At 55.3% G+C, this 114,032-nt stretch carries 107 protein-coding genes, 2 tRNA genes and 1 pseudogene (1 of these 110 running past the window's edge); 58 read left to right on the top strand and 52 right to left on the bottom strand.

The features are described 5' to 3' along the window. Positions 1-559, top strand: partial view of an acetyl-CoA C-acyltransferase family protein gene (locus GS612_RS16910; RefSeq protein WP_171641917.1) — the 3' end only. It extends 617 nt beyond the left edge of the window; the window shows 559 of its 1,176 coding nt (coding positions 618-1,176); its start codon lies off the left edge, out of view; its stop codon occupies positions 557-559. Positions 560-655: 96 nt separating this feature from the next. Here GS612_RS16910 and ubiB read toward each other — a convergent pair whose 3' ends face one another. Both ubiB and ubiE read right to left on the bottom strand, forming a co-directional pair. Next, positions 656-2,185, bottom strand: a complete 1,530-nt coding sequence (gene ubiB / locus GS612_RS16905) for a 2-polyprenylphenol 6-hydroxylase (RefSeq protein ID WP_171641916.1) — start codon at positions 2,183-2,185, stop codon at positions 656-658. 3 nt (positions 2,186-2,188) lie between these two features. Further along, on the bottom strand, positions 2,189-2,941 hold the full coding sequence (gene ubiE / locus GS612_RS16900) for a bifunctional demethylmenaquinone methyltransferase/2-methoxy-6-polyprenyl-1,4-benzoquinol methylase UbiE (RefSeq protein ID WP_171641914.1): 753 nt from the start codon (positions 2,939-2,941) through the stop codon (positions 2,189-2,191). A gap of 86 nt (positions 2,942-3,027) precedes the next feature. On the opposite strand from ubiE, the gene mutM reads away from it, so the two are divergent. The 6 genes from mutM to recF all read left to right on the top strand — a co-directional run bounded on the left by mutM (position 3,028) and on the right by recF (position 9,652). Beyond that, the gene (gene mutM, locus GS612_RS16895; protein WP_171641912.1) at positions 3,028-3,879 is read left to right on the top strand and encodes a bifunctional DNA-formamidopyrimidine glycosylase/DNA-(apurinic or apyrimidinic site) lyase; all 852 of its coding nucleotides are present in this window, start codon (positions 3,028-3,030) and stop codon (positions 3,877-3,879) included. 66 nt (positions 3,880-3,945) lie between these two features. After that, positions 3,946-4,722 carry an enoyl-CoA hydratase gene (locus tag GS612_RS16890; protein ID WP_117870917.1) on the top strand — a complete coding sequence of 259 codons (777 nt, stop codon included), beginning with the start codon at positions 3,946-3,948 and terminating at the stop codon, positions 4,720-4,722. 221 nt (positions 4,723-4,943) lie between these two features. Beyond that, positions 4,944-5,207: a 30S ribosomal protein S20 gene (gene rpsT, locus GS612_RS16885; RefSeq protein ID WP_152459792.1), complete on the top strand. Its 264-nt coding sequence runs from the start codon at positions 4,944-4,946 to the stop codon at positions 5,205-5,207. Between the two features lie 555 nt (positions 5,208-5,762). Further along, complete coding sequence (gene dnaA, locus GS612_RS16880; RefSeq protein WP_152456610.1) at positions 5,763-7,148, top strand: chromosomal replication initiator protein DnaA; 1,386 nt, start codon at positions 5,763-5,765, stop codon at positions 7,146-7,148. A 225-nt stretch (positions 7,149-7,373) separates the two neighbouring features. Further along, complete coding sequence (gene dnaN / locus GS612_RS16875; protein WP_171641910.1) at positions 7,374-8,495, top strand: DNA polymerase III subunit beta; 1,122 nt, start codon at positions 7,374-7,376, stop codon at positions 8,493-8,495. A 59-nt stretch (positions 8,496-8,554) separates the two neighbouring features. Continuing rightward, positions 8,555-9,652 carry a DNA replication/repair protein RecF gene (gene recF, locus GS612_RS16870; protein ID WP_171641908.1) on the top strand — a complete coding sequence of 366 codons (1,098 nt, stop codon included), beginning with the start codon at positions 8,555-8,557 and terminating at the stop codon, positions 9,650-9,652. Here recF and GS612_RS16865 read toward each other — a convergent pair. Next, positions 9,649-10,215, bottom strand: a complete 567-nt coding sequence (locus GS612_RS16865) for a carboxymuconolactone decarboxylase family protein (protein ID WP_171641906.1) — start codon at positions 10,213-10,215, stop codon at positions 9,649-9,651. The genes recF and GS612_RS16865 overlap by 4 nt on opposite strands. 100 nt (positions 10,216-10,315) lie before the next feature. Between GS612_RS16865 and GS612_RS16860 the strand changes: the two genes are divergently transcribed. Continuing rightward, complete coding sequence (locus GS612_RS16860) at positions 10,316-10,888, top strand: TetR/AcrR family transcriptional regulator (protein WP_171641904.1); 573 nt, start codon at positions 10,316-10,318, stop codon at positions 10,886-10,888. A 114-nt stretch (positions 10,889-11,002) separates the two neighbouring features. Further along, positions 11,003-13,420, top strand: coding sequence for a DNA topoisomerase (ATP-hydrolyzing) subunit B (gyrB, locus tag GS612_RS16855; protein ID WP_152456615.1), 2,418 nt, complete (start codon positions 11,003-11,005; stop codon positions 13,418-13,420). A gap of 597 nt (positions 13,421-14,017) precedes the next feature. Here gyrB and GS612_RS16850 read toward each other — a convergent pair. The 4 genes from GS612_RS16850 to GS612_RS16835 are packed head-to-tail and all read right to left on the bottom strand — an operon-like array spanning position 14,018 to position 19,620. Further along, positions 14,018-15,202, bottom strand: a complete 1,185-nt coding sequence (locus GS612_RS16850) for an acetyl-CoA C-acyltransferase (protein WP_171641902.1) — start codon at positions 15,200-15,202, stop codon at positions 14,018-14,020. Continuing rightward, a complete protein-coding gene (locus GS612_RS16845) occupies positions 15,199-17,319 on the bottom strand; it encodes a 3-hydroxyacyl-CoA dehydrogenase NAD-binding domain-containing protein (RefSeq protein ID WP_171641900.1) in 2,121 nt (706 codons plus the stop codon). The genes GS612_RS16850 and GS612_RS16845 overlap by 4 nt, the downstream gene beginning before the upstream one ends. A gap of 13 nt (positions 17,320-17,332) precedes the next feature. Then, positions 17,333-18,019 (bottom strand): dimethylsulfonioproprionate lyase family protein, encoded by a 687-nt coding sequence (locus GS612_RS16840; protein WP_171641898.1) that lies wholly within the window; start codon positions 18,017-18,019, stop codon positions 17,333-17,335. Then, complete coding sequence (locus tag GS612_RS16835; protein ID WP_171642049.1) at positions 18,016-19,620, bottom strand: fatty acid--CoA ligase; 1,605 nt, start codon at positions 19,618-19,620, stop codon at positions 18,016-18,018. Before GS612_RS16835 ends, GS612_RS16840 begins: the two co-directional genes overlap by 4 nt. Before the next feature lie 234 nt (positions 19,621-19,854). Here GS612_RS16835 and GS612_RS16830 point away from each other — a divergent pair, with 234 nt between their 5' ends. Then, positions 19,855-20,784, top strand: coding sequence for a LysR substrate-binding domain-containing protein (locus GS612_RS16830; protein ID WP_371809361.1), 930 nt, complete (start codon positions 19,855-19,857; stop codon positions 20,782-20,784). Positions 20,785-20,858: 74 nt separating this feature from the next. Here GS612_RS16830 and GS612_RS16825 read toward each other — a convergent pair whose 3' ends face one another. Then, positions 20,859-21,860 (bottom strand): sterol desaturase family protein, encoded by a 1,002-nt coding sequence (locus GS612_RS16825; protein WP_171641896.1) that lies wholly within the window; start codon positions 21,858-21,860, stop codon positions 20,859-20,861. A gap of 9 nt (positions 21,861-21,869) precedes the next feature. Next, positions 21,870-23,537 (bottom strand): ABC transporter substrate-binding protein, encoded by a 1,668-nt coding sequence (locus tag GS612_RS16820; RefSeq protein ID WP_171641894.1) that lies wholly within the window; start codon positions 23,535-23,537, stop codon positions 21,870-21,872. Between the two features lie 922 nt (positions 23,538-24,459). On the opposite strand from GS612_RS16820, the gene GS612_RS16815 reads away from it, so the two are divergent. Further along, a complete protein-coding gene (locus GS612_RS16815; RefSeq protein WP_171641891.1) occupies positions 24,460-25,056 on the top strand; it encodes a TetR/AcrR family transcriptional regulator in 597 nt (198 codons plus the stop codon). 122 nt (positions 25,057-25,178) lie between these two features. Continuing rightward, positions 25,179-26,285 carry an alkene reductase gene (locus tag GS612_RS16810; protein WP_171641890.1) on the top strand — a complete coding sequence of 369 codons (1,107 nt, stop codon included), beginning with the start codon at positions 25,179-25,181 and terminating at the stop codon, positions 26,283-26,285. Positions 26,286-26,884: 599 nt separating this feature from the next. Here the strand turns inward: GS612_RS16810 and GS612_RS16805 are convergent. After that, positions 26,885-28,219: a hypothetical protein gene (locus GS612_RS16805; RefSeq protein ID WP_171641888.1), complete on the bottom strand. Its 1,335-nt coding sequence runs from the start codon at positions 28,217-28,219 to the stop codon at positions 26,885-26,887. A 99-nt stretch (positions 28,220-28,318) separates the two neighbouring features. Between GS612_RS16805 and GS612_RS16800 the strand changes: the two genes are divergently transcribed. From GS612_RS16800 to GS612_RS16790, 3 genes are read left to right on the top strand one after another with little or no spacing between them, the layout of a single operon-like run. After that, positions 28,319-28,552, top strand: a complete 234-nt coding sequence (locus GS612_RS16800; protein ID WP_171641886.1) for a hypothetical protein — start codon at positions 28,319-28,321, stop codon at positions 28,550-28,552. 10 nt (positions 28,553-28,562) lie between these two features. Continuing rightward, complete coding sequence (gntH, locus tag GS612_RS16795; protein ID WP_216603628.1) at positions 28,563-30,029, top strand: guanitoxin biosynthesis MBL fold metallo-hydrolase GntH; 1,467 nt, start codon at positions 28,563-28,565, stop codon at positions 30,027-30,029. Between the two features lie 14 nt (positions 30,030-30,043). Beyond that, a complete protein-coding gene (locus tag GS612_RS16790; protein ID WP_171641884.1) occupies positions 30,044-31,024 on the top strand; it encodes a GTP-binding protein in 981 nt (326 codons plus the stop codon). A 454-nt stretch (positions 31,025-31,478) separates the two neighbouring features. Here GS612_RS16790 and GS612_RS16785 read toward each other — a convergent pair whose 3' ends face one another. Further along, on the bottom strand, positions 31,479-31,682 hold the full coding sequence (locus GS612_RS16785) for a hypothetical protein (protein WP_171171731.1): 204 nt from the start codon (positions 31,680-31,682) through the stop codon (positions 31,479-31,481). A gap of 63 nt (positions 31,683-31,745) precedes the next feature. Here GS612_RS16785 and GS612_RS16780 point away from each other — a divergent pair, with 63 nt between their 5' ends. From GS612_RS16780 to GS612_RS16770, 3 genes are read left to right on the top strand one after another with little or no spacing between them, the layout of a single operon-like run. Next, positions 31,746-32,249 carry an aggregation factor core gene (locus GS612_RS16780; RefSeq protein ID WP_152456622.1) on the top strand — a complete coding sequence of 168 codons (504 nt, stop codon included), beginning with the start codon at positions 31,746-31,748 and terminating at the stop codon, positions 32,247-32,249. A 13-nt stretch (positions 32,250-32,262) separates the two neighbouring features. Further along, positions 32,263-32,715 (top strand): TspO/MBR family protein, encoded by a 453-nt coding sequence (locus GS612_RS16775; protein ID WP_171171727.1) that lies wholly within the window; start codon positions 32,263-32,265, stop codon positions 32,713-32,715. Between the two features lie 50 nt (positions 32,716-32,765). Beyond that, positions 32,766-33,281, top strand: coding sequence for a CIA30 family protein (locus GS612_RS16770; RefSeq protein ID WP_253286207.1), 516 nt, complete (start codon positions 32,766-32,768; stop codon positions 33,279-33,281). A gap of 103 nt (positions 33,282-33,384) precedes the next feature. Here the strand turns inward: GS612_RS16770 and GS612_RS16765 are convergent, their stop codons facing one another. Continuing rightward, the gene (locus GS612_RS16765; RefSeq protein WP_253286206.1) at positions 33,385-34,695 is read right to left on the bottom strand and encodes a phospholipase D family protein; all 1,311 of its coding nucleotides are present in this window, start codon (positions 34,693-34,695) and stop codon (positions 33,385-33,387) included. A gap of 493 nt (positions 34,696-35,188) precedes the next feature. Here GS612_RS16765 and GS612_RS20735 point away from each other — a divergent pair. After that, a pseudogene (locus GS612_RS20735) lies at positions 35,189-35,341 on the top strand (adenylate/guanylate cyclase domain-containing protein); the annotation flags it as partial. Between the two features lie 209 nt (positions 35,342-35,550). On the opposite strand, the gene GS612_RS16755 reads toward GS612_RS20735, so the two are convergent. From GS612_RS16755 to GS612_RS16740, 4 genes are all read right to left on the bottom strand, one after another. Then, a complete protein-coding gene (locus tag GS612_RS16755) occupies positions 35,551-37,539 on the bottom strand; it encodes a DUF3604 domain-containing protein (RefSeq protein WP_371809360.1) in 1,989 nt (662 codons plus the stop codon). Between the two features lie 113 nt (positions 37,540-37,652). Beyond that, the gene (locus GS612_RS20730; protein WP_171641878.1) at positions 37,653-38,330 is read right to left on the bottom strand and encodes an FCD domain-containing protein; all 678 of its coding nucleotides are present in this window, start codon (positions 38,328-38,330) and stop codon (positions 37,653-37,655) included. Then, the gene (locus GS612_RS16745) at positions 38,327-39,358 is read right to left on the bottom strand and encodes a Gfo/Idh/MocA family protein (RefSeq protein WP_171641876.1); all 1,032 of its coding nucleotides are present in this window, start codon (positions 39,356-39,358) and stop codon (positions 38,327-38,329) included. Before GS612_RS16745 ends, GS612_RS20730 begins: the two co-directional genes overlap by 4 nt. Next, the gene (locus GS612_RS16740) at positions 39,355-40,443 is read right to left on the bottom strand and encodes an isocitrate/isopropylmalate dehydrogenase family protein (RefSeq protein WP_171617634.1); all 1,089 of its coding nucleotides are present in this window, start codon (positions 40,441-40,443) and stop codon (positions 39,355-39,357) included. Before GS612_RS16740 ends, GS612_RS16745 begins: the two co-directional genes overlap by 4 nt. A 136-nt stretch (positions 40,444-40,579) precedes the next feature. On the opposite strand from GS612_RS16740, the gene GS612_RS16735 reads away from it, so the two are divergent. From GS612_RS16735 to GS612_RS16700, 8 genes are all read left to right on the top strand, one after another. Next, positions 40,580-41,587, top strand: a complete 1,008-nt coding sequence (locus tag GS612_RS16735; RefSeq protein WP_171364195.1) for a tripartite tricarboxylate transporter substrate binding protein — start codon at positions 40,580-40,582, stop codon at positions 41,585-41,587. A 57-nt stretch (positions 41,588-41,644) separates the two neighbouring features. Further along, positions 41,645-42,394: a hypothetical protein gene (locus GS612_RS16730; protein WP_171641873.1), complete on the top strand. Its 750-nt coding sequence runs from the start codon at positions 41,645-41,647 to the stop codon at positions 42,392-42,394. Positions 42,395-42,398: 4 nt separating this feature from the next. Further along, positions 42,399-43,910 carry a tripartite tricarboxylate transporter permease gene (locus tag GS612_RS16725; RefSeq protein WP_171641871.1) on the top strand — a complete coding sequence of 504 codons (1,512 nt, stop codon included), beginning with the start codon at positions 42,399-42,401 and terminating at the stop codon, positions 43,908-43,910. Next, positions 43,910-44,197, top strand: coding sequence for a putative quinol monooxygenase (locus tag GS612_RS16720; protein WP_152456632.1), 288 nt, complete (start codon positions 43,910-43,912; stop codon positions 44,195-44,197). Before GS612_RS16725 ends, GS612_RS16720 begins: the two co-directional genes overlap by 1 nt. Then, the gene (locus GS612_RS16715; protein ID WP_171230323.1) at positions 44,194-44,991 is read left to right on the top strand and encodes an N-acyl homoserine lactonase family protein; all 798 of its coding nucleotides are present in this window, start codon (positions 44,194-44,196) and stop codon (positions 44,989-44,991) included. Before GS612_RS16720 ends, GS612_RS16715 begins: the two co-directional genes overlap by 4 nt. Continuing rightward, on the top strand, positions 44,988-46,265 hold the full coding sequence (gene otnK / locus GS612_RS16710) for a 3-oxo-tetronate kinase (RefSeq protein WP_171641869.1): 1,278 nt from the start codon (positions 44,988-44,990) through the stop codon (positions 46,263-46,265). Before GS612_RS16715 ends, otnK begins: the two co-directional genes overlap by 4 nt. After that, entirely contained in the window at positions 46,262-46,903 is a 642-nt protein-coding gene (gene otnC, locus GS612_RS16705; protein ID WP_171641867.1) for a 3-oxo-tetronate 4-phosphate decarboxylase, read from the top strand. Before otnK ends, otnC begins: the two co-directional genes overlap by 4 nt. A gap of 725 nt (positions 46,904-47,628) precedes the next feature. Next, positions 47,629-48,603: an adenylate/guanylate cyclase domain-containing protein gene (locus GS612_RS16700; protein WP_171641865.1), complete on the top strand. Its 975-nt coding sequence runs from the start codon at positions 47,629-47,631 to the stop codon at positions 48,601-48,603. 239 nt (positions 48,604-48,842) lie between these two features. Here GS612_RS16700 and GS612_RS16695 read toward each other — a convergent pair whose 3' ends face one another. Beyond that, entirely contained in the window at positions 48,843-49,061 is a 219-nt protein-coding gene (locus tag GS612_RS16695) for a hypothetical protein (protein WP_216603627.1), read from the bottom strand. Positions 49,062-49,272: 211 nt separating this feature from the next. Here GS612_RS16695 and GS612_RS16690 point away from each other — a divergent pair, with 211 nt between their 5' ends. The 4 genes from GS612_RS16690 (at position 49,273) to GS612_RS16675 (ending at position 52,426) form a co-directional block, all read left to right on the top strand. Then, on the top strand, positions 49,273-49,773 hold the full coding sequence (locus GS612_RS16690; RefSeq protein WP_171230326.1) for a Dps family protein: 501 nt from the start codon (positions 49,273-49,275) through the stop codon (positions 49,771-49,773). Between the two features lie 50 nt (positions 49,774-49,823). Next, positions 49,824-50,108, top strand: coding sequence for a coiled coil domain-containing protein (locus GS612_RS16685; protein ID WP_171641861.1), 285 nt, complete (start codon positions 49,824-49,826; stop codon positions 50,106-50,108). Positions 50,109-50,140: 32 nt separating this feature from the next. After that, positions 50,141-51,418, top strand: coding sequence for a DUF2254 domain-containing protein (locus GS612_RS16680; protein ID WP_371809359.1), 1,278 nt, complete (start codon positions 50,141-50,143; stop codon positions 51,416-51,418). A gap of 279 nt (positions 51,419-51,697) precedes the next feature. Beyond that, entirely contained in the window at positions 51,698-52,426 is a 729-nt protein-coding gene (locus GS612_RS16675) for an SDR family NAD(P)-dependent oxidoreductase (protein ID WP_171641857.1), read from the top strand. A gap of 49 nt (positions 52,427-52,475) precedes the next feature. On the opposite strand, the gene GS612_RS16670 is transcribed toward GS612_RS16675, so the two are convergent. Next, positions 52,476-53,231 carry an MBL fold metallo-hydrolase gene (locus tag GS612_RS16670; protein ID WP_171641855.1) on the bottom strand — a complete coding sequence of 252 codons (756 nt, stop codon included), beginning with the start codon at positions 53,229-53,231 and terminating at the stop codon, positions 52,476-52,478. Positions 53,232-53,272: 41 nt separating this feature from the next. Here GS612_RS16670 and GS612_RS16665 point away from each other — a divergent pair, with 41 nt between their 5' ends. The 3 genes from GS612_RS16665 (at position 53,273) to GS612_RS16655 (ending at position 56,380) form a co-directional block, all read left to right on the top strand. Beyond that, entirely contained in the window at positions 53,273-54,397 is a 1,125-nt protein-coding gene (locus tag GS612_RS16665) for a pyridoxal phosphate-dependent aminotransferase (RefSeq protein WP_171641853.1), read from the top strand. 183 nt (positions 54,398-54,580) lie between these two features. Further along, the gene (locus GS612_RS16660; protein ID WP_171641851.1) at positions 54,581-55,054 is read left to right on the top strand and encodes a DUF427 domain-containing protein; all 474 of its coding nucleotides are present in this window, start codon (positions 54,581-54,583) and stop codon (positions 55,052-55,054) included. Positions 55,055-55,285: 231 nt separating this feature from the next. Further along, positions 55,286-56,380 (top strand): ABC1 kinase family protein, encoded by a 1,095-nt coding sequence (locus tag GS612_RS16655; RefSeq protein ID WP_371809358.1) that lies wholly within the window; start codon positions 55,286-55,288, stop codon positions 56,378-56,380. A 175-nt stretch (positions 56,381-56,555) separates the two neighbouring features. Here the strand turns inward: GS612_RS16655 and GS612_RS16650 are convergent, their stop codons facing one another. Beyond that, the gene (locus GS612_RS16650; RefSeq protein ID WP_171641847.1) at positions 56,556-57,008 is read right to left on the bottom strand and encodes a thiol-disulfide oxidoreductase DCC family protein; all 453 of its coding nucleotides are present in this window, start codon (positions 57,006-57,008) and stop codon (positions 56,556-56,558) included. A 719-nt stretch (positions 57,009-57,727) separates the two neighbouring features. On the opposite strand from GS612_RS16650, the gene GS612_RS16645 reads away from it, so the two are divergent. The 4 genes from GS612_RS16645 to GS612_RS16630 are packed head-to-tail and all read left to right on the top strand — an operon-like array spanning position 57,728 to position 62,144. Further along, positions 57,728-59,269, top strand: coding sequence for a deoxyribodipyrimidine photo-lyase (locus tag GS612_RS16645; RefSeq protein WP_216603626.1), 1,542 nt, complete (start codon positions 57,728-57,730; stop codon positions 59,267-59,269). Beyond that, positions 59,269-59,406 (top strand): DUF2256 domain-containing protein, encoded by a 138-nt coding sequence (locus tag GS612_RS16640; RefSeq protein WP_174829488.1) that lies wholly within the window; start codon positions 59,269-59,271, stop codon positions 59,404-59,406. Before GS612_RS16645 ends, GS612_RS16640 begins: the two co-directional genes overlap by 1 nt. Beyond that, positions 59,403-60,647 carry an FAD-binding domain-containing protein gene (locus GS612_RS16635; RefSeq protein WP_171641845.1) on the top strand — a complete coding sequence of 415 codons (1,245 nt, stop codon included), beginning with the start codon at positions 59,403-59,405 and terminating at the stop codon, positions 60,645-60,647. The genes GS612_RS16640 and GS612_RS16635 overlap by 4 nt, the downstream gene beginning before the upstream one ends. A gap of 3 nt (positions 60,648-60,650) precedes the next feature. Further along, positions 60,651-62,144: a cryptochrome/photolyase family protein gene (locus GS612_RS16630; RefSeq protein ID WP_171233602.1), complete on the top strand. Its 1,494-nt coding sequence runs from the start codon at positions 60,651-60,653 to the stop codon at positions 62,142-62,144. 166 nt (positions 62,145-62,310) lie between these two features. Here GS612_RS16630 and GS612_RS16625 read toward each other — a convergent pair whose 3' ends face one another. Continuing rightward, positions 62,311-63,243, bottom strand: coding sequence for an SdiA-regulated domain-containing protein (locus tag GS612_RS16625; RefSeq protein ID WP_171641843.1), 933 nt, complete (start codon positions 63,241-63,243; stop codon positions 62,311-62,313). 217 nt (positions 63,244-63,460) lie between these two features. Between GS612_RS16625 and GS612_RS16620 the strand changes: the two genes are divergently transcribed. After that, positions 63,461-64,183 (top strand): hypothetical protein, encoded by a 723-nt coding sequence (locus GS612_RS16620; protein WP_171641842.1) that lies wholly within the window; start codon positions 63,461-63,463, stop codon positions 64,181-64,183. Here GS612_RS16620 and GS612_RS16615 read toward each other — a convergent pair whose 3' ends face one another. The 7 genes from GS612_RS16615 to GS612_RS16585 form a co-directional block, all read right to left on the bottom strand. Further along, positions 64,184-65,125, bottom strand: coding sequence for a metallophosphoesterase (locus tag GS612_RS16615; protein ID WP_171641840.1), 942 nt, complete (start codon positions 65,123-65,125; stop codon positions 64,184-64,186). Next, a complete protein-coding gene (locus GS612_RS16610) occupies positions 65,115-66,548 on the bottom strand; it encodes a hypothetical protein (protein ID WP_171641838.1) in 1,434 nt (477 codons plus the stop codon). The genes GS612_RS16615 and GS612_RS16610 overlap by 11 nt, the downstream gene beginning before the upstream one ends. A gap of 781 nt (positions 66,549-67,329) precedes the next feature. Then, a complete protein-coding gene (locus GS612_RS16605) occupies positions 67,330-67,503 on the bottom strand; it encodes a hypothetical protein (RefSeq protein ID WP_170755412.1) in 174 nt (57 codons plus the stop codon). Positions 67,504-67,545: 42 nt separating this feature from the next. Further along, entirely contained in the window at positions 67,546-67,851 is a 306-nt protein-coding gene (locus tag GS612_RS16600; protein ID WP_171641836.1) for a hypothetical protein, read from the bottom strand. 53 nt (positions 67,852-67,904) lie between these two features. Next, positions 67,905-68,519 carry a hypothetical protein gene (locus tag GS612_RS16595; protein WP_171641834.1) on the bottom strand — a complete coding sequence of 205 codons (615 nt, stop codon included), beginning with the start codon at positions 68,517-68,519 and terminating at the stop codon, positions 67,905-67,907. Positions 68,520-68,574: 55 nt separating this feature from the next. Then, entirely contained in the window at positions 68,575-68,874 is a 300-nt protein-coding gene (locus GS612_RS16590) for a hypothetical protein (RefSeq protein WP_171641832.1), read from the bottom strand. Positions 68,875-69,238: 364 nt separating this feature from the next. Continuing rightward, positions 69,239-69,538 (bottom strand): hypothetical protein, encoded by a 300-nt coding sequence (locus GS612_RS16585; RefSeq protein WP_152456658.1) that lies wholly within the window; start codon positions 69,536-69,538, stop codon positions 69,239-69,241. Positions 69,539-70,093: 555 nt separating this feature from the next. Between GS612_RS16585 and GS612_RS16580 the strand changes: the two genes are divergently transcribed. The 3 genes from GS612_RS16580 to GS612_RS16570 all read left to right on the top strand — a co-directional run bounded on the left by GS612_RS16580 (position 70,094) and on the right by GS612_RS16570 (position 71,973). Continuing rightward, positions 70,094-70,609, top strand: a complete 516-nt coding sequence (locus tag GS612_RS16580) for a DUF805 domain-containing protein (RefSeq protein WP_171206323.1) — start codon at positions 70,094-70,096, stop codon at positions 70,607-70,609. Positions 70,610-70,682: 73 nt separating this feature from the next. Then, a complete protein-coding gene (locus tag GS612_RS16575; RefSeq protein WP_171641830.1) occupies positions 70,683-71,453 on the top strand; it encodes a hypothetical protein in 771 nt (256 codons plus the stop codon). After that, a complete protein-coding gene (locus GS612_RS16570) occupies positions 71,437-71,973 on the top strand; it encodes a hypothetical protein (RefSeq protein ID WP_171641828.1) in 537 nt (178 codons plus the stop codon). Before GS612_RS16575 ends, GS612_RS16570 begins: the two co-directional genes overlap by 17 nt. A 787-nt stretch (positions 71,974-72,760) precedes the next feature. Here GS612_RS16570 and GS612_RS16565 read toward each other — a convergent pair. The 5 genes from GS612_RS16565 to GS612_RS16545 form a co-directional block, all read right to left on the bottom strand. Then, a complete protein-coding gene (locus tag GS612_RS16565) occupies positions 72,761-73,726 on the bottom strand; it encodes an ion transporter (RefSeq protein WP_171641826.1) in 966 nt (321 codons plus the stop codon). Next, a complete protein-coding gene (locus GS612_RS16560; RefSeq protein WP_171641824.1) occupies positions 73,719-74,909 on the bottom strand; it encodes a low temperature requirement protein A in 1,191 nt (396 codons plus the stop codon). The genes GS612_RS16565 and GS612_RS16560 overlap by 8 nt, the downstream gene beginning before the upstream one ends. 198 nt (positions 74,910-75,107) lie before the next feature. After that, positions 75,108-75,761, bottom strand: coding sequence for a DsbA family oxidoreductase (locus tag GS612_RS16555; RefSeq protein WP_253286205.1), 654 nt, complete (start codon positions 75,759-75,761; stop codon positions 75,108-75,110). Positions 75,762-75,764: 3 nt separating this feature from the next. Continuing rightward, the gene (locus tag GS612_RS16550; protein WP_171641822.1) at positions 75,765-76,484 is read right to left on the bottom strand and encodes a glutathione S-transferase family protein; all 720 of its coding nucleotides are present in this window, start codon (positions 76,482-76,484) and stop codon (positions 75,765-75,767) included. Continuing rightward, entirely contained in the window at positions 76,471-77,079 is a 609-nt protein-coding gene (locus GS612_RS16545) for an NAD(P)H-dependent oxidoreductase (protein ID WP_171641820.1), read from the bottom strand. Before GS612_RS16545 ends, GS612_RS16550 begins: the two co-directional genes overlap by 14 nt. A gap of 214 nt (positions 77,080-77,293) precedes the next feature. On the opposite strand from GS612_RS16545, the gene GS612_RS16540 reads away from it, so the two are divergent. The 5 genes from GS612_RS16540 (at position 77,294) to GS612_RS16520 (ending at position 83,870) form a co-directional block, all read left to right on the top strand. Then, entirely contained in the window at positions 77,294-77,578 is a 285-nt protein-coding gene (locus tag GS612_RS16540; protein WP_253286204.1) for a helix-turn-helix domain-containing protein, read from the top strand. A gap of 501 nt (positions 77,579-78,079) precedes the next feature. Then, positions 78,080-79,375 carry a DUF3300 domain-containing protein gene (locus GS612_RS16535; RefSeq protein ID WP_171641818.1) on the top strand — a complete coding sequence of 432 codons (1,296 nt, stop codon included), beginning with the start codon at positions 78,080-78,082 and terminating at the stop codon, positions 79,373-79,375. Between the two features lies 1 nt (position 79,376). Further along, entirely contained in the window at positions 79,377-80,267 is an 891-nt protein-coding gene (locus GS612_RS16530; RefSeq protein WP_171641816.1) for a DUF2950 family protein, read from the top strand. 236 nt (positions 80,268-80,503) lie between these two features. Then, positions 80,504-81,802: a TAXI family TRAP transporter solute-binding subunit gene (locus GS612_RS16525; RefSeq protein WP_171641815.1), complete on the top strand. Its 1,299-nt coding sequence runs from the start codon at positions 80,504-80,506 to the stop codon at positions 81,800-81,802. A gap of 193 nt (positions 81,803-81,995) precedes the next feature. After that, the gene (locus tag GS612_RS16520) at positions 81,996-83,870 is read left to right on the top strand and encodes a DUF3604 domain-containing protein (RefSeq protein ID WP_171641812.1); all 1,875 of its coding nucleotides are present in this window, start codon (positions 81,996-81,998) and stop codon (positions 83,868-83,870) included. A gap of 401 nt (positions 83,871-84,271) precedes the next feature. Here GS612_RS16520 and GS612_RS20725 read toward each other — a convergent pair whose 3' ends face one another. Further along, the gene (locus GS612_RS20725; RefSeq protein WP_371809357.1) at positions 84,272-84,631 is read right to left on the bottom strand and encodes a DUF6538 domain-containing protein; all 360 of its coding nucleotides are present in this window, start codon (positions 84,629-84,631) and stop codon (positions 84,272-84,274) included. A gap of 43 nt (positions 84,632-84,674) precedes the next feature. Then, positions 84,675-84,750, bottom strand: a tRNA-Thr gene (locus GS612_RS16515). 145 nt (positions 84,751-84,895) lie between these two features. Between GS612_RS16515 and GS612_RS16510 the strand changes: the two genes are divergently transcribed. Beyond that, positions 84,896-85,801 carry a hypothetical protein gene (locus GS612_RS16510; RefSeq protein WP_171641810.1) on the top strand — a complete coding sequence of 302 codons (906 nt, stop codon included), beginning with the start codon at positions 84,896-84,898 and terminating at the stop codon, positions 85,799-85,801. A 111-nt stretch (positions 85,802-85,912) separates the two neighbouring features. Here GS612_RS16510 and GS612_RS16505 read toward each other — a convergent pair whose 3' ends face one another. From GS612_RS16505 to GS612_RS16490, 4 genes are all read right to left on the bottom strand, one after another. Then, positions 85,913-86,632, bottom strand: a complete 720-nt coding sequence (locus GS612_RS16505) for an alpha/beta fold hydrolase (RefSeq protein WP_171641808.1) — start codon at positions 86,630-86,632, stop codon at positions 85,913-85,915. Beyond that, entirely contained in the window at positions 86,629-88,170 is a 1,542-nt protein-coding gene (locus GS612_RS16500) for a proline/glycine betaine ABC transporter permease (protein WP_171641806.1), read from the bottom strand. The genes GS612_RS16505 and GS612_RS16500 overlap by 4 nt, the downstream gene beginning before the upstream one ends. Further along, positions 88,167-89,222 carry a glycine betaine/L-proline ABC transporter ATP-binding protein gene (locus GS612_RS16495; RefSeq protein WP_171641804.1) on the bottom strand — a complete coding sequence of 352 codons (1,056 nt, stop codon included), beginning with the start codon at positions 89,220-89,222 and terminating at the stop codon, positions 88,167-88,169. Before GS612_RS16495 ends, GS612_RS16500 begins: the two co-directional genes overlap by 4 nt. A 67-nt stretch (positions 89,223-89,289) precedes the next feature. After that, positions 89,290-90,255, bottom strand: coding sequence for a glycine betaine ABC transporter substrate-binding protein (locus tag GS612_RS16490; protein ID WP_171206315.1), 966 nt, complete (start codon positions 90,253-90,255; stop codon positions 89,290-89,292). 269 nt (positions 90,256-90,524) lie between these two features. Here GS612_RS16490 and GS612_RS16485 point away from each other — a divergent pair, with 269 nt between their 5' ends. Next, the gene (locus GS612_RS16485) at positions 90,525-91,409 is read left to right on the top strand and encodes a LysR family transcriptional regulator (protein ID WP_171642037.1); all 885 of its coding nucleotides are present in this window, start codon (positions 90,525-90,527) and stop codon (positions 91,407-91,409) included. A 53-nt stretch (positions 91,410-91,462) separates the two neighbouring features. On the opposite strand, the gene GS612_RS16480 is transcribed toward GS612_RS16485, so the two are convergent. Continuing rightward, positions 91,463-92,170, bottom strand: a complete 708-nt coding sequence (locus GS612_RS16480; RefSeq protein WP_171641802.1) for an aspartate/glutamate racemase family protein — start codon at positions 92,168-92,170, stop codon at positions 91,463-91,465. A gap of 3 nt (positions 92,171-92,173) precedes the next feature. After that, on the bottom strand, positions 92,174-93,187 hold the full coding sequence (locus tag GS612_RS16475; RefSeq protein ID WP_171641800.1) for a D-cysteine desulfhydrase: 1,014 nt from the start codon (positions 93,185-93,187) through the stop codon (positions 92,174-92,176). Positions 93,188-93,309: 122 nt separating this feature from the next. Here GS612_RS16475 and GS612_RS16470 point away from each other — a divergent pair, with 122 nt between their 5' ends. From GS612_RS16470 to GS612_RS16460, 3 genes are all read left to right on the top strand, one after another. Beyond that, positions 93,310-94,233, top strand: a complete 924-nt coding sequence (locus tag GS612_RS16470; protein WP_171641798.1) for a LysR family transcriptional regulator — start codon at positions 93,310-93,312, stop codon at positions 94,231-94,233. 127 nt (positions 94,234-94,360) lie between these two features. After that, positions 94,361-95,698, top strand: coding sequence for a serine hydrolase (locus tag GS612_RS16465; protein WP_171641797.1), 1,338 nt, complete (start codon positions 94,361-94,363; stop codon positions 95,696-95,698). Positions 95,699-95,880: 182 nt separating this feature from the next. Next, positions 95,881-98,673, top strand: coding sequence for a bifunctional aconitate hydratase 2/2-methylisocitrate dehydratase (locus GS612_RS16460; RefSeq protein ID WP_171641795.1), 2,793 nt, complete (start codon positions 95,881-95,883; stop codon positions 98,671-98,673). 194 nt (positions 98,674-98,867) lie between these two features. Here the strand turns inward: GS612_RS16460 and GS612_RS16455 are convergent, their stop codons facing one another. From GS612_RS16455 to GS612_RS16430, 6 genes are all read right to left on the bottom strand, one after another. Further along, positions 98,868-99,389, bottom strand: a complete 522-nt coding sequence (locus tag GS612_RS16455) for a GNAT family N-acetyltransferase (protein WP_171641793.1) — start codon at positions 99,387-99,389, stop codon at positions 98,868-98,870. After that, entirely contained in the window at positions 99,386-99,940 is a 555-nt protein-coding gene (locus tag GS612_RS16450) for a helix-turn-helix transcriptional regulator (RefSeq protein ID WP_171641791.1), read from the bottom strand. The genes GS612_RS16455 and GS612_RS16450 overlap by 4 nt, the downstream gene beginning before the upstream one ends. Positions 99,941-100,057: 117 nt before the next feature. Beyond that, entirely contained in the window at positions 100,058-101,074 is a 1,017-nt protein-coding gene (locus GS612_RS16445) for a Fe(3+) ABC transporter substrate-binding protein (protein ID WP_171641789.1), read from the bottom strand. A gap of 195 nt (positions 101,075-101,269) precedes the next feature. Then, positions 101,270-102,430, bottom strand: coding sequence for a sialidase family protein (locus GS612_RS16440; protein WP_171641787.1), 1,161 nt, complete (start codon positions 102,428-102,430; stop codon positions 101,270-101,272). Between the two features lie 114 nt (positions 102,431-102,544). Beyond that, positions 102,545-102,670: a type B 50S ribosomal protein L36 gene (ykgO, locus tag GS612_RS16435; protein ID WP_008755722.1), complete on the bottom strand. Its 126-nt coding sequence runs from the start codon at positions 102,668-102,670 to the stop codon at positions 102,545-102,547. A gap of 90 nt (positions 102,671-102,760) precedes the next feature. Continuing rightward, a tRNA-Val gene (locus tag GS612_RS16430) sits at positions 102,761-102,835 on the bottom strand. Positions 102,836-102,983: 148 nt separating this feature from the next. On the opposite strand from GS612_RS16430, the gene GS612_RS16425 reads away from it, so the two are divergent. Further along, on the top strand, positions 102,984-103,844 hold the full coding sequence (locus GS612_RS16425; RefSeq protein WP_152456686.1) for an N-formylglutamate amidohydrolase: 861 nt from the start codon (positions 102,984-102,986) through the stop codon (positions 103,842-103,844). A 2-nt stretch (positions 103,845-103,846) separates the two neighbouring features. Here GS612_RS16425 and GS612_RS16420 read toward each other — a convergent pair whose 3' ends face one another. Then, positions 103,847-105,100 carry a DNA polymerase IV gene (locus GS612_RS16420; RefSeq protein WP_171641786.1) on the bottom strand — a complete coding sequence of 418 codons (1,254 nt, stop codon included), beginning with the start codon at positions 105,098-105,100 and terminating at the stop codon, positions 103,847-103,849. 336 nt (positions 105,101-105,436) lie between these two features. Next, the gene (gene pyrF, locus GS612_RS16415; RefSeq protein WP_171641784.1) at positions 105,437-106,150 is read right to left on the bottom strand and encodes an orotidine-5'-phosphate decarboxylase; all 714 of its coding nucleotides are present in this window, start codon (positions 106,148-106,150) and stop codon (positions 105,437-105,439) included. Between the two features lie 100 nt (positions 106,151-106,250). Here pyrF and GS612_RS20720 point away from each other — a divergent pair, with 100 nt between their 5' ends. From GS612_RS20720 to clpB, 3 genes are all read left to right on the top strand, one after another. Beyond that, a complete protein-coding gene (locus tag GS612_RS20720; protein WP_171641782.1) occupies positions 106,251-107,231 on the top strand; it encodes a tetratricopeptide repeat protein in 981 nt (326 codons plus the stop codon). A 100-nt stretch (positions 107,232-107,331) separates the two neighbouring features. Then, entirely contained in the window at positions 107,332-107,646 is a 315-nt protein-coding gene (locus GS612_RS16405; protein ID WP_171641780.1) for a hypothetical protein, read from the top strand. 126 nt (positions 107,647-107,772) lie between these two features. Beyond that, positions 107,773-110,391, top strand: coding sequence for an ATP-dependent chaperone ClpB (gene clpB / locus GS612_RS16400; protein ID WP_171230757.1), 2,619 nt, complete (start codon positions 107,773-107,775; stop codon positions 110,389-110,391). 46 nt (positions 110,392-110,437) lie between these two features. On the opposite strand, the gene GS612_RS16395 is transcribed toward clpB, so the two are convergent. The 3 genes from GS612_RS16395 to GS612_RS16385 form a co-directional block, all read right to left on the bottom strand. Next, entirely contained in the window at positions 110,438-110,776 is a 339-nt protein-coding gene (locus tag GS612_RS16395) for a hypothetical protein (RefSeq protein ID WP_171641778.1), read from the bottom strand. Continuing rightward, positions 110,760-110,987, bottom strand: a complete 228-nt coding sequence (locus tag GS612_RS16390; protein ID WP_171641776.1) for a hypothetical protein — start codon at positions 110,985-110,987, stop codon at positions 110,760-110,762. Before GS612_RS16390 ends, GS612_RS16395 begins: the two co-directional genes overlap by 17 nt. A 120-nt stretch (positions 110,988-111,107) precedes the next feature. Beyond that, positions 111,108-111,923 (bottom strand): cyclase family protein, encoded by an 816-nt coding sequence (locus GS612_RS16385; protein ID WP_171641774.1) that lies wholly within the window; start codon positions 111,921-111,923, stop codon positions 111,108-111,110. A 331-nt stretch (positions 111,924-112,254) separates the two neighbouring features. On the opposite strand from GS612_RS16385, the gene msrP reads away from it, so the two are divergent. Next, positions 112,255-113,157: a protein-methionine-sulfoxide reductase catalytic subunit MsrP gene (gene msrP, locus GS612_RS16380; protein WP_171120718.1), complete on the top strand. Its 903-nt coding sequence runs from the start codon at positions 112,255-112,257 to the stop codon at positions 113,155-113,157. A 4-nt stretch (positions 113,158-113,161) separates the two neighbouring features. Next, positions 113,162-113,776 carry a protein-methionine-sulfoxide reductase heme-binding subunit MsrQ gene (gene msrQ, locus GS612_RS16375; RefSeq protein ID WP_171641772.1) on the top strand — a complete coding sequence of 205 codons (615 nt, stop codon included), beginning with the start codon at positions 113,162-113,164 and terminating at the stop codon, positions 113,774-113,776. 64 nt (positions 113,777-113,840) lie between these two features. On the opposite strand, the gene GS612_RS20445 is transcribed toward msrQ, so the two are convergent. Further along, positions 113,841-114,032: hypothetical protein (locus GS612_RS20445; RefSeq protein ID WP_216603625.1), on the bottom strand; the 192-nt coding region annotated here is incomplete at its 5' end.

The raw sequence follows: 114,032 nt of genomic DNA, 5'->3' as shown, positions 1-114,032 counted from the left end.
CAAGCGGGACATGGTCGATTTCAAAGTCGACGAGCATCCAAAGGCGACGACCGCCGAAGCGTTGGCCGGTCTGCGCCCGGTGTTCAAGAAGGACGGGCGTGTGACAGCCGGCAACGCCTCGGGCATCAATGACGGCGCGGCGGCGATGGTGCTGGCGACAGCGGATGCGGCCGAAAGGGCCGGTTTGAAACCGAAGGCGCGTGTGATTGGTTATGCGCATGCAGGCGTGCGGCCGGAAGTCATGGGCATCGGTCCAGTTCCGGCAGTGCAAAACCTGTTGAAGAAGACGGGCCTGTCAGCGGAAGATTTCGACGTGATCGAAAGCAATGAAGCCTTCGCCGCGCAGGCTCTGGCCGTGAATCAGGAGCTTGGATTGGACGCGAGCAAGGTGAACCCCAACGGCGGTGCGATTGCGTTGGGGCATCCGGTGGGGGCCACGGGTGCGATCATCACGCTGAAAGCACTGTACGAGCTGGAACGTACCGGCGGATCCAAAGGGTTGATCACCATGTGCATCGGGGGTGGTCAGGGGATTGCCATCGCCATCGAGCGGCTCTGACCCGGAAGGGGTGCGGGGGGCTGTCTGCCCCCCCATCGCGCCAGGGCGCGATTCCCCCCGAGGATATTTGTGGCCAGATGAAGCAGGCGGGTTGGTTCAGCTGAGCGCGTTGATCAGCAAGACCAGCGCCGCACCTGCTGCGGCGCCGATCGTGGCGGGCAGAGCAAAGGACCAAAGGGTGGGCGTCTGCGGTTCGTCCTTCTGTGTCTGCGCGATCAGTGCGTTTTCGACCAGTGCCGGCAGACGCGGGCCGAAGCGGGCCAGCACCATTGCGGTTTTCCCAAAATCACGCAGGACCGCCCGCGGGCCGATGGATTGTTTGATGTAGTCTTCGACCACGGGTCGGGCGACCTCCCAGATGTTCATATGAGGATCGAGTGAGCGAGCAACGCCTTCGACGACAACCATGGTGCGTTGCAACAGGATCAGCTCGGTTCGTGTTTCCATCCCGAACCGTTCGGTCACTTCGAACAGATAGCTCAGCAACCGCCCCATGGAAATATGCGTGGCGTCCATGCCGAAGATCGGCTCGCCCACGGCACGCAGAGCGCGGGCAAACTCGTCCACGTCCTGGTTGGCGGGAACATAGCCGGCTTCGAAATGCACCTCGGCCACGCGTTTGTAATCGCGGCGGATGAAACCGAACAGGATTTCGGCATAGACCCGGCGCGTGTATTCATCGATATGCCCCATGATGCCGTAATCATAGGCTATGATGTCTCCGTTCGCGGCCACCTTCAGGTTGCCCTGGTGCATGTCGGCGTGGAAAAAGCCGTCGCGCAGGGCATGGAGAAGGAACAGGCGCAGGACACGTTCGGCCAGATCATTGCGGTTGTGACCTGCGGCATCCAGAGCATCATTGTCACCCAGCGCGATCCCGTCCGCCCAGCTGAGCGTCATGACGCGCCGCGCGGACAGCGACCATACAACGGGGGGCAGCCAGAAGCCGGTGTCGTCCTTGGTGTTGGCGGCATATTCGGAGGCCGCCGCGCTTTCCAGGCGCAGATCCAGTTCGCCGCGCACGACACCGTCGAAATGCTCGATCACCTCCACCGGTCGCAGACGGCGCGCGCCGGGGGCGAAGAGCTGGACGATCCGGGCGGCGAAATAGAACGCATCGACATCTTTGCGGAACGCGCGTTCGATCCCCGGACGCAGGACTTTCACCGCAACATCCTCGCCCGTGCTGGTCAGCTTGGCCTTGTGAACCTGCGCAATCGAGGCTGCGGCAATCGGTTCGCTGAATTCGCTGAACATGTCCGAGATCGGCTGACCCAGTTCTTTCTCGACTTCGGCCATCGCGTCGGCTTTGGAGAAAGGGGGCAGTTTGTCTTGCAGAACGCGCAGTTGCTCGGCCAGTTCATTTCCGACGACGTCAGGGCGGGTCGAGAGCACTTGCCCGAATTTGATATAGGCGGGGCCAAGCGCCGTCAGGGCGCGCGTGGCCGGTGGCATGCCGGGGTCGCCTTTGTAGCCAAGCCATTGAAAGGGTTTGCCCAATGCGTGGGCCAGAATGCGAACGGCGCGCGGGGCTTCGAACGCATCCAGTACCACGTTCATGGCGCCTGTGCGCTCGAGCGTGGCGCCTGTGCGGATCAGGCGGATGATGTTATGGGGACCACGCATGTGTCAGATCTTCCAGCCGGAATGCAGCGCGGCGATACCCATGCTCAGGTTGCGGTATTTGGCGTTTTCAAAGCCTGCTGTGCGAACCATGTTCAGGAACGTCTCCTGATCGGGGAACTTTCGGATCGATTCGACCAGGTACTGATAGCTGTCATAGTCATTGGCGATCAGTTTTCCCATGCGCGGGATGACGTTGAAGCTGTAAAGGTCATAGAGCTTTTGCAGCCCCTCATTGGGCAGCTGGCTGAATTCCAGCACCATCAGGCGGCCTCCGGGTTTCAGCACGCGGTAAGCCTCGTTCAAAGCTTCTTGCGGGCGGGTGACGTTCCGAATGCCGAACGAGATCGTGTAGACATCGAATGTATTGTCTTCGAAGGGCAGGGCCATGGCATCGCCCACGACCCAGTTCAGGCTGTCCGACATCTGATCTGCCTCGGCACGTTGCCGCCCTTCGATCAGCATCGGCTCGGTCAGGTCCAGCACTGTGGCGTGGCCGTGGCCCGCGCGCTTGAGGAACCTGAACGAGATGTCGCCCGTACCGCCTGCCACGTCCAACAGCCGCTGGCCGGGGCGTGGCGCCAGCCAGTCCATCATTGCGTCCTTCCAGACCCGGTGGATGCCCATCGACATGACGTCGTTCATCACGTCATATTTCGAGGCAACCGAGTTGAAAACGCCTTGCACGCGCCCGGCCTTTTCGGCCTCGGGGACGGTTTCGAAACCGAAATGAGTGGTCTTGTCGATGTTGTCGGACATTTGCCTTGCCGTTTGTCGATTTTCGCCTCTGTTATAGGGCCAAGAGAGGCGGGCACAATGCGGCCCTTTGAATTAGGAGCCCCGTAATGCCCGAATTACCTGAGGTCGAGACAGTAAGACGCGGCCTGAGTCCTGCCATGGAAGGGGTCGTGATTGAACGGGCTGATGTGACCCGCCCTGATCTGCGCTGGCCGTTCCCCGAACGTATGGCCGAACGGCTGACCGGGCAGCGGGTGGAACGGCTGCGGCGGCGGTCGAAATACATTCTGGCGGATCTCAGCAGCGGTGAGACGTTGCTGATCCACCTGGGTATGTCGGGGCGGATGACGGTGTCGGGTGACCCGATGGGGCAATTCGTCCATGACCATCCCGCCGCGCAAAAACATGACCATGTGGTCTTTCATATGGCCAACGGCGCGCGCATCACCTTCAACGATCCCCGCCGGTTTGGTGCGATGGACCTGTTGCAAACGGCCAACGCCGAAGATCACAAGTTGCTGTCGGTTCTGGGGCCTGAACCCTTGGGCAACGATTTTCACGACCAACACCTGATCAAGGCGTTCAAAGGCAAGAACACCCCTGTCAAATCCGCCCTGCTGGATCAGGGAATCGTTGCCGGTCTGGGCAATATCTATGTTTGCGAAGCCCTTTATCGCGGCCGAGTGTCGCCACGTCGCAAAGCCGGACAGATTTCCGCACCCCGCGTGGCGGCGCTTGTTCCGATCATCCGGCAGGTGTTGCAGGACGCTATCGAAGCCGGTGGGTCTTCGCTGCGGGATTTCCGCCAAGCCGATGGAGAACTTGGATATTTTCAGCACAAGTTTGATGTCTACGGCCGCGAGGGCGAGGCCTGCCGGACCGAAGGGTGCGGAGCGCCGATCAAGAGAATCACCCAGTCCGGTCGCTCATCCTTCTATTGCGCGCAATGCCAAAGATAGCTTGATCCAAGTTTTTCGCGTGGTAAGGAAACGTACCTGAACGGAACAACCGGAAGCTTTCTCCTCATGGCTTTTGAGACGATCATCGTCGAAATCGAAGACCACGTCGCACTTATCAAACTCAACCGACCGGATGCGCTGAACGCGTTGAACACCCAGCTGCTGGGTGAGCTCTGCACCGCGCTGGAAGATGCGGACAGCAACGACAAGGTGCGCTGCATCGTGATAACCGGATCGGACAAGGCCTTCGCCGCCGGCGCGGACATCAAGGAAATGTCCGAGATGAGTTTTGTCGACGTCTACAACATCAACCTTTTTGCCGATGCGAATGATCGTGTGACCGCAATTCGCAAGCCGATCATTGCGGCCGTTGCAGGTTACGCGCTGGGCGGTGGATGTGAACTTGCCATGCTGTGCGATTTCATCATCGCGGCGGACACCGCGAAATTCGGCCAGCCCGAGATCAATCTTGGCGTCATTGCCGGTTTGGGGGGAAGTCAGCGTCTGACGCGGTTCGTGGGTAAATCCAAATCGATGGACATGAACCTGACCGGGCGTTTCATGGATGCCGACGAAGCCGAGCGTGCGGGTCTTGTCAGCCGGGTGGTGCCGGCCAAGAAGCTGATCGAAGAAGCCGTGAGCGCAGCGCAGAAGATTGCCGAGAAATCGCAGCTGACCGCAATGGCCGCGAAAGAAGCGGTGAACCGCAGCTACGAGCTTCCGCTGAGTGAAGGCATGTTGTTCGAGCGTCGTGTCTTCCACTCGATGTTCGCGACCGAAGATCAGAAGGAAGGCATGGCCGCGTTCCTGGAAAAGCGCACGGCGCAATTCCGCGACAAGTAAAGCGCGGGACCTCTGAGGCGGGTGTTTCAAGCCCGCCCCATATTCTTGGCCCTTGTTCCAAGAATCAACTTGGCAATCTCTCGGAACTTGGCTAAAGACCCCCGTTATACATGCGCGTGCGGCCCGCTTGGCCCGACTCACACTCGTGATTTCTGATCCGGTGCGGATATGTCCGTGGCGCGCAACCCAAGATTAACGTACCTAACGAAGGTCAGATTCACATGGCAAACTCGCCTCAGGCAAAAAAGCGCGCTCGTCAGAACGAAAAGCGTTTTGCAATCAACAAAGCGCGTCGTTCGCGCATCCGCACCTATCTGCGCAAAGTCGAAGAAGCGATCGCATCCGGCGACAAGGACGCGGCGACTGCTGCTCTGCGTGCGGCTCAGCCCGAGCTGATGCGCGGCGTCACCAAGGGTGTTTTCCACAAGAACACTGCTGCCCGTAAAATGTCGCGCCTGTCCTCGCGCGTCAAAGCACTGGGCTAAGCTTTGGGGTGACCCTAGGTCACGTCAGAAAGGCTGAACCATTCTGAAAAGGCGCCGCACATCACGGCGCCTTTTTTCGTGTTGCCAGAAAACCGCGCCTTCACAAAACCGAGAGATTCTTTCGCCCAAAGACCCGAGTCAATATCAGAGTTTCGTTGCCGCGCCCCTCTCGGAATTGCTACGACTGATGTCAGCGATTCACTCGCTTGGGGGGACAGGCTGTTTTCCCGATCGAACTGACGGGCATCAGAGCGATCTGGGGACAATTGTCGACGACTGGCTTGAGCCAGGCTGCCGATCTGCCATGGAAGCCGGAATAAACCCGGTGATCTTGGCCCTGTCTAAAAATTGAGATTGCGACGTGCAACCCGATTTTCGGGACGTTCCGGTATTGCTGAGCGTCAGAACTGGGGTTGCCGAGCTCTTCGGGATGGTCCCGCCAAGCCGACTGGTTTGGCGACTGGATACCTATTGCGTGTGAATACAACACCGGGAAACCGGCTTCGTATGAATAAGGCTGACAGGCCAATAAGAATGGGATGCGTGAGGCGCTTAATGACACAAGAGAAATGGGGACTACTGCGTAACAAGTTGCTGAAGGCCATCGGTCGGAACAATTATACGACCTGGATCGAGCCTTTGGAATTCAAGGAGCTTCAGGACGGCGTGGCGGTTTTCTCGGTGCCGACCAACTTCATGGGCAATTACGTCAGCCAGAATTTTGCGGACCTCATTTTGTACGAGCTGAACACCGCAGGTGAAACTGTGCAGCGTCTGGATTTCCGCGTCGCCGCAAACTCGCCTGCCCGGCCCAAGCCAGCTGTCGATACGCCGCCGGTGGCAAAGCCTGAACCTGTCGCCGCGCCGAGCGAGGACCCGGCGCAGGATACATTGGAGTCGCTTCAGGCCGCCCCGTTGGATTCCCGCTTTACCTTTGACAGTTTTGTCGTCGGCAAGCCCAATGAACTGGCCCATGCGGCTGCGCGTCGGGTATCCGAGGGCGGGCCGGTGACCTTCAATCCGCTGGTTCTGTACGGCGGTGTAGGGCTGGGTAAGACACACTTGATGCATGCCATCGCATGGGAGCTGAAAACCAAACATCCGGAACTGAACGTTCTGTACCTTTCGGCGGAACAGTTCATGTACCGGTTCGTGCAGGCTCTGCGCGAGCGTCGGATGATGGATTTCAAACACCTGTTCCGTTCGGTTGACGTTTTGATGGTTGATGACGTGCAGTTCATCGCCGGCAAGGATTCCACTCAGGAAGAGTTTTTCCACACGTTCAACGCGCTGGTGGATCAGAACAAACAGATCATCATCTCGGCCGATCGCGCCCCGGGTGAGATCAAGGATCTGGAAGATCGGGTGAAATCCCGCCTGCAATGTGGTCTGGTGGTTGACCTGCACCCGACCGATTATGAACTGCGTCTGGGCATTTTGCAGAACAAGGTGCAGCAATACAGCTCATCCTATCCGGACCTGACGATTGCCGATGGCGTTCTGGAATTCCTGGCGCATCGCATCTCGACCAATGTTCGGGTGCTGGAGGGTGCCCTGACCCGTCTGTTCGCTTTCGCGTCACTGGTCGGTCGCGAGATCGACATGGAACTGACGCAGGATTGTCTGGCGGATGTGCTGCGCGCCTCGGAACGCAAGATCACCGTTGAAGAGATCCAGCGGAAGGTGTCCGAGTATTACAACATCCGGCTTTCTGACATCATCGGCCCGAAGCGCTTGCGCTCCTATGCACGTCCGCGTCAGGTGGCGATGTATCTGTGCAAGCAGTTGACCAGCCGGTCGCTGCCCGAGATCGGCCGCCGTTTTGGTGGGCGCGATCACACGACGGTCATGCATGGCGTCAAGCGCATTGAAGAGTTGAAGCTGACCGACGGTCAGATCGCCGAAGATGTGGAAATGCTGCGCCGGTCGCTTGAAGCCTGATCCGCGCCTGTAGTCTAGGAAACCGCCCCGGTTCCTCGGACCCGGGGCGTTTCTTGTGCGCATTAGTCCACGGTTGGATCAGAACTGGTGCCCGTCAGGCACGCTGCACTTGACGCTGGACGCAATCCAACCCAGAAATCCGTAAAAAATCCTTGTGCCTCAGGGTGGAACCGCTAACGTGCCAGTCCCGCCCATGTCGGTACGCAAGTCAGAGGAATTGAGGGTATGAAGATCAGCATCGAACGCGGCACCCTTCTCAAGGCCGTTTCGCAGGCCCAATCCGTAGTGGAACGCCGCAATACCATTCCCATACTTGCCAACGTGCTGATCGAGGCGGAAGGCGATCAGGCGCTGTTTCGCGCGACGGATCTGGATATCGAAGTGGTCGACAAGGCCCCGGCGCAGGTCGAGAAAGCCGGTGCCACCACCGTGGCCGCGACCACCTTGCACGAGATCGTGCGCAAACTGCCCGACGGTGCGTTGGTCACGCTGACCGCCGACAGCGCGGCAGGGCGTCTGACCGTTGAGGCGGGTCGGTCGAATTTCTCGCTGGCGACGCTGCCGAAAGAGGATTTCCCGGTCATGGCGTCCTCGGAGTATCAATCAAATTTCACGGCTTCGGCTGCCCTGCTGCGACGGCTGTTCGACAAGTCGAAATTCGCAATCTCAACAGAAGAGACCCGGTATTATCTGAACGGTGTCTATATGCATGTGGCCGACGGATCCGATGGCGACAAGGTGCTGCGCTGCGTGGCCACTGACGGCCACCGGCTTGCTCGGATCGATGCCGATTTGCCGGATGGTGCAGAGGGCATGCCGGGCGTTATCGTCCCGCGCAAAACCGTGGGCGAACTGCGCAAGCTGCTGGACGATGATGAAATGGATATCGCGGTTTCGGTCAGCGAAACCAAGGTGCGTTTCGCCACGCCGGATATCACGCTGACCTCGAAGGTCATTGACGGAACCTTTCCCGACTACACGCGCGTTATCCCGCAAGGGAATACGCGCAAGCTGGAAGTGGATGCTGCCGAGTTCGCACAGGCCGTGGACCGGGTGGCAACGGTGTCTTCCGAGCGTTCGCGTGCGGTGAAGCTTCAGCTGGATGGCGACAAGCTGGTCCTGTCGGTGAATGCTCCAGACAGTGGTGCCGCCGAGGAAGAACTGGCCGTCGCCTATGGTGATGAGCGTCTGGAGATCGGGTTCAATGCCAAATATCTGCTGGAGATCGCGTCTCAGGTGGATCGAGAGAATGCGGTGTTCATGTTCAATTCAGCTGGCGATCCGACCCTGATGCGCGAAGGCAATGATCAGAGTGCGGTTTACGTCGTCATGCCAATGCGCGTCTGATCGCGCGGACGCGCGATGCCTCCAGTGGGAGAATTTTTGAAAAGATGAAGGGAGGGGTCATGGGATTGGCCCTGACCGAGCTTACGGTCTCGCATTTTCGGTCTCACAAGCTGGCGCGGTTGTCTCTGGACGGGCGGCCGGTGGCGATTCACGGGCCGAACGGGGCGGGCAAGACCAATATTCTGGAAGCGGTATCCTTGTTTTCACCCGGTCGCGGGATGCGGCGGGCAAGCGCGGCCGAGATGACGCGGCGGCCCGAGGCGTTGGGCTGGAAACTGTCGGGACTGTTGCAATCGCAGGGGCAGAATTTCGAAATCGAAACCTGGTCTGAGGGTGGTGCAGCACGGCAGGTGAGGATTGATGGGAAATCCGCCACCCAGATTGATCTGGGTAAACTTGCGCGGGTGGTCTGGCTGGTTCCATCCATGGACCGCCTGTGGATTGAAGGGGCCGAAGGCCGGCGCCGGTTTCTTGATCGCATTGCGCTCAGTTTTGATCCGTCTCATGCAGAGGCTTCGCTGACGTACGAAAAAGCAATGCGCGAACGGAACCGTTTGCTGAAAGAGCAGGTTCGGGACGCGCATTGGTATGCTGCGCTTGAGGGTCAGCTGGCCGAGATGGGGCATCGTATCCACGCAGCGCGATTGGCGGCGTTGAGCCATCTGCGGGTGGCGCAGGACCAGGCGGAAACGGCTTTTCCGTCTGCCGAGTTGGAATTGGTGCAAACCGATGGCGCGATGCCGGAAACGGCTGAGGATTTGCGCGAGGCTTTGAATGAAAGCCGGTTCAGGGACTTGGCTGCGGGTCGGACTTTGGTTGGGCCGCATCGGTCAGACTTGTATGGCGTCTTTGCTGCCAAGGGTGTTCCCGCCAAGGATTGTTCGACCGGTGAGCAGAAGGCGCTGCTGGTTTCATTGATCCTGTCCAATGCCCGAGCTTTGGCCGCAATGGTGGGTGCGCCACCGATCGTGTTGCTGGATGAGGTGGCTGCTCATCTGGACGCGGGTCGACGCGCTTCACTTTATGACGAGATTTGTGCGTTGGGTGCTCAGGCCTGGATGACGGGCACCGGGCCTGAACTGTTTGAGGAGTTGGGTGACCGGGCCCAGACGCTGATCGTGACCGAAGGCGATGAGGGGTCGGTCGTGGCGGCTTAGGCCGGTTCGTTGACTTTGCGCTCCCACAGGAAACCGCGCATGACTTCATCGACCGGTGTTTTGGCCATGTGGTTGACGTAGTTTGACATGGTTTTTTGTGCCAGGCCCAGCACCACGTCCAGAACCGCACGATGCGAATAGCCCGCGTCGAAGAACGCCTGAAGCTGTTCCTCGGTCGGGTTGCCACGGGTTTCCATCACTTGCAGGGTGAAGGTGCGCAGCGCTTCGAGCTTGGGCGAAGGCAGTGGGGTTTCATTGCGCAAAGCCTCAGTTATCTCGTCTGATACCTTCATGATCTTTGCGATGCCGGTGTGCGCGGGCACGCAGTAATGGCATTCGTTTTCCACATTGATGGTCTGCCAGACGACGGTCTTCTCATCGTTGTCAAAATCGGTCTGCAAGAACAGGCTGTGCAGAACTTGATATCCTTCAAGGTGCTGTGGGCTTTCTGCCATCACCTTGTGCAGGCCCGGCAAACGGCCAAAAGCGGCCTGGGACTTTTCCAGCAGTGGTTTGGATGCTTCGGGTGCGGATTCGAGGTCATGAGACGGGAAAGTGGCCATGTCGGAACTCCTGTTTCTGGCGCGATGGGTGGTATTTAGGGTTTCTTGAGCGACCGCTCAAGTATATATTTGAGTGAATGTTCAAGAATTGGTGATGCCGATGCCCCGCAAACCCGCATATGATCGCGACGCGTTGATCGAGAAGGCCCGTGACATCTTTTGGCGTCAGGGTTGGGCTGGTACGTCGCTGAAGGACCTTGAGCGGGAATTGAAGCTGAAACCCGGCAGTTTCTACGCGGCTTTCGGGTCGAAGGATGCGCTCTATGCGTTGACGCTGGAAAGCTACACGCAAGAAGGCGTGGCGCGCCTGAACGCCCTTGCTGAGAGACTGGGGCCGAAGGAAGCGCTCAAGGCGCAACCTCGTTTGGTCATCGAAGCGGTCGAGAACCCGGCAAAGGCTTGCATGTTGGCAAAGACATATGCCGAGTTGCAGGCGAAGGATCACGCGCTTGCGGATCAGGCCGCGCTTCACATGGCGGAAATGAAGGCGTGTTTCGCCGACCTGTTTCGCAGCGCCCAGGCTGCCGGTGAAATCCGGCCTGAACATAACCCGGATCGGCTGGCGGCCCGGTATCAGTCGGACATTCTGGGGCTTCGGTTGTCGGCCGAACGCAAGGATGTCGAGGCGCTGGAAATCGCGGCGGATATCGCTTCTGACATCGACCGGTTATGAGGTGGATTCGGATGGGCAGAAAACGACCCGAGCACACACAAAATATTGGGGGATCGCGTGACAATCCCCACCAGAAAACGTATAAGGTACCAAAATAATATAGGTACTGACTGAATGTCCGAAGACGCACAGGCTCCTCAAGAATACGGCGCAGATTCCATCAAAGTTCTCAAGGGCTTAGAAGCCGTTCGCAAACGCCCCGGGATGTATATCGGGGACACGGATGATGGATCGGGCCTGCACCACATGGTGTATGAGGTTGTCGACAACGGAATTGACGAAGCGCTGGCGGGTCACGCCGACCATGTGACCGTGAAAATTCACGCGGATTCCAGCGTTTCGGTCAGCGACAACGGCCGCGGAATTCCTGTTGATATCCACCCGGAAGAAGGCGTTTCAGCGGCAGAGGTCATCATGACCCAGCTGCACGCGGGCGGCAAGTTCGACAGCAACTCGTACAAAGTGTCGGGCGGCCTGCATGGCGTGGGTGTTTCGGTGGTAAACGCCCTGTCGGATTGGCTGGAGCTGCGCATCTGGCGCGCGGGCAAAGAGCACGTGGCGCGATTTGAGGGTGGTGAAACGGCAGAGCATCTGAAGGTTGTCGGCGAATGCGGCGATCGTACGGGAACCGAAGTGCGGTTTCTGGCGTCGACCGACACGTTCTCGAATCTCGAATACTCGTTCGAGACGTTGGAAAAACGGCTGCGCGAACTGGCCTTCCTGAACTCGGGCGTGCGGATCATCCTGATCGACGAACGCCCTGCCGAGCGGCTGGAAACCGAGCTGTTCTACGAGGGCGGCGTGAAGGAATTCGTCAAGTACCTCGACCGATCCAAAACGCCGGCCATGCCCGAGCCGATCTATATCAAGGGCGAGCGCGACGATATCGGTGTCGAGATCGCCATGTGGTGGAATGACAGCTACCACGAAACGGTGCTGCCATTCACCAACAACATCCCGCAGCGCGACGGCGGGACCCATGTGGCTGGGTTCCGGGGGGCTTTGACCCGGACGATCAACAACTATGCGCAGTCCAGCGGGATCGCGAAAAAGGAAAAGGTCAGCTTCACCGGTGACGATGCGCGCGAAGGTTTGACCTGCGTATTGTCGGTGAAAGTGCCCGATCCGAAATTCTCGTCCCAGACCAAGGACAAGCTGGTTTCCTCCGAGGTCCGTCCGGCTGTCGAAGGTCTGATGAATGAAAAACTGGCCGAGTGGTTCGAAGAAAACCCCAACGAGGCCAAGAATATTGTCGGCAAGATCATCGAGGCTGCGTTGGCCCGGGAAGCTGCGCGGAAGGCGCGCGAGCTGACCCGGCGCAAGACGGCGATGGATGTGAACTATCTGGCTGGCAAGCTGAAGGATTGTTCCGAGAAAGATCCGTCGAAAACCGAAGTTTTCCTCGTCGAGGGTGACTCGGCAGGTGGATCGGCACAGACCGGACGGGATCGTCTGACGCAGGCGGTTCTGCCCTTGCGGGGGAAAATCCTGAACGTCGAACGCGCCCGGTTCGACCGGATGCTGTCGTCTCAGGAAATTGGCAACCTCGTCATGGCGCTTGGCACTGGCATTGGCCGCGATGAATTCAACATCGAAAAGCTGCGCTACCACAAGATCGTCATCATGACCGATGCGGATGTGGACGGCGCGCATATCCGGACCCTGTTGCTGACCTTCTTCTATCGGCAGATGCCGGAACTGATCGAGGGCGGGTACCTCTATATCGCGCAACCACCACTGTATAAGGTTTCCCGCGGAAAGTCAGAGGTTTACCTTAAGGATCAGGCCGCTCTGGATGACTATCTGATCAATCAGGGCGTCGAAGGAGCGGTGCTGAAACTCGGCTCGGGTGAGGAAATCATCGGCCAGGACCTGACCCGCGTGGTCGACGAGGCGCGTCAGCTGAAACGTGTGCTGGATGCGTTTCCAACACATTACCCGCGTCATATTCTGGAACAGGCCGCCGTGGCTGGGGCTTTCGTGCCGGGTGCGGTGGACGCCGATCTGCAAGGTGTGGCTGACAAAGTCGCCGCACGGCTGGATCTGATCGCGTTGGAATACGAACGCGGTTGGCAGGGTCGGATCACACAGGATCACGGCATCCGGCTGGCCCGTATCCTGCGCGGTGTCGAAGAGGTTCGCACGCTGGATGGCCCGATGCTGCGCTCGGGCGAGGCGCGCAAGACCGGCAGCTTTACGCAGAGCCTGCAAGAGATCTACAACTCTCCGGCCACTTTGAACCGTCGTGATCGCAGCCAGATGATCCACGGTCCGCTGGACTTGTTGCGCGCCATTCTGGAAGAGGGTGAAAAAGGCCTGTCCTTGCAGCGCTACAAAGGCCTGGGTGAGATGAACCCCGACCAGCTGTGGGAAACGACACTGGATCCGGATGCGCGGACACTGCTGCAAGTGCGCGTGGATGACATGGTTGAGGCGGATGATCTGTTCACCAAGTTGATGGGTGACGTCGTGGAACCTCGTCGGGAGTTCATCCAGAAAAACGCCTTGAGTGTTGAGAATCTGGATTTCTGATCATGTGGTGGTCGTACAAATGGAGTTCAGCTGTGCGCAAAGACAATCGTTGTGAGCAGAACGTAGATGCCTGTCTGACGGCTGAGAAACTGGAGAGTGCCCGTAAACTCAGTCTCGACGTGTCATCAATATGAGAAGCAGCGCCCGAACAGGCAATTACTGCCGCGTAAGCATGGACTGAAGACAACCCCCATACGGTAGCAGAGCGGCGCAGAAGGATCCAGGAACGTGAGATGCCTCTTACCGATTTCCAGGAGCTGCGAACTCACTGATTCCTACGTATCAGACAAGCCTCATGCGATTGTTCACCTTCTTGTCACATTATCGACCGGGCGGTCTTAGTGAGACAGGTTGGCAATCCTTCGTTCACAATTCGCTCTCTTCAACTCCTGCCTTTCGCGGCAGGCGTGCATCTCTTGCTGCAGTCGGGAGGGCACCAGAAGGTGTCGGCGGCACGCGGAGCTTCTCTGCACTTCGCATCAATGACAGCTTCTTTCGCCAATTGCGAAACAATGCCCTTGAAATTGAAGACATCTGAAAAGCCCCTTTCAGTTATCCCGATAAACAACGTTCGATTTGAACTCCATTTGCCGGGGATCAGGCAATTTCGAACAATGCTGCAGCCCCCATGCCTCCGCCAACGCACATGGACGCAATCACATATTTTGATCCACGGCGCCTTCCTTCCAACAAGATATGCCCAACCTGTCTGGCACCTGTCATACCATAGGGATGGCCGATCGATATGGCGCCGCCGTTCACGTTGTAGAGCTCTGGGTCGATGCCAAGTTGATCGCGGCAATAGAGCGCCTGGCAAGCGAAGGCCTCATTCAGTTCCCAAAGTCCGATATCATCGATGCTGAGACCTGCATTCTTCAACAATTGCGGTATGGCATGGATTGGGCCGATCCCCATCTCTTCCGGTGCATTGCCTGCGACTGCCATGCCGCGGTAGATGCCAAGAGGTGTAAGGCCATGCTGCTCAACCGTTTTCCGTTCCATCAGAACACAGGCCGAGGCCCCATCGGAAAGCTGGCTTGCATTGCCGGCTGTGATGACCCCCCTTTCCAATACAGGATTCAATTGGCCAAGTGTTTCGGCTGTTGTGCCTGGCCGGTTGCCTTCATCCTTGGACAAGGTCACCTCTTCCAGGGTTTCCTCCCCGGTTTCGCGGTTCCTGACCCGCTTGGTGGCGGTGATCGGGACAATCTCGTCATCAAAGGCGCCAGCTGCTTGTGCCCGTGCAGTCCGCTTCTGGGAAAGCGCTGCGTATTCATCCTGAGCTTCGCGGCTTATCCCATATACCCGGGCCACATTTTCAGCCGTCATCAGCATCGGCATATAGGCATGTTCGCACTGAGCGGTAACGCTTGGGTCCTTCTCATCGTCTGCCCACTTCAGATACGCATTCTGCACGGCGGAAATATTCTCCTGCCCGCCTGCAACCGCAACGTTCTGCCCATCCACGATGATCTGTTTTGCGGCAGTCGCAATGGCCATCAATCCCGATGAGCATTGCCTGTCGATTGTTTGGCCCGACACAGTGACAGGAAGGCCAGCCGCCAGCGCGGATAAGCGGCCGACATTCAGTCCTCCTGTTCCGGCAGTCAGGACCGATCCGATCACAACATCTTCGATCAATCCGGGGTCCACACTTGCACGTTCAACAGCGTGCTGAATGGCGTGCCCCATCATGGCTGGGGATTTGATGTTGTTCAGCGCACCCTTGAAGGCAACCCCAATAGGGGTTCGTGCGGTAGAGACGATAACGGCTTCTCTCATGATTTTTCCTTTGTGGCCTCAAAGTGCTCTGCAAGCGTCACGCCCGTGTTTGCGAGTTCCTCCAGCAAAGGCGCGGGTGTGAACCACATCTCGCCATAGGCGCCCAGCGAATGCCGGTAGTGGTTCATGCGGTCCAGAATGCGGGGCAATCCGACTTCATCCGCATACTGCATCGGGCCACCGCGCCAGTTGGGAAAGCCATAACCGTTGACCCAGATCAGGTCGCAGTCGCCAGAGCGCGTTGCGATGCCTTCTTCCAGGATCAGAAAGCCTTCGTTGATCAAAGGGTATAGACACCGCTCAAGGATTTCCTGATCGTCTATGTGTCGGTGCGCTACACCATGCAGTGTGGCCAGTTCTTCGCTGATTTGAACAACCTCGGGATCTTCAACCCGTGTCCGGCCCTCGTAGATATAGCTGCCTCGCCCGGTCTTCTGACCCAGTCGTCCCAATTCAAAAAGCCTGTCCTGGATTGCCTGGTATGCCGGATCATGCGCGATTTCACTTCGCCGCTCCTGACGCACGCGGGCGCCCACATCGATCCCAGCCAGATCAGCCATCGCATGAATGCCCATGGCCATGCCGAAACCTTCGAGGACGTCATCTACCTGTTTCGGCGCCGCCCCCTCAAGCAGCAGCCGGGACCCTTCGCGGAAGTATGGCTCCAGCATCCGGTTCCCGACAAAGCCGTAGCATACGCCCACCGTGACAGGGAGCTTTCGGATCTTCTTTGCGACTGTGATTGCCGTCGCAATGACATCGGGTGCGGTCTTGGCGCCGCGCACCACCTCCAGCAAGCGCATGACATTGGCCGGGCTGAAGAAATGGAGACCAATCACATCCTCTGGACGGGACGTGACCGCGGCTATTTCATCAAGATCCAACGTCGATGTGTTTGAGGCCAGTATCGCGCCAGGCTTTGCGTGCCGGTCCAACGCTTCGAAAATCTGGCGTTTGACATTCATGCTTTCAAACGCTGCTTCGATGATCAGGTCGGCATCTGCGAGGTCCGCATAGCTGAGCGTCCCTGTGGCGTTGGATGCAATAGCCTCTGCCTGATCGGGACTGAGCCGTCCCTTGTCAGCTGCACGCTGGAAGTGCTTTGAAACTTGATTCAGCCCCTGTTCCAGCGCCCCTTGTGTAGTTTCCAAAAGTGTGACCGGATACCCCGCCTGAAGAAAGGCGATGGCGATGCCGCGCCCCATTGTTCCCGCGCCGATCACGGCGACCGATGCAATGTCACGTGGCCGCTGCCCGCGTGAAACGCCGGGAACCTTGGTGCATTCACGCTCTGCAAAGAACAGATGGCGGCCCGCGCGCGATTGAGGTGTGTTGAGCAACTCGGCAAATTCGGCCTTTTCCTGTGCAAGCCCCTGGACCAGCGGCAATTCGCAGGCGGCCTGAAGCGATTTTAGGCATCGTTCAGGGGCGACAAGGTTTTTGGACCTTGGCGCGATCTCGGTCCGGTAACCCGCGAGAAAACCCTTCGGATCAGGGTGTGCGACGGTCATATCCGCGCAGCTGCGCTTCGGATCCCCCTCACGCGCAATCCTGGTGGCGAACTCTATAGCATGTGCGCGAAATTCCTGGCCACTCTCGAAAAGTGCGTCGACCAGCCCGCTGGATAGAGCAAAATCGCCTTTCACAGGGTCACCGGAAAGGATCATCCGTGTCGCCACTTCCAGCCCGGCAATCCGTGGCAGTCGTTGGGTCCCGCCTGCACCGGGCAGCAGCCCCAGTTTGATTTCGGGCAGGCCCATCAATGCCTCCGGCGCGGCAACACGGTAGTCACAGGCAAGTGCGATCTCCAGTGCCCCCCCCATCGCAGGGCCTGCGATAGCCGCGACAACAGGTTTCCTGCTGGTTTCAATCGTTACGCACAGGTCTGGCAGATCCGGTTTGTCCCAGACCGCCCCTGTACGGAACTCGGCGATGTCAGCGCCGCCGCAAAAAAGCGGCAGTGCCGAACATAAAACAATAGCTTTGACCTGCTCGTCAGCTTCCAACTCATGAACGGCCGAAGAGAGCGCTTGCCGCATCTTCAGGCCAAGTGCGTTCACTGGCGGGGCGTTCAGCTCGATGACTGCAACGCAGCCGCTGCGTTCTTTAGAAAACATTTTTTGGGAAACCTCAGATGGACTTTTGGGCAAGACCTTGTTCGATCTCGGCCCAGTCGTCGAAGGGAATGACATTGCAGCGCGAACTCACGTTCTCAAGCCAGACAAAGACCGAGATGAACGGCAGATCATAAACCCGGGTGGCATGGGGCTCGCCTGCGGAGTTCCAGATAAGCGACCCGGCAGGATAGTCCTGCCATTCGCCGGATCTGAACCGCCAGCCGGATCTCTCGGACAGGTTCAGATAAAGCTCAGGCGCGTCGTGGTTATGGTCGCGGTACAACGTCCGCGGACCCAGCATGAAGATACCCAGGCTGAAGTCCGGATGGTGATGCCCGCAGGCGTCCGCGCCGATCAGCAGGGAATGCAGGTTGCAATTCATATACCCCTCTCCCAGGTCGGCGCCGGGCGGATAGAACTGCGCGTTGTCCTCGCGCCAGACCAGATCATCCTTGGCCGCAGACAGGCATCTTGCGATTTCCAGCAGTTTGGGCTCGGTGATGCCGGCGATGGCTTGTGTCAGCACCTGATCATGACGGGTTCCTTGCGCCGCAACATCAAGCTGCTGCTTGAAGGAAAGATCCATGGTCGCCAGCTTGTCCAGCGTCAGATCAACGCCGGGCGCATCGCTGCGGTGGGCCTCCAGATACGCGACAATGGCTTGGATGAGGGCCTGAATACGGTGCTGCTTGTCTGTCATGATTTCACATCCGCGCCTGTTGAAATCTCTTGCCGCAAAAGCTTCTTGTCGAGCTTGCCAACACTGGTCCTGGGAAGCCGTTCGACAAAGACTATTCGGTCTGGCACCGCCCACTTCGACAGGTCCCCCATATCAGCGCGCGACTGGAATTCTTCCAGGATGACTTGGCGCACCTGATCCGGTTCGGCATTCTTTGCAAGCTGAGCAACCAGCACCGGCCTTTCGCCCCACTTGGCATGTGGAAGGCCAATCGCGGCCACGTCTTCGACGCCGCAACAAGCGGAGGCTATGTTTTCCAATGCCAGTGACGAAATCCATTCGCCGCCGGTTTTAATCACATCCTTGAGCCGGTCAGTGATCTGCAGCGATCCATTCTCACGGATATAGCCAACATCCCCGGTGTGCAGATACCCGCCGGCCCACAGTTCGGCAGAGGCTTGCTCGTTACCGAGATAACCCTGGGTCAGCCAGGGTGCCCGGGCAACAACTTCGCCGGTTGTTTCACCGTCATGCGGGACATCCTTCATATCCGGCGTCACAACACGAAGGTCAACAAGTGGGCCGGGAAAGCCGGTTTGCGCCTGTCTCTCCGGATCATCGCTGGACAAATCTGCCACCGTCAGAAACGGACAGGTTTCGGACATCCCATAAGCCGCATGCAATGATATGCCAGCCGCAGCAGCGCGGTCCTGCAGGCCGCGCGGTAAAGCGGCCCCGCCAATGATTACTTTCCACTGGCTCAGGTCTGTCTGCGGGCAGCCGGGATGGTCGAGCACCATGGACAGAATGGTGGGCACGCAGTGGGAAAAAGTGACGCCTTCAGCAGCAATCAGCCGCAGAACTTCGTCTGGAGTGTAGCGGCCAGGATAGACTTGGCGCAGGCCCACCATCGTCGCGGCATATGGAAATCCCCATCCATGGACGTGAAACAGAGGTGTCAGCGGCATGTAGACGTCGCCGCGGTGAAATCCGGCGTTTCCGGGGAATGCACCAAAACCAGCGATCAGGCCCAAAGTGTGAAGCACCAGCTGGCGATGGGAATAGCTCACCCCTTTGGGGTTGCCAGTGGTTCCAGTCGTATAGAACAGTGTTGCGGTTCGGCTTTCGTCAAAATCAGGAAACTCAAACCCGGTTGGAGCGCCCCCGATCCAGTCTTCGTAACCGTCTCCGTTTCCGATGGGGACAATAGTGATGTCCCGGTCAAAATCCGATTTGATCTCATCAATAAGCGGCATGAAATCCTGATGCACTATGATCAGGTCCGGCTGCCCATGGTTGATTGTGTAAAGGACCTGCGCAGGCGACAAACGCACGTTGATCGTGTGCAGCACAGCGCCCATCATCGGAACCGCAAAGAAACATTCAAGATAGCGGTGCGTATCCCAGTCCATGACACCAACACGCATGCCCTCGCCAATACCGCTGGCCTTGAGGGCATTGGCAAGCTGGCCGATGCGTTCGTTGAGCTGAGCATAGGTCAACCGCATATTGGAGCCGCTGACGATCTCTTGCCTGGCGGAGACCAGCCTGGAACGCGTCAGCAGCTGCTTGATCAGCAACGGGTAGCCATATGCATTCAGCGAAGGTGGCGTGACGGACATACAGAAGGAATCCTTGGCTTTCTTCACTTGCCAATCTGCCATCTCTCAACGAGCCGAAGAATTGAAAGATTTTTGCATTCATCAAGAATTCCTAACCGGCGCGTTGAATGCGAAAATACCGTTTGACGGCATGTAAAGTTGGGCGAATATTCAATTCCACCCGCCGCCGTAATTTTTGCCGCCAGTTAGGCAAGCTAAAGGATGGCGGGCTGCAAGCATCGAGGAGGCCCGCCGGTGACGACCCATATGCCAACATTGGTATCTCTGCGCGCCTTTGAAGCCGTGGCGCGTAACAAGAGCTTTCGCAAGGCCGCTGACGAGATCTGCGTGACGCACGCGGCCGTCAGTCATCAGATCAAGGCGCTGGAGAACTCAATCGGAGTTCAACTTCTTGAACGCACAAGCCGGTCCGTCGAACTGACGCCTGCCGGCGAACAGTATTATCCGCCAATCCGTGAACACATTCAGGGGATAATCAAGGCCACCCGGCGCATACAGGCGCCGGACGAGCCCGATGTGCTGCTCGTTCAGTCTTATGCCAGTTTCAATACTATGTGGCTGCAGCCCAGGCTTGCCGATTTCCTTCAGGACAATCCGAACACCCGCGTGCGCATAATCTCAACCTTTGAAGATGGTGACTATGATGCGCACAGATTTGACGCCGGCATCTTCAATGCTCCGCCTTTTGACAAGAGATTTGACTACAGCCCGTTGTTTGAAACCGACATTTACCCGGTGTGCGCTCCGGAGGCTTTGAGTGATCCGGACATAGGCATGACACTTGATGAATTGGAGAGTTTCTTGCTGCTGGGCGTCCCGACCACGCCGTCAGATGTTGATGACTGGGCCTGCTGGCTGGAGGCGGCAGGCCTCCGCCGTGACGACATGAAATTCGGGTCCGTTTTTGACAATTATCCCCTGGTTCGTGAGGCAGTCCTGAAAAACCACGGGATTGGAATGGCCAGAGCACCGTTCTGCTCCCGTGACCTTGAGAGGGGCCGCTTGGTACAACCGTTCGCCCTCTCTGTTCCGGAGCCGAGCCAATGGTACCTTGCAAGGCCAAGAAACCGTGCAGCAAACCCGAAATTGGCTCTGTTCACCAAGTGGCTTGAAGAGGAAATCGAAGCTGACCCGACGATGAGACGCATTCCAGCCAACGTTTAGGCGCCGTCATTCAGGAACCACCGGTCAGCGCGTTCCAGATCAACGCTGACCGTCCTGGGGTGTCACCAGGTCACTCATTTTGCGTGCATGCGGTTCTTGGTTCCGCGCACACGTTCCGTTGCCTCCGGGCTGCCATCATGAAAGCTGCCGAACCAGTTGTCCCAGGGCATTTCCGGGCCGCCATAATTGCATTCGAAATACCGATGATGCAGTTGGTGATGGAACGACCCGATCTTCAGGTGGGCTTTGTCCCCCAACACCAGGTTTTCAAACCCGGCATGCGACGTGGCTGAAGCAAGCGCCAACGAAAATCCTATGAAGAGGAAGTGGATCGGATGCGCGGGCACAACCAGGAAGATCAGCAACAGGCTCATGTAGCCAACATGCTCGATCGGATGCATGGAAAAGCCAGACCACGGTGCAACTGAAACACTGCGGTGATGCACCGAATGCACACGCTTGTAGATCCATGGGATGTGCAGTGCGCGGTGCAGCCAGTAGAAATGGAAGGATTGTACAACAGGCAACAACAGAAACAGGGCAAAGAACCAGACCGGATTGCTCCCGGCCGAGATCATCGGTGCCCATCCATTGGAGTAAGCCATCCAAACGATGGCATCATAGAACGTCCAGACGGTCACGCCAGACAGGAGCGCATAGGTGACATTGTCCCAATACTGATCGTTCCACAGGAAGATGCGTGCATTCCTGGCTGGTCCGCGCCGGTCGAACTTGTAGTCGTCGCCCTGCTTTTTCCATCCGTAAAGCCACAGGTGCAGCCCTTGGGCAAAAATGGTCATCAGGATCAGGTTGCGCGCCCAAAGCTGCAATACCCATCCCCAGCTCAAATGCTGCATCTGCTCCAGGGGTGGCACCAGCCACGCCCAGATGGCCCAGGCCATCAGGGCGTAGATCAGGTATTCGGTGATCGGCAGCCAATTGGTCGCAAACCATCGGAGCGTGGCCACGGGCCTTGGCGGCCACGAGAAAAGCGGCGTAACGGCGACAGGCAGGTCTGGATGCCAGTTCCATTCTTTGCTTGCGCCAGCTTTCAGGTGTTTTTCCGTGGCCGACATGTGCGCCCCCTATGCGTCCAGCCAGATCTTATCCATGTGAATTTCAAAAGTGGGGTGCATGCCCATCCCTTTCACATTTGGGCGGTTGTGATTGTAAAGAGAACGCCAATACGGCTGCGTGATCACACCTTCGTCCAGCATGATCCTTTCCAGTTTGGCCATGATCCCTTTGCGTTTGTCAGCATCAGGGGTTGCCAGCGCGTCAGCCAGCAATTGATCGAATTCAGCATTGTTGAATCCTGTCTCGTTCCAGGCTTCGCCGGACCGGTAGGCCAATGCCAGAATTTGCACGCCAAGCGGGCGCATGTTCCAATTGGTCGAGCTGAAGGGAAATTTCGCCCAGTCATTCCAGAAAGATGCTCCGGGAACGACTGTTCGCTTCACCTTGATCCCGGCTTCCCGCAATTGCGCAGCCATGGCGTCGGTTGTGTTACGGCGCCAGTCATCGTCGATCGAAGTCAGCTCGTGCTCATAGTCTTCCATCCCTGCTTCCTTGAGAAGTTCCATGGCCCCGGTAGGATCGTGAGGTATCCGGTCGACTTCGGCATATTCGGGATGAATCGGACAGACATGATGGTTCTGTGCCGGTATCCCCAGCCCGTTGACCCCCAATTCGAGCAATACGGAATTGTCGACCGCCATTGACAGGGCGCGGCGCACACGTGCGTCGGCATAAGGTGCTTGCCCGTTCACTTCAGCGACCTGGTTAGGGCGGATAACAATGGTCGCTGCCGTCACGGCTTCGTTCTGCTGCAGGCCCAGCCCGGTCAGCACTGCAACAAAATCACCGCTGGATTCGTAGTTGGCGTCGATTTCTTCCGCTTCATAGGAAGACAGGATGGTGGTCGGGTCGGTGCCAACGTCATGATATTCGATCCGATCCAAATAGGCCCCCTGGCCCTCATTCCACCACGTGTGGCCTTCTTTGCGGACCAGCACGGCTTTAACGCCGACTTCATGACTTTCCAGGGTGTAAGGCCCTGTCCCCAGCGGTGCCTGAAACGGATCTGAACTGCCGGCGTCTGGATGAACGATAGCTGCGGGATAGTCCGCCATGCCGGCGATTAGTGTAATATCCGGGTTCGGCAGGTTCAGCCGGACGGTCGAGGCGTCGACCACTTCAATGGTTCCCTCAGCCGCCTTTGAGGTATCGGGATCAATCAATGTCCCGAACCGACCCGCCATGGAATTGCCTTCGGCCCCCTTATCGCACCACCGTTCAATATTGTATGCGACATGCTCCGCGGTAAGTGGATCGCCGTTGTGCCAGGTCACCCCGGGGCGCACATTCAGAATGTAGGTCTTTGCATCTTCGCTGATTTCCCAGCTTTCCAGAAGCATCGGCTCAAAGGTGAACTGATGCGTGTAGCGCACCAGATACTCAAGCCAGCCCCGGCTGATGTTGGCTTGCGGGCTGTCATCATAAGACCGCGGATCCTTGCCTTCCCGAACAACCATCCCGATCCGCAGCGTTCCGCCGGTCTTTGGTGTTTCTGACGCGAACGCCGGCGCATTCATGCCCAGCATGGCGTAGGCTGTTGCGGTAGTTGCCCCGAACGTTGTCGCCATGGCAAGGAATTCACGCCGGCTGACTTCGTCATTTCGACGCTTCGCATTCTGAGCAGAGTCTTCGAGGGTTGCGGGCAGTATGTCACAGCCGGACTTGTAATGTTTCATGATTTCCTCCCGGGTTGGCGGGCGGCAAACGCCGTGACCAGAGCCGGAAGGGCTTCTGGAATCATGAACGCTTACTTCCCATTGTCGATGGCACGCTTGGGATGAAACAAAGTCCAAGCCAAGTTATGCCTTATTTGTAATGGCAATATGTATCGGCGGGCCCGCGCTCGAAGAACTGAAAAGATTTTTGGATCATGTACAATCAGTAACCAGTGCCGGACCGGAGACGAACTTATGCGCAGGTAATCTCGTTCCAGAGTTGGAGAGATTCGGCACCGGCACGACTGTTGACAGGAACCGGTGGGAGGTGTGGTCCTCCCTGCGAACGTCCGTTTTGTGCTTTTCAGACTCATTCAAGTGGACTGAAGAAGCCGTCGACTTTGAGCTCAAGGGCTGTCGTCCACTGGCTTGTTCTTGGATGGCCGAATAGGACCGCCAATTCTCATGCGGCCTTGGTGATCCTCTGTCTGGCTGAGAGCTTCGCCGGGTTGCATCTCAGTATGTGTTCCCAGCCGATCTGCTGAAATTCCGCCGGCCAGCCCAACCTCAAACAGGCCTGGTATGCCCGGAGACAACGAATGCACAAACTTTAGAAGATTGGCCAAATCGCTCTTTTCCAAAGGAAAAAAATGTGGTTTGAATCAGATGTAGGGGCAGAATCTTGCTCACTGCGGGATGTGACTGGTGTCCGCAATGCATCAGGGATGAACCGCAGAACTATGCGCAGATTTGGCGCAAAGCTTTGGGCGGCAAATGCCGAATTTTCTCTTGGGAATGAATAAGGGCCCCGCAGCGCTTCGGGCGGCCCTACATCATGGTGTAGCAAGTTCCTTTGCCGAGCAGACTTGCGAATGAAGTCGGATGAAAAGCTTTATCTGACTGGTCCCTTGAATTTCTGGACTGATCATTCCACATCTATGCCATGAACAAAGAAATCCTTCCAATTGCCGACATCAAGTCGCCCGTAGGCCCGGGTAGGCCTCGTGCCTTTGACGAAGCCGATGCTTTGGAAAAAGCCTTGTGCGTATTTTGGCACAAGGGCTACGAGGCCGCGTCGGTGGACGATCTGACCAAGGCCATGGGTTTGAGCCGTTCCAGCTTTTATGGAACCTTCGGAAACAAGCAGGCATTGTTTCGCAAAGCCCTCAGCCACTATTCAAGACGTGGTTTGAAAGCTTTGCGCGACGTCGCGGACGCGGGCGGAGATGACCCCGTCGGCGCGATAATGGAAGCCTTGGCGAACCCGCAAGGAGGTCGTGACGGCTGCATGCTGATCAACTGCCTTACCGAGCTTGCCCCGCATGATGATGAAGTGGCCGATCTCGGGCGCCACCATTTGGAGAGCATTGACGAAATTATTGCGGAAGCGCTTGAGCCTTCAGATCCAAGTCTGGCGCTCGACAGGGCGCGCGCCTATGCCTCCCTTGCCATTGGCACACTAGCCTTGCGTAAGGCGGGCGTTCCCGCTGAGCAGATATCGCAAACCCTGAAACAAGCCCGGTTGGTGATTTCACCATAAGGTCTCCCGCCACCATTACGAAATGAAACCTAACACAAACTCAAACAAGAGACAGTGAGCACAATATTGGACTAGTTGGTCCAATAATATCTGAACGAAGTTTACCAAAGAAGGAAGCAGCAATGGCTGATGAAAAACTGTTCTCGGGCATCAAAGCTGGTGCAATCGAGCTGAAGAACCGCATTGTCATGGCGCCACTTACCCGTAACCGGGCAAGAGCTGAGGATGACAGTGTCCATGAATTGCAGGCCGAGTACTACGCGCAGAGGGCAGCTGCTGGTCTGATCATCACGGAAGCATCGCAAATCTCGCCCCAAGGCAAAGGCTATGCCTGGACGCCCGGCATTTATTCCAAATCGCAAATCGACGGCTGGAAAAAAGTGACTGAGGCAGTCCATGCCAAAGACGGGAAGATCGTGATCCAGCTTTGGCATGTCGGACGGATTTCGCACTACAGCTTGCAGGAGGGTGGTGAAGCCCCTGTTGCGCCATCCGCAATTGGCGCTAAGGCCAAGACGTTTGATGGTGAGCAGTTTGTTGAAACTTCTGAACCGCGGGCTCTGGCCATCGAAGAAATTGCTGACATCGTTGCGGACTACCGGAGGGCCGCGGAAAACGCCAAAGAGGCTGGTTTCGACGGTGTAGAGGTCCATGCAGCCAACGGATACCTTATCGATCAGTTCCTGCGCGACGGGTCGAACAAGCGTCAAGACGAATACGGTGGTCCTGTTGAGAATAGAGCGCGATTCTTGAAAGAAGTCATGGACGCTGTTGTCGACGTGTGGGGTGCCGACCGCGTCGGTGTCCGCCTCAGCCCGTTCTCGGACGCTAACAACATTTTCGACAGCGACCCACAGGCGACGTTCTCGCATGCGATCAAATTGTTGAATAGCTATGGGTTGGCCTATCTCCATCTCGTAGAAGGGCAGACCGGCGGCCCGCGCGATATTCCTGAAGGTGGTGACCTAAAAGCGCTCTATGAATTGTTTGACGGAGTGAAAATGGGCAACAACGCTTATGACCGAGACATGGCGATTGAAGCAGTTGAGACCGGCGCCGTCGACCTGGTGGCCTTTGGTCGGCCGTTTATTTCCAACCCGGATCTTGTCAACCGGCTGGAGAAAGACGCCGCACTGAATGAGCTCGATCCAACCACTCTCTACGGCGGCAATGAAAAAGGGTATACCGATTATCCGGCACTGGAAGAGGAAGCAGTCGCTGCAGAGTGATACATCGCTCTTAACCCCATAGCGACAGGCTATGCCAAGCAAAGTGAGCGCGCCGGCTTGGACGCGCTCACCCAGCAACTACGGAGATCTCTATTCTTAAGGCGAGGGCCTATCACAAGCCTGAAAATGAACTGCTGCCATATGATCAAGTTGGAATTTATCCTATCAGGATGCATCCTTGTTTGAGAGGCGCCCGGTTTTAGTTGAGGGAGACGTGCAGTGGCTACAATCAATTGAACGCGTTTCTCGAGCCGCGCATTGTCGCAAGTAAATCGTGCAAAATAGTTCAGTCTTTTGGCGTAGTCTTTGCGGTTACGGCCCCTTGTGTTGCTGAATCCCGCAAAGGTCCTCCTTAGGAACCTTGGGTTCTATGCAACTTTTCTTGCTTGGACTTTCGCAAATGTCTCCGATGCGCAGAAAGCGGGCTGTGCAAAGTCGTCCGGATTCGTCAATTCTTGCAATCTTCAATGGCTTTCAACGCTGTAAAGTCTTCGGACAAAGACCAATCATTCGAGTTCAACGTCGCTTTGTACCTCTGGATGTGACATCAAGGTTTGACCCTAGAACACTTTGCATCGGCTGCGATACGACGTGTTTGATCAGTATCTAGCCAGAGTATCAAGTATGGCTTGCCGCGTTGCGTCATCATTGTGGAAGATCCTGCCGGCGAGAAACTCCGATGGAAACTCAGGCCACGTTTTGCGCATTTCAGTGACCAGTCGTTGTGCTTCTTGCGAATGTCCCAGCTGATCCTGCGCAACGGCCTGGAATAGGAGCGACGGAGCACTTACGGGCGCACCGGCAGCGGGCGCGCCTTGAAATGCTTCGACAACCTTTTCGTAATTCCCGAGCATGAGCTGCGATACACCCCAAATATTACGTGCGCCAAAGCGGCCCGACCCTGACCTTAGTCTTTCGGGATTGCTAACCTCGGCAGCAAGTTCCGGTGCGTTAGCCAGGATGGCTGTGATGCCGACAAGATCCAGGATATGACCATCATTCGGAGCAAGTTCGACGGACATTCTTGCATATTTTTTTGCCTCGACTGGATTATTTTGGGCAGCCAATACCCAACCATTTGCACCGTTTGCCCAGGCATCTGTCGGAGACAGATCAAGCGCCCTTCCCGACATCTCCGAAGCCTTGCTGATGAGGTCATCTCTTTGCGCTGTGTCCGGGGACAAAATAGCCAAAGTCGCCAGAACTTGTGCCGATCCGGCGTAGCCATCGGAAAGTGCCGGGTCCAGCTCCGTGGCATGCTGGAACATTCCCAATGCTATTTGCTGTCGTTTGATATCGAAAACAGGAAAAAACATGCCTCTGGCTTGATCCGCAAGGTTAGCCGCCTGAAGTCTCGTCAAGGACTGCTCACCAAGGGCTGCTCTTTCAGCCTGTCCTAGGGATTGGGTTGGGGGCAGAACCACATTGCTATGTTGAGCCAGCCAAAAGCTAAGTCCAGCAATCAAAACAAGACAACCCAGTCCAAGCGGCAGCAACTTTCGCAAACGCGGATGTTCGGCAGGCACATCGCTACTCGGTACCTCTGAAGTGTCGTCTGCTGTCATATTTTTTTGCGAAAACCGTGGCTTGTATCCACCCGGATCAACAAAAATGCGAACCCCTTTGCCGTTCCATTGATCTTCGTAAAACTCATTAAGCAGTCGACGCAGCCGTCTGGCTTCAACGCGAACGAGATTTCGGCCACCGGTGCCATCAATACTTCGACCGTAAACTTCGACTGCGATTGCCTTGCCTCGGATTTGGGCGCCGCGACCAGCGAGAGTTTCTTCGACCACGTAAGTAATAAATTGCTGGAGTCGCGGCGAAGCCTGGAACGCGACGCTTGAAACAACGCTCTGAAGTGCCTGTCGGACAAGCTCCGGCGATGGCGGTGCAATATCTTGATCTATCGGCAATTCATTAGCTTGGTTCAAAGCAAACTCACCCCCAACTCACGGTGACTCACTTGGCCTGCATCGTCAACCGCACTCATCTTGATCTGAGAATAGATAGTGGGAACCATGGATAATCCAGTGACTTGGGAACTGAGTGACGAGCTTGCAGAGCTTTCCGATGCGCTTTCAGGGTATAACCAAGCGGATGCGTTGCTCAGCGAGGCAATCGAAGACCTGAAGAAAGTATCGGCACTGTTGGATGACACATCGATACCAGCCCCAGAGCGCGCGGAATGGACCCACATCAAATCTGAGCTGATCAACGAGCTTCGCCGGATGGTGAAGCGAAGCCTTCGCAACACTTCTAACTGAGGACTGGTCCATGACTAAGGAAGACACTGGGAAAGACCTGGGCAACAAACAGGGGCAACCAACAGAGCAAATAGAAGACCCATCGCGGCGGAGTGTTCTAAAGGGTTTGGCCACTGGAGCGGCCGCGACAGGGGCGGCTGGGTTTGCGGCAGGAAGTGCCGAGGCCCACGAAGGAGACGGCCCCCTGGGAGAAACACTCAAGAACCCATATGGCGGTCGACCCGCAGGCGGCATATCATTGCCAGAGTACTTCCGCCCGACGAAGTACATGACCGGTTCAAACGCGAACTATTTTCCACTGAGTGAGGAGTTGGGGCCAGATGAGATGCGCATCTCATTCTGTGGTTCAACACCGTATCCACCGCGCGAAGATCAGGCGGGTACTTGTATCATGGTGGAGTTGGGGAATGGAAAGCGGTTCTTCTTCGATTTTGGATCCGGTTGTGTTCGCAACATCATTGCCATGCAAGTACCTGGGCAACTGATCAACGACATCTTCATCTCTCACCTGCATGTCGACCACTATGCCGACATTCCGTATATTTACCCGTTCCGTGCCTGGTCGGGTGGCTACACGCCATTGCGCATTCACGGTCCCTCTGGTCGGACACCCGAGCTTGGTACAGCCGGAATGGTCAAAGGCATGCAACAGATGCTCAAATGGCATCTGGAGGCCTTTGATGTGTTCCCGATTGGGGACGGCTACGAGATCGAAGTCAACGAATTCGATTTCCGTCAGGAAGGCGGCATCGTTTATGACGAAGATGGCGTGACTGTTCGGTCCTGGCCACGAAGCCATGCCAAGGACGGTGCGGTTGGCTATCGGCTCGATTGGAACGGGCTGAGCTTTGTATGGACCGGCGATGGTCGCCCGGATGAGCTTTCACGGAAATACGGCGAAGGTGTTGATGTCTTTGTAACCGAAATGTCGGGACAGGATATTGGTCAGCTGATGACCTACAAATATGGTATCCCACAAGATCTCTTTAACTACACTATCGATACCCATCACACCTCCCACTATGCCGTGGGTAAGCTCTTTGCTGACACAAGGCCGCGTTTGGGAATGGTGACACACTATACCCAGGACGAAGACATCGATGCAGAAATGCTGGCTGGTATTCGCGCCCATTACGACGGTCTGTTCCAATGGGGTCTCGATGTAGCCGTTGTAAACGTGACCAAGGATGCAATCTGGTACAGGAAAGCTGCACTGCCCGGAAAATCCGGTACCGTTCCGCCATTCCGCGAACTGGCTGCGGCAGCTGAGGCCGGACGTATTGAGCTTCCGGATGAAATCACACTACCGAACCCGAGGCTCACCCGAGCAGATCAGCAAGATCAGAAGTACAGAGATATGGAGATTGATCCACGCGAGTACTACCCAACTGACGTTTTCCGAGCACCCGGCGGGGACTGGCCGCAGGACTTTACCATCAAAGTTTCGGATGTAATCGGCACGCGTGATGAAGACTGAGAGGAGATCGAACGATGATTGAATTTGGTTCGACTTCTGCGATCCCCGTGACGATCCTTACCGGCTTTCTAGGAGCCGGTAAGACAACACTTTTGAACCGCATCCTGACAGGCAATCACGGGTTGCGGGTTGCGGTTCTGGTAAATGACTTTGGATCCATCAATGTCGATGCCGATCTTGTAGTCGGCCTCGAAGATGATGTGATGAGCCTGGCGAATGGTTGCGTTTGCTGCTCGATACGAGATGACCTGATCGAAACGGTGGAAGCCGTACTTGCCCGGCCTGAGAAGCCGGAATACATCGTCCTTGAGGCAAGTGGAGTGTCGGACCCGTCGTCAATCGCGATGACATTTACCGATCAGAAGTTTCGGGACATGATCCGCTTGGACAGCCTAATGTGTCTTGTCGATGCGGAACAGCTATTTGCTGCGCCGGAACAAATGGAACTGAAGCTCCGTCAAATCGCGTTCTCGGACATGGTTATTTTGAACAAGGTCGATCTCGTCGACAGGGCAGCTGTTCAGAAGGTGCACGATTGGCTTGGGTCTCGCTTCCGTCGATATCGCCTGGTCGAAGCTGTCAATGCCGACGTCCCACTGGACATACTTCTTTCCGTTGGTCGCTTTGCCGCCGAACAGCTCGAAACAGCGATACCCGATCATCACGAACATGGACCAGATTGTGGTTGTGACCACTCTGATCACTCGGACAGTTTCTCAACAACCATGATGAAAGCTGAACGCCCAATAAGCCTATCTTCTCTCCGGAACGCAATTCGGAAGCTTCCAGGCGATGTCTATCGCCTCAAGGGTTTTGTTTTTAGCGAGGAGGACCCGGATCATCGCATTCTCGTTCAGGTCGTTGGAAAACGTATGGACATCGCAAGGGATGGGGTATGGGGCCACCGAAAACGCGAAACAAGGCTTGTTGCAATAGGTGCACCGGGTGCCCTGTCAGAATGCGAGCTTTCCGATGCGTTGTTGGCGACCGTATAGCGGCAAGTTCGACCAAACTTGCTTGCGTGTGATTCTTAAATTCCAACTCGTAACCGCTCGAAAACCCGCAGCGCCAAGGACCAAATAAGGAGAAACACCTGATTGCTGAAACAGATTGGGAAATTGGTTCAAGCGATCACATGACCCGCACCTGCCACTGCGTTTGTATTATCGGGCACGGCTGTATGCGCGCAGGACGTCTCAGGTCCAGAACTTGACGATGCAGCCCCGGAACCCGGATTGCCGAGTACAGCCGGAGGACAAGATGCCGAGTTGTTTTCTGCTTTCCACGGGCCCGAGGCGTTACCTCGGGTCGCAAATCTCCTTTTCTGGGGTTCTAGGGGCAAAGACAGGATGCCTATATTTTTTCAACCGAGGAAAATCTGGAAGCCATGCAGCGGGTGACGTCAGTGTTTTAACAAAGTCAGGCGAGGTCGGAACAATGCACTGCGCGTCAGTGTTGCACGCCAATGTTCCCGGTGAATTGCGTGCGGCGCTTCTCATCAGGGACTTTGGGAGCGATTCCGACGATCCACCCGTGGCAGTCGAAGTTATTGGCCACCTGCATTTCATCGAGGCCGCACTTGATCTCCGAGGCGCGATTGTAGCCGTAACTTCGAAAGCAATTATTGGCTGAACCACGATAGGCAAAAGGCATTAATCTGATCCAAGACACCCGCCGAGGCGTATTTATCAAGTACCTCTTAACAAGGAGAAAAGAATGCTTCCACCCAGCATTATCGCTGCGACCCTTGGGTTTTTCGCAGCCACTTCGCTTCAAGCTGGTGTTCAAATTCGCTTCGTAGAGGGCGCACCAAAGGATCGTTTTGTTCTGACAAATGTCGGAACGTGCGACGTCGTAGCCTCGACCGTCAAAATTGACTTGTCGCAATCTGCCGGAAGCTTGATTTTCGACGTTACCGAAAAAGGCGCTGGCGTGGAGGTTTTTCAACCTCTCGAATTCGTTGAAGGTGCTGACGCACTGCGTCAGCTTCCGTCGGTCGTGGACGGGCAAAATACAATTGAACTTGAGATCGCCTCCCTCGCGGCAGGGGAACAACTCGCTTTTACCATCGATGTAGATGACACCATTGGGCAACGCGAAATCACTGTTTCTGGGTCGGAGATCGAGGGCGCCATGGTGTCATATACTGCCTCGGATGAGACCAATACTGCGACCTTCTCTTCCGAAGCGTTCGTCAACGTGATGACCAAGGATTGCTGAGAGCTGCCCGGCAATGTCGAACTGGTTGATCCGCATAGCATTTCTTGCGCTCATGCTCGGAGGCGGCATCCTGATCGGGATACTAACCGCACCCGGTGATTGGTATGCGCAACTTTCTAAACCTGCTTTCAATCCACCAAATTGGATTTTTGGCCCGGTTTGGACGGCGCTTTATGTATTGATCGCGATGGCGGGTTGGCGCCAGTTCGAAGCAGACCGGAGCTCGGCCGCCATGAAGTTGTGGTGGGCGCAGATGGGGCTGAACTTTTTGTGGTCACCAACCTTTTTCGTACTGCAAATGCCGTGGGTTGCCTTTGTGGTCATTGTTGCGTTGCTGGCTGTCATCTTCGTGTTCATCGCTCGGGTGAGGAACTCGGATCCGGTCTCCGCGCTGGCCTTCCTGCCGTATTGTGCATGGGTCGCATTTGCCACGGCGCTTAATCTTTCCATTGCGATACTGAATTGAGACGGAACAACATGCGTGCCAACTTCTTTGGGCTTTTTTCGGGGCTTGTTATGCTCGGATCTACAATGGCACAGGCTGATGAAAACCTTGCTGAGGACTTTTCCAAGTCTCCGGAGACGCTTTGGGACTATGTTGCGGACACAGTCATGGGAGGCGTCTCTTCAGGGCAGGTGCAGTTTCGTTCGGAAGGTGATGTCGCATTCGCGCGTCTGATCGGAACCGTCAGTACAAAAAACAACGGCGGCTTCATCCAGTTCCGACACAAGTTGCCTGATCGGCCCGATGCGGGCGTATCGGGCGTAAGGCTGTTGGTCCGGGGTAACGGCGAGCAATACTTTGTTCACCTCAGGACACGTGGCACCGTGCTTCCTTGGCAATACTACCAGGCCGAGTTTCCAACTTCAGAAGACTGGACCGAAGTCTCTTTGCCTTTGTCAGCCTTCAAGGCTTCAGGTGCCATGTTGCGCGCTATTCCCGTCGCTGACGAAATCACCTCGGTTGGAGTTGTAGCCTATGGGCGCGATCACGAGGCCCGTGTGGATGTCAGCGAGATTGGGTTTTACTGAAGGTCGCCCGGGCGATGGCCAGAAATACGTCTGGGCGTCCCCCTTTCGGTGTAGCGCGCCCCCAAAAAGGGCGACATGCCATCAGATTATTTGTCAAAAAGACCTAAAGCTGCGACCCAATTGGCAAAATACTTAGGAAACCGGAAACTATGTGATCCCAGGCTGATCCTGTCGGCTCGGATTCATATTCAAGGACGTTGCCATCATCATCTCTTGTCGTCCATTTAAGCTGGCCAGCTTGCTCGAGTGTGACATGATATGTGTATGCGGGCAGCACGTCGTCCAGGGCACCCATCGTCTGTGCAGTCAATGCTGGCGAGTCAATCAGAATTCCCATCTCGGTGTTGATGTTGACAGACCGGGGGTCCCAGTTGAACGACCCTACGAACAAGTATCGGTCATCAACCGCAAATGCCTTGGAGTGTAGGCCTGATCGCGATTGAGCCCAGTTAATCCCGCGGCGTTGAACTTGATAAGCGTCGGGTCGCAGTTCGTAGAGTTCTACTCCACCGCGCAAAAGTGCTCGGCGTTCTTTAGCGTAGTGTGCGTAAACGGGTGCGACGTCGTTAGATGCAAGTGAATTGGTTACGACCTTTACGTCGACCCCGCGCTTCTCGAGTTCGGTCAACCATTTCACACCGTTGTTGCGCGGCACAAAATAGGCGGACACGATATTCACCTCACTGCGGGCATTCTCAAAATACGGAAGCAATTGAGATGCCAGAACGGGGTCTGAACTATCCAGACCCGCCGCTTTTGAAGGCGGATCAGCATATAGTTTCGCAGGCAGCCAATCCAGTGACAGGGCTCCATCTGCGAAGTTCTTTTGTGCTGACTTTCTGAGGGCGGCGCCGTACTGCGTTTGCTTCGCTTCTTCGACCAGTTCCTTCAACCTGCCTCGCGCATCGCTAAGGTCAAATTCTTCGGGTTCCCCAACGACCGCACGCGCCGGAACGGCGAACTCGCTGTTCCAGTAAGAGTCAAAGCTACGCGACACCTCGCGCACAACGGGGCCTGCGGCCAGCACATCCAGATCAGCGTAGTTCATTTCTTCCCGGGCCAGAAAGTACTCGGCACCGATGTTCCTTCCACCCACAATCGTGAACACATTGTCTGCCGTCATGGACTTGTTGTGCATTCTTCGATTGATGCGTTTGAAATCTGTGATACCTGCAATCAAAAGGCTCTGATCTCGCCAAAATGGATTGAATAGCCTGATCTCAATATTTTTGTGATTGTCCAACGCGGCCGTCATCGCGTCATAGCTGGACGTGTCCATGTCATCCAGCAACAATCGGACACGAACACCCCGATCTGCTGCCTGCAAAAGACTGGCTGCAAAAAGGTGACCTGTTGGGTCGTTGTGCAGAAGGTAGTATTGCGCGTCTATCGTTCGCTCGGCAGCAGCCGCCAACAGCAGCCGTGAAACAAGCGCTTCTTCTCCATCACTGATCAGCTTGATGCCTGACCGACCGTCTTTGGGGTCCCCTAGGCGATCGGCCGCCTGGCCCAGAGCCGTGCCCGAATTCGCCGGCAGCGCAGCCGATGCTGTCTTTTCATATGTACGGGATTTTGGAGCGCAAGCGACAAGAAACAGCGCGCAACAAAACCCAATCACGAACTTCCATTGCGCCATAGGTTTCCTCCAACCGTATGCCCTAGGTGACTACGCCGGACCATGCGATGGCAAGTTTGTTCTATGACGCCTGAGGTTGTTTCGTTTGTAAGTGTTGATTTCGCATACCAGCAATGGCGGAATTGTCAGTCTGATGCCGGGCGACGGTTTGATGGCTCTTTTTGGAGTTCCGCAGCCGCCGCCGAACTCTGCGCAAAGCTCAGTGTAGGAAGGGTATGAAATGCATAACACGATTGAGATGTAAGTTCACGCACGGCGCTCAGAAGGGAAAAGTAACCTGAAAATCAGCATCGGAATAGCGACTGGCGAAGTCGTCGCAGGCTATACCGGTACGGATAGTTGGGCGACGTATACTTGTATCGGATCGACCGTAAACCTTGCCGCTTACCTTGGGACAGAGACGCAGAAAACCGGAAGCCTTTAATTGATTGATCAAGAAATCTTCGATCTGTCGGTGGGGGCAAATGTGTTGGACACATTTGGTGGAACCATGATCAAGGGTTTCTCCGATCCATTCGGCATCCATGCGCTATGACCAATCGAGCGACCTCAAAAAATGGCTGAAATACTTGAAGTATTCGACGCAGTTTATGAGGACTTAGAGCGTAAAGCAGAACAGTCAGTAAGCTCGGACTATCGGTCAGGGGCGTACCAAATTGGCGAAGTGTATGCGCGTTCCTGCGCTGTCAATGGGACATTGTCTGGCATTTGTATTCCAAACTTAACGGCATCATACGCCGTCCAGCGGGGTGTCGGAATTTCAATCACTCGGGCGTAGTAAAACGCGCTTTCTAACGGATCAAAGTCGGGATCCTGCCACACGGTTCCCAACTCAGAAGCACCTATCGTGTTGGTCCACGAGGGGATTGAAAGGTTAACTGTGGTGCCTATGGATGGCAGCTTACCAGCGGCATCTGGTTCGCGGGAACCGGACCAGGCCACATCGTAGACTTTTTCCCGTTGCTCTCCATCTGCATCTAACCAACCCTTTATGATCTGGATTCGATCCAAGTTTGCTCCTATCGGATCACGAAGCGCGTATACCAGAAAAGTAGGAGAGCCTTCCCCAGGGCCAAGATCGCCACCCATCGGCACACCTTTGGTGTATCCCACAAGCGCCAAGTCCCGCCGCAAGGCATCCTCTTCGGTAAAAGTATATCCACCGAACATACGGACGCGCATTCGGGGACCTGTTGTTGCGTAAGTTTCACGCCGATGCATCGCATCCCAGATGGCTGTGCGGGAATTCTCCTCGGCCCATACTGCTGTCAGACCGCCGGTAATATATTGCGACGACCGCAGCGCAACAGTCCCGTCAGCATACGTCTTGCTGACATGTTGGCTCCGTTCTTCGCTGGGCTCGTAGCCGGTAAATTTTCCGAAGAAATTGTCGTTGTCTGGGGCGGTCAAACCTGTGTGCGTGTCACTGGCCCCACCCAAACCAAACTTGAAAGGGTTCACCCCAAGAATTTTTTGAAGCGACAGGCCGCGAAGCAACCCGGATCGGGCATATTCGCCGGGCAACATATCCGCCTCTTTTCGAACCGAAGCATCAAGGTTACCGAAGTCCCACGTTTCGAAGTCAGCAAATTCATCATCAGGTGAAAGGAGCGGGTGGGCCTCACCGTCCCCCTTTATCTGGGTTGGTTCATATAGCCTTTCCCATTTGTTTCGCGCTTCTGCATATGCGGGATCCAACGGCACCCCGTCTGCGAAATCGTCAACGAGCGGGAACATCCAGCCGTTCGATAAGTTTCCATTGTGCGGAATAGCAAGCACACGCCCGCCGGTTGTTTGCTCATAGTTTTCCAACCACTTCCAAAGATCACGAGGGTTTGGTGAGCCTACCGGGGGCGTCGTTGTATAAGGCAGTATCTGCCTTGTGAGCCCAGGGCCGTCGCGAAATATCACGTTTCGGTGCAAATTGTTCCCTGCAACCAGAGATGTCCATTCATAGGCTATGAAGGTGCTGAACACGCCGGGGTCATTGTACTCCTCCGCGGCATCAATAATGTCGTCCCAAACACGGGCGTAAGCGGGATTGCCGGGTTGATAGTTTAGCGCAGGGGAAACCTGTCCTTGAGCAAATGCCGCGGTAAGCTCAAGCGCAGCTGCCAAGGCGGCTTCCCCACCTTTGTTGAATTCCTCGTGGAAATATCTGCCTTGCTCATCCGCCAGGATGTTGGGTGCACCCCCAATGATGTCGGTGATTGCTCCCATCGCATCCGAATGGTCTGTAATCATGAAGAAATCGAGAGGTATCGAAAGTTTTACTGGTTGACCCGTGTTAGAGATTACCTCTTCGCCACGCGCAAACCGATAAGCATCTCGCGGCATCAGGCGTGTCCCGCCGCCGCCAGCATCCCCGGACAGTCCAGTATGAACGTGGGTGTCTCCAAAATAGACTTGAGTTGGATACGCACGCTCAGCGTAAGGTGAATAAGGGCGACCAGAAGGTCCAGAAAGCCCAGACGGGTTTATTGCATCCTGAGCAAGGATTGGGTTCCCCAAAATGAGAGCGAGGGGCAAAACATAGCGAAACAACTTTTCCTCCATAATTGGAGGCATCATAACACAACACCGGTACGGAGTTTTCCGGCCGAGAATAAATGTCTTCTGCACTTGAGGAGTAGACCCTCGGTGAACTTCACCAAATGGCTGCAACGAGCCGGGCGCAGCAAATTATCCCGTGGTCCTAGCGGTTTAATGAACTTTCGAAGAGCCGTGCAAGTGGTTCAAAGGCTGTTGAGCCGATGCTTCTCGAGTATCCCACAAAGCATAGTCTTGGCTTGGAGCCTGTGTTCTCGATGGCGTTCGCGCGCCACATCCGGCCGACCTTCACTTATCGCTTGGAAAACAACACGATGATCCTCATTGGATTTGACTGGTAGCGGCCTGATAAACAGTGTCGTTGCGCGTGCGCGACGAACCTGGTCGCTCATCATGGCCACAATCGCTTCGACCCGTTTGTTGCCACCTAAACGCACGAGTTCCTGATGAAACAGCTCATCGGCCTCGGCCCAGGCTTCCAGGTCTTCGGCTTCGATGGCTTGGTCCATCTTTGCAATTGATCCGGCGAGTACGGCCAATTCATCTTCTGAGTAACCCGCTTCGGCGGCGCGCTGTGCTGCGAGGCTCTCGAGTTCCGTCAGTATGTCGTAAATTTCACGCATATCGTCTGATGAAACAGGCAGTATCCGCACACCCTTGCGGGGCCGCATTTCCAGCAACCCCTTACTTTCCAACATCAGCGCAGCTTCTCGTATCGGGGTGCGGGACATGCCAAGGGTTTCGGCGAGTTCCGACTCCAGATGGTCAGTTCCGGCAGCAAGTTCGCCGGATAGGATCATCCGCCGCAAATCCCTTACAGCGCGTTGTGTATTGGAAAGAGTTTTTGCGTCCTGATCCTTCACGGCGTCTCCAGGTTGATCTTTCGTCCCTCCGCAGCCGAGAGATAGATTTTCTCTTCTATGCGGATCACATCCAAATATTCTCGGGCCGTGTTTTCCAGCGGCGTGCCCCGTAGAAGGCCCGAAACGACGTGACTTTGCAAGGCGTGGACGCAGTCTCCTCCAAATCCATCGTGATCGCTCGGAGGTAGAATCTGCTGTCGCTTCTGTTTTCCAAAAGCGCGGAATTCCACTGAACCGTCGCCGTTAAGAACCAGCGATCCTTTCGTTCCTTCAATAAGCGCTTCGCCCATGGTTTGGCGCAGGTTTTCGGCACTGTGATCAAGGCACCTGTTCCCGTCGAACAGAGCTTTCAAACCGTTTGGATGATCAAATAAGATGTAACCTGAGTCCTCGCCTGCGATAACGGGGTTCACTCGACGCAGGTCGGCATAAACCGCGCTGGGCGCCCCGAACAGAAACCGGAACGTGTCTACCCAGTGAACCGCTGTTTCATGAACGAGGAAACGCGGCATGTCCTGAAAGTAGGGCTGCCGGTCAAGATAGGCGCGTGGTCCCTGTCCGTCGCCGGGCCGAAGCCGGAAAGTCGCTTGAAGAGGCGTTCCAATTCGACCTTCAGCCATCGCTTCTTTGATTGCGCGGTACCAAGGCTGGAAACGAAAGTTCTCGTGTACAACAATAGTTGCGCCAACCTCATCTGCTTCGGAAACAACCTCCTCCGCTTCACCCAGAGACAAGCAGAATGGCTTTTGGCAGATCAGCCACTTGATACCAAACCGCAGTGCCGTGCGGATGGCCTCGGCCTGCGCCACAGGAGGAAGGATGATGTCCACGAGATCTGGTTCTTCTGCCTCCAACATTTTCGACAGATCATCATAAGCCGCCAGCCCTGTTTCCCTCGCTTTTTTGATATCACGGTTGCAGGATGCAACTGGAACAGCGCCAGGCATTCTTGACCAGCTTTCGTAGTGGAACTTGCTGAAGTATCCCGCACCTACACACGCGACCCGAATGGCTTCTTTAGTACTCATGCCGGCAATGCTTCCAATACCGCTGAGGCTGCTTCCTGAGTTCCAGCTTTGCCGCCCAAGTCTCGCGTCAGGTTTTGACCGTTCGCCACCACCTTTTCTACGGCCTCGCGCAATCGAGCGCCGTCGCTGGACAGTTCCGGGTGATCATGGGTCAAACCCAACCATTCAAGCATCATTGCCGCGGACAGGAACATTGCAAAAGGGTTGGCAACACCCTGTCCCGCAATGTCCGGAGCGGAGCCGTGGCAGGGTTGGAACACGGCGTGGTTCAATCCGATATCTGCTGAAGGAGCCAGTCCAAGACCGCCCATAAGACCTGCACCAAGGTCAGAGAGGATATCTCCGAACATATTCTCAGTTACCAAAACATCGAATTCCCAAGGCTTCTGGACCATCCAGAGGGCGGTCGCATCAACATAAGCATGGTCTGCTTGTAAATCGGGATGGCGTGCGGCCTCGGCGTCAAAGATTGATCTGAAGAATGCAAAGGCGCGGAATACATTGGCTTTGTCGACACAGGTTACTCGTCCCGGGCCGCGACCGGACGCCTTGCGGTTGTTGGCGAGGTCAAACGCGAAACGGAATAGCTTTTCGGATACCTCGCGGGTGATCAGCAGGGTTTCACGCGCCTCATCTTCCGTGACTTCGCCCGTTCCTTGGGTGAAGAACAACCCTTCGGTGCTTTCACGAATCAAAACAAAGTCGATCTCTTTTCCGGGAGGCAACGCCAAGGGTGTCATTTGTCCGCTGCTTACCTTTACCGGACGCACGCCAGCAAAAAGGCCAAGCTGCTTTCGCAGGTCTATCTGTGGAGAAATCTCGGTTCCGTCAGGATATCGAACATCCGGTAAACCCATTGCTGACAGCAGAATCGCGTCGGCCTTGCGTGCAGTTTCGAGTGATCCTGTTGGGAAAGATTCTCCAGTTTTGGCGTAGTGGCCTGCGCCTGCTGGTGCGTCTGTAAACGCCAACTCGTAGGTCGGATTACCGCGCGAGAGATGGCGCAAAATTTCAAGCGTAGGCGCCATAATTTCCGGGCCGATCCCGTCCCCGTGGAAAACCGCGATATCGTAAGTCTTTTTCATTTTGGCCCGCTTCCTTCCCGTTTTGCATTCATAGCGCGATAGCAGCTTCCACTACAGTCCGTTGACAATGCATTCTTTAATGTATACGCAAATAAATGCAACAATAAACGCGAAGTTGTTTTGGGAGGACTTGGAAATGAAACTAAAGCTAGGGCGGTTAGCGGCCGCAGCCGTGATGGCGACCGGGATCGCAGGGGCAACTGCCGCGCAGGATTATCCCTATCGTGATATCACCACAGCTGTGGTCTGGGGGGCCGGTGGCGGCACGGACACGATTAACCGAATGATCATGGCCGAGATGGAAAAACACCTTCCGGTCTCGATCAATGTGATCAATCAAACAGGTGGGGTCGCAGGCTCCAACGGCATGGTCTATGTCATGAACCAACCAGACGATGGTTATACATTGGTCGGGCTGTCAGAATCGAATGTCACGGCCGCTGTGCAGGGGGGGTGGGACAAGAAATTTGATTTTTGGTACCCGTTCATTGTTGGCGGATCACCTGATCTGATCTCGGTTCCGGCGGACAGCCCTTACAATACGCTGGAAGAACTGGTCGACGCTGCCAAAGCTGCTCCGGGTACTATTCCAGCAGCGGCTTCCGGTGCAGGTTCGATCCACCACTTGAACCTTCTGGCCATCGAAAAAGGGTCCGGTGCAGAATTCAAGTTTGTTCCATACAAAGGCTCAGCACCCGGGCAGGAAGCGGCGATAGCGGGTGAAGTTGCGTTGGTTGTGACGTCACTGGCTGAACAGGCTCCATTGATCGAGGGTGGCCAATTGAAACCGCTTGCGATGTTGACGCCCGAAGATGCGCAGATTGCTGGCACAACAGTCCCATCTGCCTTTGGCATCTATGACGGGCTCGACCAGTATCTGCCGCTCAAACAGGCTATCGGGTTTGCAGTTCACAGTTCAGCCGGAGATGACGTAAAGGCTGCGCTTGGCGATGCGTTCGAGCAGGCGATTGCGTCCGACACCGTCGCTGAATGGGCTGCGGCAAACAAATACGATGTCGGCGGTCAGCACGGCGAAGAAGCTCAAGAATTGTTTGCGAACCTTGAGGCTACCTTTGCCTATACCTTGCAGGACCTTGGTGCTGCCACTGTCGATCCGGCCTCGCTGGGTATCGAGAAGCCCTAATCCGATCAATTTTGAAAGGGCGCGTTCGATCGCGCCCTTACCTGAAGGAGGCAGGCCATGGACAAACCTGACGAAACACTGATCCTGCGGACGCGCGATTTTTGGGCATCGATTGTTCTGATAGCAGTTTCCACCTTTTTCCTTTGGAAGACGTCGGACATCCCTCTTTGGGGTGAAAACCGCGCAGGTGTAAGTGGATCTGATTGGTACAACTCAGCTGCAATTGTACCGCTGTTCATCTTCGGGGGATTGCTTGTTCTTTCCTTCATTTTACTGGCTATTTCGGTCCGTTCGGGCGGAGCTCAAAACGCGTTCAGTGCCTTGGGGATTGGATGGGATAAGTGCGAAGCCTACCGTGCTTCAACAATAGGCCTGATCCTTCTTGCATATGTCGTCGGGCTGGTTCCCCGAGTGGACTTCATTCTGTGCTCTGGGTTGCTGATCACGGCTTTGACTTACGGCTACTACGGGGGTCATGCGCGGCGTGCTTTGGTGGCCTGTGTCGCAGTTGTCGCTGCCGGTTTGTTTGCGTTCGCCGTGTTTCCTGCTCAGGCGGATTGGAATGAACACGGTGATGATTGGTTTACATTGGCCGTTTGGGTCACGCTTACACTTGTGGTGTTGACCAAAGCGGTTACTGAACGCGTTTTGCGGTTCGTTCCAGTGGTGGCGATACTTGCCCCGCTCATCCTTGTAAGCGCGATGGCCTTTGTATTCCGGCAGAACGTGCCCGCGCGCGGCGGGCTGATCTTCAAGCAAATCGAATACCACTATTACGTGACGCTTCATCCTCTATGGAAAGATTGATCGGATGGACTTTATCCTTTCGCAACTGGCTGGATTTGGGGCCGCTTTCGTGGGCCTGGCAGTGGACCCGCTAACCTATCTGTATTTGATTGCATCCGTATTCCTGGGCATCGCATTCGGAGCATTGCCCGGACTTACGGCAACTCTGGCAGTGACGATCCTGACGGGATTTTTTGGCAACAAGATCCCATTGGACTATTCACTCATCGCATTGCTCGGCGCCTATGTGGGCGCGATTTACGGCGGCTCTTACCCCTCAATTCTATTGAATATACCGGGCACAGCAGCCAGCGCGGCGACGGCCATGGATGGCTATCCTCTGGCCAAAGCGGGTCGAGGGGGCGAAGCATTAGGGCTCACCACGACGGCCAGTTTCATTGGCACAGTAATCGGGACCATCACGCTTTTGATTTTCGTCTGGGCGCTGCTTTTGGTTTCAAAGAACATCGCAAGCCCGGAGAAAGCACTGCTGGCCCTGTTCGGCATTCTGCTTTCTGGCACTTTGATGAGCGAAGACCTGGTGATCAAGGGATGGATCGCTGGTCTGATCGGGCTTGCGATGTCCATGGTGGGGCTTGACCCTCTGTTGTCTGAACCACGCTATACTTTCGGCTGGTCTTACCTGATGAGCGGATTTCAGGTCGTGCCAGTTTTGATGGGGGCCTTTGCCATTCCCCAAATCATTGACGGTTTGAGGCACGTTGAGGCCGGGAAAGTTCTGGCCCTGAAAGGCCGTATTGTTCCAAACCTTCGCTCTATTCGGCGCTACCTACCGACCATTGGCCGGTCAGGAGTGATCGGAACCGGGGTAGGAGCACTTCCCGGAGTGGGCGAAGACGTCGCCGGTTGGGTCAGCTACGGTGTTGGCAAGACCGTATCTGCCGAGGGCGACAAATACGGAAAAGGCTCTTTGGAAGGTCTGTTGTGCTCTGAGACTGCAAACAATGCCTGTATTGGTGGTGCTCTGATCCCGCTTTTGGTGTTGGGCATTCCCGGTTCGCCACCGGCCGCCGCTTTGATGGGCGCTTTCAAAATCAACAACGTGATCCCAGGCCCGACGATAGACCCCGAGATCATTCTGCGCGTGGTTGCAATACTTGTGCTGGCATCCCTGACAATGTTCCTGATGGGGCTTTTCACGGCTCGGGTATTTATCAAGATACTCGCCATCCCGCAGACCATCTTCTTGCCCGTCGTTATGGTTCTGACAACAATTGGATCTTTCAGCGTTGGTGGGGGCATCAATGATCTCTATCTGATGCTTGGTGTGGGTGCCGTTGCCTATTTCATGAACCTGATGAAATACCCAATCGCCCCGTTGGTGATTGGTGTTATTCTGGGAAGCCTGTTTGACGAAACCTTCCGCCGGTCGCTGTTCTTGTCGGACGGGGATCTTTCGGTCTTCTTTTCACGACCCGGTGCGACCATTCTGCTGCTGCTCAACATTGGTTTGATCCTCAGCCAACTGCCTGTCGCAAAGCGCGCTTTCTCACGCCTAAAAGGAATTTCTGTCTGATGTTTGCGGTTACTGTCACCTTCACTCTCAAGCCCGGTACGAGAGACACCTTTTTACCGCTGATGGTCGAAAACGCTTCAACCTCTTTGCGTGAAGAACCCGGATGCCATCAGTTTGACGTTTGCCTCGGTGACGATCCCGAGACAGTGTTCCTCTACGAGGTTTATGAGGACGCTGCCGCGTTCGGCGTTCACCTCGAAAGCCCGCATTTCAAGTCCTTCGATGCTGCGGTGGCTGATATGATAGAAGCCAAAGCTGTTCACCAGTATTCCGAGGTCATCCGATGAACGATTGGGAAATCCACGCCGTCAAATATGCAGATCGCAATGCCCGCACTCGGCGCGATAGCTTCATCTTGGATGACAATCACGACGCGCCTCACGCGATGGATTATTTCGTTTGGGTGCTCAAACGCGGCGACAAAGTCATTCTGGTAGATACTGGTTACGATAGCGGCGAGGCCACTGCCCGGGGTCGTCCCATCGCGATGGACCCTCGCGAGGCTTTGCGGCCCTTAGGTATTTCGCCCGAAGCGGTGACCGATGTCATCGTGACCCATCTTCATTATGACCACGCGGGGGGACTGCATATGTTCCCTAACGCGAAGTTGCATATGCAATCGGCGGAAATGGCCTTCGCCACGGGCCCCTGTATGTGCCACGATCATCTGCGTGCGCCTTTCTCGGCGGGCCATATTTGCGAGGTCGTAAAGCGTCTCTATTCAGGCCACGTCATATTCTACGACGGAGAAGCCGAGATAGCTGATGGGGTCACGGTGCACTGCATCGGGGGGCATTCGCGCGGGTTGCAATGCGTTCGGGTAAGGACGTCAGGCGGGTGGATGGTACTCGCCTCAGATGCCTCGCATTACTACGAGAATTTCATGGCGCGCAAAGCTTTTCCCATCGTCGTCGACCTGCAGGACATGATGGATGGTTTCGAGACGCTCGAGAGGTTGGCTTCGCATCCTCGACTCATAGTGCCCGGCCACGATCCACTTGTGCGCGAGGTTTATCCCGTCGGAGCAGCACCGCATATCCATAGGTTGGATCCAGGGCCGACGAGGGACATCAAATTATGAAGATCGGCGTCATAGCGGACGACTTCACTGGTGCGAGTGATATTGCGAACACCTTGGCAAAGGGCGTTGAGCCGGAAGGTGGGTTACGAACGGCTCAGTTTACAGGCATTCCAACTACCCCGGCGGACGAGGCGATCGAAGCGGGTGTGATCTCTCTCAAAAGCCGCACTGCACCCGTCGATGAAGCCATTGCAGATAGCGTGCGCGCCCTGCGCTGGCTCGCGGATCAAGGATGCGGTCAGTTCATTTTCAAGTATTGCTCGACCTTCGATTCCACGTTGGCGGGAAACATCGGCCCCGTTGCGGAAGCGTTGGCCAATGAACTGAGTGCGCAAAAGGTGGTTTTCTGTCCGGCCTTTCCCACCACGGGGCGTACCGTCTATCAGGGACATCTTTTTGTGCACGGCAAGCTGTTGCACGAGTCTGGGATGGAAAATCACCCTCTTACTCCGATGACGGATGCAAACATCCGGCGATGGTTGCAGCGTCAGACCGAAGAAGCGGTCGGGTTGGTGCCCATTGACGCCGTGAAGCAAGGATCCGAGGCGATTGCTGCTGCTTTGAAGAGCGCCGACGAACGATTTGTGATTGGCGATGCGATTTCGGATGAAGATTTGTTGACCTGGGGCGAAACTCTAAAGGATGCCAAGCTCATTACTGGGGGATCGGGTATAGCACTGGGGTTACCAAGAAACTTCTTGAGAGGGGCTTCACCCAATAGTGCTGGCAGTGTGTTCCCCGGTATCACGGGGCCCGAGGCGATCCTTGCGGGGTCTTGCTCAGGCGCTACCCGTGAGCAGATCGATGTTCATGCGAGTTCCCATCCGACCTTCGCAATTGATGTTCCGGGCGTCATTTCCGGGGATGTGACCACGCAAACGCTTTTGGAATTCTTTGAAACGCATTTGGGTCAGGCGCCGCTCGCATATTCGTCGGGAAACCCGGAAGATGTTCGCGCGATCCAAAACCAATTTGGTCAGGAAGAAGTAGCGGAAAAGCTGGACAATCTCTTTGCAGACACCGCGCGAGAACTTGTCCTGACGGGGTACAAGCGATTGGTGGTGGCAGGAGGGGAGACGTCGGGCGCTGTCGCCAAGGCTGTGTCTGCGGCACTGGGTTCTCCTGCCATGTCGGTTGGGCCAGAGATTGACCCGGGCGTGCCGGTCCTGAGCGTTGGAAAAACTGAACCCATCGCGCTGGCGTTGAAGTCTGGAAACTTTGGCGCTCCGAACTTCTTTGCGAAGGCTCTCAGAATGATGGAGGCAGGCACATGAAATCTGAAGAATTGATAATGCGGCATCAGATGTCGGAGTTATGTGCCTCGCTGTTTGAGCGTGGATTTTCCGTCGGCACTGCGGGCAATGTCTCCGCTCGTCTACACGACGGTATCCTGATGACGCCAACCAACTCAACTTTAGGAAATATCAAACCCGAGCGCATCGCCAAGATTGATTTGGATGGAAACCACGTCTCTGGCGACAAGCCGACCAAAGAGGTTTTTCTGCATCAGGCCTTTTATGAGACTCGACCAGAAGCGGGCGCGGTGGTTCATTTGCACTCGACCTGGGCCACCGCCCTGTCGTGTCTGGAAGACACCAATCCAGATGATTGTATTCCTCCGCTGACGCCGTACGTGGTGATGCGCGTCGGCACGGTCAAACTTGTTCCATACGTCAAGCCGGGTGATCCGAAATCTGGTGACCTGATCCGCGAACTGAGCGGTAAATACAGTGCTGTACTGTTGGCCAACCACGGACCCGTCGTCTCGGGAAAGGATCTTTTCTCAGCGGTCTGTGCAGCAGAAGAGTTGGAAGAAACGGCCAAGTTGCTCGTGGCACTGCGGGGGATGCCAACCCGAACGTTGGATGCAGAACAAGTCGCAGAACTCAAAGAGACATTCGGAGGGATTTAATCCGACGCCAAATACTGACTGTGCAGACTTTTGGGCAAATCGTGCAGGGCTATGGGCGTTAAACTTGAGTTTAATGAACGGAATCTATGGCAAGAAAGCCGCGTTTTGAGGCACCTAAGCCCGGTGTGGCTTATCAATTGCGGGCGTTCTTTGCTGGCCGAATGCAAATACTGCACCGGTCTCCGACTAACGCTTATGCTCTCAATGTCTCATTTCTCACGGGTGACCGGGACTTCAGTTTAGATGACAAAAATTAGATTTCGGCGGAGCGTGCGGTTCAAATACAGGGGTGTTTTTGATGAACTGTGGGCGGAACTTGCGGCCTAGCTGCTTCTTCAGCCACCGGTTCTCGGAATCCAAAGCACGCAGCTTCTCGTCAGACAGTTCCATGCCGCCATACTTCGATTTGTATTTGTGGAAGGTGCTCTGGCTGATCCCAAAGTGCTTGTAAACATCCCAGTCTTCTCGCAGGCTTCTTGTTCGTTGATCATCTGAATGATCTGTTCGCCGATGAATCCCACGTGCACTTGTCCGTCCTTTAGTTGACCAGACTCTACGCAAAACTGGAGGAGATTTACGGGCTCAGGTCATGTCCTGAAGAAACACAAAAGTCTTGATCTGACCAAATCCCGGCGGCAGCATTGACCTGCGTTGTTCGAAAAATGGGGATACCGTTTGCAAGGCCTTCTTAGTTTCTTCCCATGTAGAGTCTCGGGTTGCTTGCGATGATACATTCCTCACCTGAACTGCTGGCAGTTTCCAGGCGTTGGTACGAGATTCTCAGAACCAAAAAGAATACTGAGGAATTGCGGAACTTTCTGTCGAAAGCAGAAGAACTTCGGTTCGTTGGAACCGGCGAAGGCGAGTATTGGAGCGGGCAAGCCGTTCGTGATGGGGTTAGCGGCTTTTTTGCGGAAATCCCGGCACCGGTCGTTTTCGAAGAAATTGAAGCGGAAGCCTTCGAAAACGGAGAAACGGGATGGTCATCCTTTGTCCATAAGATTCAGTTTGTCGGCTTTGATGAAGCCGTCTTCTATCGCACCGTCCTGATTTTTGTCCTGGAGGGAGCGGCCTGGAAGATCATCAATCGCCACGCTTCAGTACCCACTCCAAATATTGAACTTGTAGGTAAGGAACAGCTGGCCATCCAAAAACTGATTGATGCCGCACGCGATGAAGGGCCCGAGCTGACCCAAACCGAAGGTTTAGCTTCGGTACTTTTCACTGATGTGGAGGGCAGTACGGCATTGGCAGAGGCGTTGGGTGATCAGCGTTGGTCGGTGCTGATCGAAAACCATTTCCGGGTCTTGTCGGCGATCATTGAAAAGCATCATGGCCAGTTCGTAAAATCCCTTGGAGATGGAACGTTGTCTGTCTTTCCGTCTGCGAAAGAAGCATTAGCGGCTGCCGTCAAAATTCAGAAGGCCATTGCGTCGGTGTCCGAAGAGCCGTTTTTCGGAATTCGTATTGGAATTCACACTGGCGATGTCGTGCAATCACGTGGAGATTTTTTCGGTACCGTGGTCAACAAGGCGTCACGCATTACAACGGCTGGTGTGGCAGGTGAAATACTCGTTTCAGATGTGACCCGCGCCATGGTTGCCGGACAGACCGGTTTTTCGTTTTCCGGCCTAGAACCAAGATTGCTCAAAGGTCTCCGTGGCCACCACGTACTATATCGGCTCCAGTGGAATAATTGAGCGTTGACTTCACCTTAACTCGACAGGTCGAATGGTTCCCTCGCGAAGCAGGTGGGTACAAAGCACTGTGTTGCATAGTACAGAAAATCGCCAAAATACTCCGGTGGATTGCGGCTATCGCCCTACTGTCACGTGTGTAGTATGCAACAAGATCAGCATACAATTTCTCGCGCGCCGGAACGTTCGGTCGGGTCAGTGTCACGTCCTTCCAAAGACGAAATGCGCTGTGGATGCTTCTATCACTCGTCCACAACACGAAACTCACCGGAAGGCGCGTCAGTAGGTGGTTCTTCGAACTCATTGGAAATCAGACCGCGACGGATAAGTTCACGAATGGCGGCCGCTCTGGATGGCATTCTGTTCTCGAACCGCCAATCATCGATGGCCTTAAGCTCTTCGAGGTCGAGCATTAGTTGCAGTTTTTCAGTGCGCTTTGGTGGTCGATTTTGATCAGACACTGGCATGACCTCAGTAGCTTACGTCAGTTACTCCAAGCATGTATGGCAATGGGCCTGTGTGTCTACATCAATGTTGGCATGTTGGGCTGGATACCCATGATCATGAAGCGCCCCATTATGCGTGGCATACCTATAATAAGTATATGTTTTTATTTGAAATTTACAATTTTCTCCCTAGTTTCGACTCTGTAAGAAACGAAATGGAGTGAAAATGATACAGCAAGTTTTGAAGTCTGAAGTTCAGGAAGAAACGAACGATACAGGCATCGACAAAAATGCGTGGATCGCCAACGCGGTGACGGAAATACTGGCCGATACAATGATCCTGATGGTGAAGACACAAGGCACGCATTGGAACGTCGTCGGCCCACTTTTCCTGCCGATTCATGAGCTGACAGAGCGTCAGTATCGTGACCTGTTTGAGGCCACTGATGAATTGGCCGAGCGCGTGCGCGCGTTGGGTCAGGTGGCACCGATTTCGTTCACTGACATGGTTAGCCAGGCAAAGTTGACCGAAGAAGAAACGGTCAAAGACGCAGAAGGTATGATCAAGCAGTTGGTTGCAGACCATGAAGCGATCGCCCGAAACCTGCGTGAGACTGCCGCGACCGCCGCCCGTTATGGCGATGGGGCTACAGAGGATCTGATGAACGCCAGGATGGCCAAGCATGAAGAAGCAGTCTGGATGCTCAAGGCGATTGTTGCGGCCTAGTGGGCGGCTCCCGTCGATCTGAACCACCGTTTGAGAAGAAAGGAAAACTCATGACACGTGTTGGGTACGAGAAAAAGGCACAGCTGCAACTGGATAGTTGGAATGCCCAGATTGATGTTCTTGAAGCCAAGCTGAAAGTGGCGGAAGCGGATGCCAAGATCGAGCTCGAGGAACAACTCAGCAAGCTCTACAAGGTAAGGTCTGACGCAGAAGCTCAGCTGAAAGAGTTGAAGTCGACCAGCGACGAGGCCTGGGAAGACGTCAAAGAGGGCTACGAGGCTGCATGGAATGACATGCAGAGTGCTTTGAAAAAAGCGGCCGACCGGTTCACGTAAAGCAGAGTTCGTTTAGAAAGAGCGTGTTGTGAATGGGGACTGGAATGCAAACGCCCAGAGAATTAGTGAGATACTTTCGCGGGTTCCTAACCATCCCTGCCGCCATAAGTCTTTCAGGTCTTGTGGTGGCTGGGATTGTCTTCAAGACCGAGCAAGCGCTTGTGACGTGGGGTTGGTCCGCTTCCGATTGGCTCAGCGTTTCGAATCGCACTGCGAGCGATGTACTGAGCGCAATCTCAGCAGCATCCATGTCCGCATTGGTCATGGTCTATTCCATTGTTCTTCTGGTCTACACCTTGGCAGCTGGATCTATTGGCCCCAGGCTCTTGCAACGCTTTGGCGAAGACAGGGTAAATCAGATTGCAGTTGGTTCACTTGGAGCAACGTTTTTATACAGCTTGATGATCTTGTGGTTGGTACGCGATGACACATCAGTGAACCTAGCCGTGGTGGTTGGTATAATCTATTCGATCGTCTCAGTTCTATTGCTGCTGCTCTTCGTCCATACAGTATCGACGCGCGTAACCATTGATCAGGAGGCGGCGCGGATTTCTGAAGCTTTGGATCGCCAAGTGAGCACCGCGATCGAAAACAGTGCAGATATTCCATCTTCAGAGGCAATCCCTGAGGAGGGAGACACGCGCTATGTCCCGGCTTCGGGCACTGGTTATGTGAACTCGATCAACACCGAAGAACTGGTGCATGCGGCCAAACAAGCAGGAGCAATCGTCGTTTATGATGTGCAGCCTGGTGACTTCATGGTTCCATCGGACATTTTGGCCAATGTTTATGGTGATTGCGATGAGAGCCTCAATGATCTGGTGCCGGCGGCAGCTCCGTTGATCCCCGCGCGAGACCCTAACGGAGATATCCGTTTTTCTGTCCATCTTCTCGTTGAAATCGCACTTCGGGCATTGTCGCCGGGTGTCAACGACACGTTTACCGCAATTGTCTGCATCGACCGTCTATCGGCCTCTCTGGCCCGTGCGTGGTCGTCCAAGCTCTGCACGGGTGTGTATCGAGATGACGACGGAGCCGTGCGGGTGGTTTACCCATCCATCACGGCAGAGTCGTTGTTTAACGACTCGATGCCAGCTCTAAGACGCGCCGCCCGGGGCAATGGCCTCGTGACGGCCGCCCTTATTCGAGCTTTGGTGCGCATTGCTGAAGCGGCTCCAGAAAAGGAAGCGTGGGCTGTTGTAGATGAACTAACCGCAGTCAGAGATGAGACCCGAGAAAGCGACATGCTGGAGCGCGATATTGATAAGTTTTGTGGTCAAATCGAAACTGCAATGCGAAGGCTTAGTTAAACTTTCCTAACGCGCGTAGTCCCGTTCTGCGGGGGAGAAGTGCGTGGGCCATCCGCAGTGTTATCGAGAAGTACTTGAGTGCCGGGCTTGCCTTCAAGTTAAAAAAAGACGGCAAGCAGATGATGAAAGCAGACAGCAGGGAATGATCGCATAAAGCCCAAAACGGGCGGGCACTGAATTCAAGCAGAATTGACTTTCCCAGCTTTCAGATAAAAGGGTTGTGAGTTTCCTTCTTTAATTCGAAGTACCCCAATTCATGCCAAGGTGGGAGGAGTTGCTATGAAAACAGCGGTTGTGACTGGCGCCGCGGGAGGGATGGGGAAGGCCATCTGCCGCCAATTGCGGGCAGATGGGTTCCACGTCGTTGGACTGGACCTTAATGAAGAGGGTCTGGACGAACTGGCAACAGAATTAGGCCCAGATTTCACGCCGATCTCCGTCGACCTAACGGATTCCATGGCTATCGCTCAGACGTTTGATGGCATTAAGTCAGCGCACGGCGGTCTGGATGCTTTGGTAAACAACGCGGGCACCTGCTTCATGTCCGACTTCCCGCACATTCCGCCCGAGGAACTCGAGAAACAGATGGCAATCAACTTTAATTCTGCGTTCCACTGTTGCCAGCAGGCGGTTCAGTTGATGTTGGAACGCGAAGGCACCAAAAAGATTGTGAATATCTCTTCGAACGGAGCTTACAATTTCGATGTTTTCGACCCTCCGCACTACCGGGCGTCAAAGGCTGCTATGGATACCCTTACGAAAGACCTTGCCCGTCGATACGCAAACGAAAAAATCTGTGTGAATTCGCTGGCACCTGCCATGACGGAAACACCCTTGTTCAATGTCTTGACCGAGGAAGTCTTGGAGAAAGCCGTTAGTGCCATGCCGCATGGTCGCGCGATGCTACCCGAGCAAATCGCCTCTTGGGTCAGTTTTCTAATTTCGCCGGCCGGTGATGTTTCCAGCGGGAACGTGATTATTCTGAATCAAGGGCGCGACGTCAGATAACTGGCAGGCGCGACATCACTTTTCGGGAAAAGTGAGCCGCAGGTTGGGATCAACGGTAGACTTCTGGTGCTTTCTTCAGAATGGGCCACTGCTTGGGACAATGCCCATAGATTACAAAGGCATCTCGTTCGGATGCTAGACGCATCAACCTGTCTGCGCTGGCAATTGCGGCATCTTCGTCCCATGAGCCTGCAAACTTCTCGTCGATTTCTGCCGGTCGGGATATTGCATCACTCGTTAACAAAATTGCACCCGAAGGAAGATCGACCATTACTGCGATCTGGCCAGGCGCATGACCGGGTGAGGCCAAAACGAAGATGCCCGGTCCAATCTCTGCGTCGCCTTCAACCAAGAGATAATCCTGATCGGGCCATTCCAAAGGCCGTATATCGCCCCAATACAATGGGCGAGGCAAGACTCGCTCCGCGGAAGAGATAAGAATTGGACTGCTTGGAAAGTCGGCCAATGCGCCGATATGGTCGATATGAGTGTGCGTACAAATCTGCAATGTGATGTCTGACGGAGTCAGTCCGAGTTTTGCCAGTTGTGCGCGTGGCAGATTGTCTGGTTCACACTTCAGGACCTCGCCGAACTCGTCCAATCGATCTTCTTTGACTGCGGCGTCGGTATCGGTCGCGTATTTTTCAGGAAACCCAGTGTCGATGAGTATTGCTTCTCCTAAGTCCGTCCGGATCAGAAACCCGCAGATCCCAATAATGCGGCCGGTGGAATGGACCTTGAATAGCCCGTAGTCCAAAACTGCCAAGTCACTCGGTCGCCCTTTGACAAATCCTTCTGCTTGCACAGACTCTCTCCCTGATTGACTACAAGGATTTTGAGTACAGCATGAAAGTCAAGATACACACACTTTTTCAGTACCTGCTGGATACCACCGAAGCGGATCCAGAAGCTTTCGTTGGGTTTTCCTTGTCTGCGTCGCCGTGTTTGGGTGAGTTTATGGATGCGCTGGACCCAGCACTGCCGCTGGATTGGAACCAAAAAAGCTTTCGGGGCCTGCCTGCTTTACGACGACATGTCTTGGACCGCGCAGGCTTGTCTGATGTTTGCAAACCAGACGATGTTCTGATCACCGCAGGCGCTGCGGAAGCCAATTATCTTGCATTCATGCAATTGGTCCAACCGGGTGACGAAGTCGTAACAGAACGCCCGGGCTGGCCGCAAGCGGGCGTATTGGCAGAGGCTGTTGGCGCGACTCTCAAAGTTGTAGACCGAGAAGAGAGCGCTGGTTGGGTATTGCCGCTGGAAGAAGTTGAAGCCGCAGTAACGGAACGCACGCGGCTCATCTTTGTCACCAACCCCAATAACCCAACCGGCCGCCTGATGACCCGGGCAGAGCTGGAAAGGCTTGTGCAAATTGCAGACCGTGTCGGCGCATGGCTGGTTGTTGATGAAGTTTACGCAGGATTGGAATGGGACGGGTCCCGTGCCCCTTCGATTGCCGGTTTGTATCCGAGAGGTATCACGACGGGCAGCGTTTCCAAAGCATTGGGGCTCCAGGGGCTGCGCACCGGCTGGATGATTTGCCGTGATCCCGATCTGATTTGGGATGCCATAACTCTGCGGGAAAACTCTAGCGAGATTATGAATATACTCGGTGAAGTCATTGCCGAAATCGCTTTAAGGCCTGACCGATACAATCAGTCAATGAAAACTGCGCGGGCAGCTGGGATGAAAACACTGGAACGCCTTGATCGGTTTGTTGCCGAACAACCCCGCCTCGATTGGGTCAAACCTCAGGCTGGATTGATTGGTTTGGCACGGCTTGACGGGATTGATGGCGATGTTTTCGCCAAACGCTTGCTCGCCGGTCCGTATCGGACATTTCTTTTGCCGGGCTCGTCTTACGGGATGCAGAACCACGTCCGACTAGGCGTCGGAGGAGGTGCTGCTGCCAATCTCGACCTTGGCCTAGAGCGCATGGGTGAACTGTTGGCGAACTGGCAGACTTAGGACATTCATTTTGACGGTTCGGGCTGCAAAGTCGGTCTAACAGTGCAGCCCGATCAAAGCTGACACCAAGCCCAATTGTGGTTCAAGTTCGCCTACCTTGTTTTGAAAGTTCTTTCGCTAGAATAACGCTGTCGGCGCGCTATCTCGAAGAAGGAACAGCCTAATACACAACCCGGTTCCACAATGACAGCTTTGACAATTGAAGACGTGCAAGACTATCCGCGGCCACCTGCGCTGCGGGAGGTGCCCCATAACGTGCGGATAGAGTTTGGCGGTCGAACAATCGTAGAAACCGATCAGGCGTTTCAGGTACTCGAGACCCACCACGCCCCAACGTACTACATCCCACCGCATGACATTGATGCCGTTCTGACAAAAACCTCGGTCAGGTCATACTGCGAATGGAAGGGCGTTGCGAGTTACTGGGACGTTCAGAGCGGGGCGGCCAAGGCCACAAAAGCCGCATGGAGTTATGAGGAACCAACCACCAGGTTTGAACAGATAAAGGGCTATGTCGCCTTTTACGCCGGGCTTATGGACGGTTGTTTCGTTGGCAAGCATCGTGTGATCCCGCAACCCGGGGACTTTTATGGAGGTTGGGTCACCGAGAATTTGAAAGGTCGCATCAAAGGCTCTCCGGGCACGGAATTTTGGTGAGGATGTATGACTGACCCTAAATCCTCAACAACCTCTTTGGCAGTTCCTACAAGCCGTTTGGTCCGTGTTGCCGGTTTAAGCAGCATGACGGCAGGCATTGCAGGAAACGTGGCAGTGCGCGCCCTTCGAGAGATCGGTCGCGGTGCGCGACCCGATATGCGTGGTTTGTTGATGACCCCAGGTAACGTGACACGGATCGCGGATCAGCTTTCGCGCATGCGAGGGGCAGCGATGAAGGTGGGTCAGCTCATTTCGATGGATGCGGGCGAGGTCTTGCCACCTGAGCTGGCTGACATCATGGCACGTTTACGGGATCAGGCGCATTTCATGCCACCGAAGCAATTGCGTGACGTCCTGAACCAAAACTGGGGTACAGATTGGCGCAAATCCTTCAAAACTTTCAATGTAAGGCCCATTGCGGCTGCGAGTATCGGGCAAGTACATCGTGCAACTTTGAAAGACGGGCGCGATGTGGCGATCAAAGTGCAATATCCCGGTATCGCTCGCAGTATCGACAGCGATGTTGCCAATGTGGCTGCGCTGGTTCGAATGTCCGGTCTACTTCCCAAAAGCTTTGATCTGGGGCCGTATATCCAAGAGGCGCGCAGTCAATTACATGAAGAAACGGATTATGAACGCGAGGGGCGGCACATGCGCCGCTTTGCTGACCTCTTGCAGGGTGATGATGCGTTCGAAATTCCGGAGTTCTTTCCGGATTGGAGCACTCCCGAAGTTCTAACGATGTCCTTTCTGGAAGGTCGCCCTATCGAGACCGTGAGTGATGCGACCAGAGAGGAACGCAATCGAGTCTCAGAAGCCTTGATCGATCTCACGCTGCGCGAGGTTTTCGAGTTCGGTATCATGCAAAGCGATCCAAATTTTGCCAATTACCGATACAACCCGTCAAATGGGAAGATCAGCCTCTTGGATTTTGGCGCGGCCCGAGCCCTGCAACCATTGGCAATTGATGGGTATATGCATCTGCTGCGTGCAGGCCTGCGGGAAGATGACGAAGAGCTTCGTAACGCTGCCTTCCAATTGAAGATTGTTGAAGGTGATGGCCCGTTCGACGACCGGATCCACGGAATGATCCGCAGTGTTTTCGACGCTATTCTATCCGCGAATGAATTTGATTTTTCTGACCGAACGCTCTCTAACCACCTGAAAAAGGAAGGCATGGCCTTGGCCCGGGCCGGGTATATCCCGCCCCCAATGCGAATGGATATTCTTTACCTTCAGCGAAAGATTGGGGGGATATTCATGTTGGTCACGCGATTGAGTGCTTCGCTGCCTGTAAAGGCGCTTCTTGCAAAGTATGTCATCTGAACGACCTCCATCCTTCCTAACCCAGCAAACCGAGCAATAGCAGAACCCGCGGCACCGATATGCGTGACCAACCCAAAACAAAGCGCGAGTATGATGCGAGTGTTGCCAAGTGCGGGTTCGAGCCCCCGTTTGACGAGCCAAACCAGTCCTTGAAAACGACCATCGTCCAGATTGATCATGTCGACGAACCTGTCTCGTTAGCCGACTTCACTCCGACCCAAGACGCGATCCTCGAAAGCATCGGTCTTAGTGGCAGGAAGCACCGATATGCAAGCTCTAGCAAAGGCGTTATCCCCGGCAAGCTTGCCACCCGTGCCAGCCAACGCCATTTAGGTAAAGTGCCCCACAGTTCCGTAAACGCGCGTGCACCGGATACTAGTTCTCCATCTGGTCGACGCACAGTGAAACGATCCATAGCTTCTTGCCGCGTTAGATCTTCATCAATTCGAACATTGGGTTTTGAAACGTCGACAAACCTCAAGCGTTCAGCGCCCTCGCAGGAGGCATAGTGCTCGATCTCAACGGAGCAAAGCGGGCAAGATCCGTCGTAATAAACCGTAGCAAACGAATGATGGGGTGCGGCGTCATCAGATGTGAGCGCAACCTCAGCTTTGTCCGTTTTGTCCATTTTGTTTGACCTCGTCTTGCGGGCTTCATCCGTCCCGTTGCAAGACTTAGCGCAGATACCGAAGAAACGAGGGTTCAGCAGTGACATAAAGATGCGTTATGAGGCCGCAACTTGTGATGATGCTAGCAAAATTTTAGCGATTGCGTCGCCCGAATTGCAGGCGTGCGGGCAATTTTATCGAATAGGGTGAGGGGTTTGTAGGTACCTCGCTGTTTTCCGAAAGGCACTGAAAAGTTGCCCTACCAGAAGATGACTACGGCAATCTCACAAGCTCAGCGGTTGGCGCAGCTCATGATCCACGGGGCTTGATACCGCATAAGTCAAGCTTACTGTCTTCGATGCGCAAACAACATGGTCCCGTTTGATTACCTCTCTCTCCCGTTTACAGTGCTTTCGGGGCGGATGCTCTGAGGTCCGTTGCAAACCGTGCCTTGTAGCGTTCAAATCGACGGGCTGGTCTCTTTATCCTTTACTCAGAAATCAGAAATTCAAATAAGACAGAGATGGGCTAACCCGCTCCTTTTTTGGTGGTTTAGGGCCCAGAGCGATCACTTACCAATGTCACCTTTGTCGGGGTCTTTTTCTTCTGGCCACGTGCTTTCGGTGGGTTCGCGAACGCTTCCGACATTCATGTACCGAAGGCCAATGGCTTCTCTGCAAAAAACCACGTCCTAGCGGAACGCGAGGAAGACTGGAACATAGATCCATTTCTAGTGGCCATGCGTACAATCCTTGAAAACGGAGGTATCGTGCAGGTCGTCTGGTTCAAACGGGATTTACGGGTAAATGATCATCCGGCACTGGCGCAAGCGTCTGAGGTCGGGCCAGTTCTGCCACTCTATGTGGTTGAACCTGAGCTTTGGCAGCAACCTGACGCGTCAACACGGCAGTGGAACTTTGTTGCTGAGACAATCGCTGAGTTGCGTGATGACCTTGGGAAACTGGGACAACCACTCATTGTGCGCACGGGACAAATTTTGGCGGTCCTTTCCAAGTTAAAAGATCGTGGTCTGATAGACGTACTTTGGTCACATGAAGAAACAGGAAACAATTGGACTTATCAGCGGGACCGTCAGGTTGCTGCATGGTGCAGGGACCACGGCGTGCGGTGGCACGAAGTACAAAACCATGGCGTTCTTCGCAGGCTCAGGTCTCGCGATGGCTGGGCGGAACGTTGGGACCGGTTTATGGCTTTGCCCGTTGCTTCACCAGTTGCGCTTAAGCATATCGACTTAGAACCAGGCTATATTCCCACGGGGCGCGACCTTGGCTTGCGGGATGATACATGTGTTGGTCGTCAAGCCGGTGGACGAGCTGCGGGTTTGGAACGTCTGAGCAGTTTTCTGACCCACCGTGGCAAAAGGTACCAACGCGAAATGTCCAGCCCCTTGGAGGGGGCCGTTGCGTGTTCGCGGCTGTCGCCCTATCTGGCTTGGGGTGCGCTTTCGATGCGCGAGGTGTCGCAAGCTACTGAAAATCAGAGACGCCGGTTGCCGCCGCAGGCAAAGGATTGGCGTAAATCGCTTCGCTCGTTTTCGGGCCGTTTGCATTGGCATTGCCATTTTATTCAGAAACTTGAGGATGAACCCCGGATTGAATTTGAAAATCTGCATCGGCTCTACGATGGTCTTCGACCGAAAGCGCCAGATGCCCAGCTCTTGACCGCATGGTCCAACGGAGAAACGGGATATCCATTTCTGGACGCATGCATGCGGTCATTGCAGGCAACGGGCTGGCTTAACTTTCGGATGCGCGCAATGGTGATGGCCACTGCAAGTTATCATCTTTGGCTGGATTGGCGGGCCCCGGGTGAGCATTTGGCGCGCATGTTTACCGACTATGAGCCGGGCATTCACTGGAGTCAGGTGCAGATGCAATCAGGCACCACTGGCATCAATACCGTGCGCATCTATAATCCGGTTAAGCAGGGCTATGATCAGGATCCAGAAGGGTTGTTCATTCGGACATGGTTGCCGGAATTGTCCCAAATTGCGGATCAGCATATCCATGAACCCTGGAAAGCTCACAACGCGAAAGACATCATTGGAACGCTTTATCCAGAGCGTGTTTTTGACCATCTAGCGGCAGCCAAGGCCGCGCGCGAGCGGGTTTGGGGCGTGCGCCGAAGTGCGGAGTTTCGTTCCGAAGCACACGCCATCGTGACAAAACACGCCAGCCGAAAGAATCGGCGGAATCCTCGCAAAGTCGCGCGGGCGTCTCAAAATCAAAAGCAACTCAGCCTGCCTCTGGAGGATCAGTGATGAAGATGCGCAAGAAAGCCGACTTACCCCAGAAGGTTTGCCCGGTCTGCCAGCGCCCGTTCACGTGGCGCAAGAAATGGGGAAACGTTTGGGATGAGGTGAAATACTGCTCGAAAAAATGCAGATCGGCTGCATGACCGAGATGTTTTCAGAACTTGATGAAGCGAAAGAGACGTTCGATTTCAAACCCACACGGACCAACGGTCTTATAAGGCTGAAGCAGTTCGCGGGACGCACCGGGCGCCATTACGCAAGTACGCGAAACTACGATTTTGGGACTGAGCGTCGCAGCAATGTATCGGGTTTGTCACCTTGGCTGCGCCACCGTTTGATAACAGAGAAAGAAGTACTGGCAACGGTTTTAGCGTCGCATAATTTCAACGCGGCGGAGAAATTCGTGCAAGAAGTTTTTTGGCGCACGTACTTCAAGGGTTGGCTGGAACAAAGGCCCAGCGTCTGGTCACTGTATCAGCGGGATTTGCTGAGCGCTTGTGAGCGATTAAGGGATGATGAGGGCCTTAAGGCCCGTTTCAATGATGCAGTGAACGGCAATACCGGCATCGACTGTTTCGACCATTGGGCGCGGGAACTGGTGGCGACAGGCTACCTTCATAACCATGCGCGCATGTGGTTTGCATCAATCTGGATTTTTTCACTTCGCTTACCCTGGCAGCTTGGCGCGGATTTCTTTTTGCGACATTTGCTGGATGGCGATCCCGCATCGAACACGCTGAGCTGGCGCTGGGTTGGTGGATTGCACACGAAAGGCAAAACTTACCTCGCGCGCCCTGACAATATTGCCAAATACACTGAAGGACGGTTTCAACCTAAAGGCCTGGCCAAATTTGCAGAACCGCTGACCGAGCCGGTAGATCACCCGCTCGTTCCTCTTTCAAGTCCGCACATGCCCTCAGACAGCCCTTATCTGTTGCTGTTGACAGAAGATGATCTGTCAGCTCATCAATTGATGCCGACATCGCCTGTTGCCAAGATCGGACTTTTGGCGACGCATGGCCGATCCCCAAACCCGTTGGGAGACGTTGTACAGGATTTTGCCAAGGGCGCGATGAGCAACGCTTTGGAACCCCACGGAAAACTCGGGCAATCGACCGAGGACTGGTGTGGTGCGTTGATCGAGGCAGCACGGAATGCAGGTGTTGCGACCATTGCAGCAGCCTATGCGCCTGTCGGTCCCACTCAGTCACGGCTGGATCGTGCGGAACCTGTATTGAGAGACGCAGGCCTTTCTTTGAACAGGATAATGCGGCCGTACGACGCTATAACATGGCCTCATGCGAAGGCCGGGTTCTTCGGCCTTCGAAAGAAGATCCCGTCGCTTCTACGCCAACTGAACTTGGCCACCCAACAAAGACCATAGCCCATGTCCACTGCCGCCCTTTTACTTCCCAACCAATTGTTTGCCCAACACCCGGGCCTGGCCGCCCGGCCCGATACTGTTGTGCTTTTCGAAGACCCGCTGTTCTTTGGCGACGCGTATTATCCCGCCACGATGCACAAGCAAAAGCTTTGGCTGCACCGCGCCTCAATGGCGCGCTATCGCGATGGCTTGGTCGCCAAGGGCTTTGATGCTGCGATCTGGCCCTTTGAGCGGCAGGCGGGTGCATGTCTGCGACTTTTTCAAAACTTGCGTGATCGTGGTGTCAGCCGAGTGATCATGGCTGATCCAGTAGACTTCATTGCAGAAAGACGTTTTCGGGCAGCGGCTGGCAATACCGACATCACGCTCGATATCCAGCCATCCCCCGGCTTTATGAATACGCGGGCCGACAATCTGGATTGGTCTGCCGGTCGAAAACGCTGGTTCATGGCGGAGTTCTACAAGGGCCAACGCCGCCGTTTGAACGTGTTGATGGACAGCGGCCAACCGGCCGGGGGACAATGGAGTTTTGACGAGGAAAACCGCAAAAAAGTGCCCAAGGCGCTGTTGGGCAGCCTGCCTTGGATCGACTGGCCTGCCCATGACGCAGTTGATGAAGCTGCAAAAGCGAGCGTTATCGCTGAATTTCCAGATGCATTGGGTGGCCTGGATACGCTATTTTATCCGACGTCACACAAAGCTGCATCCGACTGGCTGGCGCAGTTTCTGGAACGGCGGTTCGAACACTTTGGCGACTATGAAGATGCTATTGTCGAGGGGGAAAACTGGCTGTGGCATGCCGTTCTTACGCCTGCTTTGAACATTGGCTTGTTGACGCCGAAGCAAGTTTTGGACGCTGCCCTGGCGCATGCTGATCGCAAGGGAATTCCCCTGAACTCGGTAGAAGGATTCATCCGCCAGATCATTGGCTGGCGCGAGTTTATGCGTGCTACCTATGAGAACCTTGGTGTGCAGATGCGCACTACAAACCATTGGGGCCATCATCGCCCTATGCATCGCTCTTTCTACAACGGAACCACTGGTATTGATCCGCTGGACGACACGATCAAAAGGGTGCTCGAAACCGGGTATTGCCACCACATTGAACGCCTTATGGTACTGGGAGGGTTTATGTTTCTGTGTGAGATTGATCCAGACCATGTCTATCGCTGGTTTATGGAAATGTTCGTCGACAGCTATGATTGGGTGATGGTTCCCAATGCCTACGCGATGAGCCAGCATGCCGATGGCGGGTTGATCACCACCAAACCGTATTTTTCCGGCTCAAACTACATTCGCAAAATGAGCCATTGGGGCAAAGGGCCCTGGGCAGATATCTGGGACGGGCTTTATTGGCGCTTTATCCTGAAACACACCGATAGACTTGCTGGCAATCCCCGTTGGGCGATGATGTGCCGTACGGCTGGGCGCATGTCGCCAGAGGTCAAAAACAAGCATGTCACGACGGCTGAAGCCTTTTTGCGGCGTATGACGTGAACATGAAGTTTACCCGCGCAATGTCCTGCGCTGGATCAAGGTCGCCTAGTCCCAGCCACACTACAACGGAGGTTCTGATTGAGGCGGACAAAGGTAGATGCGTACAAAGCAAGCTGCAACAACTTGCGGAAGCCATTATGGCGGTGTGAGCTTCGTTTTCTAGCTATCAAAATTCGGGAGTATCAAAAACATACAGTCGCGATTTCTCGGCATCATCTGTCAGGATGTAGAGAAGTCCATTGGGCTCATCCAGGGCGATCCCTTCTGGATGCTTTACAACCTTACGGTCGCCGTCTTTCATATAAGTTAGTTCTATTGTCTCTGCCGTTCTCGTCTCGGGATTGTACAAAAAAATCTGGCGCCCTTTGTCGCTCAGAATCCACAATACTCCTGAGGACGCAGACCAAGCCAATCCGCTTACATCCAGCTCATCGTCATTTACGCGATCGGACATAAAACCAGATTCGCGATCCAAAGGGGTGATTTCCTCGATCTCCGTCAGCTCTGGTGACAATACCAGCAACAACCGCGGTTTCCCTTCGATGACCACGAATACTCGCCCAGTGTCCGGATCGACTGTGATGCCCTCAGGCCCTTTGTTCAATGGATTGCCGACGAGCATTTCAGCTGCATCCGAATAACCCTTGAGAGTAGCAAGTGGAACCGTTGTAAGTTGAATGGGGTCGGTTGGGTGAACGACTAGAATTGACCGGTCAGTTTCCTGAAGCACCAAAACAGATCCATCTTTTCGCAAAGCGACACCCTCAAGGTCTGATCCCTTCAGTGATGGCAACTTGAAAGAGTTTCCCAATGCCCCGTCGATTCCAAGGAGATGCAGTTTAGGTTCGGCATCGCTGACAGACCACAAGAAGCCTTCAGCGCTGGAAAGCGACAGACCTGAAGGCTCTGAAAACCCTTCTGATTTGTCTGCGACCTTGAACCTATCGACCAGAACCAGATCAGCACTTTTGGCGCATGCAGGATCAGCCCACAGCGGGAAGGCTGCCGCCACTAACCCGGGCGCAAAAGCGAGCCGTCTAAGCATAAAGAAGCTCCGTGAAATTTCAGGTTTTGACGGAAACACTTTGTTTTCTGCCATTCAGTTTTCTCGCCCGTGGATCACATCCCTTTATCGCGTTCTTATCACAACTCAGATGCGATGTCGGAAGAATGCTCATTGAACTCTTTACCTGATCCCGCTTGTTGCGATTGAATTGAATGGGGCACGATGTGCCTGTGGTGAAGCCTAAGCCCTTGGCCTGAGCAGGAAGGAAGAAAAGCTGAATACGACATTCCCGTTTAAAACCGTGTTGTTGATGCTGCTGTTGCCAGGCGCTGCGGTGTCGCAAATCGACCCTGCAACGATGCTGGCCGGAGCTTCGGAATCAGAAATTCTGATCGAACGCCAATGGACTCAGTTTCGCGGCAAACAGGAACTGTATTTCTTTACTCTCGATGTGGTGGTCACGATCATTCTGGCTGGCTTGATCGTCTATCATCCGGTGAGACGCAAAGCCCGTAGAAGCATCGGCGACTTGGTCATGCCGAGGCTATTCTTCCTTTATGCTCTTATTGGCATGGCTGTTGGATTCCTGGTGGTTCAGCACGGATCAATGATTGGTTTTGTCATATTTGGCATCGGAGCTTTGCTCAGGTTTCGCTCCAATCTGGATGATCCGGTAGACACCGTCGAAATGATAGTCGTAACTGTTCTTGGTCTTGCGGTCGGTTTGGGCTTGCCGCTGATGGCCACGCTGGTGGCAGTTGTTTGTTGGTGTTTCATTTGGCTCGGTGGACGTAACAAGGGCGTGGAAATTTCGCTCAAAGCTTCAGACGAAGAACACTCATTGAACGTCAGCGGCGCCATTGAAGCCATGGCCGCAGACGCTGGCTGGAAGCTGGTCAGAAAACACCACGTCCCTGGCAAGTCTCGCGTTTTATTGCTTTTCATTACTTCGGGTGGACTTTCAGAAGCCCGGATCGAAGAGATGATAAACGATCTGGTCCCCGAAAAAGTTGAGTTGAAACTCAGCCTCTAGTTATTTCACAAGGTCCAATCGTTTCAACACCGCATTCGGGGATCTGATCTCTTTCGGGAGCGACTTGAAGTTTACCGACCTTTCGAAATCGGGCCCTCGATATACTGCTATCCCAAACTCTCCGTTCGGCTGGAACGTAACATGAGTGAAGCTGTGAGGTGATCTGGCATTATCACCAATCAGCCGTCGTGGACCACCGCCCAAACAAGCTTGCGAAACATAAGCCACACCGTCTTTCCAGCCTGGGTAAAAGGCATGATGGTGGCCGGACAGATGCAGAACGACCCCGCTTTGCAGGTAGATTTTCTCAAGTGTCGGGTCACCGATGATTTCGCGTTCGCGCTGGATCGCGAAGGGCCAAAGCGGCAGGTGACTGAAAGTGACAATCGGGTTTCCATTCGCCCCCAGTTCCTCAAGTTGGTCCTGCTGATCGCCGGATAGCGGCCCAAGGGTCGTGGCATCCAAAGACGCAAACGTGACGCCTTGCATCTCAAACGCGTAGAAGAACGGATAGTCCTTCGAAACCAGGAAAGCGACGTCTGGTTTTCTCGGTGTCCATTCCTCGGCGTATATTTTTCTTTCACGTTCGAACCCGCGATAGGCAGAGGCATCATGGTTTCCCGGCGTGACCGCAAATGGAATTCCGGCAGCCTCCAGCGGGTCTGACACCGCCTTGTGAAACGCCTTCCACATCTCTCTGACCTGTTTGTCTGACAAGTTGGGAATGCGCTGACCCGCAACCATATCTCCGGTCGAAACCACCAGATCGGGATCAATCTCGATTATGCGCTCAATCGCCTTGTCGACGCGGGCATCGTATCTTACCGAACCATAGCTTCCATTCAGATCCGATATGACGATGACATCCAATGCCGCCGCTTTGCAGGTGAGCAGAGCGGACCAAATCAACACCGCCGCGGTGACGGAGCGCTTACGGGTCATTACAGTCCACAGCCTTTACCTCGGTGTCGTTTTTCAAAAAGAATGCGACGGGGTCCAAGTCGAACATCAAAACACCTTTTGAACAATTGCTCTGGAGAATGGACGTTGCCAGCGCTGTATTTTTAACGGCTTGCGCAATCTGCCTATCTGACAGGCCAAAGCTTTGCGACAACCAGTCATAAATCGGGCCTTGCGTTTGAAGGTCGTTATTCAAAGCAAACAAGCGCTGGTAAGTGCTTGGAGAAAAGTGTCGCATTTTCTCCAGCATCTGAGTGGATTTCGCAAAGTTGGCATATTCGACACGCCCACCAGCATCGTTGTCGTTTAGATTGCTGCGACGGATCAATAATGCGTCGGCTGGAACATCTCCATCGTTTGGCTTATGGTGCTTGGCCTTCTTGTGCTTCAGGTCTCCGTCTTCGACCCAATACCAATAGGGTGTGAAGTCTATGTTTCCTACGCGGTCCTGCTGACTGAAGATGAAGTCGAGCAGAACAATCTCGGTAAGCTCCTGCATCCAAAATGCCATCTGTTGGTCGCTGACATCGGGCCCGAGGTCCTTGTTGATCTGCCGATCCTTTCGACCTTCCCTAACACCCTCTGCAATGGCCTCGGGCAAGGGTTTTGAAGACCGCAAGGCCAAGAAGGCGGGTGTTTCCTGAAAATCGCGGTTTTGACCTTTCCCCCAGCCAGACCTACGAGTGCCGTTGATTTCTGAGCCATAGCGATGACCGGGGCTGTCAAGCAGGACACCGTATATCTGCGTTCGATCCGCGGTGAACAGATCATCGGTTGGCTGGTACGAGTTCGGATCGGCATCCGCAGCCACGAATACCCGCCAGCCTTCATGGTTCATGCGCCCGCCATGAGAGCCACCAGAAATCGCAAGGCCGGGCTCTGCGACCTCGGTGAGATGCGCCTGAGCGTCCATGCTACGCCAGACCGCCACCGGAACGTTCACCGTCGCGTCGAAATACCTGGAGAAATGGTAGTAGAGCAGCGAAGAGGTGGAAAACGTTCCACTTGTGCCCTTTTGGTTCATGGTGGATTTGAATTTAGCCACCCTGTCCTTTGCCAGATCTTTTGCCGCCTTCCCCTCTTTGCAAGCGTTTCTCTCGAATTCGGAACGGTTCCCGGCGTAGGGTCCTTCGGAAATGTCGTAGATCGCCATTCCTGGGCTGGTGCTCCAGGTTTTTGGGCAAACAGCAATTTCGGAGGCATTGAAATCAATCTCGCAATAGGTTGTTTCTTCCTCAAGATCGCTTTTCTTATACGCGCCCGTTGGAACTTTTTCGATCCGAATACAGCGCTCAGTAAATCCGTTAGGGCTATCAAAAGTCGTGGCTTCACCCAGAACATCGTCGCTCGCCCACAAGATGGTGGGTGCAATGAAAGCAAGAGACCCCAGAAGATGGAACTTCATTTGAATAGTCCTCCGGATATCATCTAGGGCAAATCGCAGCCCGTTTTTCGGCGGAAATCTTCAGATTGGGGTCGACACTGAACTTGGAGAATTTTGAGTCAATCCACTGGTCACACCCGCCTGAACAAGGCGCCCCGTTTCGGGCATCATTCCAATAATCCTTGGCCCTTTCTTCCGTCCAACCGCAAAACTGAACAAGCGCCATTGCCGACAGTGCGCCAGAGGAATGAACGCCCCACATGCAGTGCACCAGAACAGGGCCCTTACCCGGGTGTTCAATTACTTCGTGTATGGATGCCATGACGGCACCGGGACGGGAGGATTTGGCGCTCTGATAGTCAAAGGATCCGTTCCCACAACTGGTGCGGCCGTACTGAGTGTTTTTGCCGAAGTCGGCATAAAACCCGGTTGAAAACCCTTTTTCGCAAAAGGTTTCGCGTTGAACGTCACTCAGACCCGTTCGATCCTTGTCGCCGCCCTTGAAACCGGATCGATACAACACACCGCTTAAGACTGGGCGGAAGAAAGCGACGCCATCGACCCCTCCGTCGCCACTTTTTGAAAGCATTTGGCTGTTGCTAGGGCCACCGTTTCGGCTGGTGACGTCAGAAGTCGCAGCGGTTGCCAGAACACCAATGAATATGAGTGACGTCAAAAACCGCATGCGTGTTCCTTTCTGTATTCAGCCCGTGATGCTCACACTTTTCCAGCCGGTAATCTCTCGGAGAGACACATTCACCGTAAACATCTTTGGTGGCGGTTAGCGTCCCGCCGTGAAGCTTCAAATTGGCCACACCAGATTGATGATAACGACGACCACGAAGTAGGCCAGAACAACTTTCCAATTCCACTGGTGTTTGTTTTCTTCGTTGATCACGCCGGCCGACTTCAATGCCAGGTTTGTGATAATCAAAGCGACAACGATGACCGCCGCATGTGCCAGATCGAAATGCAAACTAGAGCTCCTTTTTTTCAGATTTGGGATTGTTGAAAATTGTCAGCAGTCGCCTGATGGCAGCATAGTTACATCTGAATACCTTCCTTCAGATGTCGTGATCCGCGCACATGCGCCGGTATCTTTGTTAAACCAGTAAGAGGTCAGCCCTTCGCTTCGGATAAGTTCAAACCCAAGACTTTGGATGCCCATTTCAGCCTGACCCGCTCTGGCCCCTTCAAATGACGAAAGATCGCTAGAGCTGCCCACAGTTGGTGCACTCGCATCCACGGACCCGCCACTCTCGCCGCATGCTGAGAGTACAGAAATACACACTGTACCGATCACCAAAAAGACTTTGGATTTCATCTGTTTTTTCCTAGCTGATTTGAGTTGCCGTTCCAGGGTTTTCCGTCGATCACCTATTCAATTCCGAAAATTACGTTGTAGCCGACGGAAGAGTTGCCGCGGTTGATGACCTCGACAACATGATCACCGGATTGCCACAGCTGCCCTCGATACTCCTTGTCCGCCGACATCAATCCCAACAGTTCAGAACCATCGGGGTTTCGAATAACGTAGTCCAAGGTGCCATTTCGTGGAGCAACGCGAACGTAAAGGAACTGTTCGTTTTTGGCGCCAAGGACATATTGCTGGGACGCTCCGGGCGCGAGTTGGCCAACGAGTTCGGCGCCAGTTGAACCAGCATCAAATTTGACGCGTTGGCTTTCAGTAGATCCTTCGGCGCCGGCCATAGCTCCACCACCATCATCCATCGCCTCGACAACCGACATCTCTCCAATGCTTCCATCCTTGTACGCGATGCATCGCCAAAGTGTCCCACCTGCGTCACGTAGCATGACCAGCGTGCCAGCTTCGGAAAACTCTGAGCTTTCAATCGTACCGGATTGACCGTCTGGCCCACCAACTTGCCGTAAATGATCGATACACGCGTCATCGGCTTCCGACATTGCAAGAGCAGCTGTGCCCGAAATTGCAAACATGGGTGTGAGGAGGTTCAGTGAACGGAGTTTCATCAGATTGTCCCCTGTTGGCTAATCCTTACAGTGTTCTTCTGTACAAAGCGGAACTTCACTTCGCTTCCCGCAACTTGGACAGAAACTCATCGCATGCCTTTGCGCTGCCGACGATCTCGTCCGTCGTTTCAATTCCTTGCAGTGATGCCATCTCGGAATTCACGCGATTGAGGATCTGATCCGCTTGCTCGGCGGTGATCAGGTTCTCGGCTTGTGCGCCTTTCAATGTAGAGCAGACACCGGCGGACAAGCCTGTCGCAACGCCAACACCCATCGCGGCACCTCCACCCAAGGTCATCGCCCCAACCACGCCGAGGACGAGCCCGATCACGATACCCAAGATCACTTTTCCCATGTTTTCCTCCCTTTTGGTGAGAATGCGTTAGGCGTTCACTGCTGCCGCAAACTGCGTGTCCATCTGCAAATCAAGACCAGCGCTAAAAGATTGAAAACCGGTGCGAGCGCTGCGAACCACGGTTTGGTCGACTCCGAGACCAAGTCCGCTAGAAGTATCCAAGGCAATCCCAACGGCAAAAGGAACACCCCGGACAAAGGGTCTTTTTCTTGCCCCAACCAACCAAATGTACCCGTCATGAACGCAATCAACGCCAACAGGTAAAGGATCGCGAATACGATAGTGGCTATTCTACAAACCAAGTCGAGCTTTCCGATGAGCGAGCCAGTGCTGCGCGGCCGTGTTCAGCCACGCACCAAGCAGGTCACAATGCGCCTTCGTCGCCCAGGAACTCGATACCGGCTGTGGCGCCATCACTGTAAGCAATACAGTTCCATGGGGCACGATCCTCGCCAACGCCGACGGTGACCTGGGTTCCCGCCTCGCTAAACGCAGACGACAGCACAACGACTTGCGAATTGTTCGTTGTGTTGGCTACGTCTCGCAAACACGCTTGCTGAGCGGGCGTGAGCTCGGCAGACGCGCTTGATGTACCCGTATCGTCGCAGGCCGCAAGCAGTGCGAAACATGTCGTGCCTGCAACCATCACCATTTTGTTGGTCATTTTCTTCTCCCTTGGGTTCTTTGATCTCAATTGAATTGGAGGCGACGTTTTGAAGCTCCAGCGCCTAAGCGGCCAATCGTGCATACCTCGAACTGGTGACTGCTGCTCCCAAAAGACTTGCCGCTTAAGGTTTGGCCGGCAGAACAATATTGCGTTGATCGCATGCACTGCCAACAACGCGTGACCGCACTGGAAAAAGCTGGAGCGCATGTTGGAAGAAGAGCTAGTGCTTTGAGTCTTGGCATCGCGTTCTCCCAACGCTCGATCATTGAAAACGCCTTCCGACTGCCAGCACTCACTCCGACAGTCGGAAGGGCCCGGTAAAACGGGCGACAGCGACAACAACGGAGGTAAAATAAAGTTGCGTCGAATTCTCATATTTGAATCTAATTTTTCATAAATCAATATTTTTTCCGCGCGTAAATTTCTTTAGGCTTTCGTGCGAAAGGCTTTTGCTTTCAAACAAAAAGAATGTGGGGATTTTCAGAAAAGCGAGTGTTCCCTACGCAGCCAAGCGTTTTTGACGCCGCAAAGAAACGACGAAGGGACAAAAACATGGGATTCGTTGAAGCAGTAAAAACGTGTTTTTCGAAATACTTCCAGTTCTCGGGTCGGGCTTTACGATCAGAATACTGGTGGTTCTTCTTGTTCGTGGTTCTCGTGAGTGCCGTATTAGCTGTGCTGGATACGATCATATTCGGGACCAACCCCGAAACAGGGCAGGGATCTCGGGTTCTGTCCTCTGTTTTCCAACTGGCCGTTCTTATTCCCATGCTGGCCGCCGGTTGGCGGAGGCTGCATGATACAGGGCGACCTGGCTGGTACTTGCTGCTGCCGATGGCGCTTAGCATTACAACGCTTTTTGTTATGCTGGGCGGGGTGGCGTTCTTCTCGGTATTGGAGCAAGGAACGGAAAACCCCGATACACTACGAGGACCTGCGGCAGTCTTGGGCGCAACCGGCATTGTTGTTTTCTCAATTCTTCAACTGGTTCTGTCCATCCTGATGATCTGGTGGCTGACACGACCTTCCCAAGAAGGCGCAAACGAATACGGCGCACCTGTTTCCTGATCTGGCTGTCCGGGCAATTGGATGGAACTTCTGCTGAACGACAATGCGAACCGTAACTCCATGGAGAGAGAAAATGAGTTCCAAAACGATTTCCATTGGAACGCTGATGATGGCAATGGCAACCACAGCATCAGCGGAGTGGTCGTTCAACTCCGGGCCTAATCCCAATGCATTTATTCAGACCGGAAACACGACGCTGGAACTTCAATGTAACCGTATCCGCTTTGCACCGGCTGGATATGAGGACAGCCAGGACATTGTGCAGAAGCAGGGGCTTTCCATTCGATTTTTGAAGAACGGCACCACCGAAGTTGGGGCATTTCAGGTTGGCGCAGAAAACGCTGCCGTGCAGATCGTCGACAACTATCCCGTCGAAGTCAGTTTCAATAGTCAAGAGGACTATGGTTTTGTACTGGACCAGCTTGCGGCCAATGCATCGGTTAATCTGTCCATGATTGATCAAGATATCAGCTATGGAATCTTTTACTTGAAAGGTTCCAGCGCGGCAATTCAGTCCCTTCGTTCCGCCTGCGATTCAGGTGCTCGCCAGGGGGCCTCCTACGAAGCGCCCGAAGGCATCGCCTATTGTGGTGGCGGAGCGGTAGAGCGCGTGATCGAACCGGTAATTTTGGACACTCCGGACGGGGAGTGGGACGCGCGAGTATCGGTCAATGGCGAGTTGATCAGAGCCATGACCGCCTATAGTTATTTTGGAAACTCTAAGCCGCCGGCCGGATTTGTCGTCGCCCTGCTTGGGGAAGACAGGTCCGAGTTTCTGATTTTTAACGAAGGCGCGGAAAACTGGCTGGAATACGGGGACTTCAGATATGATCAATGCAATTGACGCCGCCTTCCAATCAGTTTCCCCAATAGAGCACCAGCTGAAGTATTTGGTTTCCGGGATCGTACTTGTTTCGGGACTAGTTTGGACCTCACCAGCTGTCGCGGCTGATGTATCGCAACTTCCGCCCGGTTTGCAGGCGAAGGTTGAATTGGCGGCACGAGCCTGCGCGGAGTTCAACGACGGTCAGTTTGACATAGCCTGGGGCGCGGTTGAAAGGGTCGATCTCGACGGAGATCTACAACGCGACTGGGTTCTGAATGAGTCTGGTTTCGCGTGTTCGAGCGCCGCATCCCTTTACTGTGGTACCGGCGGATGCATGTCGCACTTTTGGATTAGCGAAGAGGTGCATTCCTTGCTCAACCAAGGCTGGACGGTCGTTGATTTTGGGAGCCAACGCATTGTCATCGCGGACGTGCATGGATCCGATTGCGAGGGAATCAATCCGACGCCATGCGTCAGTGCCAGTATTTGGGATGCCGAAGCCAAGACTTGGCGCTCGACTTCTGGAAGCTGGGAGTAAACTGTTTTTTGTGTTTAGCAACTGTGCCAGAGGACCTTGTTTGTTCCTGGGGTTCTCTGGAGCATGCAGATCTATGGGAAAGCTGTGACCAAACACCGCGCAGATTTATGGGTAAGGTTCTGCGGTTTTTTTAAGTCACGGCGCGGCCTATACCCTTCACCCGCAGGTAAATCCCCACGACCTCAGACAAAAGAACAGATGACGAGGAGGCAACAAGCGGCAGTTCAGAGTGGTCGGCTCCCGCTGCATTTTGAAGCCTCCGCATGTGCTTCCACACAAGTTCTGCGTCACGACACCTCAGGTGGTACCAGTATTAATCGAGCTGATCGGCAGCTCTTCTGGCTTTCATTTCAGCGATCATGGGCGACTTTGCGCGAAGGGAAGGCACGCGAGCAGCAACCAGACCACAGCCATTGGCAACTTGCCGATTTTGGGAAGGACGGGAATGGATGTAGGCATCACAGTGTTCGAAAACCAAGTCCCCGTTTTCGCAACACGTCGCGCCCCTGGAACAAGGGACGGCTGTTGGTACAGAAGCGGCTATTGCAGCCAAAGCAGGCTTGGGTCATTCGCCCCCGGCTTGAACTCGCAAAAACCTGAGAAAGCTTGTTCTGTTCCATCGTGCAATCGACAGCAAGTTGTGTGGATGCCGTCGACAACACAGATCGCGTAGGACAGCGGTGAAACACCCAAGCACGCGAAACACTCTATTCGAAATCCCACATTTTCACAGATCTGCTGTAATCCAGTTGGGAGCTCGGCACCTGATCCGTGGCAGGCCAATTGCTCACGCTTGGGGCTTGGCCTTTTGCACAGTTTGCCCGCAGGTAGGGCAGTGATCGGCCTGTGACATGGTCTCAGCATGCACGCGGTTTCGGATATGATCGGCAGCGCGACGCGAGAGACCCAATTGCTTGCGAACGGCTTCAATAACGGCTTCGTCCGCGTCGCAGATATCGCCGTCTTCCAGGGCCTTTCGAAATTCACGTTCCAGGCTGGCCCGTCGGCGGTGCAACTGGTCGTTCAGGCCGCTGGCAATGATCCCTGCGGGCAATGCGGCCATCCCAATGCCAATCACCGTAATCGCAGCGCCGAAGATCTTACCGGCAACTGTCACGGGCGTCACGTCGCCATAACCAACGGTCGTAAGCGTTGCCATCGCCCACCACATCGCCGCTGGGATCGATCCGAATGCCTCCGGTTGCGCTTCGTGCTCTGCCAGCCATGCACCGCTGGCAGCAAAGATCAGCATCACCATCAGGATGAAAAAACCTGCAAAAAAGGCGCCGGCCTCTTCCTCAAACACAGCGAGCAGCATTCCGAGTGCAGGCGAGTACCGAGTGAGTTTGAGGAGCCGCAACATGCGGAAGGTCCGCAACAGACGCAGATCAACCGGGAAGAACAAATAGAGCAGCGCAGGTAAAATCGCTAATAAATCGATGATGGCGATCGGGGAGACGGCCCAGGCAGCGCGCGTTTTGTAACTTGGATTTTCGGTGGCGACCCACAGCCTTGCCGCGTATTCGACCACGAATACGAATAGAGAAAAACCCTCAAAGAGGTTCAGCGCCAGGCCCCAACGGGTATATATGGAGTCGACCGTCTCTAGGATAACGGCGGCCACGTTCAGTGTGATGAGGGCAATTAGAGCTATTTCAAGCAACCATGGACCGGTGGCCGCCCTGTCCGGGCGCTCGAGCCACCAATAGACTTTCCTTTTTAGATAGCCCGAATTTGTAACTGCCTCACTCATGTCGAAACTGCGTCCAGGCGCGCATCAGGGGGATCGCGATTTGCGATAGCAAGGCTGTGCCCCAGATCAGATTGCCAACCAACGAGGGAACATGGGGGACGATAAAGAAACAGGCAATAGCCAGAACGATCCCAAATACCCTTACATCCCAGCGCCCAAAGCCCGATGCAAGACGGTGTTCAATAACGTTCTGGAGCACCCAAAGCATGGCGATATATCCTGCAAGGCCGAAACAGCCAATGGCGGCATATTCGGTCGGGTATGGCTCCCAAAAACCGACTTTGACCTCGGCAGCTAGGGCCACGCCTACCATGACGCCGCATAACATCAAGATCAGATGCGCAAGCCACCAGATCACCAACGTCGACACCTTCTTGTCGTTGGGCTTGGCGTTGCCGACAAAGTCAAAATAAATCCAGCACATGACGAACATCGAAACGCCACCGATGACGAAGTTAACAAGCACATCAAGTGAGACTTTGTAGATGCCTTTCTCGGACAAAGTTACGACGAGTTTGAAGAACCCTTCGCCCAGAACGATCAGCGTCAGCAGAGCAAACCGTTCCGCCATATGGCCGAGGCGCGGGACGAAACGTTCGAAGCGCAATACAGTGAGGCCTGGGATCATGTACATCGCCTGCGTGGCCACCATTGCGGCGGTAAACACCCAATAGGCCAAGGGTGTTGGCAGAAATGCCGTGATGGCAAAGATCACCGCAAAAACCGAAAAACTCCGGATCTGGGCCGTCGACATGGACTCGCCAGATGAATTGGCCCGCCGGGCGCGATAGTACAGCGCCGCGAGCATGGCCCTGTTCGCTGCAAATCCTAACGCGAAGAAAACCCAACCCTTGCCGTCAATAGCCGGGATCGCCGCTGCCATGAACATCACCGTGCAGATCATCACGGCCATAATCAGCCGGTGCCAGAAATCGGTGCTGACGAAGATCGAGTTGAATATGCTGAGTTCGCCCCACGCGAACCAGAGCGTGATGAAGACCCCGGCGAACACAAGAAACCCATGCAGATCGAGATGATGCGACAAGTAATTGCCCAGCAGAAAGATCGTCACGACATGGATCAGGTCGTAGAACAGCTCGGCCCAGTGGACATGATCATGTGCATGGTCAAGGTCCTGGTGATGTTGGGGCTTTCGCCACATGGGGTGGTCATGCAATGCCATAAATTGGGAACTCTTCAAGGTTGGAAGGCTGTTGTGGCCGACAAGCGGCCACCCAGATTGAGTTTCACTATAAGATGAAGGTTGTCGCGGAGACTTTCGTCATGCAACCCCCACAATTGTTGTTAAGCGAGGGCATGCCGGGCAACACCCGCCCGATCGTGGGTTTATTGCGCTGGCAGTGCCCGGTATTCACGGATGTCACGCGGCCCTGTCGTCTCGTAGATGCAGCAGGATACGGGCGTAGTTTTCCTCGCCCTGCGCGCCGGTCACAAGGTGACGTTCGTCGAACACCATTGCGGGCACACCCCGAACTCCTCGGCTGATCCAGAATTGCTCTTTCTGGCGCACGTGATTGGCCCGATCTTGGCTTTGCAATATGTCCAACGCATCCGCGCGTTTCAGCCCGATGCCAGCAGCCGCATCGGCCAGAACCTGTATGTCCGAGACGTTTTCGCGGCGTGTAAAGAACGCCGAAAAAAGGGCCTGCTTCATTTCATGGCCTTTGCCTTGCTCGGCGGCCCAGTCAATCAATTGATGCGCACGGAAGGTGTTATACATCCGCATGTCATCGGCGTAATTGAACGTGAACCCCAGTGCCGCGCCCATCTCGGTCAGGCGGGCTCGTGCCTTGATCGACCCTTCCAACGTCGTCCCGTATTTCGATGCCAAGTGTTCGCCCAGGTTCTCGCCACCCTCGGCCATCTGCGGGTTCAATTCGAATGGATGCCAATGGATATCCAGTTCGGTCTGAGTGTCGCGCGCGGCTTTGGCAAGTTGGTGATAGCCGATCACACACCAAGGACAAACAACGTCTGACACGATATCGACGCGAATAGGCAGAGCAGCTTGCAAGGCTCAGGTTCCTCTCACGTCGCCGGAAAAACGCGCCGCGTTTTCCTTGGCAAAGGCGCTGGAATCTGCGTCAGCATCCCAGAACTGTGGGTTAGCCTTGGGGATGGTCAGCGCTCGCTGGACGGCAGGTCGCGCATCCATACGGTCGAACCAGGCGTTCAGATGCGGTAGGTCCGACACATCCACCCGTGCCCAGACATAAGCACGCGCCCACGGGTACAACATCATGTCGGCAATGGTGTATTCGTCCGCTGCGATCCAGTCCCGCCCGTCCAGACGCGTATTCATCACCTCCATCAACCGGCGGCTTTCGTCCACGTAGCGACGGATTGAAAAGGGCTCTTCATGGCCGTTAGGCGCAGCTATGTGCTGGAAATACATCGCTTGTCCCATCATCGGCCCGACGTGACCGACCTGAAACAGCATCCACTGCATTACCTCGGACCGCTTGGCCGGGTCCGAAGGCAGAAATTTTCCGTATTTCTCGGCCAGATGCCACAGGATCGCGCCGGATTCGAAGATCGCGCGGCCTTCCGAACGGTCCTCAATCGTTGGGATCTTTCCGTTCGGATTAAGCGCTAAATAGTCTGGCGCCTTCTGATCGTGTTTGGAAAAGTTGATATGGGTCAGGTCGTAGGGGATACCTGCCTCTTCCAGAAAAATGACCGGTTTGTAGCCGTTCATTGTGCCTGCGGTATACAGGTGAATATCAGGCTGGGACATGTTCAACCTCGGCAAGTGTGGTTTTCAGATGTGCATCAAATCGAGCAAAATCGGCCTCGATTTCTGGGTTCTTCATAACATCGAATGCAGCAAAAGTCGTAAGGGGCTGCATGGCAAAGAACTTTGCGTTCAGGTGCATCGGCGCTAGCAGGTCGTCGACGCTGGCGCCCGCAAAGAAAGGCTCGGACTCGTCATCGAACGCTTCTTTCGGGGCGTTGAAGGTAACTGACAGCATGTATTTCTTACCGTTTAGCGTGCCGCCGGTACCGTAATTGACTTTGGGCGCGTCGGTCGTTCGACCGTCACCTGCACACAAGCGGCCGTCCATACCGGTCGTGTACACCTCATCGATGTATTTCTTGAAAATCCACGGAACGCCCATCCAGTTCACCGGGAACTGCATGATGACTGTATCGGCCCACAGGTGCGTGTCGACCTCTGCATTCGCGTCATATCCATCAGCGACAGTTGTCACGCGCACGTCGTGCCCCATTGCTGTCAGCGTATTCCGTGCACGTTCAACGAGGCTTGCATTCAACTGTCCGGGGGCGAATTCGTAGGGCTGGGTGCCATTCACGATCAGGATTTTGCTCATGTCCATATCCTATTTGTGCAGTCTCTGAACCCTTGACTTTCGCCGGGTTCAGAAAGCATTTGAGAGTGTAGGTATGAGAAATCAACCAGTATACTTTTGGTAACCTAGTTATCTGGGCGGAAGGATGACAATGCGAGCGCGGATTGAAGAGGACGCCAAACGCCGTCGACAGGTCTCGGAGGCTTGTCTGGAGCCATGCGCAATCGAAAGAGGTATGCGGATCATTGGCGGAAAATGGACCGGCTCGATTTTGTGGCACCTCAAAGATGGTCCCGTGCGTTTTAACGATCTATCGCGTATGATCGGTGGGGCTAGTAAGAAGATGATCGCTGAGAGATTACGCCAACTTGAGGAGCAGGGTTTGGTTGCAAGACAAGTGATGGATACTTCCCCTGTTTCGGTTCAATATTCCATCACCGAGTTTGGCAGCACAGCCCTTGGATTCCTCGATGAGCTAAGAAAGTGGAGTGAAGAGCTGCCTAACGATTTACAGCGATGACTTTTAAATGCTTGCTCTTAGCTTATAGCCTAATTTTTTAATGACCCCGCGACAAACTTGTAATTTCTTCAACACTGCAGATGAAGGGGCTTGGCGACTTAGAGCAGAATTCCGCGAGACTGTTGTTTAAGAAAGCTAATTGCGCCAGTTTTGACAAAAAATGATAGAAATATACCAAAGCAAAGCTTTGGTGCAGCAGTGTGTTTTGGAACGACTTTCTACGGGGCCGTTCAATGACATTTGAACTGACACGTACCGTAACAGCCGTCCCGCAGACTGCTAGATCTGCCAAATCAAGTTCTCGCGTCCGCAGCGAACGCCCGCTTTGTTCGCAAAGCTGTCATTCGAGGTATTTGTGTCAAATGTCCAATTCGAGCCCAAGGCCGACACTCGCTCAAACTTGGCTGGGGGCCGATAAATATCCCACAACCGTCTATTTGACTGATTGGTTGCCAGAATCGCAGTCTTAGGTGATCCTTCAAGAAATCGAAGGATCGCAATATGTTCAGGTTTCTATTAATTGCATTCGGTATTTGCGTATCTACTTCCGCGTTAGCGCAAGAGTCGTCCGAAGATGTAGCGGCAAAAGATGGTATCTCGGCGACCTCATCCAGCCTGCTAACTGACGCTGAGTTGCAGACATTGGTCGCCCCGGTTGCTCTTTATCCCGACACGCTTCTCATACAGATATTTGTCGCGGCCACCCAGCCGTTGGAAATTGTTAAGGCTGAACGGTATCTACTGGACAACACCGATCGCGACCCTGTTGAGCTTGAGCTGGAAATCGAAGCAATGGGATGGGATCCTTCCGTCAGTGTGTTGGCGACGGCATTCCCGGAAATTGTTGGTCAGATGGCCACCCATATTGACTGGACCGAGACAGTCGGTACAGCCATGTTGGCACAGTCCGATGATGTGTTGGATGCGGTGCAGGTCATGCGGGATCAGGCAATTGACAGCGGCGCTCTTATCTCGGGGCCCGAGCAAACTGTCGAAGTATCTGACGACGACACAGTGATAATTACACCGACAGAGCCCGAAACAGTATACGTCCCACAATACAATCCCGAGACAGTTTATACTGGCCCGTCAACCGGGGATGTTGTGGGCGCCGCATTACTGACTTTTGGCACTGTTGCCCTGATCGACGAGATTTTTGACGACGACGATGATTGGTACGACTATTGGGGGTGCCGAAATTGTGGTGGCTGGGGCGGTGGTCCAATTTATAGAAATCCAGACATCGATATTGACGTAGATGGCAACGTCAATATTGGCAATGATATAGATTTAGGTGACCGAACGAATATCGGATGGAATCCCGATCCTGACCGGCAACAGGAGGCCCGGAACAAAATAGCGGACCACAAAAGACCTGAAGGTGGCCGTGGCGACTTGCCGGTTAACCGTCCTGACGGTCGCACCGATGAGCTGCGTGCAAAGTTGAGCCGAGAATCTGGTGCTGCAGATATTAGCAGGGACCGCGGGGCGGCCGCGGCTGCGGTCGGTGCAGGGGCTGTAGCAGGCGGCGCTTTGGTGAACCGTGGCAACGCTAATCGGGACAAGGTCGCCGCAAAGCAACAGGCTATTGATCGCACCAAACGTCCAGATGCTACGAAAAAGCCAGTCGCACAAAGACCGCAGACTGCGAAGAAGCCGTTGGCGAAGAAGGCCGTATCGGCGCAGGGCAAGCCCAAGGCATCCAAAGGGCAAGCGATGAAGAAAAAAGCGTCCGGTAGCAGAACGCAAAGCGCATCCAAGCGTGGACATGCAGCTAAAGGCAAACGGAGACGGTAAGGTGCGTAGATCAGTATTGACAATTTTGTTGCTCGCCGGGACTGCAAGCCCGGCCCTCTCTGGCGGAGCCAGCTTTGATACCCCGCAATCCGCACTGGATGCTTTTGTTGGTGCGTTGAAGGCCAATGATCAGAGCAAGATGCTCGAAATTTTTGGTCCTGAGGCCGAAGATTTGGTGGGAACGGGCGATCCGGCGGAAGACCAAGAAAGAAGGCAGGAAGTGCTAAGCATGTACGCTGAAGGGTATCGCTTTCAGCCTGAGGATGAAGGGGTTGTACTTCTCCTGGGTGAAGACAGTTGGCCTTTTCCAATTCCAATTCTGCGTACAGATGACGGTTGGCGCTTTGACCTGGAAGCAGGGATCGAAGAGCTTTCAGCCCGCGAAATAGGTTTGAATGAGTTGGAAGTGATCGAATTGCTTGAGGCCTATGTCGATCTGCAGGCAGCTTTCCGGCTTGTGGATCATAACGGGAATGGCGTTATGGAATTCGCTCAGACGATCATTTCAGATCCGGAAGAGCAAAACGGACTCTTCTGGCCTGGAAAAGACAGCTTTGTCGGTGCAGCGCTTGCCCGCGCCGCAGCTTCGGGGTGGAGTGACGGTCAGGTTGACTATGAAGCCGAACCGTTTCTTGGCTATTATTACACAATCCTGCAAGAGCAGGGCCCTAACGCTCCGGGGGGTGCCTACTCTTATTTTGTCGGGGATCACTTTGTTGCAGGACATGCCTTGCTGGCAATACCGGCAGACTATGGAGAAACTGGCATCCATTCCTTTCTGGTTGGCGAAAACGGCATAGTCTACGAGGCAGATTTTGGCCCGGAGACACTCAGTATTGCAGCTGAAATTTCTGCCTATGATCCAGGCACGAATTGGTCACCGGTCGAGTAATATTTGGATTGAAAGTGGCGCTTAAGCTCTGCGCTTTGCTGCGACAGTCAGTTTTTGACTTAAAACTCCTTCAAGCGTACTTGGTTTTTTGCGCACCCACTAAATATGTCGGGATACTTGAACCGAAGAACTCGAACTTTCGAGTGCTTCTCACTGTGATCGGTTTCTCGGTGGCAAAAAGATTGCTATCAAATGAGAACGAATTATCGATTCCGATCATCTGAATGTGAGAATAAATGCGCTTAGCTCTTTTCATTCTCTTTCCGATTATATTTGTCGGTTTGCTTGTTTTTCTGATCTTTGGCTTGAAGCCGCCCAACAGTATTAAGCTAGCTGCTGGCATAAACGGCGGGGGATATTGGCAAGTTGGACAACTCTACAAAGCAGAACTTGCACGTGACGGCATTCAGGTAATTTTAGTAGAAACCGAAGGGTCCGTTGAGAATATTCAGAGACTTGTTTCTGGCGAAGTGGATGCCGCATTTGTTCAAGGCGGCCTCGAACTCCCTCAAGACGAAAGCTTACAGTCTCTGGGTGCCATTTTTCTTGAACCCATGGTGGTGTTCCGCGGAAAGTCTAGTCCAGTCGGAGCTAATGCAGGAGAATGGGGAGACATACGCTTAGCTGCAGGATCTCAGGCGTCTGGTACTCGCGCCGCCGCTTTAGCGCTAATTGAGGCCGCTGGGTTGCAAAATGTCGGCATAGACCTCGTCGATGTCGGGGGCCATGATGCGATAGGGGCGTTGTATGCCAACGAAGCGGATGCCGCGTTGTTTGTCGCTCCACTCGATGCACCTTACCTTATGGATGCAATTTTTGATCCAGAAATCATTTTCGTCCCTATGGCTTTGGTCGACGCCCTTGCATTGAAACTTTCCGGAGCGAATTCGGTAACTGTGCCGGCAGGATCAATCACACTCGACCCTCCGAGACCACCAGAGGATGTTAAGATCTTAGCATTGCGAGCTTCACTTATCGCCGCATCCGATCTGCACCCTGCAGTAACCGATAGGTTGGTAAATGCAGCAAAGAACATTCATAGCGAACCTAATATTTTGCAAAGTGCGCGCGAGTATCCAAACACGGCTTCGCCACCTGTACCATTAAACAAGATTGCCACAGAACTTATTAACTCTGGGCCAAACTTTTTGCATGGCGTCTTGCCATATTGGATCGCGGCGCAGTTTGGCAGCGTATTGTTATTGCTGTTGCCTTTGTTGTTCTTAGTACCGTTTCTGCGGATCGTCCCGTCCAGTTACGTGTGGTTTCAAAAGCGCCGGGTCTGGCGTTTTTATCAGCGCATCGCTGCGCTTGAGGAGGAACTCGGCAAGGCACAGACCTCAACTGAAGTAGAAGAGGTCGCCAAAAATATCGAAGACGTGGACACCGCCCTTGCAAATCTGAATCTGCCTCTCGCATACCGCCAGGGAGCATATGATGCGCGTTTGCACATAGATCTAATTCGACAGGAGATTGCGCGTCGTCGAACTGCCAAAAATGATGGAACTCCGGCCTTCTCAAGCAAACCTACTTAAAATACCATTTCTATTTGAGACTTAGGTACGGTCGTATGCTTTAGTTATTGCTTGAACAGTACTTTGGGCTCGCAGCCATCATTGGCAGAGTTTTCTTTGGCGGCAGCTATGCTAGGCGAAAACAGTTTAGATTTTGCGTCATGGTTACTTGTATTGAGCGTTGTAAGCTCTGAACAAAATAAGAGGTTAGGAAATGTTCCGTTTAGCATCTATTTTGACTGTTGCGTTTACTGCTGCCGCGCATGCCGAGGACATCCCAAATACTCAACCCGGCGACAGAGAGTATTCCCCTTACCCACAACAAAACTTCCCTAATCAGGTCTTTTTCGGAGACACCCATTTGCATACATCATACTCTGCCGATGCCGGTATGATCGGAAATGTACTTGGCCCTGATGAAGCGTACAGGTTTGCCAAAGGCGAAGTCGTTACATCCAGCACCGGTGTCGAAGCGAGGTTGCGCCGACCATTGGATTTTCTGGTTATTGCCGATCACGCCGAGAACCTTGGTCTTGCGCCGCTGCTCTCAGCCAAAGATGCCACGTTGCTCTCTACAGAGTTTGGCCAGCAACTGAACGCTGCTGTCGAGGCCGGTGATCCGGTTGGCGCATGGTCGATTTGGAGCCAAGCCAAGTCCACTGGCACAGACCCATTGGCGGATTATCAGGAGATTTACCAAACAGCGTGGGGCGACATTACCTCTGCCGCTGAGGCACACAATCAACCGGGTTTGTTTACTGCGCTTATCGGGTTCGAGTGGACCTCAAACCCACAGCGGAACAACCTGCACAGGAATGTCATATTCAATGGTGGCAAAGAGGGCGCTGACAAGATCATCCCGTTCTCGAACTTTGATAGCTTCGACCCCGAAGACCTTTGGGCATGGATGGAACAAGCCGAAGAGACAACAGGCCAAAAGCTGCTCGCGATCCCGCACAATGGCAATTTGTCCAACGGGTTGATGTTCGACGAAGTGCGCTTGTCCGGTGAGCCGTTCGATGTTGAGTATTTCAAACAGCGTGCCAAGTGGGAACCGATCTACGAAATCACACAAATGAAAGGTGACGGCGAAGCACATCCCATGCTGTCACCAGACGACGAATTTGCCGACTTCGAAACGTGGGACAAAGGACAACTTGGACCAGAGCCCAAGACACCGGAGATGCTTCCACGCGAGTATGCACGCGCGGCATTGCGTCGTGGACTAGGATACGAGGCGGAAACGGGGGCAAACCCGTTCAAGTTTGGCGTGATCGGCTCAACTGATGCTCATACATCGCTGTCCACGGTTGGCGAAGACAATTTCTTCGGGAAAGTCGCGGCTGTTGAACCTACTGCTGACCCGATCCGATTTGAAGAAGTCGTCGGCGGTATTGGTGGTGACGAGAGTGTTGCACAATATGCATGGCAGACTTCGGCGTCGGGTTTGGCGGCCGTTTGGGCAAGGGAAAACACCCGCGAGGCCATTTGGGATGCTTTTGCTCGGAAAGAAGTCTATGCAACCACGGGGCCGCGCATGCGTGTTCGCGTTTTTGCCGGATATGAATTTGAAGAAACCGACCTGCCACGTGCGGATTTTGCCGCGTATGGATATGAAAATGGCGTCCCGATGGGGGCGGATTTGCCAGTGGATAGTGATGGTCGATCTCCGCGATTTCTCATCCGTGCTCTCCGCGACCCCGATGGGGCCAACCTCGACCGTATTCAGATTGTCAAAGGCTGGCTGAACAGTGACGGCACAACGTCGGAACGTATTTATGATGTTGCTTGCGGCGAGCGTGAACTTGTAAACGCGGCGTGTGACGGCCCGGTTGGCAATACGGTGGATGTAGAAAACGCGTCTTGGACAAATGACATCGGCGAGGCAATTCTCGCCGGATATTGGGAAGACCCGGACTACGACCCGACGCAAAGCGCGTTCTACTACGTCAGAGTGCTGGCCATACCAACGCCGCGCTGGACGACATACGATGCCAAGGTGTTCGGGACAGAAATCCCTGACGAAGCCCCTTGGTCGATACAAGAAAGGGCTTATACGTCGCCTATCTGGTACACACCTCAGGGATGATTGGTATTAGATTAAGATTGAAATTCACTTAGTCTGCCCTGGGCTCGAAGCCCTCTTCCAAGTGTTTTATTTAACGTCAGCTTTCGGGCCATTTGCAGGCGCCGATTCCCGTGCGTTCAAGGTGGCGAGGTCAGACATTTTGCGGATGCGTCACATCTTTATTGGCGGCGGCCACAGATTTCTGAACTCAGAACCCTTACTTTGTTCAAAAGAAGTGGATCGAACTTCCTCGTGCCGCAGTGAGCAAATTAGGTTGATATACCAAAGATGACGCAAGATCAGCTGGCGGAGCGGTGGCACATGGTGACTGCGATGGGCTGTGATCTGACGGTTGCTGCTCTCTGCGCCATCACCAAGGGCCTCTACGTAACGCGGTCTTACAGGCACTTGGGCATGGCCCTTCAGTCGAAGATGGATGGCCCAGCCTTCGATAGCTTGACCGTCTCCCGCATAGTGGAAAACGCAACGAACGTCACCGGAGCGGCATTGGCGTTTTGCGCCACTCGAAGCATGTGTTTGCCCGGTAAGTCGCTATCCTTGAGCCGAAGGTGATACCAATATTCGTCAAGCTGTTGTGCAGCTCTTGTAGCCCTTGGTGCTGCAACTGAAGCTGATCTGGTTCTCAGAATGTGTGAGATTTTCGACGACGTGTAGAGTTGCTTCAGATCCTTCGGGACTATCCGCACAAAGTAGAAAACGCCATCTTTGACAAATGAGTGGGGTGCAGTTTTGTTCTCCGCCACGTTCTGCGGTGGCTCCATCCTGAGATAAAGTTGATGATTTACAATGTTTTAGCGGATTCTGTGGTGCCCCCACACGGACTCGAACCGCGGACCTACTGATTACAAATCAGTTGCTCTACCAGCTGAGCTATAGGGGCACTGGCTGTCGATTACTTCCTCTGGCAGTAGACTGCAAGCCTGAATTTTAGCCCAAACTTAGACATTGCCCGATTTCCTGAGAACGTGCAAAAAAACGCTGAATTCATCCGTTGCAAATATCTCGCGAGTGTAACGGACGCGGCTATGCAGAAAAGCCAAGGGGTAAAGGAAAAAATGCAGGTTGCCATACACGCCGGTGTTGCCTTTTCGGATGAAGGGCTGGTGATGTCCTCGCTTGGCGCGAACAGGAGCGTACTGGCCAAATACCGAACTGCGGTTCTGGGGCCGCGTCGGTCCCGGCTATTCGTCAAAGTGATGTCTGACTCGATTCTGCAGGGCGTATCTGATGCAGACGCACGGAACAGATTGTCCGAGCTTGTTGCCGGAAACCAGAATCTGGACCGCGTGGTTGTGTCGAGCGACAAGTTCTTTGGCCCCAGGCGCACCGCGCTGCAAGACGGCCAGATCTATCCGTTTGCAGGGAATAGAACAGCCCATACGGACACTCTGCTGGACGGCGTGCAGGTTCAAGTGTTTGCAGGGCTGGTGAACCCCGGGGTTTTTGTTCCAAAGATTCTGGCCTCGATCCATGAGGACCATCGGCGGGACATTCTGGCCAGCACCGATTTAAGCTGCCTCAGCTGGCTTGGCATGATCGAAGACCTGCGGGATCTTGCGCCTCAGGTTCAGCTCACCTTGTGGGAACACGAGAATTCCCCGCTTATCTGGGGGGATATCATCCGCGCCGTGGCTGGATTGCCTGACGAGGCTGTGCTTCATGAAGAGTTTGCATTCCTGTCCTCCCTTTTGACAGAAGCCGGACAACGTCATGTATTGGACATCGTGAGAAAAGGGGACGCCATCGATCACGGCCGCCGACGTGAAGAGATGGCGAATATTCTGGACGAATACGCCCGGCCGGAGCAAATCGAAGAAGAGCTCGATTTACCGGGCTGGAATTCCGACATAGTTGAAGCGTTCACAGAGCTTTACGAGCAGGATCTGGCCACGATCCGGTCCATGCCGGACGTTCATGTTCTGCAAATCTGATTGGTTTGCGCAGTGCCGTTGGATTGGGTGCACAGATGGTGCGAAGGTAGCTTTTTTCGCGAATCCAGCGTGATGGCAGGAACGCATGGGTATTTGGGGCCCTGCCGAATATCAGGCAACTAAGTAATCTCGCAATATCCCGTTGAACAGTTCAGCTTTTTCCAGATGGGTCGCATGTGCAGAGTTTGGTATCACCGCTAGGTTTGCATTCGGAATGGATTGCCACAGCTGTTCCGTCTGACTCCATGGGTAGGTGCGATCACGATCCCCCCAGATAATCAGCGTCTTGGTCCTGATTGCCGGCAGGTTTTCAGCGCCGCTCCAGGAATGCATCGCATCCAAACCAGACAGCATGGCCTTCAGGTTGCTTTTCTGGGCTATCGTAGCGCAAAGTTCATATTCCAAGGCGTTTTCGCGTTCGAGAAACCAGGTTGCCGCAATCCGCCGCGCCGTCACTATCGGCCCGTCTGCACAGGCACGGGTTTTCGAGGTGTCGATGGTCTCAAACCGCCCGGGCAGCACTCCTACGGACCCGGTGCCATAAAGAACCAAACGGTCAACACGCTCGGGCGCACGGGCAACCATTTCCTGCGCGACCATTCCACCCATCGAGTGACCAACCAGGTGGAATCTCTCGATGTCGCGCGCCTTCAGCTCATTCAGCGCCCAGTCCGCGAATCCCGAGATGCTGCAAAACGCGTCACGTTGCGCATTTTCGCCAAAACCCGGCAGATCCAGCGTGATGACATCGTAACCTTGCAAGGCCTCGACCTGCCGCTGCCATTGCCGACTGCCGCCCAGGAACCCATGAACAAACACGATGGGTGTCATTTCCGACCGCCCTGCACAATCCGATCGAGGATCATGGCACAGAACAGGATTGAGAACCCTGCAAGAATACCCTGGCCCACATTCGCGTATTGCAACGCTTCAAGAACATCCTCGCCCAGCCCTTTGGCACCGATCAGAGACGCAACAACAACCATTGCCAGTGACAGCATGATTGTCTGATTGATCCCCGCCCGGATCGATGGGCTTGCCAGCGGCAAGTCGACTTTGGTGAGCAGATACCATTTGTTGGCGCCGAAACTGATCGCCGCCTCGCGCACACTTTCGGGCACGCCACGCAAGCCGAGAACGGTCAGGCGCACCACTGGCGTACCACCGAAAATCATCGTGACCACGACTGCCGCCGGCTTGCCGACACCAAAAAACGCGATCACGGGGACCATGAAAACAAAGGCGGGCATGGTTTGCATGAAATCCATGATCGGCTGGATGAAAGCGTAGAACCGAGGGCGACGCGCCGCGAACATGCCCAGTGGAATTCCGATGACAATCGACAGGCATGCCGCTGTCCCCAACAAGGCCAGCGTAGTCATTGCGCCCTCCCAAAAGCCCAACAGCCCCATATAGGCCAGAAACGCGCCCGAATAGATTGCCGTGCTGACACCCGCAGTCAGCCATGTCAGCAGAATGATGAGACTGGCGATCACGATCCATGGCGTCTGCACCAAGATGACCTCAAGCGCGTCCAGCAGGGTGCGGATACCGAATGTCAGCCCGTCAAAGAACGCTTCGCTGTTGCGCACGCACCAGGCGATGAAATCTTCCACCCAGGTGATGCTGGTCAGGCGGATATTGGGGTCTGTCGGGAAGTGGCTGAGCAACGAGAAACGCCCCGGAAAGCTGTAATGCATCATCGCCGCAGCAACGATCAGCGCCATGAAGATCGCGCTGAATACGATCTGCGATACCGGCATTGCAGATCGGATTGAACGATCTGACAGCCATTCCGAGAAACGCGCCTCGAGCGCCCAGTTTGCCACCTGTGACTGAACAAGCTTGACGATGATCAGAATGATCAGGCCGGTCAGAACGATGTATGGCCCTTCAGCAGCCATTGCTTCGGCTTCGGCGCGGATGCCGCCTATGTTTTCCTCGAGCGAGTCCACCGTCCGCTGGTAGACGTCGATCTTGTCCGAGTTGTTTTCGATGGCAGCGGCCAACTGCTGACGGCGCAGCTCAAGCGTCCCTTCAATTGACGCGATGCGTTCCATTGCTTCGGCCGCCAGGTCGCCGAACAACCCGCGCGCGATCTGCACATAGGCTATTGTTTCCAGGATCAGAAATGGCAACGCCCATGACCACAAGCCCCGCGCACCGAACCAGACCGGGCCAAACAACCCGGCCATCAGATTGAAAGTCGGCGTAAATCGGGACGACGCGCCGATCTTGTCGAAGTTGCGGATGTAATAGTCGGGGCTGGTGCGAACAAAGGCCCGGATGTTTTCGCGCCGCTCTTCGGCATATGCCTGGGCTGCTTCGCTCTCGGTATCTTCCAGCGGGTTCACATCTGAAGAACTCATGACACTTCGGTTCCTTCGATCACGGTGCGCAACAGATCGGCACGGGTTATGACGCCAACATCCACGCCGCCGTCCTCCACAAGGATCGCGCTGTCGGTGTCGATTGCCAGATTGATCAGCGTGCTCAGGTTTTCGCCTTCATTCACACGCGGGGCGCCCGAGGGCAGAGGACCATGGGTCGCGACATGTTCCGGTATGGGCCGCATGACGGCGTGGGCACGCACCACCTTGAGCCTTGAGATACCCGCCACGAAATCGGCGACATAGTCATCGGCGGGGTTCATGACGATGTCTTCGGCCGTTCCGATCTGCACCACCTTGCCGTCGCGCATGATCGCGATCCGGTTCCCGATGCGGACGGCTTCATCCAAATCATGGGTGATGAAGATCGTCGTCTTTTTCAGGATTTTGCTCAGTCGAATGAACTCATCCTGCAATTGCCGCCGGATCAACGGGTCCAACGCCGAGAACGGTTCGTCCATCAACAACACATCCGGGTTCGCTGCCAGTGCCCGGGCAAGGCCCACACGTTGCTGCATTCCCCCGGACAGCTCGTGTGCGAATTTCGATCCCCATGCTCCGAGTTCGACGATATCCAGAATAGCAGCGGCCTGACGCATGCGTTCATTCTTGCTGACCTGCCGGATTTCCAGCGGCATTGCGACATTGTCCAGCACAGACCGATGCGGCATCAGCGCAAAGTTCTGAAAGACCATGCCAATCTTGTTGTTGCGAAACTGCTGAAGCTCTTTCGGGCCCAGGGCCATCACGTCCGTGCCTTCGATTTCGATCTTGCCTGCGGTGGGTTCCAACAGCCGGTTGAAATGGCGGACCAGAGTGGACTTCCCGCTGCCGGACAGGCCCATGATGCAGAATATCTCGCCCCGGTTGACCGAAAGACTAACATCCGCGACGCCGACAACACAGTTGTATTCCGCCAGCACCTGGGCCTTGTCCAATCCACGGTCGCGGATTGCCTGCAGCGCTACATCGGGCCTGCCCCCGAAAATCTTCCAGACATTCGAGATTTCAATAACGGTATCGTCGCTCATAAGTCCCCCAGAGGTCTGCTTTTGGGTGGCGCCAACAGATGCCGCCACCCTGTTTCTGGAAGCTCGATCAGAGGCCCAGCCAAGCGTCGACACGATCAGGGTTCGCCTCGACCCACTCGCGTGCAACCTCTGCCGGATCTCGGCCCTTGCCGCTGATCTCATAGGCGAACTCGCTGACATCATCCGCCGTCAATGCGAAATTCGCCAAGAAATCGGCAATCGCCGGAGAACGCTCTGGCAGCGTGTTGGACCACGCAATCTGCACGTTCTTGAGCGCGTCCTTGGTCGCAACATTGGATTTGTTGTACCAGTCCGGGTCATCAGACGGTTGGACCATCACGTATTTTGCCGGGTCGAATTGTGGCTCGGTCAACATCTGGACGTCGAACATGTACCAGACGGCATGCGGCTTGTAGCAATAAAAGGCATAGCCTTCGCCCTTGGCGATGCTGTCCTTGATCCGCGCGGTTTTCACGCTTTCCTCGGCACGTATCGGCTCAATGAAATCAAGCAGGCCATAGTCGCGGGTTTTGACTTCGTTCACGTTGGCCGAAGCCCAACCCGGCGCGCCAATCCACATTTCACCTTTGCCATTGCCGTCACTGTCCATCAAAGCGGCCACATCCGGGCGGCCCAGATCGGCGATGTCGGTGATGTTGTTGGCTTCACCAAAGTCTTTGCTGACGCAGAAACCCTGATTGCCCTCGTAGGGGTTCGATGACAGGGTGACGGTGCCCGCTTCGTCCACATATTTCTTGGTGAAGCTTTCCTGGTTGGGCAGCCAAACGTCGGGATGAACGTCGATATCGCCCTTGCCCTGATCCATCGCCTGAAAGATCGTGGCGTTGTTGCCGGGCACATATTCCACTTTGCCCCCGATGCGCATTTCCACGACCGCGCCCAGAACATGGGCGATCGCTTGTGCTCCGGTCCAGGATGGCACGCCAATTTTCACTTCTTCGGCTGCGAATGCCGGCACAGCGCAGACGCTGAGCGCAGCAGCCATCCCCAGCTTTTTCAGATTTGTTCTCATGGTCTTCTCCTCTGTTGAAATGCGCCGTGGTTCGGCGTCGTTCTTTTCGTTGTTCGATTTTCCTATCGCGCAATAGGGGCGCGCCAACTTGCCTTTGGCGACACATTCGGACGGAAGGCTGAAAACAAGACAAACCGCCAGACCCTGCCCGGAAGTCTAGAACAGGAGCTTTTCTGAGAGCCAATTCGAACATTTCATCAAACTATTCTGTTTCTGCATAGTTTTCTGTATCGTTGCTGAAAATGCTCTTTCACAAGCGGGGATACGCATTGGATCTGAATTGGCTACGCGATTTCGAATGCCTCGCCCGGACCTTGAACTTCACCCGTGCGTCTGATGAACGTAACATCACGCAATCCGCATTCAGCCGCAGAATCAAAGCCTTGGAAAGCTGGGTGGGGTTGCCTTTGGTCAATCGGGCAACCTATCCGGTTCAATTGACCGAGGCCGGCAAACAATTCCTGCCTGTTGCCCAGGCGGCAATTTCACAGCTGTCTGAATCCCGCCAATCCCTGCGGGACGCCGACCGGGGCGACAGTCGGTTCATCCGGTTTTCGGTTCTGCACACCATTGCGGTTAATTTTTTGGCAACCCGCATAGAAGAGTTGCAGAAGCAGATCCCCGATTTGCGCACGCGCGTCCTGTCCGATTCTCTGAGCACCTGTTGTGATCTTTTGGTCGAAGGCGCGGTGGATATCCTGCTGTGCTACTATCACCATACTGTCTCGCCCATGATCGACGAAACCGCGTTCGAGCGTAAGGATCTGTTGAAGGATCGGCTGATACCGGTGGCTGCCGCACAGCCGGTGCGGACACTGGGTTGGGATTTGTCCCGGCAGGATGGTCCACCGATCCCCTATCTGTCCTATGACCGATCGTCCTTCTTGGGCATGGTCGTTGAAAACACCGTTGACCGGAAACCCCAGAATACCGAAACGATATATGTCGATAGCCTCGTCGAAACGATCAAGCGAAGATTGATGACCGGCAGCGGATTTGCCTGGATGCCCGAAACGTCGATCTCCGCGGAGCTGGATCAGGGGTTGCTGGTGCCGATCGGTGACGATGCATGGTGTGCAACATTGACGATTTCAGCCTTTTCCAATCCGGCCAGTTTGGATCAGATCGCGCACCAGCTTTGGCAGCGTTTGTGACCGGACGGATTCGTTTCGACGCACCACCCGGCCGTTGAACGGAAAATGCGCCTTTACCTTGTATGCCGGCCCGTCTGAGAAAAATTGACGATCGCGCGGACCAGCAGATCGATCGTATCCACTGCATTGGCGTCACCCGCGACGCTGTCGGCAATGAGGGAGAATTCAGAGCAAGCGACAAACTGCAAGTCCGCCCCCGCCTTGACCAACGCCCTTGAGGATGCTCGCAGCGTTTCGCGTGCCTTCTCGCTTTGACCGTTGACCTTGATCGCGCGGATCGCCGCCAGCATCGCGTCGTCATCCGTTGGCCAAACGGTTGACAGCCCGTGCGCGTGCAGGGCTGTTTCGAAAAGACAAATACGGCGCACCGCCGGAGAAGCGAGCACACCAACGCACCCCCCCTTCGCGAGCGTCCCGACGGCGTGATCCGCGGCCAGTTCAACCATGTTCAACAGCGGAACGGTCACGGCATCGGTGATCGCCTTGGCATAGTGATGCGCCGTGTTGCAGGGCATTGCCAGCGCCACGGCGCCGGCATCCTGAAGACGTCGCGCCATCGCCGCCAGTGTCGGCCCCGGATCTTCGCCCGCCCCGTCGATCAGATGCGCGATCCGTGACGGGACCTGAGTGTTCATGTCGATCAAAAGCGGAATGTGGTCCCGGTCGTCGCTCACCGGCATAGCCTCGACCAGCTTGCGCTGGAGGAGGATCGTTGCCTCAGGGCCCATGCCGCCAAGAATGCCGATGGGGTGCTGCGTCATTGCTCAGATATTCACCCAGCGGTTTTTGTGATCGAAGGCAAAGTCATACCCCGCCAAAGCCGCCGCGCCGCCCGTGTGAAGGAAAACGACCCGCTGGTCTTTGAATTCGCCTTTGCGCGCCAGATCGATCAGGCCCGCTGCACCCTTGGCCGAGTAGCAGGGATCCAGAAGGATACCTTCCAATTCGGCAAACATCTGGATCGCTTCGATGCCGCTTTCAGTGGGCAGGCCATAGCCTTCGCCGACATAGTCGGTATTGGCCATGACATCTTCACGTTTTACCATGCCCGCGCACCCCAGCTTTTCGGCCGTCTCGCAGGCGAGGTCGTACACCATCTGTTCCTGCTTTGGCCGAGGTGCCCTTGTCCCGATGCCAAGCACCGGCACCTGCGCATTCATGGCGCACATTCCCGTCACCAAACCTGCCTGTGTACCGGACGACCCGGTCGCATGTACCAGCCGGTCAATCCGCAATCCGCGGTCATTGGCCTGACCCAACAGTTCAAAGGCCGCGTTTACATAGCCCAGCGCCCCGGTCGGGTTCGAGCCGCCGCCGGGAATGACATAGACATTGCGGCCTTCTGCCCGTTTCTTCGCGGCAGCCTTTTCCATTTCGCCCGGCATATCGTGACCCCCGGGAAACTTCTGGGTGGTCGCGCCGTGCAAGTGATCCAGCAGAACATTGCCGTTTGTATTGTAGTTGCCATCTTGATAGCCGGTGCGATCTTCCAGAAGAATATGGCAATCAAGGCCCAGCTTGGCGGCAAACGCTGCGGTTTGTCGACCGTGGTTGGTTTGAGTGGCACCTTGCGTCATCACCATGTCGGCGCCCTGCGCTTCTGCTTCGGCCATCAGAAATTCCAGCTTGCGGGTCTTGTTGCCGCCGGTTGACATGCCGGTGCAATCGTCGCGCTTGATCCAGATTTCCACCCCCAGCTCTTTGGAAAGCCGCTTCATCGGTTCAAGCGGTGTCGGAAGATGGGCGAGGTGAAGGCGGGGAAAGCGCGCGAGATGCATGTCACAGTTCCTAATATTGATTTTTGTCAATTTACGATGTGTGTTGTCGCTCTGCTAATTCGAAATTCGGCGGATATGTTGCAAAAATTGCATGTTGGTAAGGTCTGGGCTATCTGATTCACATGCGTTTGGAATGGATCGATGACATATTGGCCGTGCTGGACAGCGGATCGCTGACGCGCGCCGCGGAAAAACGGCTGCTGACTCAATCTGCCTTTACCCGTCGGGTGCGGCTCATCGAAGGCAGCATCGGTGCCACCCTGTTTGATCGTCGCCGCAAACCCGTATCCCTGATGCCGGGCGTTCAGGCGTTGGAACCTGAACTGCGCGAACTGAGCGCGCGTCTGCACAAACTGCGTCACAGTTTGAAAACAGAAAGCGATCAGGCCAGCCAGTCTTTGTCGCTTGTGTGCCAGCATGCGCTGACGACAACCGTCTCGCCGAAAGTGGTCCGGATGTTGACCGAAAACAGCGATATCTCGGTTCAGGTGCGATCGGGAAACCAGGACGAATGCCTGTTGCAGCTGATCTCGAAAGAAGTCGATTTCGCGATCATGTACGCGGTATCGGACGGCGGGGTGCAGAACCTTGAAAGTGCGTTTGAGGCAAAGACGCTTGGTGCCGAGACATTGATCCCGGTATGCGCACCTGCAATGCGCGGGGAATTGGATGGCAAGACCATTCCTGCGATTGTCTACCCGCCTGATGTCTTTCTTGGCCAGGTATTTTCCCAATTGATTGCGCCGCGGTTGCCCGACGAAACCAGACTCGTGGCCAAGGCCGAGACGGCCCTGACGCTGGCGATGCTGCATTATGCCGTGAATGAAATCGGCGTTGCCTGGTTGCCCTATTCTTTGGTTGCCACGCCGCTTGCTCAGGGACAGCTTGTAAGCGTTGAAGACGCCCTGCCTGCGCAGGCGCTGACAATAAGAATGGTCCGTTTGGCCGAAGCGAAGCCAGAGTTCAGTGAACAGATTTGGCAACGTCTTGCCGGGCAATCGCAAAGCTTTTGGTTGTCGCAGGATCAAAACGACGAGGCGACCTGAGCCGTTCACCGAGAAAGGTGCCGGGCCTGCCGATCAGCATCGGAAGAATACGCAACGGAATAGTGGCAAAACCGAGCTGGATGTATCTAACCTGTGCTGAAATGACAGCAACAGGGCAGGTCAGCGGATGTTCGGGAAGGTATTGAAAACGGGTATAGGTGTCGCGGTTCTGGGCGTCGTGGGGCTGCTTGGTTATCTTCTGATCGCCCCGCCCGATTTGTTGAAAGTAGGCACGAATTACTCGGCCAAGATTGTCTGTTCGAATGTTTTCATTGCCGGACGTGATCCGGAAGAGGTCCTTTCGGTGGATGTGCAGGCCCCGGGGCATCCGCTGCTCAAACATGTTTCGATTGAGGTCGATCGAGAGGCGCAGACTGTTCATGCGCGACTCTTTCGGTTCTTCGCGCCCGCCACATCGCAGTTCCGGCAGGGGCTTGGCTGCACCAACGTGCATGCTACATCCCTGAGTGCGCAGCGACTTGAGGTCGCCAAGCCCGCGCCGACAGGTCTTTGGCCAGGCGGAAACGACGTTGCACAGTCTCAGGATCCCAAAATTCAGGCCGTCTTGTCGGATGATACGCTGCTTGGCGAAGGGTACCGCGCCATAGTGGTGGTTCAAGGCGGGCGCATCGTGGCCGAACGCTATGCGGAAGGGTTCGACGCCGACACACCGTTGCTGGGCTGGTCCATGACCAAGACGGTCACGGCCGGGCTGATCGGAACGTTGATCAACGCGGGTCAGATGAATGTATCGGACACCCTTGTCGACAGCTTTCCCGAATGGGCAGACGACGCAAGGCGAGACATTACTGTTGCGGACATGCTGGCGATGACAAGCGGTCTGCAATGGAATGAAGAATACGGAGACGTGTCAGACGTGACCAGGATGCTGTATCTCAGCAATGACATGGCCGTTTTCGCTGCCGACCGTGCACTGGAAGCCGGCATTGGAACCGACTTCAACTATTCCTCCGGCACGTCCACCGTGTTGTCCCGGGTGTGGCAGGACAAGCTGGCCGATGGCGGTTTGAGCTATCCTCGGGATGCGCTTTTTGAACCGCTTGGCATGGCTTCGGCGATCATCGAGACGGATGTCGCCGATACATTCATCGGATCCAGCTATATGTACGCCACGGCCCGAGACTGGGCGAGGTATGGCCAGTTTCTGCTGCAAAAAGGGGTTTGGGACGGCGCACAGGTTTTGCCCACAGGTTTTGTGGACTGGATGTTCGAACCCGTTGCAGCGTCTGGTGGGGAATATGCCAAGGGTCATCTTTGGTTGAAATCGCCGGGCGACCTGCCACCGTTTGAAGACGCGGTTTGGTTGCAAGGGCATGACGGTCAATCCATCGGAATTTTCCCGTCGCGTGACATGGTCGTCGTGCGGATGGGGCTTACACCTTCACGGGTGGGCTATTCTTCTTTTCCCTTGGCGAAAGCGCTTATTGCGGCTTTCGGGGGGTAGGGGATCGAACACTCCCATCGACGCACCTGCCGACATTGCGGCGGGCATCGCCCGTAGGGCAGGACACTGGGTCGCAGATCGGTATCTTGCACGCCGGCGCAGTTTGGTATACCGCCGCATACAAATTCAAGGTGCCGGGCTTTTACGTGGCCTGGTGCATCAGCTAAATGGTCGGAACCGTCATGAGCCTTTACACAGAGTACCTGAACGAAATCGAGACGCGCAAAGAACAGGATCTGCACCCCAAACCCATCGAAGACGGTGCGCTTTTGCAGGAAATCATCGGGCAGATCAAAGATACGGGTCACGCTCATCGCGCCGATTCACTGAACTACTTCATCTACAACACGCTTCCGGGCACAACCAGCGCCGCAGGTGAAAAGGCGCGCTTTCTGAAAGAGATCATCCTGGGTGAAGCGATGGTCGAAGAAATCTCGCAGGATTTCGCGTTTGAATTGCTGTCGCATATGAAGGGCGGCCCATCGGTAGAGGTTCTGCTTGATCTGGCGCTGGGCGATGACGCAGAGATTGCGCAGAAAGCGGCGGCAGTTCTGAAAACCCAGGTGTTCCTGTACGACGCAGATACCAACCGTCTGAAAACGGCCTTTGAGGCCGGCAACGCCGTTGCCGGGGACATTCTGGAAAGCTATGCCAAGGCCGAGTTCTTTACCCGGCTTCCCGACATCGAAGAAGAAATCAAGGTTGTGACCTATGTGGCGGCCGAAGGGGATATTTCGACCGATCTTCTGTCGCCCGGCAATCAGGCGCATTCGCGGTCGGACCGCGAATTGCACGGCAAGTGCATGATCTCACCCGAAGCACAGGCCGAGATTCAGGACTTGCAAAAACAGCACCCGGACAAGCGCGTCATGCTGGTTGCTGAAAAAGGGACGATGGGCGTTGGATCGTCGCGCATGTCCGGTGTCAACAACGTTGCATTGTGGACCGGAAAGCAAGCTAGCCCCTATGTTCCATTCGTGAACATCGCGCCGGTTGTTGCCGGTACAAACGGGATTTCACCGATCTTTCTGACCACCGTCGGCGTCACCGGCGGGATCGGCATCGATCTCAAGAACTGGGTCAAGAAAGTGGATGCCGACGGCAATCCGATCCTGAACAATGACGGCAATCCTATCCTCGAGCAGAAATATTCCGTCGAGACCGGAAAGGTACTGACCATCAACACCAAGGACAAAAAGCTGTTCAATGACGCAGGCGACAAAGAGCTGGTCGATCTGTCATCATCCTTCACGCCGCAAAAGACCGAGTTCATAAGGGCCGGAGGATCTTATGCCATTGTCTTTGGTAAAAAGCTCCAGACATTCGCAGCCGAGACGCTCGGCATCGAGCTGAAATCCGCTTTTGCACCGTCCAAAGAGATCTCGCATGAAGGGCAGGGCCTGACGGCGGTTGAAAAGATATTCAACAAGAACGCGGTCGGCGTAGCCGAAGGCAAAGTTCTGCATGCGGGCTCGGATGTTCGGGTGAAGGTCAACATCGTCGGTTCGCAGGACACCACCGGCCTGATGACGGCGCAGGAACTGGAAGCCATGGCGGCTACGGTGATCTCGCCCACCGTTGACGGCGCCTATCAGTCTGGCTGTCACACTGCTTCGGTTTGGGATTCCAAAGCGCAGGCGAATATCCCAAAACTGATGAAATTCATGAACAACTTTGGTCTGATCACCGCGCGTGACCCCAAAGGTGTTTATCACTCGATGACAGACGTCATCCACAAGGTTCTGAACGACATCACCGTGGATGACTGGGCGATCATCATCGGTGGCGACTCGCATACACGTATGTCCAAAGGCGTCGCGTTTGGCGCTGACTCGGGTACTGTCGCACTGGCGCTGGCCACTGGCGAAGCCACCATGCCGATCCCGGAATCGGTCAAGGTGACATTCAAGGGCCAGATGGCGGATCACATGGATTTCCGCGATGTGGTTCACGCCACCCAGGCGCAGATGCTGAAGAAATTCGGCGACAACGTGTTCCAGGGCCGGATCATCGAAGTTCACATCGGCACATTGCTGGCGGATCAGGCATTCACCTTCACCGACTGGACGGCCGAGATGAAGGCCAAGGCCTCAATCTGCATCTCGGCGGATGACACGTTGATCGAATCTCTGGAAATCGCGAAAAGCCGTATCCAGATCATGATCGACAAGGGAATGGATAACGAGGCCCGGACACTGCAAGGTCTGATCGACAAGGCCGACGCGCGCATCGCGGAAATCAAGTCGGGTGAAAAGCCCGCCCTGAAACCGGATGAAAATGCTAAGTATTTTGCCGAGCTGGTGGTTGATCTGGATGAGATCAGCGAACCCATGATCGCCGACCCGGATGTCAATAACGCCGATGTCTCAAAGCGTTACACCCACGATACGATCCGGCCGGTTTCCCACTACAAAGGGGAAAAGAAGGTCGATCTGGGATTTGTTGGATCGTGCATGGTGCACAAGGGCGATCTGGTCATCGTCTCGCAAATGCTGAAAAACATCGAGCAGGAGAAGGGCACAGTAGAATTCAAGGCCCCTCTGGTCGTTGCTGCGCCCACCTACAACATCATCGATGAGCTGAAAGAAGAAGGCGAGTGGAGCATTCTTCAGAAGTATTCAGGCTTTGAATTCGACGATCTGTTCCCAAAGAGCAAAGCGCGGACGGAATACGAGAACATCCTGTATCTGGAGCGTCCGGGATGTAACCTCTGCATGGGCAACCAGGAGAAAGCCGCAAAGGGTGACACTGTGCTGGCCACGTCCACACGCCTGTTCCAGGGCCGTGTTGTTGAGGACGCGGCGGACAAGAAAGGTGAATCCCTGCTGGCATCGACCCCTGTGGTGGTGCTGTCAGCTGTTTTGGGCCGAATGCCAACCGCCGAGGAATACAAATCGGCCGTGAAAGGTATCGACCTCACCAAATTTGCGCCTCCGATGGAAAAGCCCGCAGGCACGAAGTCAGCGCATTTCTAAACGCAAGGCACTAAGTTGATTGCCCGGTCATCCCTTCAGGTGGCCGGGCGATTGAGTTCCGCTGTGTTCAGGCCTGGTCGCGGCGCGCGCCGCGCAAAAACGCGGCATGGGAATGCCCCGGACCTTTCGCACGACTTCGCGTGGACCACTCGGGAAAAATCATTGATCCACGGTTATACGGCCGCTGTTTGGCGTCAGGCTGACAGCTCTTTATACATGTAAGTTGTGGGTTCCAGTCTGGTTTCGAACGGGTTCCGGCAATAGTTCGGAATTTCCCCGGCGATCTGAAACCCCAGGTCCAGATAAAGCAATCGAGAAGGGTCGGTGCTGCGGGTATCAAGAACCAGCATCGTGCGTTCCAACTCTGCCGTTCGCTGAAAGAGGGCTTCCATCAAGGCGCGGCCAAAACCGCGCCGTCTGACGTTCGGGTGCACCAGAAGTTTTGCGACATCCGCGCGATGCGGCTGATTGGGCATGGTCGTGGGGATCAGTTGCACCGTGCCCTGAATGCGTCCGTTATCGTGGAGGACAAACAGCTCCAATGCACCGGATTTCAGCCCAGGTCGAACGTTTTGCAGCCAGTAATTTCGTGCGTCACTCTCGGTAAACGGAAGGACAAAGCCGATGCTGGCCCCGTCATGCACACAGGCGTGGAGGATTTCCGCCAGATCATCCACTGCCGCGCTGAAATCGAGATCGGTCAGACGCGAGATCATATCAGCACCAAAAGATAACGCGCACCGCGAGATGCCCCGGTTTCGAACCGGGTTGGGCCCGACAGGTGATAGCGCAGGCAATCTCCGGCGCTCAGCGCATGGGGTGTTCCGTCAACTGTCAGTGTCAGTGCGCCGTCGATCAGGATCAGATGGTGTTCCTGCCCGGATTTGGGCGGCGCATCGTAAGCGATGACCGTATCGCGCGGCAGGTGACATTCCACGACCTCGGCGTTCAAGCCGTTTGCAGGCGGTGAAACTGCACGGCGGGTAAAGCCGGTTTCGGGATCCCGCCATTCGGTCTGGCGTTCAAACGCCACTTTGGGGTCAAAGCTGTCTTCGACCATCATCAAAAGCCGTGACACCGGCAGATCATATGCGGCACAGAGGCGGCCAAGACTCTCAGCGGTGGGGCTGACCTCTCCTTTCTCCATGCGGGACAGCGTGGCGCGGCTGATTCCGCTGTGGGCGGCCAGTTGATCCAGGGACCACCCGCGCCCGTGGCGGAGTTCGTTCAAACGGACGGCAAGGCGGTTTGAGAGGCTGTCGAGCATGGATCACAAACGAGAAGATTTTTCATTTAAGGGAAAATTGCATAAAATTATGTATGTGTAAATGAAAAAGGGCGCAGAAACTCCGCGCCCTCTGCCAGCTTTTGACGAGGCAGTGGATTACTTCCAGCCGACTTCGTTAAAGATTTTCTGTGCTTCCGGGATGTTCTTTGCGACTTCCGACAGGTTCACGTCGTCAGCTTTGAACTCACCCAGTGCCTTTACCGATTCCGCCAGTTCAACACTCTGCACTGCCGGGAATTCGTCATTGCCCGCCGAGAAGTACTTCTGCGCCTGATCGCTTGCCAGATACTCGAGGAACAGGATTGCGTTCTCCTTGTTCGGCGCGTGTGCCGCGACGCCACCGCCCGACAGGTTCATATGCGCACCATAGCTGTCCTGATTGGGGAAGACCCAGCTGATCTTGTCGAGATCAGAGGACAGGCCTTTGACGTCTTTGCGGATAGCCCGCGCATAGTAGTAGGTGTTCGATACAGCGATGTCGCATTCACCCGAAACGATGCCACGCAGCTGGTCGGTGTCACCCCCCTGCGGGTCTCGGGCCATGTTGGCGACAACGCCTTCCGCCCAGGATTTTGCAGCTTCGGCACCTTCATGTGTGATGATCGAAGCGAGCAGGGTCTGGTTGTAGGTGTTCGTCGAGGACCGGATGCAGATCAGGCCCTTGTATTCCGGCTTGGCCAAGTCCGCGTAAGTGGCCGGCGGATTGGCAACGTTTTCTTTGTTGAAAAAGATGATCCGACCGCGCTGCGAGAAGCCGAACCACTGGTTGTCTTCGTCCTGAAGGTTGGCGGGGATGCGCTCCTCCAGGGTTTCGCTGTCGATTGCTTGCAGAATGCCCGCATCTTTGGCGCGCGCCAGGCGAGACGTGTCGACCGTCAGCATTACATCCGCCGGAGAGTTCGCGCCTTCGGCTTCCATGCGCGCAATCAATTCATCCGCCTTGCCTTCGATCCGGTTGATCTTGATGCCGGTCGTTTCTTCGAAGTCCGTGTAAAGACGTTCGTCAGTGTCATAGTGGCGCGACGAATAAAGGTTCAGCTCGCCTTCAGCCGCGGCTGATGTTGCGATCAATGCCGACAGAGCGGCAGCCAGGCAGGTTGTGGATTTCAGCATAGTTTGCCCCAACAATTGAATTTCGCGTCGGTCGATATCCCGACTGATTTACTCAATTATACGATTCTCAGCGAGATGCAAGAAAATCCGACAGATTTACTTGGTCAAATGAGCGCAGGCGCCCTTGCGAGGCTTTTTCGAGCGGGCGCGACTTGTGTTGAACGGAAAGATACAAGTCATGTGGCGGTGTCTGGATCACTCACGATCAAGTACCTCAACTGAAAGGATCGTGGGCAAATGGCGCGCGACTTCCGTCCATGTGTCCCCTTCATCAACACTGGCAAAAACCGAGCCGCTGTTGGTCCCGAAATAGACACCGGCGGGGTCTCGGTGGTCTCCGGCCATGGCCTGTCGCAGAACAGTGAAAAAACAGCTTTCTTGCGGCAACCCACGCCGCTGGTCTTGCCATGTTGCGCCTCCATTTGTGGATTTCCAAACTGCCGCAGCGGCATCCGGTGGATAGCGCCCGATGCTGTCTCCGTTCAAAGGTAATGTCCAGATCGTGTCAGGATCACGTGGGTGCACATGAATCGGAAATCCAAAGGTGGATGGCAGGCCTTTGGTGATGTCATCCCAACTGCGCCCTCCGTCGGCCGAGCGCCAGACACCGTGATGGTTTTGCTGGTAGAGCAAATCTGCGGTTCCCGGAGCTTGAACCATGTTGTGGACGCAATGACCCGTTTCACCATCCCTGGGGGCAGCGGGATGATCATGATGCGTGCAAGATTCGGCGTTGGACAATCTGTTGCGCCGCTCCCAGCTTGCGCCGCCATCCTCGGTTGCAAACACACCCGCAGCGGAAATGCCGACCCAGAGCTTTTTCGAATCATTTGGGTCAGTCACGATTGTATGCAGGACCAGTCCCGCACCGCCGGGATTCCAATCGGGTGCTGAGGGGTGGTTTGTCAGGCCCTCAAGCGTGTCCCATGTCCGACCATTGTCGTGGCTGGCAAGCAGGCGGGCCGGTTTTGTGCCAGCGTACAACGTTCCATGTTGATAACGCAAAGACCAGACCTGAGAAAACTCATCGGCGAATGGTGCGGGTTCTCCGGTCCAGCCAATCATCTGGGCAAAATCCTGATCGTTGGCGGCCCACTCGTCCATTTGGCCCTTGGTGAGTTTTGCGACCTGCCAAGTCACACCGCCGTCTTCGGAACACCAGACACCGGCGCCATGCCAGTCACCACCGCCCCCGGCCCAAAGCGTGCCCGTTTCCTTGTCGCCGATGACGTGGTTGATCGGCCATCCTTCGCAATGCGGGCCCGTCACTTTCCAGTCTGACCTGTTCTGATCACCAGAGATAATGAACGTTCCCTTGGTCGTCCCCACCAGTACGTCGATGCCGTGTTCGCGCATGGGTTTTACACTCCGCAATATCGAAGCAAGGGTAGCACGTCGGGCGCACAGGTGCAGAAAACAAAAAAAACCGCGCTCAAGAGCGCGGTTTTCTAAAACGGTGTTTCGCTGTTCTCAGCCCTGACGAGCTTTGAACTTGCGCTGCGTCTTGTTGATAACGTAGACGCGGCCTTTGCGACGCACAATACGGCAGTCGCGGTGCCGATTCTTGAGCGAGCGGAGCGAGTTCTTGACCTTCATGGTCTGTCTCCAATCTGCGGCGCCTTCATCAAGGACGTGGCCAGCGCCTGGGTTACTCGGGTGTCCCGGATCTCCGGAACAGTGAAATCATGGTGGGCGGTACAAGGATCGAACTTGTGACCCCTTCGATGTCAACGAAGTGCTCTACCGCTGAGCTAACCGCCCACTTTCCCTTTGCGTGATCAGCCCCATAACGAAATGGGGCGCGGAACCCCGCGCCGGTAGCGGGGTCTATAAAAGGAGTCGCAAAGGGGTTCAAGGGGTTTGGTAGAACTATTTTCCGGTCTATGTTGATTGCGAACATGGAGGGATCATGCAGAACGCAGCCTTTGTATTGGATATGCCAGAAAACCGCAGTTCATGCGTGGTTTTTTCATCTCCGCATAGCGGGCGGAATTATCCAGAAGCGTTTTTGAAGCGGTCCGTTCTGAATCAAAGCGTGATTCGATCCTCGGAAGACGCCTTCGTGGATCAATTGTTTGCTGCTGCGGCCGAAAATGGCGCGCCTTTGATCAAAGCGACCATGCCGCGCGCCTATCTGGACCTGAATCGCAGTCTGGACGAACTGGACCCGGCGCTGATCAGCGGTGCCCGCAGGCATGGGCACAACCCCAGGGTCGCATCAGGGTTGGGTGTGATACCCCGCGTTGTGGCCAATGGACGGGCAATCTACAGCGGCAAGCTGACCATGGACGAGGCGCGGCTGCGTATCGACACCTATTGGCGCCCCTATCATGCACGTTTGAAATCCCTGCTGGCCGAATCACACGAGAAATTCGGCCAGGCCATACTGGTGGATTGCCACTCCATGCCGCATGAGGCGGTGGCCATGGCTGGTACGACCCGAAACAAACGGCCCGAGATCGTGCTGGGTGATCGGTTCGGTGCTTCGGCCTCGTCTGAAATCGTGGACCTCGTCGAATCGGCGTTTGCTGCGGCAGGTCTGAATGTGGTGCGCAATGCCCCGTTTGCCGGGGCCTATGTGACTCAGACTTATGGCCGCCCCACCCGCCAGCAACACGCGATCCAGATTGAAATCGACCGGGCCTTGTATATGGACGAAGAAAAGATTGCGCCGAACGCCAATTTCATGACGTTTTCGAAACTCCTCCGGCAGGTGGTGCGCGACATATCCAGGATCGGTTCAAAACCTCTTCGTCTGGCGGCGGAATAAAACTAGCGCAAAGCACGGCCCTTCACGATGGCTTCCGGGCCGAACCTCCGGCGGATTTGGTCGGTGGCCCGCTCGGCTTGTGATCTGCGGACGGCGCCGGGATCAAGCAGGTCGCCGGAGATGTCGGCCTGATCCGCCGGGCACAGGTCAGACAGGCCACACCCCAACAGGCGGTACGGCCCCTGATCTCCCACCTGATCGAAAAGCCCTTTTGCGGTGCGATAAATCCTGTCCGCGATCTGCGTTGCGTCCCGCAATGACACGCGCCGTGTCAGAACCTTGTGATTGGCTTTCTTCAGCTTCAGCGTAACGACCCGGCCAGCCAGATCCTTGGCCTTGGCCCGGTCCGAGACCTTCAGGGCCATGCGCCACAAATGTCCGTCCAGAACATCAATATTGGCGGTGTCCTCGAAAAACGTGGTCTCATTGCTGATGGATTTCATCGGTTCATGGGCTGAAACGCGCCGTTTGTCCTGACCCCGTGCCAAATGCCACAGGCGATACCCCATCGAGCCGAAACGCGCAGTCAAAGCCTCCTGATCCCAACGCAGCAGGTCGTTGAAGGTTCGAATCCCTGCCCGGTCCAGTGTTTCCTGCGCGGCGGGGCCAATGCCCCAGATCAACCTTACGGGTTTGTCATTCAGAAACTCTGCCGTCTCTGCCTTGCCGATCACCGAAAACCCGCGGGGCTTGTCGAGGTCCGAGGCAACCTTGGCCAGAAATTTGTTGTGACTCAGCCCGATGGATCCTGTCACGCCCAGTTCATCCTTCATGCGTTTGACCAGGCGCGCGAGCATGACGGCCGGGGGGGCTCCGTGCAGCCGTTCGGTGCCGGACAGGTCCATGAAAGCTTCGTCCAGCGACAGGGGTTCGACCACTGGTGTCAGTTTGTCCATCATGGCGCGGATGTCCCGTGACACCTGGGCATACACGGACATGCGTGGTTTGATCACGACGGCATCGGGGCACAGTTGCAACGCTTTGAACATGGGCATGGCGGATCGCACACCGCGAATTCGGGCCACGTAGCATGCCGTGGATACAACACCGCGTTTGCCGCCGCCGATGATGACAGGCTTGTCTGCCAGTTCCGGATTGTCCCGCTTTTCCACCGAAGCATAAAAGGCATCGCAATCCATATGAGCGATGGACAGATCAAACAGTTCGGGATGAGACTTTACCCTGGGGCTGCCGCAGGCCGTGCAGCGCCGTTCGTTGGTCAAAGGGGTCAGGCAATCTCGGCAAAGACCGGGCATCTGCGTCCTCGTGTGTTCCGCAGTTGTCTTGGGGGTTCTTTATATCATCCAGTGATATCGATCAAAGATCATTCAGAGAAAAGAAACCCCCCGCGCTTCGCGGGGGGAAGTAACGAACCTCAGGAAGAATAGGTTCGTTGGGGAGTAAATCCCCTTAAGAATCGCTAAGATTTTCGGGCTGAGATAGGGTTAAGCGCGCTTTTCAAAAACTCGCTTTTTGAATGTGTGTTTTCTGGCACAGGGACGATTTGGCGCGGATTCGCGAAAAATTGACGTAAGGTCAACCTGTTGCGGCGGTTTTTTCAGCGTGAATCCCTGTTGAAACGATGATCCTGCTCATCTCGTTTTCAGAGAATTTAACTCGGTCAAAACGGCCGCGGCCGCGGATTTCGGATCTTCGGCCTGATAAATGGGGCGGCCAACTACGATATGATCCGCCCCGTCCTGGATGGCGCTGGCAGGTGTGGCCACACGTTTTTGATCGCCCAGTGCCGCGCCTGCCGGACGCACGCCGGGGGTTACGATCAGCCGGCCCGTCGCCTGGGGCAGGGCGCGGATCAGGGCGGCCTCCTGCGGGCTGGCGATCACGCCGTCGGCCCCGGCCTCGAAGGCGTGGGCGGCGCGTTCCACCACCATGTCCTGAACGTCACCGGCCTTCATCATGCCGGCATCCAGGTCGTCGCGGTTCAGCGAGGTCAGGATGGTCACCGCCAGGATTTTCAGATCCTTGCCCGCCGCGCCTTCCTTGGCGGCGCGCACCACATGCGGGTCGCCATGCACGGTCAGGAAGTCCAGATCGAACTGCGCCAGCCCCCGCACCGCGTTTTCCACCGTGTTGCCGATGTCGAACAGCTTCATGTCCAGAAAGATGCGCTTGCCGTGTTCCTGCTTGAGCTCATTGGCCAGTGCCAGCCCGCCGCCTGTCAGCATGCCCAGGCCGATCTTGTAGAACGAAACGGCGTCGCCCAGCGTCTCGGCCAGCTTCAGCCCTTCCAGCGCGTTGGGGACGTCGAGGGCGACGATCAGGCGGTCATCTGCGGTTCGGGACATTGTTTCGGCCTTTCAAACTTGACGTGATCGGCGCTTCTGTAGAGCGTGTGACGCATTGAGACAAGAAAAGACGCAGGAAAATACGGGATGATACGGTTGGGTGTGGTGGCCTCGGCCGGAACCCGACCCTGACGATCCACCGCAGGACCCCGACTATTCGGATGGAGAGTATGACTGCCTGATGGCCGCTGCCGCTCCGGGGCAGTCGCCCTATTTCGACGGGGTGAAATGGGCCGACATGGACGCCGAGAATGCGATGGCGATCTGTGCCGATCTGCTGCTGAAAGACCAGGATGTCGATGCCGAGGTCGTCGCCGCCTTTGGCCGGGCGCTCATGAAAGGCGGCAAGCTGGAAATGGCGCTCGAGTTTTCGGAACTGGCCGCGATGGAGGGCAGCGGGCTGGCGACGAACACGCTCGCTTCGCTCTATAATGATGGCGAGATCGTTCCCGCGGACCACGAGACCGCGTTTGCCTGGTACATGGCGGCTGCCGAAACCGGTCTGCCGATGGGGATGCACAACGTCGCTTATGGCTACGAGAACGGGAAAGGTGTTGCGCCCGACATCGACAAGGCGCTGTACTATAACGAAAAGGCCGCGTTCTTCGGATATGAGCCGTCTCTGCTGCACCTCGGTGTAATCTATCGCGAAGGCACGCATGTGACGCGCGATATGCAGCGCGCGGTCGATTATCTGAAGATGGCGGCCCGAAACGGCAGCGCCGATGCCGCGGCGCGTCTGGGATACATCTACGAGATCGGCGAGAACGGCTACTCCAAGGACATCGAACAGGCGCTGGATTGTTATTTTCAGGCCGCCAGGCAGAACAATGTCGTGGCGCTGCACAATCTTGGGTCTTTGACCTATCACGGGCGGGACGGTGTGCCCCAGGACACGGAAGCAGCCCTGTTGTTCTGGGGCAGGGCCGCAAAGCTTGGCGATGTGAAATCGCAGCGCAAATTCGGCCGGTTGCTCTATGAAACCGGCGATGTCGAAGAGGCGCTGAGGTTTCTTCGCCTCGCGGCCGAGCAGGGCGATGACGAGGTGCAAAAGCTGATCCGGCAGATCGAAGGCGGTTGACCCCCACGGCTGACAAAGGAGCCAGCGGTGTCCCCGCTTTGTCCCAACTGTGCTATGGTGCTGCCATTCTGAAACGAAAATTGCATCAAGGGGACAGACCATGAAGCACCTTGTTCCGCTGGCCGTCGTGGCCGCGCTGGCCGCCTGTGCCGACACGCCGCCACAGACCGAAACAGGCGCCGCGCCGCCCCCGACCAATGATGATTTGTATCTTGTCCGCGGCTATCGGTCCGAAGATGACTGGTGCCAGTTGACCGGAGAAACCGCCTTTACCGGCAATTTCCTTGACCACACCGCCGACCTTGTATCCTGCCCCACAGGCAGCGCCGCCGCGCAGACGCTGGTCGAGGCGAACGATGCCCAGCAGGTGGCTGAAACCGGGGGCTACACCGTCTATACGATTCCGCGTGGTTGAGGAGTTTTTTCACTCTCTAGCCTCTTGAAGCGGCGGAGAAGTTTCCCAGATTGAGGTCAAGGCCCGGACCACTGCGTGCTGCCAAGCGGGCGCGAATTCACCGGGCGCTTGGAAAAGGAGAATACCATGGACTTGAACAAGTTCACCGAACGTGCACGGGGGTTCGTGCAGGCGGCGCAGACCATTGCGCTGCGCGAGGGGCACCAGAGGCTGGAGCCAACACATATACTCAAAGCATTGATGGATGACGATCAGGGGCTGGCAAGCAATCTGATCACACGCGCGGGCGGCGCGCCGAACCGCGTGGTCGAGGCGCTTGACGCAGCTATGGGCAAGATCCCGAAAGTCAGCGGTGATGCCGGCCAGATTTACATGGACGGCCAGACGGCCAAGGTTCTGGACGAGGCTGAAAAGATCGCCACCAAGGCGGGCGACAGCTTTGTGCCGGTCGAACGCGTGTTGATGGCGCTGTGCATGGTCAAATCCAAGGCCAAAGAGGCGCTGGAGGCGGGTGCCGTATCTGCGCAAAAGCTCAACGAAGCCATCAACGACATCCGCAAGGGGCGTACTGCTGACACCGCAACGGCGGAAGAGGGCTATGACGCGCTCAAGAAATATGCCCGCGACCTGACCGAGGCCGCGCGCGAAGGCAAGATCGACCCGATCATCGGCCGCGACGAGGAAATTCGCCGCGCGATGCAGGTTCTGTCGCGCCGCACCAAGAACAACCCGGTTCTGATCGGTGAACCCGGCGTCGGTAAAACCGCGATCGCCGAGGGCATGGCCCTGCGCATCGTCAACGGCGACGTGCCGGAATCGCTGAAGGACAAGAAGCTGCTTGCGCTTGACATGGGGGCGCTGATCGCTGGTGCGAAATACCGTGGTGAATTTGAAGAACGCCTCAAGGCTGTTCTGACCGAGGTGACCGAGGCCGCGGGTGAGATCATCCTGTTCATCGACGAGATGCACACGCTGGTTGGCGCGGGCAAATCGGATGGTGCGATGGATGCCGCCAACTTGATCAAGCCTGCGCTTGCACGGGGTGAGCTGCACTGCATCGGTGCGACCACACTGGACGAGTATCGCAAATACGTCGAAAAAGACGCGGCCCTTGCGCGCCGCTTCCAGCCGGTGATGGTTCAGGAACCGACGGTCGAGGACACGATCAGCATTCTGCGCGGTATCAAAGAGAAATACGAGCTGCACCACGGTGTGCGCATCTCGGATTCGGCGCTGGTGTCGGCGGCGACTCTGTCGCATCGCTATATCACCGACCGGTTCCTGCCCGACAAGGCCATCGACCTTGTCGACGAGGCGGCCTCGCGTCTGCGGATGGAGGTGGACTCCAAGCCCGAAGAGCTTGATCAGCTGGATCGTCAGATCCTTCAGATGCAGATCGAAGAAGAGGCGCTGAAGCTGGAAGACGATGCGGCATCGAAGGATCGCCTGGAAACCTTGCAGAAGGATCTTGCCGAGCTTCAGGAAAAATCCGCCGAGATGACCGCGCAGTGGCAGGCCGAACGCGACAAGCTAGCTGGCGCGCGGGATTTGAAGGAACAGCTCGACAAGGCGCGGGCCGATCTGGAAATCGCCAAGCGCGAAGGCAACCTCGCCAAGGCGGGTGAGCTGTCCTATGGCATCATCCCCGAGCTTGAGAAAAAGCTGTCCGAGGCCGAGAATGCCGAAAGCAACGCCATGATGGCCGAGGAAACGGTACGTCCGGAACAGATCGCCAGCGTTGTCGAACGCTGGACGGGCATCCCGACCGCCAAAATGCTGGAAGGCGAACGCGAGAAACTGCTGCGGATGGAAGAAGAACTGCATTCGCGCGTGATCGGTCAGGATGCGGCTGTCACCGCTGTTGCCAATGCAGTACGCCGTGCGCGTGCGGGTCTGAATGACGAAAACCGCCCGCTGGGCTCGTTCCTGTTCCTTGGGCCGACCGGCGTGGGTAAGACCGAGCTGACCAAGGCCGTGGCGAATTTCCTGTTCGACGACGACAACGCGATGGTGCGCATCGACATGTCCGAGTTCATGGAGAAACACGCGGTTGCCCGTCTGATCGGTGCCCCTCCGGGCTATGTCGGCTATGACGAAGGTGGTGTGCTGACCGAAGCCGTGCGGCGCAGGCCCTATCAGGTCGTGCTGTTCGACGAGGTCGAAAAGGCGCACCCGGATGTCTTCAACGTGCTGTTGCAGGTTCTGGACGATGGCGTTCTGACCGATGGTCAGGGCCGCACCGTGGACTTCAAACAGACGCTGATCATCCTGACGTCGAACCTTGGGTCGCAGGCGCTCAGCCAGTTGCCCGAAGGTGCGGACAGTTCACAGGCCAAGCGCGACGTGATGGATGCGGTCCGGGCACATTTCCGGCCCGAGTTCCTGAACCGTCTGGACGAAACGATCATCTTTGACCGCCTCAAGCGGGCCGATATGGATGGCATCGTCGATATTCAGATGGCACGTCTGCAAAAACGTCTGGCCGCCCGCAAGATCGAGCTGGCCCTGGATGACAGCGCCAAGGAATGGCTGGCCAATGAAGGCTATGATCCGGTCTTCGGTGCCCGCCCGCTGAAACGCGTCATACAGCGCGCCTTGCAGAACCCGTTGGCCGAAGCTCTGCTGGCCGGGGAAATCAAGGATGGTGACGTCGTTCCGGTCACCGCCGGGCCCGATGGTTTGATCATCGGTGATCGTTTGGGAACTTCCGAGCGACCCCGCCCGGACGATGCCGTGGTGCATTGATCTGACACCGTGAACTGAAAGGCCCGCTTTTTTTGGCGGGCCTTTTTCATGTCGGCTTTCCATAGCCTTTGTTCAGATAATCACTGAGGACCTTCATCCAGACCTGCGCTTTCTCCATTGGAAACTGGGCCGTGAACCTCAGCTTCACAATACAATTGTCCACGACGCCGACTGCCAGAAGTTCGGACAGGCCATCTGATGCTTTGGCCTCGGCCCGATACGGCAACACCTGTGACGGATCACGCAACTGATAGGCGTTGATTTCGCCAAGCTCGGCCCTGCGCCGCGCAGCTATTGCAGCGATATCGCGTGCAGCTTGTTTAAAGCTTTCAAGGGCCATTTCGGATGAGACGTCCCTTTGTTGATGGTCATAGTTGATGGTCATAGAAGAAAACCGTGATCTTGGAGGACGAGTCTGCAAAAGTGGCGGAATAGCCGAGGCCCGGATGGCTGTCTTCATAAACTTCCGACCCGATCTGGTTCAGATCACTCAGGACCTGCGGCGCGCGCTCAAACAGCTTTTTGCATGATTGCACATCAGCCAATGCCGATCCGCACAGCAAAGACAAAAAAACAACAAGGGGTCTGAGCAACATGAAGGCAGGGTGTCCCGAACAGATCAAGAATGCACGAAGTCTTGTTCTGCAACTGTGGCAGAAGTTTGGCTCTGCCGGAAAGATGGCCGGGCGGGCGCTGATCGGCCGCCCGGGCATTAGTCAGATCAATGCAAAGATCCGCGCCGGCCCGCCGGTGCCGCCTTGGTGCTTGGGTGCGCCGATCACCAGCGTTGCACCAGATGCTGGCACGCGATCCAGCCCAGCCAGGCATTCGATCCCGAACCGACCTGACGGCAACCACGCGTAATGCGTCGCGAAATCTGCGGACATGCCGTGATCAAGGGACAGGGTATCAACGGCAATTGATCGTGCTCCGGTCTCGTCCATCAGCATCTGCGCGGCTTCAACGTGGAAGCCCGGGTAATGCTGCGCTTCGCCGTCGAAATTGCGGAACTCATCCGTGGCGGTTTTGCCTGCCCATCCGGAATGCATCGCCACGCAGGCACCATCAGGGATATCACCATTGGCCGCAATCCAGGCTTTCAGATCGTCCGGGGTGACGCGCGTGTCAGCGTCTTCGGCCGCTCGGGCGGCGATGTCCACGACGCATAAGGGGGCGACCAGATCCGTGACGGGGATTTCATCAACCGACGTCCCATCCGCCGAAAAGTGAAGCGGCGCATCAATATGCGTGCCCGTATGTTCGTTGATTGAAAGGTTGAACAGATTGAAGCCGTGATCAGCAAAGTTGAATGCTTGCTCGGCGGAAATGCCGGGTTCGCCGCCCCATGTCGGGAAATCCGGGCTCAGCGTATGAGTCATATCTTCGACACCGCCATGCCCGGCCGCCAGTGCTGCCGGCGCGACGGCCCCGGTTGCGGTTGCTGCAACACCCGAAGCGGCGGCAGCTTTGAAGAACCCGCGACGAGACAGCATCTTGTCTTTGACGGCATTCATTACGCAGATATCACACATTTTTCTTCCTCCCATTGCGGCCAAAAGGCTGCAATCGCAGCCTTGCCTCGCGTTCGGCTTGGCGTGGCGCCCGTCTGACAGAGTGCAGCCTTGCGCCCGCAGTTGTAAAGTTTTGTACCCGTGTTCTGACGGTAATTCACTAAAACCGCGGTTTTCCGCCGGGCTCCAAAAGCTCTCTAGTCTATGGTTTTCGGTGCTGAAAACGATACTCGAATGCCCGATCACATTGGAACGTTACAATCACTTCGCTCAATCGTTACGCCTGTTTCCGTGGCGCTGTGCTATCAGCACACTACGTCAATAGCGACCACTGAAGATGACGGAGACCCATATGGCGCATCGCTGGACCAATACTTTGACACATGCCGACGTTACCCCCCGGGCGGCGTTCCTCAACCGGCGGCAGGTTATGGCCGGGCTGGCAGGTGTCGGCCTGACTGCGATGGCCAAACCGGCGGCAGCACAGGATGGGTTGGAGCCGAACACGTGGGAAGAGATCACCACCTACAACAACTACTATGAGTTCGGGACCGGAAAAGATGACCCGGCGAAATATGCTCATACGCTGGTGACCGAACCCTGGAGCGTCACGATTGACGGTCTGGTCGACCGCCCCGGCGACTATGATTTTCAGGCCATCCTGTCCGAGATGACGATAGAGGAGCGGATCTACCGCTTCCGCTGTGTGGAAGCCTGGTCGATGGTAATTCCGTGGAACGGGTTTGAGCTGGCCGACCTTCTCAATATGGCGGGCGTGCAAGACGGCGCGAAATATGTGGCTTTTGAGACGGCCTATCGCCCGGACGAGATGCCGGGAACGCGGTTTCCCGTTCTCGATTGGCCGTACCGAGAGGGCTTGCGCCTGGACGAGGCGATGCACCCTCTGACAATCATGGCAACCGGAATTTACGACCGCCCTATTCCCAACCAGAACGGTGCGCCCTTGCGTCTGGTCGTCCCTTGGAAATACGGCTTCAAATCGATCAAGTCGATTGTTCGGATCACGCTTACAAAGGATGAACCCCCCACCAGCTGGAACATGTCCAATCCACGCGAATACGGGTTCTACAGCAATGTGAACCCCAACGTGGACCATCCACGCTGGTCTCAGGCTTCCGAGCGCGAGATCGGGGGCGGGCTTTTCGCGTCACGCAAGCCGACCCTGATGTTCAACGGTTATGAACAAGAGGTCGCCAGCCTTTATGAAGGCATGGATCTGGCCAAGAACTATTAGAACCATGTCGGCGATGAACCAGACACTCCGCCGTATTCCGGTATGGGTCATATATCTGCTGGGAGCATTGCCCGCGCCCTGGCTGTTTTATCTTGGCCTGACCGGTGGTCTGGGCGTCGAACCGATCGAGGCGTTGGAGCACAGATATGGGGAACTGGCCCTTCAGTTGCTGATTGCCGGTTTGGCGGTCACGCCCCTGCGCCGGCATGTCGGTCTCAACCTGATGAAGTTTCGCCGCGCGATCGGGGTGCTAACGTTTGTGTACGTCGCGTTACATCTTCTTGTGTGGCTGGTTCTGGATGTGCAGCTTCCCAGCCAGATCTGGGCGGACATCCTCAAACGCCCGTACATAACGGTTGGCATGGCGGCGTTCCTTCTTCTGCTTCCGCTGGCATTGACCTCCAACAACTGGTCGGTGCGCCGACTGGGACCGCGTTGGCGCAAGTTGCACTGCCTTGTGTACGCGGCCGCACTGTTGGCGGCGATGCATTACCTCTTGCTGGCAAAAGGTTTTCAGATCGAGCCGCTTGCTTACCTGGCTACCATCATCGCCCTGCTTGCCCTGCGCCTGCCGATTCCCAACCTGTCTTTCCGGTCCAAGAGGGCCGATTCCGCCTGACTCGGATGTGAGTCTATGGGTAATCATGTGCATAACGCGCTGAACCGGGAATTCTGACTTGCCTTTACATGGTTGTCAGCGGCAGCGCGCTTGATTGACCCGGTTTAAGTATCTGTAATTGTTGGATAAATGAACTTTTCAAGAATTTCTTCTGTTTTTGTGTATTTTCCGCTTGCGGGATTTGTTTGTTATACTTAGAACCCCCTTCACCGGCGCTGCTGAGGCGCTGGGACGCGGCGGAAGCGGCGGTTACACT

This window comes from Ruegeria sp. HKCCD6157 (assembly GCF_013110685.1).
Lineage (GTDB): Bacteria > Pseudomonadota > Alphaproteobacteria > Rhodobacterales > Rhodobacteraceae > Ruegeria.
This window is presented reverse-complemented; position numbering and strand designations above follow the sequence as displayed.

What these genes read in the sequence shown, in the direction of transcription:
- ubiB (WP_171641916.1), bottom strand. Translation starts at nt 2,185, where the DNA reads ATGCGTGGTCCCCATAACATCATCCGCCTGATCCGCACAGGCGCCACG.
- ubiE (WP_171641914.1), bottom strand. Translation starts at nt 2,941, where the DNA reads ATGTCCGACAACATCGACAAGACCACTCATTTCGGTTTCGAAACCGTC.
- mutM (WP_171641912.1), top strand. Translation starts at nt 3,028, where the DNA reads ATGCCCGAATTACCTGAGGTCGAGACAGTAAGACGCGGCCTGAGTCCT.
- GS612_RS16890 (WP_117870917.1), top strand. Translation starts at nt 3,946, where the DNA reads ATGGCTTTTGAGACGATCATCGTCGAAATCGAAGACCACGTCGCACTT.
- rpsT (WP_152459792.1), top strand. Translation starts at nt 4,944, where the DNA reads ATGGCAAACTCGCCTCAGGCAAAAAAGCGCGCTCGTCAGAACGAAAAG.
- dnaA (WP_152456610.1), top strand. Translation starts at nt 5,763, where the DNA reads ATGACACAAGAGAAATGGGGACTACTGCGTAACAAGTTGCTGAAGGCC.
- dnaN (WP_171641910.1), top strand. Translation starts at nt 7,374, where the DNA reads ATGAAGATCAGCATCGAACGCGGCACCCTTCTCAAGGCCGTTTCGCAG.
- recF (WP_171641908.1), top strand. Translation starts at nt 8,555, where the DNA reads ATGGGATTGGCCCTGACCGAGCTTACGGTCTCGCATTTTCGGTCTCAC.
- GS612_RS16865 (WP_171641906.1), bottom strand. Translation starts at nt 10,215, where the DNA reads ATGGCCACTTTCCCGTCTCATGACCTCGAATCCGCACCCGAAGCATCC.
- GS612_RS16860 (WP_171641904.1), top strand. Translation starts at nt 10,316, where the DNA reads ATGCCCCGCAAACCCGCATATGATCGCGACGCGTTGATCGAGAAGGCC.
- gyrB (WP_152456615.1), top strand. Translation starts at nt 11,003, where the DNA reads ATGTCCGAAGACGCACAGGCTCCTCAAGAATACGGCGCAGATTCCATC.
- GS612_RS16850 (WP_171641902.1), bottom strand. Translation starts at nt 15,202, where the DNA reads ATGAGAGAAGCCGTTATCGTCTCTACCGCACGAACCCCTATTGGGGTT.
- GS612_RS16845 (WP_171641900.1), bottom strand. Translation starts at nt 17,319, where the DNA reads ATGTTTTCTAAAGAACGCAGCGGCTGCGTTGCAGTCATCGAGCTGAAC.
- GS612_RS16840 (WP_171641898.1), bottom strand. Translation starts at nt 18,019, where the DNA reads ATGACAGACAAGCAGCACCGTATTCAGGCCCTCATCCAAGCCATTGTC.
- GS612_RS16835 (WP_171642049.1), bottom strand. Translation starts at nt 19,620, where the DNA reads ATGTCCGTCACGCCACCTTCGCTGAATGCATATGGCTACCCGTTGCTG.
- GS612_RS16825 (WP_171641896.1), bottom strand. Translation starts at nt 21,860, where the DNA reads ATGTCGGCCACGGAAAAACACCTGAAAGCTGGCGCAAGCAAAGAATGG.
- GS612_RS16820 (WP_171641894.1), bottom strand. Translation starts at nt 23,537, where the DNA reads ATGAAACATTACAAGTCCGGCTGTGACATACTGCCCGCAACCCTCGAA.
- GS612_RS16815 (WP_171641891.1), top strand. Translation starts at nt 24,460, where the DNA reads ATGAACAAAGAAATCCTTCCAATTGCCGACATCAAGTCGCCCGTAGGC.
- GS612_RS16810 (WP_171641890.1), top strand. Translation starts at nt 25,179, where the DNA reads ATGGCTGATGAAAAACTGTTCTCGGGCATCAAAGCTGGTGCAATCGAG.
- gntH (WP_216603628.1), top strand. Translation starts at nt 28,563, where the DNA reads ATGACTAAGGAAGACACTGGGAAAGACCTGGGCAACAAACAGGGGCAA.
- GS612_RS16790 (WP_171641884.1), top strand. Translation starts at nt 30,044, where the DNA reads ATGATTGAATTTGGTTCGACTTCTGCGATCCCCGTGACGATCCTTACC.
- GS612_RS16785 (WP_171171731.1), bottom strand. Translation starts at nt 31,682, where the DNA reads ATGCCTTTTGCCTATCGTGGTTCAGCCAATAATTGCTTTCGAAGTTAC.
- GS612_RS16780 (WP_152456622.1), top strand. Translation starts at nt 31,746, where the DNA reads ATGCTTCCACCCAGCATTATCGCTGCGACCCTTGGGTTTTTCGCAGCC.
- GS612_RS16775 (WP_171171727.1), top strand. Translation starts at nt 32,263, where the DNA reads ATGTCGAACTGGTTGATCCGCATAGCATTTCTTGCGCTCATGCTCGGA.
- GS612_RS16770 (WP_253286207.1), top strand. Translation starts at nt 32,766, where the DNA reads ATGCTCGGATCTACAATGGCACAGGCTGATGAAAACCTTGCTGAGGAC.
- GS612_RS16745 (WP_171641876.1), bottom strand. Translation starts at nt 39,358, where the DNA reads ATGAGTACTAAAGAAGCCATTCGGGTCGCGTGTGTAGGTGCGGGATAC.
- GS612_RS16740 (WP_171617634.1), bottom strand. Translation starts at nt 40,443, where the DNA reads ATGAAAAAGACTTACGATATCGCGGTTTTCCACGGGGACGGGATCGGC.
- GS612_RS16735 (WP_171364195.1), top strand. Translation starts at nt 40,580, where the DNA reads ATGAAACTAAAGCTAGGGCGGTTAGCGGCCGCAGCCGTGATGGCGACC.
- GS612_RS16730 (WP_171641873.1), top strand. Translation starts at nt 41,645, where the DNA reads ATGGACAAACCTGACGAAACACTGATCCTGCGGACGCGCGATTTTTGG.
- GS612_RS16725 (WP_171641871.1), top strand. Translation starts at nt 42,399, where the DNA reads ATGGACTTTATCCTTTCGCAACTGGCTGGATTTGGGGCCGCTTTCGTG.
- GS612_RS16720 (WP_152456632.1), top strand. Translation starts at nt 43,910, where the DNA reads ATGTTTGCGGTTACTGTCACCTTCACTCTCAAGCCCGGTACGAGAGAC.
- GS612_RS16715 (WP_171230323.1), top strand. Translation starts at nt 44,194, where the DNA reads ATGAACGATTGGGAAATCCACGCCGTCAAATATGCAGATCGCAATGCC.
- otnK (WP_171641869.1), top strand. Translation starts at nt 44,988, where the DNA reads ATGAAGATCGGCGTCATAGCGGACGACTTCACTGGTGCGAGTGATATT.
- otnC (WP_171641867.1), top strand. Translation starts at nt 46,262, where the DNA reads ATGAAATCTGAAGAATTGATAATGCGGCATCAGATGTCGGAGTTATGT.
- GS612_RS16700 (WP_171641865.1), top strand. Translation starts at nt 47,629, where the DNA reads ATGATACATTCCTCACCTGAACTGCTGGCAGTTTCCAGGCGTTGGTAC.
- GS612_RS16690 (WP_171230326.1), top strand. Translation starts at nt 49,273, where the DNA reads ATGATACAGCAAGTTTTGAAGTCTGAAGTTCAGGAAGAAACGAACGAT.
- GS612_RS16685 (WP_171641861.1), top strand. Translation starts at nt 49,824, where the DNA reads ATGACACGTGTTGGGTACGAGAAAAAGGCACAGCTGCAACTGGATAGT.
- GS612_RS16680 (WP_371809359.1), top strand. Translation starts at nt 50,141, where the DNA reads ATGGGGACTGGAATGCAAACGCCCAGAGAATTAGTGAGATACTTTCGC.
- GS612_RS16675 (WP_171641857.1), top strand. Translation starts at nt 51,698, where the DNA reads ATGAAAACAGCGGTTGTGACTGGCGCCGCGGGAGGGATGGGGAAGGCC.
- GS612_RS16665 (WP_171641853.1), top strand. Translation starts at nt 53,273, where the DNA reads ATGAAAGTCAAGATACACACACTTTTTCAGTACCTGCTGGATACCACC.
- GS612_RS16660 (WP_171641851.1), top strand. Translation starts at nt 54,581, where the DNA reads ATGACAGCTTTGACAATTGAAGACGTGCAAGACTATCCGCGGCCACCT.
- GS612_RS16655 (WP_371809358.1), top strand. Translation starts at nt 55,286, where the DNA reads ATGAAGGTGGGTCAGCTCATTTCGATGGATGCGGGCGAGGTCTTGCCA.
- GS612_RS16650 (WP_171641847.1), bottom strand. Translation starts at nt 57,008, where the DNA reads ATGGACAAAACGGACAAAGCTGAGGTTGCGCTCACATCTGATGACGCC.
- GS612_RS16645 (WP_216603626.1), top strand. Translation starts at nt 57,728, where the DNA reads ATGCGTACAATCCTTGAAAACGGAGGTATCGTGCAGGTCGTCTGGTTC.
- GS612_RS16640 (WP_174829488.1), top strand. Translation starts at nt 59,269, where the DNA reads ATGAAGATGCGCAAGAAAGCCGACTTACCCCAGAAGGTTTGCCCGGTC.
- GS612_RS16635 (WP_171641845.1), top strand. Translation starts at nt 59,403, where the DNA reads ATGACCGAGATGTTTTCAGAACTTGATGAAGCGAAAGAGACGTTCGAT.
- GS612_RS16630 (WP_171233602.1), top strand. Translation starts at nt 60,651, where the DNA reads ATGTCCACTGCCGCCCTTTTACTTCCCAACCAATTGTTTGCCCAACAC.
- GS612_RS16625 (WP_171641843.1), bottom strand. Translation starts at nt 63,243, where the DNA reads ATGGCAGAAAACAAAGTGTTTCCGTCAAAACCTGAAATTTCACGGAGC.
- GS612_RS16620 (WP_171641842.1), top strand. Translation starts at nt 63,461, where the DNA reads ATGCTGCTGTTGCCAGGCGCTGCGGTGTCGCAAATCGACCCTGCAACG.
- GS612_RS16615 (WP_171641840.1), bottom strand. Translation starts at nt 65,125, where the DNA reads ATGACCCGTAAGCGCTCCGTCACCGCGGCGGTGTTGATTTGGTCCGCT.
- GS612_RS16610 (WP_171641838.1), bottom strand. Translation starts at nt 66,548, where the DNA reads ATGAAGTTCCATCTTCTGGGGTCTCTTGCTTTCATTGCACCCACCATC.
- GS612_RS16600 (WP_171641836.1), bottom strand. Translation starts at nt 67,851, where the DNA reads ATGAAATCCAAAGTCTTTTTGGTGATCGGTACAGTGTGTATTTCTGTA.
- GS612_RS16595 (WP_171641834.1), bottom strand. Translation starts at nt 68,519, where the DNA reads ATGAAACTCCGTTCACTGAACCTCCTCACACCCATGTTTGCAATTTCG.
- GS612_RS16590 (WP_171641832.1), bottom strand. Translation starts at nt 68,874, where the DNA reads ATGGGAAAAGTGATCTTGGGTATCGTGATCGGGCTCGTCCTCGGCGTG.
- GS612_RS16585 (WP_152456658.1), bottom strand. Translation starts at nt 69,538, where the DNA reads ATGACCAACAAAATGGTGATGGTTGCAGGCACGACATGTTTCGCACTG.
- GS612_RS16580 (WP_171206323.1), top strand. Translation starts at nt 70,094, where the DNA reads ATGGGATTCGTTGAAGCAGTAAAAACGTGTTTTTCGAAATACTTCCAG.
- GS612_RS16575 (WP_171641830.1), top strand. Translation starts at nt 70,683, where the DNA reads ATGAGTTCCAAAACGATTTCCATTGGAACGCTGATGATGGCAATGGCA.
- GS612_RS16570 (WP_171641828.1), top strand. Translation starts at nt 71,437, where the DNA reads ATGATCAATGCAATTGACGCCGCCTTCCAATCAGTTTCCCCAATAGAG.
- GS612_RS16565 (WP_171641826.1), bottom strand. Translation starts at nt 73,726, where the DNA reads ATGAGTGAGGCAGTTACAAATTCGGGCTATCTAAAAAGGAAAGTCTAT.
- GS612_RS16560 (WP_171641824.1), bottom strand. Translation starts at nt 74,909, where the DNA reads ATGGCATTGCATGACCACCCCATGTGGCGAAAGCCCCAACATCACCAG.
- GS612_RS16550 (WP_171641822.1), bottom strand. Translation starts at nt 76,484, where the DNA reads ATGTCCCAGCCTGATATTCACCTGTATACCGCAGGCACAATGAACGGC.
- GS612_RS16545 (WP_171641820.1), bottom strand. Translation starts at nt 77,079, where the DNA reads ATGAGCAAAATCCTGATCGTGAATGGCACCCAGCCCTACGAATTCGCC.
- GS612_RS16540 (WP_253286204.1), top strand. Translation starts at nt 77,294, where the DNA reads ATGCGGATCATTGGCGGAAAATGGACCGGCTCGATTTTGTGGCACCTC.
- GS612_RS16535 (WP_171641818.1), top strand. Translation starts at nt 78,080, where the DNA reads ATGTTCAGGTTTCTATTAATTGCATTCGGTATTTGCGTATCTACTTCC.
- GS612_RS16525 (WP_171641815.1), top strand. Translation starts at nt 80,504, where the DNA reads ATGCGCTTAGCTCTTTTCATTCTCTTTCCGATTATATTTGTCGGTTTG.
- GS612_RS16520 (WP_171641812.1), top strand. Translation starts at nt 81,996, where the DNA reads ATGTTCCGTTTAGCATCTATTTTGACTGTTGCGTTTACTGCTGCCGCG.
- GS612_RS20725 (WP_371809357.1), bottom strand. Translation starts at nt 84,631, where the DNA reads ATGGAGCCACCGCAGAACGTGGCGGAGAACAAAACTGCACCCCACTCA.
- GS612_RS16510 (WP_171641810.1), top strand. Translation starts at nt 84,896, where the DNA reads ATGCAGAAAAGCCAAGGGGTAAAGGAAAAAATGCAGGTTGCCATACAC.
- GS612_RS16505 (WP_171641808.1), bottom strand. Translation starts at nt 86,632, where the DNA reads ATGACACCCATCGTGTTTGTTCATGGGTTCCTGGGCGGCAGTCGGCAA.
- GS612_RS16500 (WP_171641806.1), bottom strand. Translation starts at nt 88,170, where the DNA reads ATGAGTTCTTCAGATGTGAACCCGCTGGAAGATACCGAGAGCGAAGCA.
- GS612_RS16495 (WP_171641804.1), bottom strand. Translation starts at nt 89,222, where the DNA reads ATGAGCGACGATACCGTTATTGAAATCTCGAATGTCTGGAAGATTTTC.
- GS612_RS16490 (WP_171206315.1), bottom strand. Translation starts at nt 90,255, where the DNA reads ATGAGAACAAATCTGAAAAAGCTGGGGATGGCTGCTGCGCTCAGCGTC.
- GS612_RS16480 (WP_171641802.1), bottom strand. Translation starts at nt 92,170, where the DNA reads ATGACGCAGCACCCCATCGGCATTCTTGGCGGCATGGGCCCTGAGGCA.
- GS612_RS16475 (WP_171641800.1), bottom strand. Translation starts at nt 93,187, where the DNA reads ATGCATCTCGCGCGCTTTCCCCGCCTTCACCTCGCCCATCTTCCGACA.
- GS612_RS16470 (WP_171641798.1), top strand. Translation starts at nt 93,310, where the DNA reads ATGCGTTTGGAATGGATCGATGACATATTGGCCGTGCTGGACAGCGGA.
- GS612_RS16465 (WP_171641797.1), top strand. Translation starts at nt 94,361, where the DNA reads ATGTTCGGGAAGGTATTGAAAACGGGTATAGGTGTCGCGGTTCTGGGC.
- GS612_RS16460 (WP_171641795.1), top strand. Translation starts at nt 95,881, where the DNA reads ATGAGCCTTTACACAGAGTACCTGAACGAAATCGAGACGCGCAAAGAA.
- GS612_RS16455 (WP_171641793.1), bottom strand. Translation starts at nt 99,389, where the DNA reads ATGATCTCGCGTCTGACCGATCTCGATTTCAGCGCGGCAGTGGATGAT.
- GS612_RS16450 (WP_171641791.1), bottom strand. Translation starts at nt 99,940, where the DNA reads ATGCTCGACAGCCTCTCAAACCGCCTTGCCGTCCGTTTGAACGAACTC.
- GS612_RS16445 (WP_171641789.1), bottom strand. Translation starts at nt 101,074, where the DNA reads ATGCTGAAATCCACAACCTGCCTGGCTGCCGCTCTGTCGGCATTGATC.
- GS612_RS16440 (WP_171641787.1), bottom strand. Translation starts at nt 102,430, where the DNA reads ATGCGCGAACACGGCATCGACGTACTGGTGGGGACGACCAAGGGAACG.
- ykgO (WP_008755722.1), bottom strand. Translation starts at nt 102,670, where the DNA reads ATGAAGGTCAAGAACTCGCTCCGCTCGCTCAAGAATCGGCACCGCGAC.
- GS612_RS16425 (WP_152456686.1), top strand. Translation starts at nt 102,984, where the DNA reads ATGCAGAACGCAGCCTTTGTATTGGATATGCCAGAAAACCGCAGTTCA.
- GS612_RS16420 (WP_171641786.1), bottom strand. Translation starts at nt 105,100, where the DNA reads ATGCCCGGTCTTTGCCGAGATTGCCTGACCCCTTTGACCAACGAACGG.
- pyrF (WP_171641784.1), bottom strand. Translation starts at nt 106,150, where the DNA reads ATGTCCCGAACCGCAGATGACCGCCTGATCGTCGCCCTCGACGTCCCC.
- GS612_RS16405 (WP_171641780.1), top strand. Translation starts at nt 107,332, where the DNA reads ATGAAGCACCTTGTTCCGCTGGCCGTCGTGGCCGCGCTGGCCGCCTGT.
- clpB (WP_171230757.1), top strand. Translation starts at nt 107,773, where the DNA reads ATGGACTTGAACAAGTTCACCGAACGTGCACGGGGGTTCGTGCAGGCG.
- GS612_RS16395 (WP_171641778.1), bottom strand. Translation starts at nt 110,776, where the DNA reads ATGACCATCAACTATGACCATCAACAAAGGGACGTCTCATCCGAAATG.
- GS612_RS16390 (WP_171641776.1), bottom strand. Translation starts at nt 110,987, where the DNA reads ATGTTGCTCAGACCCCTTGTTGTTTTTTTGTCTTTGCTGTGCGGATCG.
- GS612_RS16385 (WP_171641774.1), bottom strand. Translation starts at nt 111,923, where the DNA reads ATGTGTGATATCTGCGTAATGAATGCCGTCAAAGACAAGATGCTGTCT.
- msrP (WP_171120718.1), top strand. Translation starts at nt 112,255, where the DNA reads ATGGCGCATCGCTGGACCAATACTTTGACACATGCCGACGTTACCCCC.
- msrQ (WP_171641772.1), top strand. Translation starts at nt 113,162, where the DNA reads ATGTCGGCGATGAACCAGACACTCCGCCGTATTCCGGTATGGGTCATA.